Source organism: Massilia polaris (assembly GCF_012927275.1).
GTDB lineage: Bacteria > Pseudomonadota > Gammaproteobacteria > Burkholderiales > Burkholderiaceae_D > Telluria_A > Telluria_A polaris.
The window spans coordinates 114,972-228,547 of the sequence record NZ_JABBGG010000005.1; the positions used below are offsets into that span (position 1 = coordinate 114,972).

The 113,576-nt window shown below is 62.6% G+C and carries 108 protein-coding genes, 1 tRNA gene and 1 pseudogene (1 of these 110 only partly in view); 72 read left to right on the top strand and 38 right to left on the bottom strand.

The window, feature by feature from the left end:
* The 3 genes from HHL21_RS10215 to HHL21_RS10225 all read right to left on the bottom strand — a co-directional run.
* Positions 1 to 1,285, bottom strand: the 5' portion of a protein-coding gene (locus HHL21_RS10215) for a PhoX family protein (protein WP_169465375.1). It extends 956 nt beyond the left edge of the window; the window shows 1,285 of its 2,241 coding nt (coding positions 1-1,285); its start codon is at positions 1,283 to 1,285; its stop codon lies beyond the left edge, outside the window.
* Positions 1,286 to 1,557: 272 nt separating this feature from the next.
* Positions 1,558 to 2,154 (bottom strand): hypothetical protein, encoded by a 597-nt coding sequence (locus tag HHL21_RS10220; RefSeq protein WP_169465377.1) that lies wholly within the window; start codon positions 2,152 to 2,154, stop codon positions 1,558 to 1,560.
* A 42-nt stretch (positions 2,155 to 2,196) separates the two neighbouring features.
* A complete protein-coding gene (locus HHL21_RS10225) occupies positions 2,197 to 2,808 on the bottom strand; it encodes a hypothetical protein (protein ID WP_169465379.1) in 612 nt (203 codons plus the stop codon).
* A gap of 184 nt (positions 2,809 to 2,992) precedes the next feature.
* Between HHL21_RS10225 and HHL21_RS10230 the strand changes: the two genes are divergently transcribed.
* Positions 2,993 to 3,709: an HAD family hydrolase gene (locus HHL21_RS10230; protein WP_169465381.1), complete on the top strand. Its 717-nt coding sequence runs from the start codon at positions 2,993 to 2,995 to the stop codon at positions 3,707 to 3,709.
* A 93-nt stretch (positions 3,710 to 3,802) separates the two neighbouring features.
* On the top strand, positions 3,803 to 4,816 hold the full coding sequence (hrcA, locus tag HHL21_RS10235) for a heat-inducible transcriptional repressor HrcA (RefSeq protein WP_169465383.1): 1,014 nt from the start codon (positions 3,803 to 3,805) through the stop codon (positions 4,814 to 4,816).
* A 62-nt stretch (positions 4,817 to 4,878) separates the two neighbouring features.
* Here hrcA and fur read toward each other — a convergent pair whose 3' ends face one another.
* Positions 4,879 to 5,307 carry a ferric iron uptake transcriptional regulator gene (fur, locus tag HHL21_RS10240; RefSeq protein WP_169465385.1) on the bottom strand — a complete coding sequence of 143 codons (429 nt, stop codon included), beginning with the start codon at positions 5,305 to 5,307 and terminating at the stop codon, positions 4,879 to 4,881.
* 89 nt (positions 5,308 to 5,396) lie between these two features.
* On the opposite strand from fur, the gene HHL21_RS10245 reads away from it, so the two are divergent.
* From HHL21_RS10245 to HHL21_RS10265, 5 genes are read left to right on the top strand one after another with little or no spacing between them, the layout of a single operon-like run.
* Complete coding sequence (locus tag HHL21_RS10245) at positions 5,397 to 5,990, top strand: outer membrane protein assembly factor BamE (protein WP_169465387.1); 594 nt, start codon at positions 5,397 to 5,399, stop codon at positions 5,988 to 5,990.
* A 9-nt stretch (positions 5,991 to 5,999) separates the two neighbouring features.
* Positions 6,000 to 6,809 (top strand): 4-hydroxy-tetrahydrodipicolinate reductase, encoded by an 810-nt coding sequence (gene dapB / locus HHL21_RS10250; RefSeq protein WP_169465389.1) that lies wholly within the window; start codon positions 6,000 to 6,002, stop codon positions 6,807 to 6,809.
* Positions 6,810 to 6,818: 9 nt separating this feature from the next.
* The gene (locus tag HHL21_RS10255) at positions 6,819 to 7,484 is read left to right on the top strand and encodes a MotA/TolQ/ExbB proton channel family protein (RefSeq protein ID WP_169465391.1); all 666 of its coding nucleotides are present in this window, start codon (positions 6,819 to 6,821) and stop codon (positions 7,482 to 7,484) included.
* Positions 7,485 to 7,490: 6 nt separating this feature from the next.
* Positions 7,491 to 7,916 (top strand): ExbD/TolR family protein, encoded by a 426-nt coding sequence (locus HHL21_RS10260; protein WP_169465393.1) that lies wholly within the window; start codon positions 7,491 to 7,493, stop codon positions 7,914 to 7,916.
* Positions 7,916 to 8,242 carry a barstar family protein gene (locus tag HHL21_RS10265; RefSeq protein WP_169465395.1) on the top strand — a complete coding sequence of 109 codons (327 nt, stop codon included), beginning with the start codon at positions 7,916 to 7,918 and terminating at the stop codon, positions 8,240 to 8,242. Before HHL21_RS10260 ends, HHL21_RS10265 begins: the two co-directional genes overlap by 1 nt.
* 34 nt (positions 8,243 to 8,276) lie before the next feature.
* Here HHL21_RS10265 and HHL21_RS10270 read toward each other — a convergent pair whose 3' ends face one another.
* On the bottom strand, positions 8,277 to 8,642 hold the full coding sequence (locus HHL21_RS10270; RefSeq protein ID WP_169465397.1) for a VOC family protein: 366 nt from the start codon (positions 8,640 to 8,642) through the stop codon (positions 8,277 to 8,279).
* Between the two features lie 42 nt (positions 8,643 to 8,684).
* The gene (locus HHL21_RS10275) at positions 8,685 to 9,077 is read right to left on the bottom strand and encodes a hypothetical protein (protein WP_169465399.1); all 393 of its coding nucleotides are present in this window, start codon (positions 9,075 to 9,077) and stop codon (positions 8,685 to 8,687) included.
* A 134-nt stretch (positions 9,078 to 9,211) separates the two neighbouring features.
* Between HHL21_RS10275 and leuS the strand changes: the two genes are divergently transcribed.
* The 18 genes from leuS to HHL21_RS10365 all read left to right on the top strand — a co-directional run bounded on the left by leuS (position 9,212) and on the right by HHL21_RS10365 (position 33,898).
* Positions 9,212 to 11,854: a leucine--tRNA ligase gene (leuS, locus tag HHL21_RS10280; protein ID WP_169465793.1), complete on the top strand. Its 2,643-nt coding sequence runs from the start codon at positions 9,212 to 9,214 to the stop codon at positions 11,852 to 11,854.
* 3 nt (positions 11,855 to 11,857) lie between these two features.
* Positions 11,858 to 12,370 (top strand): LPS-assembly lipoprotein LptE, encoded by a 513-nt coding sequence (locus HHL21_RS10285; RefSeq protein WP_169465402.1) that lies wholly within the window; start codon positions 11,858 to 11,860, stop codon positions 12,368 to 12,370.
* 9 nt (positions 12,371 to 12,379) lie between these two features.
* Positions 12,380 to 13,396, top strand: coding sequence for a DNA polymerase III subunit delta (gene holA / locus HHL21_RS10290; protein ID WP_169465404.1), 1,017 nt, complete (start codon positions 12,380 to 12,382; stop codon positions 13,394 to 13,396).
* Positions 13,397 to 13,473: 77 nt separating this feature from the next.
* Entirely contained in the window at positions 13,474 to 14,739 is a 1,266-nt protein-coding gene (locus tag HHL21_RS10295; protein ID WP_169465406.1) for a glutamate-5-semialdehyde dehydrogenase, read from the top strand.
* 17 nt (positions 14,740 to 14,756) lie between these two features.
* The gene (locus HHL21_RS10300; RefSeq protein ID WP_169465408.1) at positions 14,757 to 15,167 is read left to right on the top strand and encodes a CopD family protein; all 411 of its coding nucleotides are present in this window, start codon (positions 14,757 to 14,759) and stop codon (positions 15,165 to 15,167) included.
* 12 nt (positions 15,168 to 15,179) lie between these two features.
* Entirely contained in the window at positions 15,180 to 15,779 is a 600-nt protein-coding gene (locus HHL21_RS10305) for a 2-hydroxychromene-2-carboxylate isomerase (RefSeq protein WP_169465410.1), read from the top strand.
* A gap of 42 nt (positions 15,780 to 15,821) precedes the next feature.
* Positions 15,822 to 17,024: a THUMP domain-containing class I SAM-dependent RNA methyltransferase gene (locus HHL21_RS10310; RefSeq protein WP_441295188.1), complete on the top strand. Its 1,203-nt coding sequence runs from the start codon at positions 15,822 to 15,824 to the stop codon at positions 17,022 to 17,024.
* A gap of 1 nt (position 17,025) precedes the next feature.
* Positions 17,026 to 18,294, top strand: a complete 1,269-nt coding sequence (locus tag HHL21_RS10315) for a multidrug effflux MFS transporter (RefSeq protein ID WP_206085724.1) — start codon at positions 17,026 to 17,028, stop codon at positions 18,292 to 18,294.
* 92 nt (positions 18,295 to 18,386) lie between these two features.
* A complete protein-coding gene (locus tag HHL21_RS10320) occupies positions 18,387 to 18,719 on the top strand; it encodes a hypothetical protein (protein WP_169465412.1) in 333 nt (110 codons plus the stop codon).
* A 285-nt stretch (positions 18,720 to 19,004) separates the two neighbouring features.
* Positions 19,005 to 21,095, top strand: a complete 2,091-nt coding sequence (locus HHL21_RS10325; RefSeq protein WP_169465799.1) for an HDOD domain-containing protein — start codon at positions 19,005 to 19,007, stop codon at positions 21,093 to 21,095.
* 40 nt (positions 21,096 to 21,135) lie between these two features.
* Positions 21,136 to 23,355, top strand: a complete 2,220-nt coding sequence (locus HHL21_RS10330) for a putative bifunctional diguanylate cyclase/phosphodiesterase (RefSeq protein ID WP_370659709.1) — start codon at positions 21,136 to 21,138, stop codon at positions 23,353 to 23,355.
* Between the two features lie 6 nt (positions 23,356 to 23,361).
* Complete coding sequence (locus HHL21_RS10335; RefSeq protein WP_169465414.1) at positions 23,362 to 24,957, top strand: SEL1-like repeat protein; 1,596 nt, start codon at positions 23,362 to 23,364, stop codon at positions 24,955 to 24,957.
* Positions 24,958 to 24,996: 39 nt separating this feature from the next.
* A complete protein-coding gene (locus HHL21_RS10340) occupies positions 24,997 to 27,780 on the top strand; it encodes a M16 family metallopeptidase (protein WP_169465416.1) in 2,784 nt (927 codons plus the stop codon).
* Positions 27,781 to 27,836: 56 nt separating this feature from the next.
* The gene (locus tag HHL21_RS10345; RefSeq protein WP_169465418.1) at positions 27,837 to 28,838 is read left to right on the top strand and encodes a TraB/GumN family protein; all 1,002 of its coding nucleotides are present in this window, start codon (positions 27,837 to 27,839) and stop codon (positions 28,836 to 28,838) included.
* 134 nt (positions 28,839 to 28,972) lie between these two features.
* The gene (locus HHL21_RS10350) at positions 28,973 to 29,965 is read left to right on the top strand and encodes an IS1595 family transposase (protein ID WP_169465420.1); all 993 of its coding nucleotides are present in this window, start codon (positions 28,973 to 28,975) and stop codon (positions 29,963 to 29,965) included.
* A gap of 84 nt (positions 29,966 to 30,049) precedes the next feature.
* The gene (locus HHL21_RS10355; RefSeq protein WP_169465422.1) at positions 30,050 to 31,279 is read left to right on the top strand and encodes a putative DNA modification/repair radical SAM protein; all 1,230 of its coding nucleotides are present in this window, start codon (positions 30,050 to 30,052) and stop codon (positions 31,277 to 31,279) included.
* Positions 31,255 to 32,769 carry a UdgX family uracil-DNA binding protein gene (locus tag HHL21_RS10360; protein ID WP_169465425.1) on the top strand — a complete coding sequence of 505 codons (1,515 nt, stop codon included), beginning with the start codon at positions 31,255 to 31,257 and terminating at the stop codon, positions 32,767 to 32,769. The genes HHL21_RS10355 and HHL21_RS10360 overlap by 25 nt, the downstream gene beginning before the upstream one ends.
* A gap of 88 nt (positions 32,770 to 32,857) precedes the next feature.
* Positions 32,858 to 33,898 carry a TraB/GumN family protein gene (locus HHL21_RS10365; protein WP_169465428.1) on the top strand — a complete coding sequence of 347 codons (1,041 nt, stop codon included), beginning with the start codon at positions 32,858 to 32,860 and terminating at the stop codon, positions 33,896 to 33,898.
* Positions 33,899 to 33,955: 57 nt separating this feature from the next.
* Here the strand turns inward: HHL21_RS10365 and ahpF are convergent, their stop codons facing one another.
* The 3 genes from ahpF to HHL21_RS10380 all read right to left on the bottom strand — a co-directional run bounded on the left by ahpF (position 33,956) and on the right by HHL21_RS10380 (position 38,525).
* Positions 33,956 to 35,551 (bottom strand): alkyl hydroperoxide reductase subunit F, encoded by a 1,596-nt coding sequence (gene ahpF, locus HHL21_RS10370; RefSeq protein WP_169465430.1) that lies wholly within the window; start codon positions 35,549 to 35,551, stop codon positions 33,956 to 33,958.
* Positions 35,552 to 35,659: 108 nt separating this feature from the next.
* Positions 35,660 to 36,223, bottom strand: coding sequence for an alkyl hydroperoxide reductase subunit C (gene ahpC, locus HHL21_RS10375; protein WP_169465431.1), 564 nt, complete (start codon positions 36,221 to 36,223; stop codon positions 35,660 to 35,662).
* Positions 36,224 to 36,482: 259 nt separating this feature from the next.
* On the bottom strand, positions 36,483 to 38,525 hold the full coding sequence (locus tag HHL21_RS10380; protein WP_169465434.1) for a DUF4214 domain-containing protein: 2,043 nt from the start codon (positions 38,523 to 38,525) through the stop codon (positions 36,483 to 36,485).
* A gap of 132 nt (positions 38,526 to 38,657) precedes the next feature.
* Here HHL21_RS10380 and HHL21_RS10385 point away from each other — a divergent pair.
* The 6 genes from HHL21_RS10385 (at position 38,658) to HHL21_RS10410 (ending at position 46,470) form a co-directional block, all read left to right on the top strand.
* Positions 38,658 to 38,731, top strand: a tRNA-Gly gene (locus HHL21_RS10385).
* Between the two features lie 119 nt (positions 38,732 to 38,850).
* Positions 38,851 to 39,273, top strand: coding sequence for a DUF4019 domain-containing protein (locus HHL21_RS10390; RefSeq protein ID WP_169465436.1), 423 nt, complete (start codon positions 38,851 to 38,853; stop codon positions 39,271 to 39,273).
* Between the two features lie 164 nt (positions 39,274 to 39,437).
* On the top strand, positions 39,438 to 40,118 hold the full coding sequence (gene trmB, locus HHL21_RS10395) for a tRNA (guanosine(46)-N7)-methyltransferase TrmB (protein ID WP_169465438.1): 681 nt from the start codon (positions 39,438 to 39,440) through the stop codon (positions 40,116 to 40,118).
* A gap of 169 nt (positions 40,119 to 40,287) precedes the next feature.
* Positions 40,288 to 41,178 (top strand): hypothetical protein, encoded by an 891-nt coding sequence (locus tag HHL21_RS10400; RefSeq protein ID WP_169465440.1) that lies wholly within the window; start codon positions 40,288 to 40,290, stop codon positions 41,176 to 41,178.
* A 65-nt stretch (positions 41,179 to 41,243) separates the two neighbouring features.
* On the top strand, positions 41,244 to 43,463 hold the full coding sequence (locus tag HHL21_RS10405) for a CHAT domain-containing protein (RefSeq protein ID WP_169465442.1): 2,220 nt from the start codon (positions 41,244 to 41,246) through the stop codon (positions 43,461 to 43,463).
* A gap of 52 nt (positions 43,464 to 43,515) precedes the next feature.
* Positions 43,516 to 46,470, top strand: a complete 2,955-nt coding sequence (locus tag HHL21_RS10410; protein ID WP_169465444.1) for an SIR2 family protein — start codon at positions 43,516 to 43,518, stop codon at positions 46,468 to 46,470.
* A gap of 27 nt (positions 46,471 to 46,497) precedes the next feature.
* Here the strand turns inward: HHL21_RS10410 and recQ are convergent, their stop codons facing one another.
* Both recQ and HHL21_RS10420 read right to left on the bottom strand, forming a co-directional pair.
* Positions 46,498 to 48,318, bottom strand: coding sequence for a DNA helicase RecQ (gene recQ / locus HHL21_RS10415; RefSeq protein ID WP_169465446.1), 1,821 nt, complete (start codon positions 48,316 to 48,318; stop codon positions 46,498 to 46,500).
* Positions 48,319 to 48,320: 2 nt separating this feature from the next.
* A complete protein-coding gene (locus tag HHL21_RS10420; RefSeq protein ID WP_169465448.1) occupies positions 48,321 to 49,154 on the bottom strand; it encodes an undecaprenyl-diphosphate phosphatase in 834 nt (277 codons plus the stop codon).
* A 249-nt stretch (positions 49,155 to 49,403) separates the two neighbouring features.
* Here HHL21_RS10420 and HHL21_RS10425 point away from each other — a divergent pair, with 249 nt between their 5' ends.
* Complete coding sequence (locus HHL21_RS10425; RefSeq protein WP_229496290.1) at positions 49,404 to 49,604, top strand: hypothetical protein; 201 nt, start codon at positions 49,404 to 49,406, stop codon at positions 49,602 to 49,604.
* Between the two features lies 1 nt (position 49,605).
* Here HHL21_RS10425 and HHL21_RS10430 read toward each other — a convergent pair whose 3' ends face one another.
* A complete protein-coding gene (locus HHL21_RS10430; protein WP_169465450.1) occupies positions 49,606 to 49,887 on the bottom strand; it encodes a YkgJ family cysteine cluster protein in 282 nt (93 codons plus the stop codon).
* 93 nt (positions 49,888 to 49,980) lie between these two features.
* Positions 49,981 to 50,697 (bottom strand): tetratricopeptide repeat protein, encoded by a 717-nt coding sequence (locus HHL21_RS10435; RefSeq protein ID WP_169465452.1) that lies wholly within the window; start codon positions 50,695 to 50,697, stop codon positions 49,981 to 49,983.
* 232 nt (positions 50,698 to 50,929) lie between these two features.
* On the opposite strand from HHL21_RS10435, the gene HHL21_RS10440 reads away from it, so the two are divergent.
* The 4 genes from HHL21_RS10440 (at position 50,930) to HHL21_RS10455 (ending at position 54,161) form a co-directional block, all read left to right on the top strand.
* Positions 50,930 to 51,580: a TetR/AcrR family transcriptional regulator gene (locus tag HHL21_RS10440; RefSeq protein ID WP_169465454.1), complete on the top strand. Its 651-nt coding sequence runs from the start codon at positions 50,930 to 50,932 to the stop codon at positions 51,578 to 51,580.
* A 162-nt stretch (positions 51,581 to 51,742) separates the two neighbouring features.
* Positions 51,743 to 52,396, top strand: a complete 654-nt coding sequence (locus HHL21_RS10445) for a protein-L-isoaspartate O-methyltransferase family protein (RefSeq protein WP_169465457.1) — start codon at positions 51,743 to 51,745, stop codon at positions 52,394 to 52,396.
* 12 nt (positions 52,397 to 52,408) lie between these two features.
* On the top strand, positions 52,409 to 52,732 hold the full coding sequence (locus HHL21_RS10450; RefSeq protein WP_169465459.1) for a rhodanese-like domain-containing protein: 324 nt from the start codon (positions 52,409 to 52,411) through the stop codon (positions 52,730 to 52,732).
* Positions 52,733 to 52,808: 76 nt separating this feature from the next.
* The gene (locus HHL21_RS10455; RefSeq protein ID WP_169465461.1) at positions 52,809 to 54,161 is read left to right on the top strand and encodes a TolC family outer membrane protein; all 1,353 of its coding nucleotides are present in this window, start codon (positions 52,809 to 52,811) and stop codon (positions 54,159 to 54,161) included.
* Between the two features lie 46 nt (positions 54,162 to 54,207).
* Here the strand turns inward: HHL21_RS10455 and gloA are convergent, their stop codons facing one another.
* From gloA to HHL21_RS10480, 5 genes are all read right to left on the bottom strand, one after another.
* Complete coding sequence (gene gloA / locus HHL21_RS10460) at positions 54,208 to 54,615, bottom strand: lactoylglutathione lyase (RefSeq protein WP_169465463.1); 408 nt, start codon at positions 54,613 to 54,615, stop codon at positions 54,208 to 54,210.
* 129 nt (positions 54,616 to 54,744) lie between these two features.
* A complete protein-coding gene (locus HHL21_RS10465) occupies positions 54,745 to 55,170 on the bottom strand; it encodes an OsmC family protein (RefSeq protein WP_169465465.1) in 426 nt (141 codons plus the stop codon).
* A gap of 92 nt (positions 55,171 to 55,262) precedes the next feature.
* Complete coding sequence (locus tag HHL21_RS10470; protein WP_169465468.1) at positions 55,263 to 56,630, bottom strand: PQQ-dependent sugar dehydrogenase; 1,368 nt, start codon at positions 56,628 to 56,630, stop codon at positions 55,263 to 55,265.
* Positions 56,627 to 56,935 carry a hypothetical protein gene (locus HHL21_RS10475; protein ID WP_169465470.1) on the bottom strand — a complete coding sequence of 103 codons (309 nt, stop codon included), beginning with the start codon at positions 56,933 to 56,935 and terminating at the stop codon, positions 56,627 to 56,629. The genes HHL21_RS10470 and HHL21_RS10475 overlap by 4 nt, the downstream gene beginning before the upstream one ends.
* 99 nt (positions 56,936 to 57,034) lie before the next feature.
* On the bottom strand, positions 57,035 to 57,412 hold the full coding sequence (locus HHL21_RS10480; protein ID WP_169465472.1) for a VOC family protein: 378 nt from the start codon (positions 57,410 to 57,412) through the stop codon (positions 57,035 to 57,037).
* A 159-nt stretch (positions 57,413 to 57,571) separates the two neighbouring features.
* Between HHL21_RS10480 and HHL21_RS10485 the strand changes: the two genes are divergently transcribed.
* The 12 genes from HHL21_RS10485 to HHL21_RS21685 all read left to right on the top strand — a co-directional run bounded on the left by HHL21_RS10485 (position 57,572) and on the right by HHL21_RS21685 (position 69,775).
* Positions 57,572 to 58,474, top strand: coding sequence for an NAD kinase (locus HHL21_RS10485; RefSeq protein WP_169465474.1), 903 nt, complete (start codon positions 57,572 to 57,574; stop codon positions 58,472 to 58,474).
* 17 nt (positions 58,475 to 58,491) lie between these two features.
* A complete protein-coding gene (gene recN, locus HHL21_RS10490) occupies positions 58,492 to 60,156 on the top strand; it encodes a DNA repair protein RecN (RefSeq protein ID WP_169465477.1) in 1,665 nt (554 codons plus the stop codon).
* A 45-nt stretch (positions 60,157 to 60,201) separates the two neighbouring features.
* Positions 60,202 to 61,308: a ferrochelatase gene (hemH, locus tag HHL21_RS10495; protein WP_169465479.1), complete on the top strand. Its 1,107-nt coding sequence runs from the start codon at positions 60,202 to 60,204 to the stop codon at positions 61,306 to 61,308.
* A gap of 423 nt (positions 61,309 to 61,731) precedes the next feature.
* Entirely contained in the window at positions 61,732 to 62,280 is a 549-nt protein-coding gene (gene grpE, locus HHL21_RS10500) for a nucleotide exchange factor GrpE (protein ID WP_169465482.1), read from the top strand.
* Positions 62,281 to 62,372: 92 nt separating this feature from the next.
* Positions 62,373 to 64,316 carry a molecular chaperone DnaK gene (gene dnaK, locus HHL21_RS10505; protein WP_169465484.1) on the top strand — a complete coding sequence of 648 codons (1,944 nt, stop codon included), beginning with the start codon at positions 62,373 to 62,375 and terminating at the stop codon, positions 64,314 to 64,316.
* 130 nt (positions 64,317 to 64,446) lie between these two features.
* On the top strand, positions 64,447 to 65,571 hold the full coding sequence (gene dnaJ, locus HHL21_RS10510) for a molecular chaperone DnaJ (RefSeq protein ID WP_169465486.1): 1,125 nt from the start codon (positions 64,447 to 64,449) through the stop codon (positions 65,569 to 65,571).
* Between the two features lie 67 nt (positions 65,572 to 65,638).
* Positions 65,639 to 66,319, top strand: a complete 681-nt coding sequence (gene can / locus HHL21_RS10515) for a carbonate dehydratase (RefSeq protein ID WP_169465488.1) — start codon at positions 65,639 to 65,641, stop codon at positions 66,317 to 66,319.
* Positions 66,316 to 66,687, top strand: a complete 372-nt coding sequence (locus tag HHL21_RS10520) for a nucleotide pyrophosphohydrolase (RefSeq protein ID WP_169465490.1) — start codon at positions 66,316 to 66,318, stop codon at positions 66,685 to 66,687. The genes can and HHL21_RS10520 overlap by 4 nt, the downstream gene beginning before the upstream one ends.
* 394 nt (positions 66,688 to 67,081) lie before the next feature.
* Positions 67,082 to 68,488 (top strand): hypothetical protein, encoded by a 1,407-nt coding sequence (locus HHL21_RS10525; RefSeq protein WP_169465492.1) that lies wholly within the window; start codon positions 67,082 to 67,084, stop codon positions 68,486 to 68,488.
* Positions 68,489 to 68,673: 185 nt separating this feature from the next.
* The gene (locus tag HHL21_RS10530) at positions 68,674 to 69,069 is read left to right on the top strand and encodes a nuclear transport factor 2 family protein (RefSeq protein WP_229496295.1); all 396 of its coding nucleotides are present in this window, start codon (positions 68,674 to 68,676) and stop codon (positions 69,067 to 69,069) included.
* A 95-nt stretch (positions 69,070 to 69,164) separates the two neighbouring features.
* Entirely contained in the window at positions 69,165 to 69,629 is a 465-nt protein-coding gene (locus HHL21_RS10535) for a DedA family protein (RefSeq protein WP_229496297.1), read from the top strand.
* A complete protein-coding gene (locus HHL21_RS21685) occupies positions 69,623 to 69,775 on the top strand; it encodes a hypothetical protein (RefSeq protein ID WP_229496299.1) in 153 nt (50 codons plus the stop codon). The genes HHL21_RS10535 and HHL21_RS21685 overlap by 7 nt, the downstream gene beginning before the upstream one ends.
* 3 nt (positions 69,776 to 69,778) lie before the next feature.
* On the opposite strand, the gene gabD is transcribed toward HHL21_RS21685, so the two are convergent.
* Positions 69,779 to 71,233, bottom strand: coding sequence for an NADP-dependent succinate-semialdehyde dehydrogenase (gene gabD, locus HHL21_RS10540; RefSeq protein ID WP_169465494.1), 1,455 nt, complete (start codon positions 71,231 to 71,233; stop codon positions 69,779 to 69,781).
* 260 nt (positions 71,234 to 71,493) lie between these two features.
* Here gabD and HHL21_RS10545 point away from each other — a divergent pair, with 260 nt between their 5' ends.
* From HHL21_RS10545 to HHL21_RS10555, 3 genes are all read left to right on the top strand, one after another.
* Positions 71,494 to 72,255, top strand: coding sequence for a gamma-glutamyl-gamma-aminobutyrate hydrolase family protein (locus tag HHL21_RS10545; RefSeq protein ID WP_169465496.1), 762 nt, complete (start codon positions 71,494 to 71,496; stop codon positions 72,253 to 72,255).
* Between the two features lie 122 nt (positions 72,256 to 72,377).
* Positions 72,378 to 73,748 carry a glutamine synthetase family protein gene (locus tag HHL21_RS10550; RefSeq protein ID WP_169465807.1) on the top strand — a complete coding sequence of 457 codons (1,371 nt, stop codon included), beginning with the start codon at positions 72,378 to 72,380 and terminating at the stop codon, positions 73,746 to 73,748.
* A 26-nt stretch (positions 73,749 to 73,774) separates the two neighbouring features.
* Positions 73,775 to 75,196, top strand: coding sequence for an aspartate aminotransferase family protein (locus tag HHL21_RS10555; protein WP_169465499.1), 1,422 nt, complete (start codon positions 73,775 to 73,777; stop codon positions 75,194 to 75,196).
* On the opposite strand, the gene HHL21_RS10560 is transcribed toward HHL21_RS10555, so the two are convergent.
* Complete coding sequence (locus HHL21_RS10560; protein WP_169465500.1) at positions 75,197 to 76,633, bottom strand: high affinity choline transporter 1; 1,437 nt, start codon at positions 76,631 to 76,633, stop codon at positions 75,197 to 75,199.
* 172 nt (positions 76,634 to 76,805) lie between these two features.
* Between HHL21_RS10560 and HHL21_RS10565 the strand changes: the two genes are divergently transcribed.
* Positions 76,806 to 78,287, top strand: coding sequence for an aldehyde dehydrogenase (locus HHL21_RS10565; protein WP_169465502.1), 1,482 nt, complete (start codon positions 76,806 to 76,808; stop codon positions 78,285 to 78,287).
* Positions 78,288 to 78,346: 59 nt separating this feature from the next.
* Here HHL21_RS10565 and thpR read toward each other — a convergent pair whose 3' ends face one another.
* The 6 genes from thpR to hda form a co-directional block, all read right to left on the bottom strand.
* Complete coding sequence (thpR, locus tag HHL21_RS10570) at positions 78,347 to 78,853, bottom strand: RNA 2',3'-cyclic phosphodiesterase (protein ID WP_169465504.1); 507 nt, start codon at positions 78,851 to 78,853, stop codon at positions 78,347 to 78,349.
* Positions 78,854 to 78,864: 11 nt separating this feature from the next.
* Positions 78,865 to 79,731: a 3-methyl-2-oxobutanoate hydroxymethyltransferase gene (gene panB / locus HHL21_RS10575; RefSeq protein ID WP_169465506.1), complete on the bottom strand. Its 867-nt coding sequence runs from the start codon at positions 79,729 to 79,731 to the stop codon at positions 78,865 to 78,867.
* 125 nt (positions 79,732 to 79,856) lie between these two features.
* Positions 79,857 to 80,330: a 2-amino-4-hydroxy-6-hydroxymethyldihydropteridine diphosphokinase gene (folK, locus tag HHL21_RS10580; protein ID WP_169465508.1), complete on the bottom strand. Its 474-nt coding sequence runs from the start codon at positions 80,328 to 80,330 to the stop codon at positions 79,857 to 79,859.
* Positions 80,327 to 81,691 carry a polynucleotide adenylyltransferase PcnB gene (pcnB, locus tag HHL21_RS10585; RefSeq protein ID WP_169465510.1) on the bottom strand — a complete coding sequence of 455 codons (1,365 nt, stop codon included), beginning with the start codon at positions 81,689 to 81,691 and terminating at the stop codon, positions 80,327 to 80,329. The genes folK and pcnB overlap by 4 nt, the downstream gene beginning before the upstream one ends.
* Positions 81,684 to 82,358: a histidinol-phosphatase gene (locus tag HHL21_RS10590; RefSeq protein ID WP_169465512.1), complete on the bottom strand. Its 675-nt coding sequence runs from the start codon at positions 82,356 to 82,358 to the stop codon at positions 81,684 to 81,686. Before HHL21_RS10590 ends, pcnB begins: the two co-directional genes overlap by 8 nt.
* Positions 82,355 to 83,026, bottom strand: a complete 672-nt coding sequence (gene hda / locus HHL21_RS10595) for a DnaA regulatory inactivator Hda (protein WP_169465514.1) — start codon at positions 83,024 to 83,026, stop codon at positions 82,355 to 82,357. The genes HHL21_RS10590 and hda overlap by 4 nt, the downstream gene beginning before the upstream one ends.
* Positions 83,027 to 83,617: 591 nt before the next feature.
* Here hda and purM point away from each other — a divergent pair.
* Together purM and HHL21_RS10605 are read left to right on the top strand one after the other, a co-directional pair.
* The gene (gene purM / locus HHL21_RS10600; protein WP_169465516.1) at positions 83,618 to 84,661 is read left to right on the top strand and encodes a phosphoribosylformylglycinamidine cyclo-ligase; all 1,044 of its coding nucleotides are present in this window, start codon (positions 83,618 to 83,620) and stop codon (positions 84,659 to 84,661) included.
* A gap of 111 nt (positions 84,662 to 84,772) precedes the next feature.
* Entirely contained in the window at positions 84,773 to 85,243 is a 471-nt protein-coding gene (locus tag HHL21_RS10605; RefSeq protein WP_169465518.1) for a hypothetical protein, read from the top strand.
* A gap of 108 nt (positions 85,244 to 85,351) precedes the next feature.
* Here HHL21_RS10605 and HHL21_RS10610 read toward each other — a convergent pair whose 3' ends face one another.
* From HHL21_RS10610 to HHL21_RS10635, 6 genes are all read right to left on the bottom strand, one after another.
* Positions 85,352 to 85,918, bottom strand: a complete 567-nt coding sequence (locus HHL21_RS10610; protein WP_169465520.1) for a hypothetical protein — start codon at positions 85,916 to 85,918, stop codon at positions 85,352 to 85,354.
* Complete coding sequence (locus tag HHL21_RS10615) at positions 85,915 to 87,129, bottom strand: 6-phosphofructokinase (protein WP_169465522.1); 1,215 nt, start codon at positions 87,127 to 87,129, stop codon at positions 85,915 to 85,917. The genes HHL21_RS10610 and HHL21_RS10615 overlap by 4 nt, the downstream gene beginning before the upstream one ends.
* Before the next feature lie 119 nt (positions 87,130 to 87,248).
* Positions 87,249 to 89,297, bottom strand: a complete 2,049-nt coding sequence (locus HHL21_RS10620; RefSeq protein WP_169465525.1) for a sodium:solute symporter family protein — start codon at positions 89,295 to 89,297, stop codon at positions 87,249 to 87,251.
* Positions 89,294 to 89,605, bottom strand: coding sequence for a DUF4212 domain-containing protein (locus tag HHL21_RS10625; RefSeq protein ID WP_169465526.1), 312 nt, complete (start codon positions 89,603 to 89,605; stop codon positions 89,294 to 89,296). Before HHL21_RS10625 ends, HHL21_RS10620 begins: the two co-directional genes overlap by 4 nt.
* The gene (locus tag HHL21_RS10630; RefSeq protein WP_370659699.1) at positions 89,605 to 91,128 is read right to left on the bottom strand and encodes a sensor histidine kinase; all 1,524 of its coding nucleotides are present in this window, start codon (positions 91,126 to 91,128) and stop codon (positions 89,605 to 89,607) included. The genes HHL21_RS10625 and HHL21_RS10630 overlap by 1 nt, the downstream gene beginning before the upstream one ends.
* The gene (locus tag HHL21_RS10635; RefSeq protein WP_169465528.1) at positions 91,125 to 91,835 is read right to left on the bottom strand and encodes a response regulator; all 711 of its coding nucleotides are present in this window, start codon (positions 91,833 to 91,835) and stop codon (positions 91,125 to 91,127) included. Before HHL21_RS10635 ends, HHL21_RS10630 begins: the two co-directional genes overlap by 4 nt.
* Positions 91,836 to 92,024: 189 nt before the next feature.
* Between HHL21_RS10635 and recA the strand changes: the two genes are divergently transcribed.
* From recA to HHL21_RS21935, 7 genes are all read left to right on the top strand, one after another.
* The gene (gene recA / locus HHL21_RS10640) at positions 92,025 to 93,113 is read left to right on the top strand and encodes a recombinase RecA (protein WP_169465530.1); all 1,089 of its coding nucleotides are present in this window, start codon (positions 92,025 to 92,027) and stop codon (positions 93,111 to 93,113) included.
* Positions 93,114 to 93,120: 7 nt separating this feature from the next.
* Positions 93,121 to 93,573, top strand: a complete 453-nt coding sequence (gene recX / locus HHL21_RS10645; protein ID WP_169465532.1) for a recombination regulator RecX — start codon at positions 93,121 to 93,123, stop codon at positions 93,571 to 93,573.
* Positions 93,574 to 93,911: 338 nt separating this feature from the next.
* Positions 93,912 to 94,475, top strand: a complete 564-nt coding sequence (locus tag HHL21_RS10650; protein ID WP_169465534.1) for a DUF2889 domain-containing protein — start codon at positions 93,912 to 93,914, stop codon at positions 94,473 to 94,475.
* A gap of 80 nt (positions 94,476 to 94,555) precedes the next feature.
* Positions 94,556 to 95,725, top strand: coding sequence for an ADP-forming succinate--CoA ligase subunit beta (gene sucC, locus HHL21_RS10655; RefSeq protein WP_169465536.1), 1,170 nt, complete (start codon positions 94,556 to 94,558; stop codon positions 95,723 to 95,725).
* 15 nt (positions 95,726 to 95,740) lie between these two features.
* Complete coding sequence (gene sucD / locus HHL21_RS10660; protein WP_169465538.1) at positions 95,741 to 96,622, top strand: succinate--CoA ligase subunit alpha; 882 nt, start codon at positions 95,741 to 95,743, stop codon at positions 96,620 to 96,622.
* A gap of 81 nt (positions 96,623 to 96,703) precedes the next feature.
* Complete coding sequence (locus tag HHL21_RS10665) at positions 96,704 to 97,270, top strand: FHA domain-containing protein (protein WP_370659700.1); 567 nt, start codon at positions 96,704 to 96,706, stop codon at positions 97,268 to 97,270.
* A gap of 188 nt (positions 97,271 to 97,458) precedes the next feature.
* Positions 97,459 to 97,902, top strand: a complete 444-nt coding sequence (locus HHL21_RS21935) for a pilin (protein ID WP_308640234.1) — start codon at positions 97,459 to 97,461, stop codon at positions 97,900 to 97,902.
* Positions 97,903 to 97,975: 73 nt separating this feature from the next.
* Here HHL21_RS21935 and moaC read toward each other — a convergent pair whose 3' ends face one another.
* Positions 97,976 to 98,482, bottom strand: coding sequence for a cyclic pyranopterin monophosphate synthase MoaC (moaC, locus tag HHL21_RS10675; RefSeq protein ID WP_169465542.1), 507 nt, complete (start codon positions 98,480 to 98,482; stop codon positions 97,976 to 97,978).
* An 86-nt stretch (positions 98,483 to 98,568) separates the two neighbouring features.
* Between moaC and HHL21_RS10680 the strand changes: the two genes are divergently transcribed.
* Positions 98,569 to 100,167 carry a M48 family metallopeptidase gene (locus HHL21_RS10680; RefSeq protein ID WP_370659701.1) on the top strand — a complete coding sequence of 533 codons (1,599 nt, stop codon included), beginning with the start codon at positions 98,569 to 98,571 and terminating at the stop codon, positions 100,165 to 100,167.
* 97 nt (positions 100,168 to 100,264) lie between these two features.
* On the opposite strand, the gene HHL21_RS10685 is transcribed toward HHL21_RS10680, so the two are convergent.
* The 4 genes from HHL21_RS10685 to HHL21_RS10700 are packed head-to-tail and all read right to left on the bottom strand — an operon-like array spanning position 100,265 to position 102,473.
* Complete coding sequence (locus HHL21_RS10685; RefSeq protein WP_169465544.1) at positions 100,265 to 100,840, bottom strand: DUF2946 family protein; 576 nt, start codon at positions 100,838 to 100,840, stop codon at positions 100,265 to 100,267.
* Entirely contained in the window at positions 100,833 to 101,825 is a 993-nt protein-coding gene (locus HHL21_RS10690; RefSeq protein WP_169465546.1) for a YheT family hydrolase, read from the bottom strand. The genes HHL21_RS10685 and HHL21_RS10690 overlap by 8 nt, the downstream gene beginning before the upstream one ends.
* A 10-nt stretch (positions 101,826 to 101,835) precedes the next feature.
* Positions 101,836 to 102,258, bottom strand: a complete 423-nt coding sequence (locus tag HHL21_RS10695) for a YybH family protein (RefSeq protein ID WP_169465548.1) — start codon at positions 102,256 to 102,258, stop codon at positions 101,836 to 101,838.
* A gap of 20 nt (positions 102,259 to 102,278) precedes the next feature.
* On the bottom strand, positions 102,279 to 102,473 hold the full coding sequence (locus tag HHL21_RS10700) for a zinc-finger domain-containing protein (protein WP_169465550.1): 195 nt from the start codon (positions 102,471 to 102,473) through the stop codon (positions 102,279 to 102,281).
* A 217-nt stretch (positions 102,474 to 102,690) separates the two neighbouring features.
* Between HHL21_RS10700 and HHL21_RS10705 the strand changes: the two genes are divergently transcribed.
* From HHL21_RS10705 to HHL21_RS10750, 10 genes are all read left to right on the top strand, one after another.
* Positions 102,691 to 103,440 (top strand): AzlC family ABC transporter permease, encoded by a 750-nt coding sequence (locus tag HHL21_RS10705; protein ID WP_169465552.1) that lies wholly within the window; start codon positions 102,691 to 102,693, stop codon positions 103,438 to 103,440.
* On the top strand, positions 103,437 to 103,766 hold the full coding sequence (locus tag HHL21_RS10710; protein WP_169465554.1) for an AzlD domain-containing protein: 330 nt from the start codon (positions 103,437 to 103,439) through the stop codon (positions 103,764 to 103,766). The genes HHL21_RS10705 and HHL21_RS10710 overlap by 4 nt, the downstream gene beginning before the upstream one ends.
* A gap of 70 nt (positions 103,767 to 103,836) precedes the next feature.
* Positions 103,837 to 105,051: a phosphoglycerate kinase gene (locus tag HHL21_RS10715; protein ID WP_169465556.1), complete on the top strand. Its 1,215-nt coding sequence runs from the start codon at positions 103,837 to 103,839 to the stop codon at positions 105,049 to 105,051.
* A 44-nt stretch (positions 105,052 to 105,095) separates the two neighbouring features.
* Positions 105,096 to 106,544 (top strand): pyruvate kinase, encoded by a 1,449-nt coding sequence (gene pyk, locus HHL21_RS10720; RefSeq protein WP_169465558.1) that lies wholly within the window; start codon positions 105,096 to 105,098, stop codon positions 106,542 to 106,544.
* Positions 106,545 to 106,731: 187 nt separating this feature from the next.
* Positions 106,732 to 107,796 carry a class II fructose-bisphosphate aldolase gene (gene fba, locus HHL21_RS10725; RefSeq protein ID WP_169465560.1) on the top strand — a complete coding sequence of 355 codons (1,065 nt, stop codon included), beginning with the start codon at positions 106,732 to 106,734 and terminating at the stop codon, positions 107,794 to 107,796.
* A gap of 128 nt (positions 107,797 to 107,924) precedes the next feature.
* Entirely contained in the window at positions 107,925 to 108,821 is an 897-nt protein-coding gene (locus HHL21_RS10730; RefSeq protein ID WP_169465563.1) for a phosphoribosylaminoimidazolesuccinocarboxamide synthase, read from the top strand.
* A gap of 1 nt (position 108,822) precedes the next feature.
* On the top strand, positions 108,823 to 109,320 hold the full coding sequence (gene purE, locus HHL21_RS10735; protein ID WP_169465565.1) for a 5-(carboxyamino)imidazole ribonucleotide mutase: 498 nt from the start codon (positions 108,823 to 108,825) through the stop codon (positions 109,318 to 109,320).
* The gene (locus tag HHL21_RS10740) at positions 109,317 to 110,507 is read left to right on the top strand and encodes a 5-(carboxyamino)imidazole ribonucleotide synthase (protein ID WP_169465567.1); all 1,191 of its coding nucleotides are present in this window, start codon (positions 109,317 to 109,319) and stop codon (positions 110,505 to 110,507) included. Before purE ends, HHL21_RS10740 begins: the two co-directional genes overlap by 4 nt.
* Complete coding sequence (locus HHL21_RS10745) at positions 110,504 to 111,535, top strand: L-threonylcarbamoyladenylate synthase (RefSeq protein ID WP_169465569.1); 1,032 nt, start codon at positions 110,504 to 110,506, stop codon at positions 111,533 to 111,535. Before HHL21_RS10740 ends, HHL21_RS10745 begins: the two co-directional genes overlap by 4 nt.
* A 135-nt stretch (positions 111,536 to 111,670) precedes the next feature.
* A complete protein-coding gene (locus HHL21_RS10750) occupies positions 111,671 to 113,089 on the top strand; it encodes an SGNH/GDSL hydrolase family protein (protein ID WP_169465571.1) in 1,419 nt (472 codons plus the stop codon).
* Positions 113,090 to 113,278: 189 nt separating this feature from the next.
* Here HHL21_RS10750 and HHL21_RS10755 read toward each other — a convergent pair.
* Positions 113,279 to 113,566: pseudogene (locus tag HHL21_RS10755) on the bottom strand (EAL domain-containing protein); the annotation flags it as partial.
* Positions 113,567 to 113,576: the final 10 nt, after the last annotated feature.

The window sequence follows — 113,576 nt, forward strand, 5'->3', positions numbered from 1 at the left end:
ATTTGTCGCCGGTGGCCATGCGGTCAGCCGGCGTCGCATCCGCCGCCGACCAAACGGCCGCCGACACCCACTTGTAGATGTATTCGTTACGCGAGTCGTCGCCCATGTAGACGGCGAGCGGCTGGCCGGCCACCGGCAGCGAGAACGCCGCGCTTTCGTGTGCGAAGCGGCCAAGGCCGGTGCGCTTCCTTGCGGCTTTCGCCTTGTCGTACGGGTCGATCTCGACGATGTAACCCATGCCGTTCATCTCGTTGCGGTAATCGTCGCTGCCGTTGGCCGAGGTACCGAGCTTGCTGTTATTCCAGCGCGCGTACTTGTCGTCGGCGCCGCCGGTTTCCCAGCCGTGGCGCGAGGTCGCGCCCTGGTTGCGGCCGTAACGCTTGAGCGATGCGACGCTCTTGTCGTTGCCGCGCGCCGCATCGTCGGCCGCGCCACGGGTGAAATAGCCGGACCAGTTCTCTTCGCCGGTGAGGAAGGTGCCCCACGGCGTCTTGCCGGTGCCGCAGTTGTTCAGGGTGCCGCGCGTCCGTACGCCGGTCGGCGAGTATTTGGTGACCAGCAGCGCGTTGCCGCGCGCAGGACCCGACAGCTCCATGTCCGACAGCGCGGTCAGGCGGCGGTTGAACGACGACTCCTTGACGTACTGCCAGGCGCTGCCGCTCTTCTTCACTTCGACCACGGCGACGCCATGCAGCGCGACTTCCTTGTCCACTTCCGCGGCAGGGCGCGGCAGCGTGGTGGTGCCGCCGTTCGCGTGCAGGAAGAACGAGGAGAGCTGCTGGTCGGTGGTCGCTTCGTGGTTGATCGCCAAAACGCCGCGGTCGGAGCTGCTGGCCGCTGGCGTGCCCGTCGACGACAAGCCAAAAAATTCCATGCCGTCGTGATGGTCGCCGGCGCGCTGTTCGAAATCGTTGTCGGTGCCGTCGTTCTTGAACGCCGGGGTGGTTGCCGACAGCGGGTCGCCAAGCGCGTACAGGACAGTTGCCGTGTAACCGGCCGGCACGACGACGACATCGGCCAGGCTCTTCGAGACTGCGCTGAAGGCGAGCAGTTTTTCCGGGTTTGGCGGCGGCGTAACTGGGGTGAGCGGGCCGTCGTCGCTGCCGCATGCAGAGAGACCAGTGGCGCCAAGCACGGCGGTAGCGGCCGAGGCAAAGCTTCCGCGCAGCAGGCTGCGGCGGCTCAGGCGTGCATTGAGAATCGTCTCGAAGTGTTCGTTCGGCGAATCGTTACAGTCGATATCGTCGGCGTCGACGTGGCACAACAGGTCATTCGGCTTGTTCATGCAGGGTCCTTGGCGTTGTTGGTTAATCAAGCCAATCGATTCTATCGACCGGACATGACCGCCAAATGACGCGGCTGTGACCGCCGCGTGACAGCACCTGACCCCAAGGGGGGGCGACAAAATTCTGGACAAAAAAAAGCCCGCTGTTGAGGGCGGGCTTAAATCCAATTCTTTTCTGAGGAGAGTTGGAGGAGACAGGTGCAATTATGCTGCACTACGGAATATATGGCCAATTTATCTTTCCAATATCCATTATGCGCAAATCACATATCTCAGCTTCCAATCGAGACGTTGCAGGTGACCTGGACGTTTTCCACTTTCGCGTCGCCCATCACGCCGACGCCGTTCGCCACGGTGCAGGTCTGGCCGGTTGGCTGTTTGAAGACCGTGATGCCGTAGCTCTGGTCGAAGGCAACGCTGTTGGCGAAGACGAAGACGGTCGCGTCCTTCACCACGGTGACGGTACCGCCGGTGGTGCCGTTGGTGAGCACCAGGCCCTCGGTGGTCAGGCCGGTGATCTTGCCGCCGACCGTGAATGCGTTGATGGCGCACACGACGGGAACGTTGATCGAAGCCATGCGGCCAGCGGTGTCGGCATTAAAATTTTCATTGGCCAGGCAGGTCTGGTGCGCCGGATTGGCCTTGACCAGCACTTTGTAGGTTTCGCCGTACTCGAGCGAGCCCGGGAAGCTGAACGTGGTGGCGCCGACGGCGATCGGCAGGTCGACACCGTTATTGGTCAGCACGAGGCCCGGATAGGCCAGGCTGCTAACGGTACCCTTGACGGTAAAGGTCTCGCTGCCGCCGCATGCGGCCAGTCCCAGTGCCAGCGCGAGCGCCGCAGCAGGGCGCAGGAAAGATGACTTCATTGAATTCTCCAGTAGATGTTATATGCCGATGCGCGCTGGCGCTCAGCTGCAGGTGACCGCGACATTTTTCACGGCCGTATTGCCCATCGTTCCGACGCCGTTGGCGACTCTGCAGGTACGGCCGGTTGGCTGCTGGAGGATCGTGATGCCGTATGGCTGGCCATCCGGGACGCGGCCGCTTTCGTAGGTCTTGCCGTCGTCGTTCTTGAACTTGGTCATCGTGAAGCTGGTCGCGCCAGGCAGAATCGTCACGCGCTGGCTGCCGTTGATCAGGACCAGGCCTGGGACGTCGAGGCCGCTGACGGTGCCGCCCAGGTCATAGCTGGAGGTGATGCAATGGATTTCGACCGAGTAGACGCTGTAGGCGCCCGATTTGCCCTTGCCGTTGACGACCGTGCAGACGGTGCTGGACGGCTGCGCCTTGACGGTGACGTTGAAATCGGAGTCGCTGCTGATCAGTTGCGGGAAACTGAATCCGGTTGAGCCAGCCGGGATCGCCAGGTCGGGACCGCCATTGTTCTGGATGACCAGGCCATTCTTGAGCAGGCCAAACACGTTGCCGCCGAGAAGCAGGTTATCGTCACCGCCGCCGCAAGCTGCCAGGCCCAGTGCGCATGCCAGCGCGACGCTGGAACGCAGGTACAAACTTTTCATAAATTCTCCAAAAACGAACAGGGTACGGGCGGGCTTCTGGCCGGCGCCATGGGGGGATAGTATTGTTTGCTCGTCATTTTAGTGCATTTGCCATACGGCAGTCTTATTCCCCTTTGTATCTTGGTGTAACTGGCGTTCCCGGGCACGGTTTGATTTTTGGATCCGGCATGGCTATGCTTGCCGTATGAATCCCCTGATCCGCCGTGCCTGGCCGAAGGCCATCCTGTTCGACCTTGACGATACCTTATGGCCGATCACCCCGGTGATCCTGCAAGCCGAGCAGACCTTGCATGCCTGGCTGCAGGAGCACGCGCCGCGCGTCGCCGAGCGCTTTTCGATCGAAAACCTGCGCCAGGCGCGGCTGGCGCTGCTTGCCAGGCAGCCGGAGTTCAGCCTCGACCTCGGGGCGCTGCGCCGGGCCGGGCTGAAATCGGCATTCGAAGAGGCCGGCGAGGACCTCGACAAGGTCGAGCTGGCGATGGTGAGTTTTTTCGCGGCGCGCAACGCCGTGGTGCCGTTCGACGACGTCGTGCCCGGCCTGCTGCGGCTGAAGTCGCGGGTGGCGATCGGCTCCATCTCCAACGGCAATGCCGACCTCGAGGCGATCGGCCTGTCGCATCACTTCAAGATATCGGTGTCGGCGCACCAGCTCGGCCATGCGAAACCTGACGCCGCCATCTTCCACGAGGCCTGCCGCCGGCTCGGCGTGGCGCCGGAGGATGCGGTGTATGTCGGCGACGATGTCCTGCTCGACGTGCAGGGCGCGCAAAAGGCCGGCATGCGCGCGGTGTGGCTGAACCGCAGCGGCAGCGAGGCCCACCTCGAACATGGCGTGGTGCCCGACGCGATCTGCGCCAGCTTCGACGACCTGCTCGACTGGCTCAAACGCGAGCACGGCTAGGCGCATCCCGCAGCGGGGCTGATGCAGAAGCGCACAGCGGTCCTGCGAGAGTGCATAATAGGCGTGTCCATAGCCAGCACCTGCAGAACAACCATGCAACTCGATAACCGTGCCCAAACCCTGCTGAAAGCCCTGGTCGAGCGCTACATCGCCGACGGCCAGCCGGTCGGTTCGCGCGCGCTGTCGAAAATTTCCGGCCTCGACCTGTCGCCGGCGACGATCCGCAACATCATGTCCGACCTCGAGGAGATGGGCTACGTGTCGAGCCCGCACACTTCGGCCGGCCGGATCCCGACCCCGCGCGGCTACCGCATCTTCGTCGACACGCTGCTGACCGTGCAGCACCTCGACGAACATTCGGTCGAATCGCGCATGCACTTCCCGGCCCAGCAGCCGCAGAAGATCATCGCCAACGCGGCGCAGATGCTGTCGTCGCTGTCGACCTTCGCCGGCGTGGTCATGAGCCCGCGGCGCGAGTCGGTGTTCCAGCAAATCGAATTCCTGCGCCTGTCCGAAAAACGCATCCTGCTGGTCATCGTCGACCCGCGCGGCGATGTGCAGAACCGCATGCTGCTGACCGACGTCGATTATTCGCCGTCGCAGCTGGTGCAGTCGGCCAATTACATCAACCAGAATTTCGCCGGGCTGTCGTTCGACCAGGTGCGCTCGCGCCTGACCGGGGAGCTGAAGCAGCTGCGCGACGACATGGGCCGCCTGATGCAGGCCGCGGTGGAGGTGGGCAGCGAGGCGATGGCGGAATCGGAAGACATGGTCATCTCGGGCGAACGCAACCTGCTGGGCGTGTCGGACCTGTCGTCGAACATGAATTCGCTGCGCCAGATGTTCGACATGTTCGAGCAGAAGACCGGCCTGATGCAGCTGCTGGACGTATCGAGCAAGGCCACCGGCGTGCAGATCTTCATCGGCGGCGAATCGAAGCTGGTGCCGATGGACGAGATGAGCGTGGTGACGGCGCCGTACGAAGTCAACGGCAAGATCGTCGGCACGCTGGGCGTAATCGGACCTACCCGCATGGCGTACGAGCGCGTGATCCCGATCGTCGACATCACCGCCAAGCTGCTGTCGAACGCGTTGAGCCACCAGTAAGCCGGTCCGGACAAGAAAATGCCGCTGGCGACAGCGGCATTTTTTCGCTGGTGGGAAGCGGCCTAGCTGCGGTGCGGGCAGGCCGGCTTGATGCAGTTGCCGTAGATTGCCAGCGCGTGCTCGGCGATCTTGAAGCCGCGTTCGGCCGCCACCTTGTTCTGGCGCGCCTCGATATCTTCGTCGAAAAACTCTTCCACACGGCCGCAGTCGAGGCAGACCAGGTGGTCATGGTGCGAGCCGGCGTTCAGCTCGAAAATCGCCTTGCCGGTTTCGAAATGGTTGCGGTTCAGCAGGCCGGCCTGCTCGAACTGGGTCAGCACCCGGTAGACTGTGGCCAGTCCCACGTCCATATTTTCAGACAGCAGGATCTTGTAGACATCTTCGGCCGTCAAGTGCCTGACCTCGCTGTTCTGGAAGATTTCGAGGATTTTCAGGCGCGGAAGGGTGGCTTTCAGGCCGCTTGCCTTCAGGTCGGTTGGATTGGAACTCATGTTTGTTACTCGCTAATTGGCTTAGTGCTTTATCATATAGCGTTTTATACGGGGGTGCCTAGCTCCTGTTTCACGTATCGAGGTCACTAATGCGCGTCAATAATGCTGTTTCGTACCGTTTTTACGTTCGCGCCCCGCTCGTGGCGGCACTCGTGTGCGCCAGCCTGACACTGTCCGGTTGCGCCGCCTGGCGCAGCATGACGGGCCCTGCCGCCCCGCTTGACGCGGCCACGGCCAGCGGAACCGACGGCGCAGCCGCGGCCAACGCCGGCGCCCAGACCACGCAGGCCAGCCGCCTGCAAAAATTCCTGTGGGTGTTCTCGCCATACCGTCCGGACATCCAGCAAGGCAACTTCGTATCGCAGGAAATGCTGGGCCAGCTGAAGGTCGGCCAGACCCGCGAGCAGGTCATGTTCATCCTCGGCACCCCGCTGCTGACCGACATCTTCCACGCAGACCGCTGGGACTACCCGTTCTACCTGGCGCGCGGCGATGGCGAACTGACTTCCAGCCGCGTGTCGGTCTACTTCAAGGACAACAAGGTCGAGAAGTTCGACGGCGGCAACCTGCCGACCGAGCGCGAATACATCGAGCGCATCGCGGGCAAGGCAAAGGCGAAGCCTGAAGCCGAAGCGAAGAAAAAAGAACCGGCCGGCTCGGCCAGCATCCAGATCAACAAGTAAGCAGGCGCGATGAACGAGTTGAAGATTGCTGTAGCAGGCGCCAGCGGGCGCATGGGCCGGATGCTGGTGGAGGCGATCGCCGCCGCACCCGATACGGTGCTGGCCGGGGCGCTGGACGTGGCGGGGTCGCCATCGGTCGGCTCGGACGCGGGCGCGTTCTCGGGCCAGCTGGCCGGCGTGGCGATCCAGTCGGACCTGTCGAAGGGCCTGGCCGAGGCGCAGTACCTGATCGACTTCACCCGTCCTGAAGGTACGCTCAAGCACCTCGACTACTGCGCCGCCAATGGCATCAAAGTGATCATCGGGACCACCGGTTTCGATGACGCAGGCAAGGCAGCGATCCGCGCGGCGGCTGAAAAGACCGCCATCGTGTTCGCGCCGAACATGAGCGTGGGTGTGAACGTCACCCTCAAGCTGCTCGAAATGGCTGCCAAAAGCCTGTCCGAAGGCTACGACATCGAAATCGTCGAAGCGCACCACCGCCACAAGGTGGACGCGCCGTCCGGCACCGCGCTGAAGATGGGCGAAGTGATCGCCGACGCGCTGGGCCGCGACCTGAAGGACTGCGCCGTCTACGGCCGCGAAGGCGTGACCGGCGAGCGCGATCCATCGACCATCGGCTTTGCCACCATCCGCGGCGGCGACATCGTCGGCGACCACACCGTGCTGTTCGCCGGCATCGGCGAGCGCATCGAGATCAGCCACAAATCCAGCAGCCGCGTGACCTACGCCCGCGGCGCACTGCGCGCCGCGCGCTTCCTCGCCGACAAAACCACCGGACTGTATGACATGCAGGACGTGCTGGCGCTGCCACGTTAATCAAGCGAGATGACGCCGCCAGTCGATAACCCGTTCAGCCTGGCCCGTTACTGGGAGCAGGGCGACGCCATCGGCCACGGCGTGGCCTACCTGCTGCTGGCGATGTCGCTGGTGAGCTGGTTCTGCATCCTGGCGAAGGCCTACAGCACCTGGCGCGTACGCAAGGCAGCCGGCTCGGTCGACGCCTTCTGGTCCGCGCCGACGCTTGACGACGGCATCACCCTGTTGACGCTGGCCGACCGCGAAGACGTGTACGCGCCGCTGCCGGTGCATGGCCGCGCGCATGCCGCCGCCGCTGCGACCCTGGCGGGCGAGATGAGCCGCGACGAACAGATCATCCGCATCCTGCGCCAGCAGATCACGCGCGCCACGCATCGCGTCGAAGGCGGCCTGACCCTGCTCGCGTCGATTGGCGCCACCGCGCCTTTCGTCGGCCTGCTTGGCACGGTCTGGGGCATTTATCACGCGCTGGCGAATGTCTCGGCCAGCGGCACGGTGCAGATCGATAAAGTGGCCGGACCGGTCGGTGAAGCGCTGATCATGACCGGCTTCGGGCTGGTGGTGGCGATTCCCGCCGTACTCGCCTACAACGCCTTCAACCGCTTCAACCGCGTGACGCTGGCCGAACTTGACGGCTTCGCGCACGATTTGCAGTCCTACTTCACCGGCAGGTAGGCCAGCATGGCATTCGGCTCCTTCAATCCGCAGCGCCAGCCATCGATGATGAGCGACATAAACGTCACGCCGATGGTGGACGTGATGCTGGTGCTGCTGGTCATATTCATCATCACCGCGCCGATGCTCACGCACTCGGTCAAGCTGGATCTGCCGCAGGCGCAGGCCGCGGCCAGCGAACAGCATGCCGACATGGTCAGCATCGCGGTCGACGCCAAGGGAGTCGTGTACTGGAACGACGAAGCGGTGGATGATGGCGCGCTGGGCGACCTGATGGCCGACGCCGCGCTCCTGAATCCGCAGCCGGAACTGCAGCTGCGCGCCGACAAGAACACCCGATACGAAGTGGTTGCCCAAGTGATGGCGGCCGCGCAATCGAGGGGACTGACGAAGCTGGGCTTCGTCACCGACCCCGTCAAGGAGAAAAAATAATGGCCAGCGTAGAACTGAACGGTGCGGTAATCGACAGCGAACAAGCCTTCCACAGCGAGTGCCGCCGCGCGTTCGGCTTTCCCGAGTCGTACAGCGACACGATGGATGGCTGGGTCGACTGCCTGAGTTACTTGCGCGATGACGACGGCATGACCAAATTCAAGCTCGGCGCGAACGAGAAGCTGGAGATCGTCGTGAAGGATGCGGCGGCGATGCGCGAGAAGGCGCCGGAGCTGCTCGAGGAGATCGCGTTCTGCGTCGGCGGCATCAACGAGCGGTATGAGGATTACGGCGAGAAGCCGGCGCTGGCGCTGGTGCTGCGTTAGGCCCTGCGTCGCGGTTATGCGCCAATAGCCAGGCCTACCGCACCGCCTTCAAATCAAAATGCGGGTTATATATCAGCCCCAGCAAGTTCCCGAACGGATCCAGCAGCTCGGCCACTTTGATCGACTCGCCGACATCCTGAATATCGGCATGCACCTTGGCCCCCAGGCCAACGATCCGCGCAACCTCCGCCTCGATATCGTCCACACCCCAATAAGCGGTGCAGCCCTGCGTCCCCGGCTCGCCGTCGGGCACCAGTCCCAGTTCAAAACCGCCGATTTCGAAGCCGACATAGAACGGCTGGTCGAAATAGGGTGCTTTTCCGAATACCTCGGTAAACCACGCCTTGGCCTTGGCCAGGTCAGCGACAGGATATTTGGTGGTGCGCATTCCGTGGATCATGCTCGTCTCCTGGTCACAAAAGGCTATGGTAATCCCTGATTGTCAGACGTTCAACATTTTTACTAATATTGCCGTGTTCAAGGCAATTACCACCCCGATCAACCAGCGCATGTATTTGAACTCCGAGCGGACTCCGTCGATTTTTGCTTCAAGCTCGATTCGTACGTTCTCAATTTTGGCGTCGAGTTCGACACGTACCAGTTCAATTTTTCTGTTTAGCTCATCCCGCACGCGGTTTATTTGATTCGCTAATCTCTCTTCACTCAGTCGGATTTCCTGATGCAAGCTACCCTCAGCCGCAGATAGTTGCCGCGCGCATACGACCTGTCCGAGCGCTTGCTGAAGCACCTGGGCGTGAACGGCGGCCTGATCTTCGGGAACGCCCGCGCGCTCCAGCCGTTGTGCGTAGTCCAGCGAGTCAAATTGGGTTGTCATAATCGTTAGACACGCCCCATCCCCCATAGTTCAGCCCACCAGTTCGCTGCACCGCCGCAAGGAATGCTGAACCAGTATAATGTCTTGTTCATATCCTCCACTTTTAGCCGGGCCACGCTTGGCCGCACACCATGATGCAAGATAAATATAGTCCAGCCGACGTCGAACAAGCCGCCCAATCCCACTGGAAGGCGATCGACGCCTACAAGGCGGTCGAGAACGACCCGCGTTTCCCGAAGGGCAAGTACTACGCTTGCTCGATGCTGCCTTACCCGTCCGGTAAGCTGCACATGGGCCACGTGCGGAACTATACGATCAATGACGTGATGTACCGCTACCTGCGCATGAACGGCTACAACGTGCTGATGCCGATGGGCTGGGATGCGTTCGGCATGCCGGCCGAGAATGCGGCGATGGCCAACAACGTGCCTCCGGCGCAGTGGACCTACGCGAACATCGCCCACATGAAGGACCAGATGTCTTCGATGGGACTGGCGATCGACTGGTCGCGCGAAATGACGGCGTGCAAACCGGAATACTACAAGTGGAACCAGTGGATGTTCCTGAAGATGCTCGAGAAGGGCATCATTTACCAGAAGACCGGCACCGTGAACTGGGACCCGGTTGACCAGACCGTGCTGGCCAACGAGCAGGTCGTCGACGGGCGCGGCTGGCGCTCGGGCGCGCTGATCGAAAAGCGCGAGATCCCGATGTACTACGTGCGCATCACCGACTACGCGGACGAACTGCTCGATTACGTCGACAACAAGCTGCCAGGCTGGCCTGAGCGCGTGCGCGTGATGCAGGCGAACTGGATCGGCAAGTCGACCGGCGTGCGCTTCGCCTTCCCGCACCAGATCAAGGGCGACGACGGCGCCCTGGTCAACGACGGCAAGCTGTATGTGTTCACCACGCGCGCCGACACCATCATGGGCGTGACCTTCTGCGCAGTGGCGCCGGAACACGCGCTGGCGCAGCAGGCGGCAAAGAACAATCCTGAACTGGCCGCCTTCATCGCCGAGTGCAAGCTGGGCTCCGTGATCGAAGCCGATATGGCGACGATGGAAAAGAAGGGCATGCCGACCGGCCTGTTCGTCACCCATCCGGTCAGCGGCGAGCAGGTCGAAGTCTGGGTCGGCAACTACGTCCTGATCACCTACGGCGACGGCGCCGTGATGGGCGTGCCGGCGCACGACGAGCGCGATTTCGCGTTCGCCAAAAAATACCACCTGCCGATCCAGCAGGTGGTGGCGAGCGAAGGCAAGGACTACTCGCTCGACGCATGGCAGGAATGGTACGGCGACAAGGAAAACGGCAAGCTGGTTAACTCGGGCAAGTACGATGGCCTGGACTACACTGCAGCCGTCAACGCGGTCGCCGGCGACCTGGCGAACCAAAGCCTGGGCGAGAAGAAGACCACCTTCCGCCTGCGCGACTGGGGCATCTCGCGCCAGCGCTACTGGGGCACCCCGATCCCGATGATCCACTGCGCCGAGTGCGGCGTGGTGCCGGTCCCGGAAAAGGACCTGCCTGTCGTGCTGCCGGAAGACTGCGTCCCGGACGGCACCGGCAACCCGCTGAACAAGCACGAAGCCTTCCTCAAGTGCGATTGCCCGAAGTGCGGCAAGCCTGCGCGCCGCGAGACCGACACGATGGACACCTTCGTCGATTCGTCGTGGTACTACATGCGGTATACCTCGCCAGGCTCGTCCGACGCCATGGTCGACGCAGGCAACGACTACTGGATGCCGATGGATCAGTACATCGGCGGCATCGAGCACGCCGTCATGCACCTGCTGTACGCGCGCTTCTGGACCAAGGTGATGCGCGACTTCGGCCTGGTCAAGTTCGACGAGCCGTTCGTCAACCTGCTCACGCAGGGCATGGTGCTGAACGAGACCTACTACCGTGAAGAAGCGTCGGGCAAGAAGACCTGGTACAACCCGGCCGACATCGACCTGACCCTGGACGACAAGGGCCGCCCGCAAGGCGCCAGGCTGAAGGCCGACGGCGCCGACGTGCTGATCGGCGGCACCGAGAAAATGTCGAAGTCGAAGAACAACGGCATCGACCCGGCAGCGCAGATCGAGCAGTACGGCGCCGATACGGCCCGCCTGTTCACGATGTTCGCGTCGCCGCCGGAGCAGACGCTGGAATGGTCGGACAGCGGCGTCGAAGGCGCCAGCCGCTTCCTGCGCCGCGTGTGGGCGTTCGCGTACGCCCAGTCGGGCCGCGTTGCCGGCGGCATCGCCAATCCTGCCGTTGAAGGCGCAAGCGAAGCGCACAAGACGCTGCGCCGCGACCTGCACAAGATCCTGCAGCAGGCCGACTACGACCTGAAGCGCATCCAGTACAACACCGTGGTATCGGCTTGCATGAAGATGCTCAACACGCTGGAATCAAGCAAGCTGGAAGACGGCCCGGCTACCGACGCGGTGATCGCCGAAGGCCTGTCGATCTTCCTGCGCGTGCTGAACCCGGTCGCGCCGCACATCACCCACGCGCTGTGGCAGGAGCTTGGCTACGCCACGGTCCACGGCGACATCCTCGACGTGCAGTGGCCGCAGGTCGATCCCGCAGCGCTGGAGCAGGCCGAGATTGAGATGATGATCCAGGTGAACGGCAAGCTGCGTGGTTCGGTGAAGGTGCCGAAGGACGCCGACAAGGCCGCCATCGAAGCGCTGGCGCTGGCATCCGAAACCGCGCAGAAGTTCGTCGAGACGCCGCCGAAGAAGGTGATCGTCGTTCCCGGCAAGTTGATCAGCATTGTGGTCTAAGCGATGAACGCCCTCCGCCAGGCGCTGCCGCGCGCCGTCGCCCTGATCGTACTTGCTGCATCGTTGACCGCGTGCGGCTTCCACCTGCGCGGGTCGGACGGCCGCTTCAACATGCCGTTCCAGAGCATCTACCTGGCCTTCCCCGAGACCTCGCCGCTCGGCACTGAGCTCAAGCGCAACCTGCGCGGCGGCGACACCAGGGTGGTGGCCGAGGCGGACCAGGCGCAAGCCCGTTTCGACGTGCTGTCCGAATCGCGCGGCAAGGCTATCCTGTCGCTGAACAGCCAGGGCCGCGTGCGCGAATACCTGCTGACCTACACGCTGGTGTTCCGCGTGCGCGACGCCGCCGGCGCCGAGCTGCTCGGGCCCACGGAGATCAGCCTGAAGCGCTCGATCACGTTCAACGAAACCGAACTACTGGCCAAGGAATCGGAAGAAGCGCTGCTGTACCGCGACATGCAGACCGACCTGGTACAGCAGATCCTGCGCCGCCTGGCCGCGATCAAGCCAGTGTAAGGACAGGCGATGCAACTGCGGTTTGACGCACTCGAAGGACACCTGGCCAAATCGCTCGCGCCGCTGTATGTGATCAGCAGCGACGAGCACCTGCTGGCGCTGGAGGCGGCCGACAAGATCCGCAAGGCCGCGCGCGCCAACGGTTATTCCGAGCGCGACGTGCTGACGGTGGAACGCACCTTCAAGTGGGGCGAGCTGCTGGCCGCGAACAATGCGATGTCGCTGTTCGGCGACAAGAAGCTGATCGAACTGCGCATCCCGACCGGCAAGCCGGGCAAGGACGGCGGGGCGGCGCTGCAAAGCTACGCCAAGGACCTCAATCCCGACAACCTCACGCTGATCACGCTGCCGAAGCTGGACTGGCAGACCGCCAAGGCGGCCTGGGTGGCGAACCTGCAGCAGGCAGCGGTGTATATCGAGATCCCGACCATCGAACGCGCGCAGCTGCCGGGATGGATCGGCGCCAGGCTGGCGGCGCAAGGGCAGAGCGCGGACCGCCAGGGACTGGACTTCATCGCCGACCGGGTCGAGGGCAACCTGCTGGCCGCGCATCAGGAAATCCAGAAACTGGGGCTGCTGCATGAGCCGGGCAAGCTGAGCTTCGAGCAGATTCACGACGCGGTGCTGAACGTGGCGCGCTACGACGTGTTCAAGCTCAGTGAGGCGATGCTGTCGGGCGATGCGGCGCGGCTGGTGCGCATGCTGGAGGGTTTGAAAGGCGAGGGCGAGGCGCTGCCGCTGGTTTTATGGGCCGTCGCCGAGGAAATTCGCACGCTGTTAAAATTGAAGTCCGGGATGGCGCAGGGAAGGCCGCTCGGCGTGCTGCTCAAGGAGTACCGGATCTGGGGTCCGCGCGAGCGCATGATGGAGCCGGCGCTGCGGCGCATCAGTCTTCCAACGCTGGAAGCGGCGATGCGCGAGGCGGCGCAGGTCGACAAGATGATCAAGGGCCTGCGCGCCAGGGCGTTCGCGGGCGATGCGTGGGATGCGATGCTGCAGCTGGCTTTGAAGGTGGCCAGGGGCTGATCGAATCGGTGGAAGAGCGCAGGGCTCGGCGCCCCCCCCGTACATCCGCCGAATAGCTGCATAAAGAACCGCACACTATGAACATCACCGAATACATGCAAACCACCGGCCGCCAGGCCCGCGCCGCATCGCGCGCGATGGCCCGCGCCGACACCGCCACCCGCAACCGCGCACTGCTGCTGATCGCCGACGCCATCGTTCGCGACGCCGCCCTGCTGCGCGCCGCCAACCAGCTCGACCTCGACGCAGCCATGGCCGCCGGCCTCGATCCCGCCATGATCGACCGACTGACCCTGTCCGACGCCGCCATCGCGACCATGGTCGAAGGCCTGCGCCAGATCGTCTCGCTGCCCGATCCGGTCGGCGAGATCTCGAACATGAAAGTCCGCCCGAGCGGCATCCAGGTCGGCCAGATGCGCGTGCCGCTGGGCGTGATCGGCATCATCTACGAAGCGCGCCCGAACGTCACGGTGGACGCGGCCGGCCTGTGCATCAAGAGCGGCAACGCCACCATCCTGCGCGGCGGCTCGGAAGCGATCAACTGCAACCGCGCGCTGGCCAAGATTGTCGCCGAAGGCCTGTCCGGCGCCGGCCTGCCTGCGCACGGCGTCCAGATCGTCGACACCACCGACCGCGCCGCGGTCGGCGCCATGATCACCATGCCGGAGTACGTCGACGTCATCGTCCCGCGCGGCGGCAAGGGCCTGATCGCGCGCCTGATGGCAGAGGCGACGGTCCCGATGATCAAGCACCTCGACGGCATCTGCCACGTCTACATTGACGCCAAGGCCGACCTCGACAAGGCGGTGCCGGTGGCGTTCAACGCCAAGTGCCACCGCTACGGCACCTGCAACACGATGGAGACGCTGCTGGTCGAGCGCAGCATCGCGCCCGCCGTGCTGCCGGAACTCGCGCACCTGTACGCGGCGAAGCAGGTGGAACTGCGCGCCGACCCGGAGGCGTACGCGCTGCTGGCCGGCTACCCGCACCTGGTTGAAGCGGTTGAAGAGGACTGGAAGACCGAATACCTGGCGCCTATCCTCGCCGTCAAAATCGTGGCTGGCCTCGACGAGGCGATGGACCACATCTCCGCCTATTCGTCGAAGCACACCGAATCGATCATCACCGAGGACTACAGCGCCGCGATGCGCTTCCTGCGCGAGGTGGACTCCGCATCGGTGATGGTGAATGCCTCGACCCGCTTCGCCGACGGCTTCGAATATGGCCTCGGCGCCGAAATCGGCATCTCGAACGACAAGCTGCATGCGCGCGGCCCGGTCGGACTGGAAGGCCTTACTTCCCTCAAGTACGTCGTGTTCGGACACGGCGAAGTACGTAACTAACCTAAGACTGGACCCACATGCTCTGGATTAAAGCGCTGCACATCGTTTTCGTTATCTCCTGGTTCGCCGGCCTGTTCTACCTGCCGCGCATCTTCGTGAACCTGGCGCAGGAAACCGAAACGGTGGCGCATGCGCGCCTGCTGCTGATGGCGCGCAAGCTGTATCGCTTTACGTCGATGCTGATGATTCCCGCGCTGGTGTTCGGCGTCTGGCTGTGGCTCGGCTACGGTTTCAAAGGCGGCTGGCTGCACGCCAAGCTTGCGCTGGTCGTGCTTGCGATCGGCTACCATCATGCATGCGGTTCGCTGCTGAAGAAGTTCGAGAACGCCGCCAACAAACGCAGCCACACCTGGTACCGCTGGTTTAACGAGGTGCCGGTCGTGCTGCTGCTGGCGATCGTCATCCTGGTGGTGGTCAAGCCTTTCTGATGAGGTGATGAGGTGAGCAAAAATGTCGAGTATTTCCTGTCGCCGCAGTCGCCGTGGTGCTACCTGGGCCACCAGCGCCTGGTGGACCTGGCGCGCGAAACCGGCGCGCAGGTCGAACTGAAGCCTTTCGACCTCGGCAAAGTATTCAGCGTGTCCGGCGGACTGCCGCTGGCCAAGCGCGCACCGCAGCGCCAGGCCTACCGCCTGGTCGAGCTGGAGCGCTGGGCGACATTCCTCGGCGTGCCGATGAATACGCAGCCGCAGTTCTTCCCGGTGTCGCCGGATGCGGCATCGACCCTGGTCATCGCGGCACGCACCAGCCTGGGCGCCGATGCGGCGCTCGACCTGTCGGGCGCCATCATGCGCGCGCTGTGGGCCGAAGAGAAGAACATCGCCGACGAGGACACGCTGGCGCAGATCGCCAACCTGTGCGGCTTCGACGGCCGCATGCTGCTCAAGTCGGCGCAGACGCCGGGCGTGCAGGAACAGTATGAACGTAATACCGAGGAGGCCATCGCGGCCAACATCTTCGGCGTGCCCTGGTACGTCGTCGATGGCGAGGGCTTCTGGGGGCAGGACCGCCTCGACTTCGTCAGGCGCGCGCTGGAATAGACAGCGCAAGACTTCATTTTTACAACGGATAAAGGGTACACCATGGCTTCATATTTTTGCCCATGCCCACGCGGCATGGAAGCGGCGCTGGCCGAGGAACTGGGCGAGATCGCCCAGCAAAGCACCACCATGAAGGTGCACAACCAGGTGCCGGGCGGCGTGCACTGCTCCGGCGACCTGACCGACTCGTACCGCATCAACCTGCACTCGCGCATCGCGTCGCGCGTGCTGATGCGCATGGGGCATTCGAGCTATTCGAACGAAAACGACATTTACGACCTCGTGATGGCGCAGCCGTGGGAGGACTGGTTCGATGTCGACCACACGATCCGCGTCGATGTCACCGCGGTCAAGTCGCCGCTGCGCAGCCTCGAATTCACCACGCTGAAGATCAAGGACGCCGTGTGCGACCGTTTCCGCGACCAGTTCAACAAGCGTCCGTCGGTCAACACCCGCGAGCCTGACATGCGCATCGTCGGCTTCCTCGACCAGCGCAATTTCACCATCTACCTCGACACCTCCGGCGAAGCGCTGTTCAAGCGCGGCTGGCGCGAAGAGACCGGCGACGCGCCATTGCGCGAAAACCTTGCCGCCGGCATGCTGCGCGTGTCGGGCTGGAAGCCTGGCATGGTGCTGTTCGACCCGATGTGCGGTTCGGGCACCATCCTGGTCGAAGCGGCCCAGCAGGTGCAGGGCATTCCCTCCGGCGCGCGCCGCAAGTTCGCGTTCGAGAAGTTCCACACCTTCGATCCGGCCCCGTGGCTGGCGATGAAGCACGCGATCAAGCCTGATCCGCTGCCTGAGTCGCCGACCATTTTCGGTTCCGACATTTCGGGCGACATGGTCGCGATGACGCGCCATAACCTGAAAATGGCCGGCATCATGTTCGATGTGCCGCTCAAGCAGATCGAGGCGCAGGAAGTGAAGCCGCCGACCGAGCAGCCGGGCATCCTGCTGACCAACCCGCCGTACGGCGAACGTATCGGCGTGCGCGGCGACAGCACTATCCCGGCCGACGAGATGGCGGTCGGTTTCTATTCGGCGCTCGGCACCACGCTCAAGCAGCGCTTCGCCGGCTGGACGGTGTTCCTGTTCACCGCCGACCTGTCGCTGCCAAAGCTGCTGCGCCTGAAGGAAGCGCGCAAGACGCCTTTCTTCAATGGTGCGCTGGAGTGCCGCCTGTTCAGGTTTGACATGGTCGCCGGCTACAACCGCCGCGAAGAAGCCAAGCCTAAACAGGACTGAGATGTTCCCGACGCAGCCGCCGAATATCCCGCCAGATCCGGTAACCCCGGTGCCGCTGCCGCCCGCGCACAAAATCGCAATGCTGGGCGCGACAGGGCTGGCGACGCTTTTGGCGGCGCTGTCGATGCTCGGTCCATTTTCCATCGATGCCTACCTGCCTGCCTTCCCGAACATTCAGGCGGCGCTGCACGCCACCCAGATCGAGGTCCAGCAGACGCTGACTGCCTACATGCTGGCGTTTGCCGTCATGGTGCTGTGGCATGGCGCGCTGGCCGACGCTTTCGGCCGCCGCAACGTGATCCTGGTGTCGATGGTGGTGTTCGCGATCGGCACGCTCGGCTGCGCGTCGGCGCATTCGGTGCACTACCTGTGGGTTTTCCGCATCATGCAGGGGGTGTCGGCGGGCGCCGGGGTGGTGGTCGGGCGCGCCATCATCCGCGACCTGTATTCAGACGCGCCGGCCGCGCGGCTGCTGTCGCTGGTGACGATGATCTTCTCGATCGCGCCCGCGATTGCGCCGGTGCTGGGCGGCTGGATCGTCAAGTTTTTCGACTGGCGCACGATTTTCCTGGCGCTGCTTGGCTACACCATCGTGCTGACCTGGTTCTGCTACAAGCGCCTGCCCGAGACGCTGCCGAAGGAAAAACGCCAGCCATTCAATCCTGGCTACGTCGCCCAGAATTACTGGGCGATTTTCAGTTCGCCGCTGTTCCACATGAAGGCGGGAGTCGTAGCGGCGAACTTCGCCGGCATGTTCCTGTATATCGCCGCGGCGCCGGTGATGCTGCCGCAGCACTTGGGCCTGGGTCCCGACCAGTTTGCGTGGCTGTTCATCCCGACCGTCGCAGGCTTGTTCCTCGGATCGCTCGCAGCCAACCGCATGGCCGGGAAATCGACCTTCGGCCGCCAGGTGGCGCTGGGCTTTGGCTTCATGTTGTCCGCGGCCGCCGCCAACGTGCTGTATCACGTGTTCATGCCGCCCGCCGTGCCCTGGTCGGTCGCGCCGATGTTCTTCTACACCTTCGGCAGTTCGCTGATGGCGCCCGCCGTCACGCTGCTGGCGCTCGACATGTTTCCGCATATCCGCGGCACGGTCGCGTCATGCCAGTCGTTCGCGGTGACGCTGCTTGGAGCCCTGGTGGCCGGCGTGATCGCACCCTTCCTGTCGCATTCGGTGTTGTGGCTCGCCAGTGGACAGCTGGCGTTTGCCCTGTTTTCGCTGGTGCTTTGGTCGGCATCAAGGCGCTACCGCAGCCGCCGTTTGGCATAGGATTCCGGTCGCGGGGGCGGAACTGCAAGGGGGCGCGCCAGTCTAATTGGTATGTCTGCGAATTCCGTGGGTCGCCTCGAACGGAGCTTAAGATGAACAACGGTGTCCCGCCAGATGTACTTAAGCTCGTCGAGCGCCTCGAGGGCGGCGGCGTCCCGCATGAGCAGGCCAAGGTTCTAGCGGATGTAATCAGCGCGGAGCGCAAGTGGGCTGATGCGCGCTACCTGCCACGCGACGACCTCGCCTACGAGCTTTTGCCACTCAAGGCCAGCATCGATAAGGTCGATGCAAAGGTCGATCGCCTCGAGATGAAGATCGATAAGTCAGCCGCCGAGCTCAAGATCGAAATCATGCGCTGGACCGTCGCATTGTGGTTTTTACAGGTCGGATTCGTCACGGCGCTCGTATTTAAACTCACGGGATAAAACCCTTCATTGTCGCCCACGGGGCACCGTGGCAAACTAGCGACTATTTTCCGAAAGTAATGTTCTTACAGTCAACTTTCGTGTATATATGCTAATATAAGTTATTCAAGGCGTGGAACAGGGGCCCAAAGACTGCCCTGTTCGTTAAAACTACAAAAAAACATCGTGGCCGCTTCGCCGTTAGCGCCACCCCGAATCCATCGACAATTGGCGGCTGTTCCCTGAGACATGCATCAATCGGACCATGATATTCGCAATCGCTTGCTGATTGCCCGTCTGCCGGCCATGCCGCAGATACTGATCAAGTTGATAGAGCACCTGCAGGCCGATGATCTGGGCATGCAGGAGCTTGCCGCATTGATTTCCACGGATGCGGGTATGACGACCAAGATCCTGGCCGTCTCCAACAGCTCCGCCTACCACCGCAACAGCCGCACGGTCGGACTTGAGCAGTCGCTCGTCACGCTCGGCACGGACATGATCAAGACGCTGGTCATCAGCGAGTCGGTGTTCCAGACCTTTAATAACTTCCCTCATTCCGGCAGCACCGACCTGCGCGCTTTCTGGAAAAGCTCGCTGACGGCGGCGGTCATCGCGCGCGAGCTGGCCAAGAAAATGGAATACGCGCAGGTGGAAGAAGCGTACCTGGCAGGGCTGCTGCACAACGTCGGCCGCCTGGCGCTGCTGGCGACGGCGCCGAAGGAATACGCATTCAATTTCTGCGCGCGCGACGACGAGGACCTGTGCGCGGTCGAGCAGCGCACGCTGCAGATCACGCACTCGGAAGCAGGCGCCTGGCTGGTCGAACGCTGGCACCTCGATTCCTTCCTGGCCGACTCGGTGCTGTACCACCACGAGCCAAGCAGCCGCCTGGCGCAAGCCCATCCCCTGATCCGCATCGTGCGCGTGGCGCACCTGCTGTCGACGCGCGACGTCGACCAGGAAGAAGTGCGCGGCGCGCTCGGCCTGTGCGGCCTGGAGGAGGACGACGTCGGCCGCCTGCTGGCGCTGGCATCGCGCCAGGTCGACAAATCGGCGGCGCACCTGGGCATCGACCTGACGGGTGCGGACGACGTCCCGCAGCCGCCCGCATACGCGCCGCAAGTCATGCAGGACCCGGTGCAGCAGCGCCTGTCCGAAGAAGTGCGCAACCTGGTGCTGGTGTCTGAAGTAGGGCAGGCGTTCGCGCGCCAGCAGGGCGAGAACGGCCTGCTCGAATCGATGACGCGCTCCGCGCGCATCCTGTTCGACTTCGATAACACCGTCATCCTGCTCGAAAACCCGACCGGCCATGCGCTGGTTGGCATGCCGACCGGCGAACAGCAGCGCATCGCCGAATTCTCGATACCGCTCGAAAAAGGCAACGCAGTGGCCGATGCGGCGATCGAACGCCGCCTGGCATTCGTGCGCCGCGACCAGCCTTCGCTCGGACTGGCCGAAGAGCAGCTGTTCCGCATGCTCGGCACCGACAGCCTGGTATGCCTGCCGCTGGTCTCCGGCGCGCGCTGCCTTGGCGTGATGGTCGGCGGCCTCGCATCGTGGCAGGTGGCGTCATGCCAGAAGCGCGAGCGCTTCATGCAGTCGTTCGGCGCGCAAGCGGCGAGTGCGCTGGAAACCGCGCTGGCCGAACGCGGCTACGCGCGCCGCCAGATCGCCCACGTCGCCGAAGAATACCGTGAAGCCTCGCGCCGCGTGGTGCACGAGGTGAACAACCCGCTGTCGATCATCAAGAATTACCTTTCTGTCCTCGACGACAAGCTGGCCAAGCGCGAACCGGTGGTCGGTGAAATGTCGATCCTGAACGAGGAAATCGACCGCGTCGGCCAGCTGATCAACGGCCTGGCCGACCTCAAGCCGACGCCGGTCAACCGCGCCACCGACGCCTCCAAGGTCGTCGACGACGTGCTGCGCCTGTTCCGCGCCACCGACTTCGTGCCGCCGGGCGTGCACGTCGCCGTCGACATGCACGGCGCCCCGTCCGACATCGAGGGCGACGCCGACATCCTCAAGCAGATCCTGGTGAACCTGGTGAAGAACGCCGTCGAGGCGCTTGGCGGAAGCGGGCGTATCAATATCTCGAACCGCGGCCACGTCAACCGCGAACGAAAGCTGTACCTCGAGCTGGTTGTCAGCGATACTGGGCCCGGCATGTCGCCCGAAGTGCTGGCCAACCTGTTCTCGCCTGTGCGCAGCACCAAGGAAGGCCCGCACCACGGCCTCGGCCTGTCGATCGTGCACGGCCTGGTCAAGCAGCTGGGCGGCTTGATCAGCTGCCGCAGCGGCAGCGCAGGAACGACGTTTGAAATCCTGCTGCCCGCACGCAGCAGCGCGAATATGATCGCCAGCGCACCAGCGCAGGCGGTGGACTCAGTTTAAGGCCATGATGAACGCGAACACTGCCAGCGCTACTTCGGCAATGACCCCGGCTGCAGGCGAGCCAACCCAGATTTCCCAATCGGAGACGGTCACCCTGCCGCGCATCCTGCTGGTGGATGACGAGCCGCGGCTCCTGTCCTCGCTGTACGAACTGCTGCGCGGGCGCGACTACAACCTGGTGACGGCCACCTGCGGCAGCGAAGCGCTTGCGCACCTGTCGAAGATGCGCTTCGACCTGGTCCTGCTCGACCTGCGCCTGCCGGACGTCAGCGGCCACCAGATCATGGACTTCATCAACGACAAGGGCATCGACGCCGACGTCATCGTGATGAGCGGCGAAGTCGGCATCGATGCGGCCATCGGCGCGCTCAAGCGCGGCGCCTACGATTACCTGCGCAAGCCGTACAGCCGCGAAGAGCTGCTCAAGACCGTGGCCAACGCGCTGCAGCGGCGCCGGCTCGAGATGGCCAACCGGCGCATCGCGTCGCAGCTCGAAACCTCCGAAAAGCTGTACCGCTACCTGGTCGACAGCTCGCCGGACATCATCTATACGCTGAACCACGAAGGCAAGTTCACCTTCATCAACGACCGCGCCTACCAGCTGCTCGGGTTCTCGCGCGATGAACTGATCGGCAAGCACTACTCGATCCTGGTGCACGAAGAAGACCTGGAGCGCGCGCGCTACGTGTTCAACGAGCGCCGCGTCGACGAACGCGCTTCGCGCAACGTCGAACTGCGCCTGAAGTACCACAGCGGCGGCGGCCAGGACCGCACCTTCAACAATACCCTGATGACGATCTCGCTCAACTCGATCGGCATGCACGTGCCCGACCTGGAGGTGAAGAAGCTCGAATTCTTCGGCACCTATGGCGTCGCGCGCGACATCACCGACCGCAAGCGCGCCGAAGAAGTCATCTCGTACCAGGCTTACCACGATATCCTGACCGACCTGCCTAACCGCATGCTGTTCAAGGACCGCCTTGGCCTCGCCGTCATCCAGGCCAAGCGCAAGCTGACCGAACTGGCGGTGATGTTCATCGACCTTGACCGCTTCAAGCTGGTCAACGATACGCTCGGCCATGTCAAGGGCGACGAGCTGCTGCAGCAGGTCGCGCTGCGCCTGAAGGACTGCCTGCGCCGCGGCGACACGCTGGCGCGCCAGGGCGGCGACGAATTCACCATCGTGCTGCCGGAGCTGCGCGACCGCGAAGACGCCAAGGCGATCGCCGACAAATTCCTCGAATGCCTGCAAAAACCGTTCGACCTCGATGGCCACCAGGTGCACATCTCGGCCAGTATCGGTATTGCGATCTACCCCGGCGACGGCGAGTCGATCGACGAGCTGCTTCGCCATGCGGACATCGCGATGTACCAGGTCAAAGCGCTGGGCAAGAACGGCCACAGCTTCTATCACAACTCGATGCTGGATGTATCGCACCAGAAGATCGCGCTGGAACAGAGCCTGCGCAAGGCGCTCGAACAGAACGAGCTGGAAATGTACTACCAGCCGCAGATCGACGTCATCACCGGAAAAATCGTGGGCGCCGAAGGCCTGATGCGCTGGAACCATCCGCAGCGCGGCTTGCTGACCGCGGGCGAGTTCCTGCCGTTCGCCGAAGAGAATGGCCTGATGCTGCCGATTTCGGACTGGATGATCGGCGCGCTGTGCCGCGACATGCTGCTCTGGAACGCGGCCGGCGGCGAAAGCATCCGCCTGTCGCTGAACCTGTCGCCGCAATACCTCGACCGCGGCGACTTCTTCGAGAAGATGCGCGGCGCGCTGGTGCGCTACGGGATTTCGCCGGCCCAGATCGAGTGCGAAATCACCGAGAACATCTGCATCCGCAACCCGCAATACGCGATCGAACAGCTGAACAAACTGTGCCAGCTGGGCGTGTCGGTGGCGATCGACGATTTCGGCACCGGCTATTCGTCGCTGTCGTACCTGCACCGCTTCCCGATCCACACCATCAAGATCGACCAGTCGTTCGTCAAGGAGATCCACGACGAGCATGGCCACTACCCGGTCATCCTGGCGATCATCTCGATTGCGCGCGGGCTTGGCCTGCACCTGATCGCCGAAGGCGTGGAAACCGATATCCAGGCGCGCTACCTGAAGGCCAACGGCTGCCTGACGATGCAGGGCTACTTCTTCCACCGCCCGATCTCGCTGCCGAATTTCATCACTGTGCTGCAGGTACAGGACGGCCGCGAACCTGCGCCAGTGCCGGCGCCAGCGCCAGCCGCAATCCAGGCCTGAGCAGGCATGCAGAACGCGAGCGCGCGCCAGCCTGACGCCGCCCGTGGGCACACGGTCGAATACCTGCGCGTGAAGGCGCTGGCCGAGCGCGGCGTCGCCAATGCGCAGCACAGCCTCGGCTTCATGTACGTGAACGGCCAGGGCGTGCCGCAGGACTTCGCGCTGGCGGTCGAGTGGTACCTGAAGGCCGCCAACTCCGGCCTCGAACATGCGCAATACAACCTCGGCGTGATGTACCAGAAGGGCCAGGGCGTGGCGCAGGATTACGCGCAGGCCGCCGCCTGGTACGAACGCGCCGCCGTGCAGGGCTACGCCGCCGCGCAGTACAACCTGGGCTGGCTGTACGCCAAGGGCCAGGGCGTCGGGCACGATGTACAGCAGGCCATGCACTGGTTCAGCCAGGCCGCCGACCAGGGCGACGCCGGCGCGCAGAACAACCTCGGCATGATGTACGAAACCGGCAAGGGCGTGCCGCAGGACTTCAAGCAGGCGATCCTGTGGTACCGCAAGGCGGCCGAACAAGGCTACGCGCGCGCCCAGTTCAACCTCGCGCTGCGCTACGATAATGCGCAGGGCGTGCCGCTCGACCAGCAGCAGGCCATCTCGTGGTTCCGCAAGGCGGCCGAGCAGGGCTATGCGCCGGCGCAGTTCAACCTCGCGCTGCGCTTCGACAAAGGCCAGGGCGTGCCGCAGAACAGCCAGAAGGCGATCAGCTGGTACCGCCGCGCCGCCGAACAAGGCCACGCCAGTTCCCAGTTCAACCTCGCGCTCCTGTACGACAGCGGCCATGGCGTGCCGCGCGACGAGGAGCTGGCGCTGGAGTGGTACCGCAAGGCCGCCGGCCAGGGCCACGCGGGCGCGCAGGACAACCTCGGACTGCGCTACGAACATGGCCAGGGCGTCGGGCAGGACTTCGAACAGGCGCAGGCCTGGTACCGCAAGGCGGCCGAGCAAGGCTTCGCCAGCGCCCAGTACCACCTTGGCTTGCTGTTTGACGCCGGCAGCGGCGTCGAGCGCGACGCGTCAGAAGCGATCGCGTGGTTCGGCAAGGCGGCCGAACAAAGCCACGTGCGCGCGCAGTTCGAACTCGGCCTGCGCTACGAAAGCGGCATGGACGTGCCGCGCGACTACCGGCACGCGATGGCGTGGTACCGCCGCGCGGCCGACCACGACTACGCTCCGGCGCAGTTCATGGTCGGCGCGCTGTTCGACAGCGACGAAGCGGGCATGCTCGACAGCCGCGAGGCGTACAGCTGGTACCGCAAGGCGGCGGACCAGGGTTACGCGCGCGCCCAGTTCGCACTGGGACTGCGGCACGACAGCGGGCAGGGCGTCGCGCGCGATTACGAGGCCGCCTATTTCTGGTACCTGCAGGCTGCGCGACAGGGCCACGCACGCGCGCAATTCAACCTCGGCCTGATGCACGCCGCCGGCCACGGCGCCGTCCCTGACCTGGTCCAGGCGATGACCTGGCTGCAGCAGGCCGAACTTGCAGGCATCGCCGCCGCCGCCCGGTACGTCAAGTCGACCGCGGCGCGCATGAATCCGAGCCAGCTGGCGCAAGCGCGGTGCCTGGCCGTGCGAGCCGAACTGGCGGCCTGACAGCCGCGCCCTCCATCTCCCCTCCGTACAGGTGACTACATGAAGCATACGATGCTGATGTCCGTCGCGCTTGGCCTTTCGCTGGTCACGCCCGTTTCCATTCCCGCGAGCGCCGCAACCGCGGTGCAGGCCAGCGTCAGCGCGCCAGCGGTATTCGACCGTAAGCCCTACACGATCCCGCACAAGAAATTCGTGCTGGCCAATGGCCTGACCCTGATCGTCCATGAAGACCGCAGCACGCCGGTCGTCGGCGTCAACGTCTGGTACCACGTCGGATCGCGCAACGAGGCGCGCGGCAAGACCGGCTTCGCGCACCTGTTCGAACACTTCTTCTTCAACGGTTCCGAAAACTATCCGCACGGCTTCCGCGAAGCGATGGACGACCTCGGCGCCAACAACCGCAACGGCACCACCAACACCGACCGCACCAACTTCTTCGAAGACGTGCCGGTGTCGGCGCTGGAGCGCACGCTGTTCCTCGAATCGGACCGCATGGGCTTCCTCGCCAATTACATTTCGAAGGAGATGCTCGAGCGCGAGCGCGGCGTGGTGCAGAACGAAAAGCGCCAGGGCGACAACCAGCCGTATGGCCGCGTGCATTACGAGATCGACGCCAAGATGTACCCGTATTCGCACCCGTATTCGTGGTCGCCGATCGGCAGCATGGACGACCTGAACGCGGCGTCGCTGGAAGACATCCGCAACTGGTACCGCACCTACTACGGCCCGAACAATGCGGTGCTGTCGCTGGCTGGCGACATCACGCCGGAGCGTGCGCTTGAACTGGTGAAGAAGTACTTCGGCGCGATTCCGCCGGGCCCTCCGTTGCCGCGCACCGAGACCTGGATTCCAAAGCTCGACCGCGACATCCGCGACGAGATGGAAGACCAGGTGCCGCAGGCGCGCATCTACCGCAGCTACCACGCACCATCCTGGAAAGACCCGGAACTGCAGCACCTTGGCCTGTTCGTCGGTGCGCTGGCCGGTTCGCGCGCCTCGCCGCTGCCGCGCCGCCTGGTGTACGAGAAGGGCCTCGCGACCGCCGTGAACAGCTACGTCGACGATGCCGAACTTGGAAGCAGGTTCAACATCGTCGTTACCGTGAAGCCGGGTGTCGATCCGGCCGAAGTCGAGCGCGAAATGGACGCCGTGCTCAATACGCTGATCGAGAATGGGCCGGCGCCTGAGCCGGTGCGCCGTTCGCAGACCGGCAACCTTGCGGCCTTCTCCCGTTCGATCGAGCGGCTGGGCGGCTTCGGCGGACGCTCTGACGTGCTGGCCGAGCACATGACGTATGCCGGCCAGCCCGACGCCTACCTCAACCGCCTTGAAGCGATGGCCACCGCGACGCCGGCCCAGGTCAGGGCCGCCGCGCAGAAATGGCTGCGCGCACACCACTACACGATGACGGTGCGGCCGTTCGCCAAACTGGCTGCCGATAAATCGGCGCTGGACCGCAAGGTGCTGCCGGCACTGGGCGCCGCGCCCGACGTCAGCTTCCCCGCCATCCAGCGCGCCACCTTGTCGAACGGCCTGAAAGTGGTCCTGCTCGAACGCCATTCGGCGCCGATCGTCAACGCGGCCCTGGTGGTCGATGCCGGCACCGCCTCCGACAGCGCGGCCAAGGCAGGTACTGCCTCGCTCGCGCTCGACCTGTTCGACAAGGGCAGCAAATCGCGCGACGTCTTCACGCTGGCCGACGACCTGGCCTCGCTGGGCGCGAACCTGTCCACCTCGACCGGGACCGACCTGTCGATCGTGCGCCTGCAGTCGATCACGGCGGCCTTGCGCCCATCGCTCGCGCTGATGGCCGACGCGTCACTCAATCCGGCGTTCCCGGCCGACCAGTTCACGCTGCAGAAGCAGCGCAGGCTGGCGCAGATCGCGCAGGAACGCGCGCAGCCGAACGCGCTCGTCCAGCGCATCCTGCCGGGTCTTCTGTACGGCGAAGCGCATGCGTATGGCAAACCGGCTACCGGGTACGAGGCGACGGTAGCGAAGATCACGCGCGACGACCTGGCGCGCTGGCATGCCAGCTGGTTCAAGCCGGGCAATGCCACCATCATCGTCACCGGCGACACCACGCTGGCGCAGCTGGTGCCGGCGCTGGAAGCGAGCTTCGGCGGCTGGAAGGCCGGGACCGCGCCAGCGAAGCAGGTCGGCACGGTAGCGCGCACGCAGGGCAAGAAGCTGTACCTGATCGACAAGCCGGGTGCGCCGCAATCGACCATCGTCGCCGCGCACGTATCCGAGACGCCGGGCCAGCCGGAAGACCTGGCGATGGAGCCGGTGATGCAGAACTTCGGCGGCATGGCGACGTCGCGCCTGAACCGCAACCTGCGACTCGACAAGCACTGGAGCTACGGCACCTCGGGCGAGTTGACGATGCCGCGCGGCCAGCGCGCTTTCATCGTGGTCGCGCCGGTCCAGACCGACAAGACCAGGGAGTCGATGCTGGAAGTGGCGAAAGAGATCAAAGGCGTTGCAGGTGAGCGCCCACTTGCGGGCCAAGAGTACACCAGCATCATGCGCAACATGACGTCGCGGCTGGCCGGGCGCTTCGCGACCCTCAGCGCGCTGGAGTCGGCGGCGATCACCTCGCTCAACCTTGGGCTGCCGGACAGCTACTGGTCGGCTTACGCCGGCAAGATCCGCGGCCTGACCGAACCGCAACTGAACGCGGCGGCAAGCAAGTTCGTCCGGCCCGGTGAAGTGGTGTGGCTGGTCATCGGCGACCTGCGCAGGATTGAAGCGGGCGTGCGCGAGCTTGGCTGGGGAGAAGTCACGACCCTGAACGCGGACGGCACGCCAGCGGCTCGATAGCGCCAGACCGGCGGACGCGTGAGCGCCGCAATCATCATCTAGAAGGAATGCCATTCATGTTCAAGCATTATGTTCCACTACTGTGCCTGGGTTTCCTCGCCGTTCCCGCATGGGCGCAGTCCGAACCAGCGCCGGAGCCGTCCGCGGCGGAACCGGCGCCGGAGAAAATTTTGGTGCTCGGTCAACGCCCGGGTCCCGGCCTGTGGAAAATCAGCAAGGGCGAGCACGTGTTGTGGGTATTCGGCGCCTATTCGCCGCTGCCGGAGAAGATGGAGTGGCGCGCGCACGAGGTCGAGGCGAAGCTATCTCAATCGCAAGAGTTCCTGTCCCAGCCATCGACCGGTATAGCCGCCGGTTATAGCGCGGTGACCGCGCTGCCGTTCATGGTCGGTTTCAAGAACAATCCGGATGGCGCCAGGCTGCAGGACGTGGTGCCGGCCGAGGTTTACGCGCGATGGCTTCCGCTGAAGGCGAAGTACATCGGCGACAACGACGGCATCGAGCGCGAGCGGCCGATGTTTGCTTCGGATGAACTGTTTCGCAAGGGCCTGGCACACGCGGGACTGTCGGGAAATACCGGCATCGATAAGCAGCTTTACGCCATTGCAAAGAAATACAAGGTCAAGACGACGTGGACGGGGGTTACCACAGAGGTCGAGTCTCCGGTAAAAACCATCCGCGCGTTCAAGAAGTCGACGCTGAACGACGTAGTTTGTTTTTCCCGGGCCATCGAACGACTTGAGACTGACCTGGACGCTATGCGGGTTCGCGCCAACGCCTGGGCCAAGGGGGACATTGCCGTGATCGAAAGCCTGAAATTTGCCGACCGCGACGAGGCCTGTGCCGACGCGGTCATGACCAGCGTTGTCGCCGATATCCAGCCGGAGATCCGTACGATGAAGGTGCGGGCGCGGGAAAAATGGCTCGCGGCCGCCGAAAAATCGCTGGCGATCAACAAGTCCACCTTCGCGATGCTCAGCATGAAGGAAATCCTTGACCCGAACGGCTTGGTCGCCGCGATGCAGGCGCGAGGCTATATGGTCGAAAAACCGGAGTAAGGAGCTGCGGAAGCGCCGTCTCATACGGGCCGCAGTGGCGCGCACGGCAACACGGTGCGCCCCTCCCTCATTGTGCTAGCATACTGTATATATATGGGGTATCCATTTAGCTCCAGTGAAGTTAGAATCACTGTATGGATATCCATATATTAGCCCCAAAAGCGGGCGAAGACTACCCCACCGACTGGAACGAATTCCTGACTTGGTTTGCGTCCGAAGAAGCCTGTCTTTCGTATCTGGAAAGATTGCGGTGGCCGGCCGGATTCGTGTGCCCTGCGTGCAGCTGCATTGACCAGCCCTACAGGTCAAGCCGCGGTCGCATGGTATGCCGGGACTGCGGCCATCAGTGCACTGTCACCGCCGGCACGATCTTTGAAAAGACGCGCACGCCGCTGCGAGTGTGGCTCGCTGCTGCGTGGTATTTGACCAGCCAGAAGCAAGGCGTGAATGCCCTGGGTTTGCAGCGCGTTCTGGGCCTGGGAAGTTACCAGACGGCTTGGGCGATGCTGCACCGCTTCCGCGCAGCGATGGTGCGTCCCGGACGCGAACGGCTTCATGGCAAGGTTGAAGTCGACGAGACCTACCTGGCCATTAGCGATCGTCAAAACCCGGTCGCTGCGAAGGGACGCAAGAACAACACCGCCAAGACGCTCATAGTCATCGCAGTGGAAATGCTTGAACCTAAAGGCTTCGGGAGAATCCGCCTGCAGCGCATCGGCGATGACTCCGCTGCCAGCGTTCTTCCCTTCGTTGAGCAGGCCATTGAACCGGGCGCCACGGTGCATACGGATGGGTCTGCTGCCTACCGCACGCTGCGCGAGCTTGGCTACCTCCACCAACGCACCGTGCTGCTCGGATTGGACATCGCCGCCCATGCTTCCATGCCGGGTGTGCATCGCGTCGCAGCGCTGCTCAAGCGCTGGATCTTGGGCACACACCATGGCGCGGTGCAGCCCGCACACCTCGATGCTTATCTGGATGAATTCGTGTTTCGCTTCAATCGGCGCAGCTCAAGCTCGCGTGGGATGCTCTTCTACAGATTGCTCCAGCAAGCCGTCGTGACGAGCCCCGTCACGTACGGCGATGTGGTCAAAAAAACGCGCGCGCGGTCGAAAAATTCGGAGTAGTATACTACTGTATGTATATCCAGTGGTTCGGTGATTGTGGAGCTAACTGGATACCCATTATATATCTACAGTAGATAGCCCGAAATGGAACTGACGGACAAGCTGGAAATTTTGGCCGATGCGGCCAAGTACGATGCATCCTGCGCAAGCAGCGGCGCGCCGAAGCGCTCGTCCGAAGGCAAGGACGGGTTCGGCGCAACCAGCGGCATGGGCATCTGCCACAGCTATACGCCGGACGGGCGCTGCGTTTCGCTGCTCAAGATCCTGCTGACCAATTTCTGCGTTTACGACTGCCAGTACTGCGTCAACCGGCGCACCTCGAACGTGCCGCGCGCCCGCTTCTCGGTGGCCGAAGTGGTCAAGCTGACCACTGACTTCTACCTGCGCAACTACATCGACGGGCTGTTCCTCAGCTCGGGCATCATCCAGTCGGCCGACTACACGATGGAGCAGTTGGTCGCCATCGCGCGCGAACTGCGCGAGGTGCACCAGTTCCGCGGCTACATCCACCTGAAAACCATTCCCGACGCCGACCCGGCGCTGATCGCCGCCGCCGGCCGCTATGCCGACCGCCTCAGCGTCAACATCGAGCTGCCGACCGAAGCGGCCGTCAATCGTCTCGCGCCCGAAAAAAGCGTCCACACGATCAAGCTGGCGATGGGCGCGATCCGCCGCAAGCTGGACGAAAAGGCGGAGGAGCCCCGGTCACCCAAGTTTGCTCCGGCAGGGCAGAGCACGCAAATGATCGTCGGCGCGGACGCCAGCGACGACCAGACCATCCTGTCGACGGCGGAAACGCTGTACGGCAGCTACAAGCTCAAGCGCGTGTACTACTCGGCGTTCAGCCCGATCCCGCAAAGCCCCGGCAGCGTGCCGCTGGCGCCGCCGCCGATGCAGCACGAGCACCGCCTGTACCAGGCCGACTTCCTGCTGCGCAGCTACGGGTTCCAGGCAAACGAGCTGCTGCCCGGGGCGGGCAACCTCGCGCTCGACATCGACCCCAAGCTGGCCTGGGCGCTGGCGCACCGCGAGCATTTCCCGCTCGACCTGAACATGGCCGAGGAGAGCATGATTTCGCGCGTACCCGGCATCGGCCTGCGCAATGCGCGCCGCCTGGTCGAGCTGCGCCGGCTGCGCCGCATCCGCTACGCCGACCTGGTGCGGCTGCGATGCAGCATGAAGAAAATCGCGCCCTTCATCGTCGCGGCCGACTATCGACCGGTGCAAGGCGCCGCCGCATCGGAGGTGCTGCGCCGCTCGATGGCCGAGCAGCCGCGGCAGCTGGACCTATGGACGGAACTTCAGGCCGCGTGAGCGCGGCAGCCGCGGTGGCGGCTGGCCGACCGGTACTGGTCAACTCCTTCGGCCAGTGGCGCGGCGCGGCGCGCGACCTGCTCGCGCACAAGGTTGAACCGCACTCGGTCCAGTGGGTATCGAGCAAGGACGATGCCGACCTGTTCTCCAACCCGGTCGCCTGCGTCGATGAGGAAGAAGAACCTGCGGGCGCCGGGAAGGCGGGCGACGCGCCGCCCGATGCAGCTACCAGTACGGTACGCATATCGCGCGAACTGATGGAGATGCTGCAAACCGCCGCATGCTGCCGCGTGCCGAACCGCTGGGCCTTCCTGTACCTCGTTCTGTGGCGCTGGGGCCGGGGTGAAAAAGACGTGATCTCCGCAGCCGACGAAGACGGCGCCAGGCTGCACTCGATGGTGAAGGCGGTTCATCGGGAAGAGCACGACATGCACGCCTACATCCGGTTCCGCGAACGACGCGAAGACGCGGGGCCGCCGCGCTTTGTCGCCTGGTTCGAGCCGAGCCATGACGTATTGCCGCAGGTGGCGCGCCACTTCGCGAGCCGCATGGGCCGCGTCACCTGGATGATCGCCACGCCCGATGCGAGCGTCATGTGGGATGGCGCGAACCTGCACACCACCGGCCCGCTGATGCGCGGCCCCGAAGAAATCGACGACGCCGGCGAAGCGTTGTGGCTGACGTATTATCGCAGCATCTTCAACCCGGCACGGCTCAACGCCGACCTGCTGCACTCGCACATCCCCTCGCGCTTCTGGAAGAACCTGCCCGAAGGCAGCATCGTGCCGGAGATGGTGACGCAGGCCGCCGCCGGCGCCCGCAGGGTCGGGCAAACGAAAAGCGTCGGGCAGCGGACGGGAACGGCAATCCCGATCTCCGCCAGCAAGGCCCAGCCGCAGCGCGACGCACCGACCTCGCTGGACCAGTGCCGCCGCTGCGACCTGTGGACGAATGCGACGCAGGCGGTGGGTGGCGCCGGCCCCAGGCGCGCGCGCATCATGCTGGTGGGCGAACAGCCCGGCGACCAGGAAGACCTGGCCGGCGAGCCGTTTGTCGGGCCGGCGGGCAAGCTGCTCGACCGCGCGATGGCCGACGCCGAACTCGACCGCAGCAAAGTTTACCTCACCAATGCGGTAAAACACTTCAAATGGGAACCGCGCGGCAGGCGTCGCCTGCACAAGACGCCGGCCCAGCGTGAGGTCGAGGCGTGCAGTTACTGGCTCGAACGCGAGTTGAAGCAGGTCGCGCCCGGCGTCATTGTGGCGATGGGCAGCACCGCGCTCAAGGCCGTGACCGGTGATTCGCATGCCACGCTCAAGGACGCGATAGAGCGCCCATTCATGCACGAGGGCAGGTGGGTCGTTGCCGTCTATCATCCGAGCTACGTGCTGCGGGTGCCGGGGGAGGATGCCAAGGCCCAGGCATTTGCCGCGATGGTCGCGGGATTCAGGCAGGCCGTCGCACTCCTTGCTGCGGCGCCGGCGGATTGAGCTTGCGCGCATATGCATTGAAAACAATTTTGAACACGGCGGTAAAGAAGGTACTCTCAGCGCTCCGGAATCAATAGGACCGCCATTCATGTGGAAACGCTTCGTTGCCGCAGTTATCGCCAGTCTTCTTGCCGCGTCGGCGCTGGCCCAAACCGCCGCTGGCGCCACCGTCGCCGATGCGCAGCTGGCAGCGCAGGCGGCGGAGCAGCAGGCTGCGCCGGAGGAGGCTGCTCCGGAAAAGATACTGGTCGTCGGCCAGCGGCCCGGCCCCGGTTTGTGGAAGGTGTCGAATGGCGATCATGTGTTGTGGGTGTTCGGCACCTACTCGCCGCTGCCGAAGAAGATGGAATGGCGTTCGCAAGAGGTCGAGGCCATCCTCGCGAAGTCGCAAGAAATGTTGTGGCCCCCGTCGCCGAAGGTTCCGCTGTTCCAGATCGCCCGGGCGTTGCCGTTCGCCATAGGCGCCGATAAGAACCCCGATGGCGCATTGCTGAAAGATGTGCTGCCGCCGGACATGTACGCGCGCTGGATACCCCTGAGGGACAAGTACATCTGGAACCATGAGCGCATCGAACGCCGCAGGCCGGTCTTCGCCGCGGGCGACCTGTTCGGCAACGCGCTCGACAAGCATGGCCTGGCGTCCGGCCGCGACGTGACGGAAGCCATCGCCAGGCTCGCCGAGAAAAACCGGCTGAAGATCACCAAACCCCAGGTCGACCTGTCGTTCGATAGTCCGGTCCAGTCAGTAAGGAATTTCAAGAAATCGTCGCTTGACGACCTTGCGTGCTTTTCCAAGACGATCGAACGGCTTGAAACGGACCTCGAGGCGATGCGCATCCGCGCGAACGCCTGGGCCAGGGGCGACCTCGAAACGATCCGCAAGCTTGTGTTTGTGGACGGTGGCGAGGCCTGTCACTCAGCCATCATGAACAGCGCCATGATGAAGGATCAGCCGCAGGTTCAGAGCCTGGACGCACGCATGCAGCAAGCGTGGGTCGCTGCAGCGGAGCTGGCGCTGGCGAACAACGCGTCGACCTTCGCGGTGATGCCGCTCAAGAGAATCCTGGATCCGAAGGGCGTACTGGCCGATCTTCAAGCCAGGGGGTATCAGGTCGAGGCCCCCGAGTGACACGGTGGTAAAACAAAAGGCCGGCCCTGGGAAACAGGGCCGGCGTGGGTAGCGCGCTTACGCCGCTACCGCTTCTTCAACGGACTCAGCCGGCACGTCCACCGGCTGGCGGATCAGATAGTCAAACGCGCTCAGCGCAGCCTTGGAGCCTTCGCCCGCAGCGATAACGATCTGCTTGTACGGCACCGTCGTCACGTCGCCGGCCGCGAACACGCCAGGCAGGCTGGTGTGGCACTTGGCATCGACGACGATCTCGCCGAATTTGCTCAGCTCCAGAGTCCCTTTCAGGAACTCCGTATTTGGCACCAGGCCAATCTGCACGAACACGCCTTCCAGCTCCACGTGGTGGATCTCGCTGCTGACCCGGTCCTTGTAGCTGATGCCGTTGACCTTCTGGCCGTCGCCGGTGATTTGCGTGGTCTGGGCGTTGACATGGATGGTGACGTTGGCCAGGCTTTTCAGCTTGTTCACCAGCACCGCGTCGGCCTTGAGCGCGTCGGCGAATTCGATCACCGTCACGTGCTGCACAATGCCGGCCAGGTCGATGGCCGCCTCGATGCCGGAGTTGCCGCCACCGATCACTGCCACGCGCTTGCCCTTGAACAGCGGGCCGTCACAGTGCGGGCAATACGCCACGCCCTTGTTCTTGTACTCCGCTTCGCCTGGCACGTTCACGTTGCGCCACCGCGCGCCGGTGGAGACGATTACGCTGCGCGAATGCAGTACGCCGCCGTTTGCCATGTGCACGGCCACCAGGCCGCCCGGCGTCGGCGCCGGCACGATACGGTCGGCGCGCTGCAGGTTCATGATGTCCACGTCGTAGTGGCGCACCTGCGCCTCCAGCGCGAGGGCGAATTTCGGACCATCCGTCTCGAGCACGGAGATGTAGTTTTCAATGGCCATGGTGTCGTTGGTCTGGCCGCCGAAGCGCTCCGCCGCCACGCCGACACGAATGCCCTTGCGTGCTGCGTACACCGCAGCTGCCGCGCCAGCCGGGCCGCCGCCGACGATCAGCACGTCGAACGGCGCTTTTTCGTTCAGCTTCGTGGCTTCGCGGTCGGTGGAATTGACGTCCAGCTTGGCGACGATTTCTTCCAGCGTCATGCGGCCGGAACCGAACAGGTTGTTGTCCTTGAACACCATCGGGACCGCCATCACCTGGCGGGTTTCGACTTCGGCCTGGTACATGCCGCCATCGATGATCACGGTGTTGATATTCGGGTTGTAGATTGCCATCAGCGCGGCGGCCTGCACCACGTCCGGGCAGTTGTGGCAGGAGAGGGACATGTACACCTCGAAGTCGCCGCCATCGAAGGACTTGATCTGGTCGAGCACTTCCGCTTCGACTTTTGGCGGATGGCCGCCGGTCCACAGCAGGGCCAGCACCAGCGAGGTAAATTCGTGGCCCAAAGGAATCGCGGCGAAGCGAACGCCACGGATTTCGCCTTGTCGGGCGATGACGAACGACGGCGAACGGCTGTCGCTGCCCGATTCGTCGACACTGACTTTGTCGGACAGACTGGCGATGTCGGCCAACAGTTCACGCAGTTCCGCACTTTTGGCGCTGTCGTCCAGCGTGGCAATGAGCGTGATCGGGCCGCGCAGGTTCTGCAAATAGGCCTGCAACTGAGTTTTTAAGGTGGCGTCAAGCATGTCGGTATCCGTATGAAAGTGCCTTGCAGTTCGAAGCGCGGGCCCGTGCAAAGGGCCCCGAGGGGCAGAAGGACGGCAAGGCAGCGCGCCCTTCTGTACCGGTACTATTTAGATCTTGCCGACCAGGTCCAGCGATGGGGTCAAGGTCTTGGCGCCTTCGTTCCACTTGGCAGGGCAAACCTGGCCAGGGTGGGAGGCAACGAACTGGGCAGCCTTCAGCTTGCGCAGGGTTTCCGTGACGTCGCGGGCGATCGCGTTGTCATGGACTTCCAGGGTCTTGATGACGCCTTCCGGGTTGACGATGAAGGTGCCGCGCAGTGCCAGGCCTTCTTCGTCGATGTGCACGTCGAAAGCGCGGGTCAGCGCGTGGGTTGGGTCGCCAACCAGTGGGAACTGGGCCTTGCCGACGGCTGGCGAGGTCTCGTGCCAGACTTTGTGCGAGAAGTGGGTATCGGTGGTGACGATGTACACCTCAGCGCCGGCTTTCTGGAACTCGGCGTAGTTGTCGGCCGCATCTTCCACTTCGGTTGGGCAGTTGAAGGTGAACGCCGCAGGCATGAAAATGATGACCGACCACTTGCCTTTGAGGGTTTCGTTGGAAACTTCAACAAATTTACCGTTGTGGAAAGCCTGGGTTTTGAACGCAGGAACTTGAGTATTGATCAGTGACATGGGAGATCCTCGTGATTAGGTGCCGGTTAATAAAAACTATCGAATGAGAAGAACTCATTGGAATCATGATACCCCAATATGCAGCTGCGCCTGATTGGTTGTATTAATCGGTGTGATTGAAAATGCTATTGAGCTGTTGCTACTGGGCATGACGCGGCCAGCTCTGCTGCTGGCGCGTTGGAATTTGGCTGACAGGATTGGACACGCACATGATGTGGTGTCCGCAGGTAGCGTTTAAAGGTGGAGCCGAAGCTCCCTTTTAGAATACGACCTTGCTTCCCGTTGGGGTTGGAATTTTCGTCGCGAACTGCACCGCGTGCATGTTCGTCACCGGATAGCTACCTCCGGTGGACCACAGCAGGATCGCTGGTTTTCCGCCGAGTGTTACCGGGATCCCGCCAAAAACCTGTTCGTGGATGCCGTCGACCTTCGGCACCAGCGTCAGGAATTCATCGGTGAATTCGACGAACCCACCCTTGCAGTTATTAAGGAAAACGCGCGGCTGCTTGCGGTTATTGGCGTCCCCCCGCAATACGATGTCCTGGCAGCCGTCGCTGTTCAGATCAAAGGGGAGGGCGTGAACATAGCCGCCCTCCAGGTCAGTCATGTTCTTGCCAAAGTACGCTTGCGTGGCGTCTTCGAAGGAGAGACTGCCCCGGTTGATCAGGATTTGCGGATACGATCCGGTGAAGTTGCGGCCGGCTACATCGGTCCCATACACATGGTGCGTGACGACCAAATCCGTCCGTCCATCGCGATTGAAGTCTGCAGCATCGATCTGCTTGACGGTCAGGCTTGAGCAATCGGTCTTTTGATAGCAGTCGCGTTTCGCAAACGGGCCGTTGGGCAGGGCCAGCGGCTGCGCCTGCGCGAAACTTCCGTTGTGGTCCTGGCGAACGATCACTGTGTGGATCTTGTTGAGTGCTGGATTGGTATGTTCCGCAGTCCAGTTAAACAGGGTGCCGACGACCAGCTCCTCGACGCCATCGCCGTCCAGGTCGACCCCCAGGGCCGCTGTCGTTCCCATGTCGGCAGCGGAGCCGCCCCATGAGAGCGCGGTGCGCTTCCCAAGGAAGGCCGGAAGCGCATTGGCCGCGATCGCCAGCTGTCCGCTGCTGCCCAGGTCGACGAGATAGGACGGGCCATATGTGTAATCGCCGATGTATATGGACCTCGTCGCCGTGCCGCGGCGCTGGACGGTGGTCAGGCCATGGGCCCACGGAAAGGCATCGGGTGTCAGCGCGCCGTTTGGCACCAGAAGGCGCTCATACGCCGTCCCTTTGCTGAGCAGGACATAACTTGGCTCACTTTTCACGCCCTCGCCATCGGGACCGTTGCCGCCGAGGATAATGTCAGCGGTTCCGTCATGGTTGATGTCGCCGACGGCGCCCGAGATTTCGGCCTGGTACATGGCCGGGATGCCACCAGCGACAATCGCGGAATTGTCGACCATGCGAGTAGCGTCCCACTTGAGCAGGTACTGGGGTCCTGCGCGAAAACGGTCGGCACCGGCGCGGCCGAAATCCCAATAGGCGGATGTCAGGACGAAGCTGTCGGTTCCAAGTTGCTTGACGCCGACCACTACCTGGGTATGCGTATCGACCGGTGGCGAACCGAAAATGTTGGTTCTGACAGCGACATGATCGGTCAGCTTGCGGTAGGGCGCGAAGTCGAGTCCTGCGACAAAATCGGGGCTGACGTTCAACTTGTTCTCGCCACTGTCGCTAAAGCCGACCAACACATCCACTCGTGCTGTGCCAGCTGCCAAAGTTCCCATCCACCAGTCAAGTCCCCCGGCGTCGGGCTCGCGATGAAGGACGTTCTTGTAGACGCGCACCAGGAAACTTTGCGTGTCGCCGCTGCCATATAGCGCTGCAAATTCCGGACTGGCCATGAAGCCTTCGGCGATAACTCTCAGGCTCGCCCCTTTGCGGGCCGCGTCGATCCAGAATCCCAGTCCATGCGCATCGGGCTTGCGGTCGAATGCCGCCTGGTACAAGCGGTACACCGCGGCCTCGATGCCGTCTGTGCTCAACACCGTCACGCGGTCGATGAATTCAAGCTGCTCGATGCTGCCGTACGTTGTTGCTGCGCCCGAGGCGCGATGGACAACCCGGACGCCGTCGCCTGCAAGGGTGACATCATACGCTGCACGGTAACCGTCCACCTTTACGGACGTGAGCGTGGACTGACTTGTTTTGGACGAGCTCCGACTCTCAACCAGTGACGCTTTCTCTACTGCATCCTGGTCGCCGCATCCGAGCAATAAAAGCATAAGGGACGCGAGGAGCGTGTTTTTCATGGAGGCTTTCGGCAGTAGCGTGCGCAGCACATCATTGCATCACGTTTTGGTTGGTCTAAGGAAACAGTCCATCATATCTGCCGTGTTGGAAATTTGTCAAACATGCCATAAGCCGCGTAAAATGCAGTGTCCGCGGGTGTAGCTCAATGGTAGAGCAGAAGCTTCCCAAGCTTACGACGAGGGTTCGATTCCCTTCACCCGCTCCATCGGATATTTCCGGGTACGGATACAGCCTGCGTCCGAACCTGCCGACGCCAGCGTCACCTCGCCGCCTGCGCGGCTATAATCGGATCGACCTGCACTCCTTTGCAGGCGCGAGGTAGTCGTGAAAATCATTGCCGCCATTGTTGTCGTCTGCGCGAGCATGCTTGTCGCGCCGCCTGCAACAGCCCAGCGCGCCAGCGCGGTCTACAAAGGCCAGGAGGCGGCGGTCGCATGGCTCGGCCTGCTTGATTCCGGCCAGTATGCAGCAAGCTGGGACCAGGCTGCACCTCAACTCCAGCGTGCAGTGTCACGCCCGCGCTGGAAAGCCAGCGTGCCTGCTCAACGCGCGCCGCTCGGTCCCGTCGTCGCCCGGCGCCTCAAGTGGGCCAATTACGCAGAAACGCTTCCCGACCTTTCCGCCGGACAGTACGTCATCCTTGAATACGAAACACGCTTCGCAAACAGGGTAAGTGCCGCGGAAACCGTCACGCCCATCAAGGATGCGAATGGCATATGGAAGGTGGGCGCATATGGCATCCGCTGACTGGGCGGGCAGGGTTACGCTCCGCATTCCGCTTGCGCGGCCCGGAACGGTCTTTTGCGTAGGCTATAATGGCGGTCCCGTACAGCCCGCGCTGGCTGTTTTCCAGTTCCTGAATTCCGCATTCCATGTCCTCTGATACGCCACCAACCGGCCCGAACCGGCCGATGCTTTACGACCCAACCGAACACCGCATCCGCAGCTTCGTCACGCGGGCCGGCCGCCTGTCGGTGGCGCAGGCGCGCGCGCTCGAAGAACTGGGACCAAAATTCCTGATCGAATACACCAAGGCGCCGCTCGATTACGAGCAGGCGTTCGGCCGCAAGGCACCGGTGATCCTCGAGATCGGCTTCGGCATGGGCGACACCACGTCGCACATCGCGCGCGCGATGCCGGAGAAGGACTTCATCGGTGTCGAAGTGCATACGCCGGGTGTCGGCAGCCTGCTCAAACAGATCGGCGAACAAGGGATCGCCAACCTGCGCCTGATCCAGCATGACGCGGTCGAGGTGCTGAACCAGATGATTCCGGACGGGTCGCTGGCGGGTGTCCATGTGTTTTTCCCGGACCCATGGCACAAGGCGCGCCACAACAAGCGCCGCCTCATTCAGGGGCCGTTCGTCAAGCTGCTGGCGCAGAAGTTGGGGCCGGGCGGCTACCTTCACTGCGCGACCGACTGGGAAGATTATGCGGTGCAGATGCTGGAAGTACTGGGCGCAGAGCCGATGCTGGAGAATACCGCAGAAGGCTATGCGCCGCAGCCGGCATACCGTCCGCTGACCAAGTTCGAGAACCGCGGCCTCAAGCTCGGGCACGGCGTGTGGGACCTGGTGTTCGTTAAGAAATAGCGCGCGCCTTACGCTGCACAGCTGCAAGCCGGCCGGCGGCGTTGCGCACGCAACGATTTTTCGCGAATCACTATTGTAATTTTCCAATCACCTGCCAAACTGATGCGTAGACCGCGTGGCGCTACGGGCATCGGGCCACCACACACCTGTTGGCCACCGGAGGCAGATCGTGAATCGACACCTGATTTTCGTGCACGGGCGCGCGCAGCACCAAAAAGACTCGTTGGCCCTCAAGAATGAATGGATCGATTCGCTCAAAGCTGGGCTTGCGAAAAGCGGTCTCACATTAGCCCTGCCCGATGAGCGGATCCGCTTTCCTTATTACGGGGACACGCTGGATCAAATGGCGCACGGCCTCAGCAGCAACGATGCTGCCGATGTGGTTGTTCGCGGTCTCGACCTTTCTGCGAGTGAAGAGGAATTCTTTGAAGCCTACCTTGCCGAGATGGTCAGCGCGGGCAAGCTTTCCCAGGCCGAGATCGAGGCGGCAACGCGCGGCCTCGACATCAGGCGGGGCCCGTTGAATTGGGGATGGGTGCAGGCGATCCTCAGCGTGCTGGATAAAACGGCGCCGGGAGTCAGCGCAGCCAGCGTGGCATTGTTCACCAACGACGTCTATCAATACCTTCACCAAACACCGTTTCGCATCGAAATGGATAAAGGCGTCAGGTCCGCGTTCTTGCCGGACAGCGAAGCCGTCGTTGTGAGCCATTCGCTCGGCACCGTCATCGCCTATAACGTGCTGAGCAATGACGATGCCGCACCGGCGCTGCGCGTTCCTTTGTTTGTTACGCTCGGATCCCCGCTCGCGGTCAGTGCAGTAAAGGCGAGGTTGCCGCCCGTCGCCCATCCGAAAAACGTCGATCACTGGTACAACGCGATGGACAAGCGCGATGTGGTATCGCTGTTCCCGCTGACGTCGGATCATTTTGCGGTTTTCCCGCAAGTTGAAAACAACACCGGTGTGAACAATCCCACGGCCAACCACCACGGCATATCCGGCTACCTCGAAGACCAACATGTCGCAAGGCGCATCTACAACGCGCTGGTCGCGCCTTAGACCAAGGGGATGCATTGCGATGGGTGCCCGGCGCGGCCGGCTAATAACAAGAAGAGGGCAGTCCAATGGTACCCCCCGAGAGCAGCGATACGGCGTTTAATGGAGAAAATCCTTCCGGCACGGGCCGAGTCGAGGTGATAGTAGGCAATGCCGATCTGCGCTTTACCGAGCAAACGCTGCTGGTGGGGCACTATCGATCGGCGATGCTGACCGGTGCGGAAGCGGTGATCGATGGGCTTCTTGGCGGCCGCATGAGCCGCGCGATGCTTGCAGGAGTCTATCCGGGCGCGCCCGGCTCGCATCAGGTATTTCGTAATCCTTGCGATCGTGAGGACGGTGCGGGCCCGGTCTGCCTGCCCACCGTGGTTGTCGCCGGTTTGGGCGATGAAGGCGAGTTGCGCGCAGCTGACCTTGTTCATAGCGTTCGCCAGGCAATCCTGGCCTATGCGCAACGCTTATCCGAGGCGCATCCCGATTCGCCGCTATTGGAATTTTCCATGGCGGCGACCCTGGCCGGCAGTGGCGGAAGTGGCATCACCGCGGCCAGTTCTGCGCTGGCCATTGTCCAGGCCGCGCATGAGGCCAATTCGAAGCTGCGGCTGGTCGAGGGGTGGCCACGGTTGCGCCGGCTGACCCTGGTAGAACTGTACCTCGAGCGAGCCATCGAGGCCTGGCACGCGCTGCATATGCAGGAGCTGGCGGATCGGAACATGCTGACCTTGGTCGGGAAAATCCATGCTGGCCCTGGCGGACTTCGCCGTTTGCCCGACACCAGTTACCGCGGCACGAGTTACGATTTCATCAGCGCCCTCCAGTTCGCCGGGCCGGCCGCGAAATATCCGGGCATCGCGTATACGCTCGACACCAGGCGTGCCCGGGCAGAGGTGCATGCGCACCGTGCGCAAGCCACGCTGGTCCGCGAGCTGGTAGCGAAAGCGTCGAACGAACCCGCCACCAATCCGGAAATCGGGCGCACCCTGTTCAATTTGCTGATTCCGGTCGAAATGGAACCGTTCCTCGGCGGCTCCAGCGAACTGGTTATGGAGCTTGACCGCGCTACTGCCGGCATTCCCTGGGAACTGCTGGATACGAATGCCGATGTGGATGCCGCCGACAAGCGGCCGTGGTCTATTCGCAGCAAGCTCGTTCGCAAGCTGCAGCTCAACGATTTTCGCCCAATCCTTCGTCCCGCCGGTCTCGGCGATAAAGTGCTGATCATTGGCGATCCGAAAACCAGTTCGCCGGCCTATCCGCCGCTGCCCGGAGCAAAGCGCGAAGCACTTACCGTTGCCGAACAGCTGACCCGCAGCGGGGGTATTCACCGGAACCAGGTGACATTACGCGCCGATCAGAACGACGCCAACGCCATCCTGATCGCATTGCTGAAAGATCCTTACCAGATCGTTCACGTGGCCGGCCATGGCGAGCCGGACGAGCACGGTGGCGTGGTGCTGTCAGGCGACGGGGCTTTTCTGGGCGCCAGTGAGATCAATGCGATGCGTAACATTCCGGACCTGGTTTTCCTTAACTGCTGTCATTCGGCAGGGCGCGATGCGTCGGCCGTCCTGGTGCCCTACGACCGTGCGCAATTCGCTGCGAATATCGCCGAGGCCCTGATCCGGATCGGTGTGCGCTGCGTAGTCGCCGCCGGATGGGCTGTCAACGACAACGCAGCAGAACGCTTCGCCACCGAATTCTATGTCGCATTGCTCAACGGTTCGCGTTTCATCGAGGCGGTCGGCCAGGCGCGCGCGGCCACGTGGACTGCCTATCCTGGCTGCAATACATGGGCGGCCTATCAATGTTACGGCGATCCCGACTGGCGCTGGCGCAGCGCGCGTGCGGCCGACACGGCCAGGCGTCTGGCAATTCCACTGAGCGAAGAGTTCAGCGTCATCTCCTCGCCAGTGTCGCTGGCAATGGCGCTTGAGACGATCGCCGTGCAGGGCACGCTCGGCGGCAAGCCGCACGAGGTGCTGCTGGCCAAGCTGGAATACCTGGAGACCGAATTCGCCAGCCTTTGGGGCGATATCGGCTCCATCGCCGATGGCTTTGGCCGTGGCTACGCCAGTGTGCGGCATGCCGACAAATCGATCGAATGGTACCGCAGGGCAGTCTGCGCGGCCGACGGCAGCGCTTCGATGCGCGCCGCCGGTGCGCTTGGAAACCTGCTTCAGGCGCGCGCCGGCGCCTCGTCCGCCGCAGGCGAGGGCGATGCCGCCGAAGCGTCGGGCTGGACAGAGCGCGTCGCTGCACTTCAACAGTATTGCCCGGCTAAAAGCTGAACGATGGCGGCTGGCCCGCCGGTGCGCCGGCGACTTCCTTCAAGGGGACCGTATGTCCAAGAACTATGCAATCGATCCGGTTCTGGTGGAGCGCTTCGCGCATGGAAATGGCACCATTTTTGTCGGCGCCGGCATCTCGCTCGGGGCACGATTGCCATCCTGGTCGAAACTGATGGCGCCGCTACGCAAGGACTTGGGCGCCGAGGTCGGCGAGGGGGCGAGCTATCTCGACATCGCCGAGCTGTATGAGACCAAGCACAGCCGCGGAGTCCTGATTCAATACCTGAAGGACCAATTGGGTGACGTCCGGTTCCAGTTGACGCAGACTCATGAGCTGATTGTGAGCATGCCGGTCCAGCGGATCTACACAACGAATTTCGACAGCCTGTTGGAACAGGCGTCGCGCAAAAAACAGATCAACCGAAACGTCATCTTCAACGCGTCGCACGTGGGATTTTCGGACACCTCCACCTTGTCGATCGTGAAGCTGCACGGCGACCTGGACGATGCGGATTCGCTGGTGATCAGCGCCAAGGATTACTACAGCTATTTCAACCGCAATCCGGCTGTGGCAGATCTCCTCAAGGTCGAACTGCAAACGCACACGGTGCTGTTTCTCGGCTATAGCTTCAGCGACCCGAACTTCGGGATGGTTTTAGGTAAAGTCGCCGCGCAGTCGGGTTCGGTCCGGCCCTTGCTGTACAGCCTGCAGTTGCAGCCGACGGCGCTGGCGATGCAGGCGCTGCATGCACGCGGTGTCAAGGTCATTCCGATACCCGAAAAAGGCGGCACACCGAAGGCCGATGAAGAGATCGAGCAGTGGTTGCGTTGCTTCCGGAAGGCGTTGATTCGCTATGATCGTCGCAAATCATGTGGGCAACTGACCGGGGATGGCGTGCGTGGCCAGTTCGCGGCCCCGCAGTTTCCGCATTCGACATTCCGGATGCACACGCGCAGTCGCATTGAAGCAGGCCTGCAATCGGATTTTCGGGTGGTTGTCGTCAAGGGCGAAGCCGGCGTCGGCAAGACGACCCTGGTCGCCGCCGCTGTGGCCGACTGCGTGCATAGTGGCGGGATTATTTCGATAACCGATGCGTTCGAGCAGGTGATCTGGGTGGGGAGTTCCGTCAACCAAGACCAGTGTGATCATTCAACTCCCCGCCATGAAGAGGGTTGCGCCGCATGCAAGGAGCAGCGGGCGGCGCACCAGGTCGCCCATCTTGAGCGCATCCTCGATGCGATCGCCCTCGCGCTCGATGAATTTACCGCGCCCGGGAAGGCTCGGGAGTTGGACGCTGATCGGATAAAGCGCAAGCGTTTGCGGATCAACGGACTGCTCCAGGAACGCAAGGTCATCGTGGTGCTGGAAGACCTGCCGCGCGATGCCGAAGAGGTCAAGCATTGGCTCGAGAACGCCGGGCCCTATGCGAATCCGAAAAGCCGGATTATTGTGACATCCCGTACTGCTGTCGTGACCGGCTTTGTCGTCGAGGTCGAGCGCTTGTCGCATGAAGAAGCCGTCGAGATGGTGGGCGAGTGCGCGCGCTCGCTGATGCTGCGGCGGCATATTGCGGCCGGACTCAGTGAGGAACTGGTTCAGCGGCTGGCGCGTGAAACCTGTGGCAACCCCCAGACAATCCGGATGGCCGTCGGACTGATTGTAGGGACCGGCAAACTCGACGCGGCATGCCTTGGCGATGCCGACAACTGGGCCCGGGGTGGCGATTCGAATATTGGCCGCTTGTTTGATATTTACATCGCACGGATATGGGATGCAATGACTGCCAGCGCGTGCACTGTCTTAAGCGCAATGCTCGCGTTTCCGGACAGCGTGCCAGTGCCTTCGCGCTTGCTGCGCAAGGCCGCGGCGCTCGATGCCACCCTCTTCAGCAAGGGCGCGGAGCTCATTGTCCGCTTCGGCATTGTCGAGCGTGATGTGGCCAACGATACGTTCCGGATGCAGTCGATCCTGCGCGATTATCTGCAAAAGTTCGTGGATCAGCGAAGCGTGGACGAAGCATGCGACGCATTGGCGAAACACCTGCTCACCTTTCTCGGCGACAGGAACGTTCTGTGCCGGCCCGAGATCGATGCCCCGTACTGGAACACGCTGGTGCGCGACGAAATGGCAAAGGTGGATCCGTACTGGCCGATTATCCGCCATGTCATGCAGCGCGCTGTCGCGAAAGGATGCGTAGCGAAATTTGTCATGTTGCTGACCCATTACATGGATAGCCGATTCCTGAATACCGACCGGCTGGCATTCCTTGGAAATGCGCTTGCCGAGATGGATGGGGCTGATCCGCATTTGGCGGCCCTGCTTCGCATCGATGCGCTGGCCTGGACCTACATCGAGGAGGGCTTGCACAAACAGGCGCAAGACGAAATCAAGAAGGGCCTGGAACTACTCAACGGCAACCATGGTGTGGAACTTCGCGCGATTGCCGACGCATGGTTTGCACGCATAGAGGGATCGAGCGGGCGATTTGTGAACGCCACTCAAAAAATCGCTGATGCGATCGCATTGGCAAAAACCATTCCAACACAATATTGGATCGAGGCGCGCGTGAAAATGATCGCGGGCGATCTGGAAATGATGCAAAAGAACGCGAGCTGCGCCCTGGAACTGTACAGGGAGGCCGAGGCGCTTGCCGAACAGTACGGTGGCGAGGGACACGGGTACCAGACCCGGCCCCGCATCGGGATTGCATTACTGGAACTGAAACGCGATTCCGAAGCGCGCCGTATCTTCAAGACGCTCGAGGAGAACGCCAAGGTGGCGACTGGGCGCCTGTACGGCGAATATGGGCTGGCGCTGGCCGACGCGCGTGCCGAGGCTACCCCGGCATCCTCGCTTCGATTACGGAATGTACGCCGCGAGATCGCACGCCGCGACAGCGGCAATGTGTTGATGGGTCTCGCCAATCGCCTGTATCAAGAGATTTCGTCGGAAAGTATGGTAAGCGCCGAGGCACGGCCGCCGGCCGCTGTCCTGTTCCCGAACTGAGCGTGTGCCGCAACTGGATGCCGCGCGTTACAGCATCTCGCCAATCAGCGCGACAATCTCTTCTCCATACGACGCGAGCTTCTTCTCGCCGACGCCGCTGACGCCGCGCAGGTCGTCCAGCGACCGCGGTTTGGCCTTGGCGATCTCGCGCAAGGTCGCATCCACGAAAATCACATACGCCGGCACATTGTGCTCGCGCGCCGTCCCCATGCGCCACGAGCGCAGCCTGTCAAAGATTTCCTGTTCCGATTTCGACAGCTCGCTTTCGACATAGCCCTTCGATGCCGACGGCGCGCGCTTCGACTTGGCCGGCTTCACGTACTGCCGCAGCTGCACCTTCTGCCCGCCCTTGAGCACCGGACGCGCGGCGTCGGTGAGCTTCAGCGAACTGTACGAATCATGGTCGACCGTGACCAGCCCAAGCGCGATGGCCTGGCGCAGGATCGCGCGCCATTCAGCTTCGGGGCGCTCGCTGCCGATGCCGTACACCGACAGCGAATCGTGGTGCCACTGCTTGATGCGGTCCGTTTCGGCCCCGCGCAGCACATCGATCACATGGCCGGCCGCGAAGCGCTGGTCGACCCGGTAGATCGTCGACAGCAGTTTTTGCACCGGTACGGTGCCGTCGAACGACACCGGCGGTATCAGGCAGCTGTCGCAATTGCCGCACGGGCCGGATGGCTCGCCGAAGTAGTCGAGCAGGCGCACGCGCCGGCAGCTCAGCGTCTCGCACAGCCCGAGCATGGCGTCGAGCTTCATCGACAGCACGCGCTTGAAGGTTTCGTCGGCTTCGGATTCGTCGATCATCCGGCGCTGCAGCACCACGTCCTGCAGCCCGTACGCCATCCAGGCGCTGGCCGGCATGCCGTCGCGGCCCGCGCGCCCGGTCTCCTGGTAGTAGCCCTCGATGCTTTTCGGGAGGTCGAGGTGGCAGACGAAACGCACGTCCGGCTTGTCGATGCCCATGCCGAAGGCGATGGTCGCGACCATCACGATGTTCTCTTCGCGCAGGAACTTGGCCTGGTTGGCGGCGCGTTTCGGGTGCTCCATGCCGGCGTGGTAGGGCATCGCGCGGATGCCGTTCTCGTTCAGGAATTGCGCCGTCTCTTCGACCTTCTTGCGCGACAGGCAGTAGACGATGCCGCAGTCGCCGCCATGTTCGGCGGTGATGAAGTCGAGCAGCTGCTTGCGGCCGTTGTCCTTCTCGACGATCTGGTAGCGGATGTTCGGCCGGTCGAACGACGACACGAACTGGCGCGCGTCTTCGAGCTGCAGGCGCATCGCGATTTCGGCGCGCGTCTGCGGGTCGGCGGTCGCGGTCAGCGCGATGCGCGGCACGTCCGGGAAGCGCTCGTGCAGGATCGACAGGCGGATGTATTCGGGGCGGAAGTCGTGCCCCCATTGCGACACGCAGTGCGCTTCGTCGATCGCGAACAGCGCGATCTTCGCGGCGTCGAACAGGTCGAGGCAGCGCTGCGTCATCAGGCGTTCCGGCGCGACGTACACCAGGTCGATCTCGCCGGTGCGCACCAGCCGTTCGATGCGCATCGATTCTTCGAAAGTCTGGGTCGAGTTCAGGAAGGCCGCGCGCACGCCGACTTCGGCCAGCGCGTCGACCTGATCCTGCATCAGCGCAATCAGGGGCGATACGACGACGCCGACGCCGTCGCGCAGCAGCGCGGGAATCTGGTAGCACAGCGACTTGCCGCCGCCGGTCGGCATCAGCACAAGCGCATCGCCGCCGTTGCTGACATGCTCGACGATCTCGCCCTGCTGCCCGCGGAAGGCGGGGTAGCCGAAGACGGTCTGCAGCTGTTCGAGGGCGCGCGCGCTGATCGCGGGATTCATTTCTAGTGCACCCAAACTACCCATCCGTAATGCGAGCTGGCGAGCACGATCAGCCCGAACACGATGCGGTACCAGGCGAATACCGTGAAGTCATGGGTGCTGATGAAGCGCAGCAGCCAGCGCACGCACATGAATGCGGAAATGAAGGCCGAGATCGAGCCGAGCGTGAACATCGGCAGGTCGGCCAGGGTCAGGATGTGGCGCTCCTTGATCAGCGAGTACACGGTGGCCAGCATCAGCGTCGGGATCGCGAGGAAGAACGAAAATTCGGTGGCGACCCGGCGCGGCAGGCCGAAGGCCATGCCGCCGATGATGGTGGCGCCGGAGCGGCTGGTGCCCGGAATCAGCGCGGCGGCCTGGGCGATGCCGACCTTGAACGCGTCGGTGATGCTCATGTCGTCGACGCTTTCGAAGCGCACCGCCGGCGGGCACAGCTTGTGGTGGCGCTCGACGATCAGGATCACGATGCCGCCGATGATGAACGCCAGCGCGACCGGCACCGGCGAGAACAGCGCGGCCTTGATCGCATTGCCGAAAATTAGCCCGAGCAGCGCCAGCGGCAGGAAAGCCACGAAGACATTCAGCACGAATTTCTGTGCCTTCCGGTCATGAGTGATGCCGCTGAAGATCGACACGATGCGCTTCCTGTACTCCCAGCACACGGCGAGGATGGCGCCGGCCTGGATCACGATTTCGAAAACTTTCGCCTTTTCGTCGGTAAAGTTCAGCAAGCTGCCCGCCAAAATCAGGTGGCCGGTGGAGGAAATGGGGAGAAATTCGGTCAACCCTTCGACCACGCCCATGAGGATGGCTTTTACCGCGATGATGATATCCATGTATTCGGCGAAAACGTGCGTCTGTGTTGAGTAAAGAAAGACCGGAAGGCGTTACGGTGCGGGCTCGAAGCTTACCACGACTAGCCCGCTCGCTATGGTTCTGGAGCAACAGCGACCGGATGTTTCGCCGCTTTCTCAACCTTGTGATTGTATTCGCAAGCCCCGGGCGGCGCATTGACGATTAATCAACGCATACGCAGCTGGGTCGACCCTTGCCGAACCCATTATTGCCCGCATCTGTTGACGATGATGAAACACAAGCTCAATTGGAAGCGGCCGCTTTTCTATCTGCTGCTGCCGATATTTTTCGTGATGGTGTTTCTTGGCTTTCCGCTACCCGTCGCGCCGCCGCCGGCGCTCAAGCCGGCCCAGGAGCAAACCGAAATGATCAAGAAGAAGAAACGTGTCCGCCTTACCGGACGCATCCCGGAAGACAGCACCGGAGAGTGAATCAAGCCTGCGGCGCCGTCGCCCGTTCCAGGTCGCTCAACCACTGGAGCGCATATTCCCTCGATGGGCCACACATTTCTGCGGAGGCCTGCAGGCCGGCGCAAAAGGCCGGTCGGTCGGGGTGGCCGAAGATCGCGCAACCGTTGTCGTCGTTCAGCTGAACGCAGCGCACGCCAGCCGGTTTACCGTTCGGCATGCCGGGAATCGGCAAGGTGATCGAGGGAGCGGTGCAGCATGCGCCGCATCCTGCACGGCAGCTGACTTTGTTTGCACTGGCGGACATGGGCAAGTTCGGAAAGAGGGTGCGACAGTATATCTTGGGGCCGATGCGCATGCCGCTCTGCCGTGCTACGTAATCTGTTTGAAATTGCGTGCGTTATTGTCCCGATAACAGCGCGGCGATCGCCCCCGCAGGGGCTTGTGCCTGTACAGTCAGGTCGCTCCGCTTTTCCTCCCAGCTAGCAACGAATTGTTCTGCCCGCTCAAGTTCCTGCGGCGACATTTTCGCGGCCAGCAGGGTTAAGGTGGTCTGGGCGCTTGCACTGACGGACTTTTCCGATATCAGTTTCGACAGTTTGAAGTAGGCATACGCCATCGCATGATCGACCGGACCGACGCGGCCCGAACCGTGCAGATTGGCCAGGTTGTAGGCCGCGATCGCATTGCCCTGATCCGCTGCCAGTTTCCACCATGTCGCGGCGCGTTCGTAGTCACCGCGCTTGTAGCTGATGATCGCGACATCGGACTGGGCTAGCGAGTAACCCGCCTTGGCCGCGATGAGCTTGTACGAATAGGCGCGATCTTCATCGACGGCGACCACCCCGGGGAACTGGCCCGCGAAATAGCATCCGAGCTTGTACGCTCCCAATGGGTCGTTCCCCTCTGCTGACTTCTGAAACCACGCGAATGCCTTTTTTGGATCCTTCGTTACGCTGCCAATTCCATTGTTGTACAGCATTCCCAAGTGATACTGCGCGGCCCGATTGCCTTGCTCAGCCAACGAGCGCAGCCGTGCGGACATGCTTTCGTCGAAAGCGATCGTGGGCGAAGCGAAGGCAAGCAGGATTGCAAACAGATAGAGCCGAAGTTTCATGGGGACGTCCGTATAGGGTAAAAGGAAAGTACGCGGGGCAAAGAATCGTCCCTAATCGCATGGGCGTCAACCCAAGGCGCAAAAGGTGGCGTCCGATGGCGCTGTGGGGGGGGCGTCCTGCGGTACTTGTTAATCTGTTCAAGAAGTAAGAACAAGCGGGCAGAATGCTTGACGACCAGTTAACGCCAGTCTATATTAATGACTCGTAAGTAAGTTACCCGGATGGCAGCACATGGATTGCTCTTTCAATATGAAACCGCGCTGGGAGCGCCGCAAGGACGCGCGCCCCCAGGAGCTTCTGGCGGCTGCGCTGGACTTGTTCGTCGAACGCGGTTTCGCCTCCACCCGGCTGGAAGACGTCGCCAAGCGCGCCGGCGTGTCGAAGGGCACGCTCTACCTGTACTTCACGAACAAGGAAGAACTGTTCAAGGCAGTGGTCCGCAACAGCGTCGTGCCTGCCATCGACGCTGCCGAGGAAGACATCGCCGGCTTCTCGGGCCATAGCGCAGAGCTGCTGCGCCGCGTCGTGCATGGCTGGTGGGACCGCATGGGCAAGACCAACGCCTCCGGCATCATCAAGCTGGTGATGGCCGAAGCGGGCAACTTCCCCGACCTTGCGAAGTTTTATCAGGAAGAAGTCATCGTGCGCGGCACCCGCGCCATGGCCACGATGCTCGATCGCGCCGTCGCGCGTGGCGAGTTCCGTCCGATCGACATCAATGTGATGACCCAGGTGCTGGTCGCACCGGTCTTGATGCTGATGACCTGGAAGCATTCGGTCGGCCCGTGCGCCCATGACCAGCTCGACCCCACTGCCTTCATCGATGCCTTCCTCGACATGGCGCTCAACGGCCTGTTGCCGCCTCCTGCAGTCCAGCCGTGAGTTGCAAAAAGCGCCAGGTCGGCGTTTTCGCGGGTTCATTCCCTTTAAACTGCAGACTGTCGCAATTTCTCGCTGTCTACGAACCCAGATCGCTAAGATGTGGGTTCTGAGGCCGTTCAACGATAAAATATCGGATTATTATTTTCCCACCGAGTCATAAAGATGAATATCGAACAAGCCCGCTTTAACATGATTGAACAGCAGATCCGTCCATGGAACGTGCTGGACCAGGACGTGCTCGACCTGCTGGTAGTCGTCAAGCGCGAGGAATTTGTTCCGGCAGCTTGCAAGGCCTTGGCGTTCGTCGACACCGAAATCCCGCTGCCAGGCGGCGAGGCGATGTTCACGCCGAAGATGGAAGCGCGCATTTTGCAGGAAGTTATGCTCAAGAAGCATGAAACTGTGCTGGAAATCGGCGCGGGCTCCGGCTACATGGCTGCACTGCTGGCGCACAAGGGCCGCCACGTGACGACCGTCGAGATCTCGCCGGAACTGAAAGCGCTGGCTGAGGCGAACCTGGCGCGTGCCGGCGTGGCCAACGTCAGCGTCGAAGAAGGCAACGGCGCTGCCGGCTGGGACAAGGGCGCGCCGTTCGACGTCATCGTGATCTCGGGCGCGCTGGAAGTGCTGCCGGAAGCCTTCCTCAAGCAGGTCAAGGTGGGTGGCCGCATCGCCGCGATCATCGGCGTCGCGCCTGTGATGTCGGTAAACATCATCACCCGCGTTTCGGACACGGCCTACGACACGGTCAAGGTCTTCGAGACCAGCGTCAAGCCGCTGGCCGGTGCGCAAGCTGTGTCGCACTTTACGTTCTAAGGCGGCCTGGCAATGAAACACGTCACCGCACCCGAGCTCGCAGAGTGGCTGGCCGATCCGTCGCGCCCGCGCCCCGTGCTGCTGGACGTGCGTGAGGGATGGGAATGCGAGACCTGCAAGATCGATGGCTCGACCCTGATCCCGATGAACACCGTTCCTGCGCGATTGCAGGAACTCGATGACGATGCCGAGATTGTCTGCATCTGCCATCACGGCGCGCGCAGTGCGGCGGTTGCGACCTTCTTGGAACGCAACGGCTTCACGGATGTGACCAATTTGACGGGCGGAATTCACGCCTGGGCTATGCAGGTCGATAGCACGATGCCGAAGTACTGATCGTCAGCGCTTCGGAATCGGAAACAAGTCAGCTGCAAATTTACTTAACCTTTTGATGACTCCAACGGAGAATGCAATGCAGAAATCCCTTATCGCCGTGCTGATTGCCAGCGCTGTTGTCTCGCTCAATGCACAGGCGGCCGACCTCCTCGACGTGTACAAGCAGGCACTGGCAAACGACGCGGTGTTCGCCAGCGCGCGTGCCTCGGCGGCGGTAGGCAGGGAAAGGGTTCCGCAAGGGCGTTCGCTGTTGTTGCCGACAATTGGCGCAAACGGCGCGATCGTCAAGAACGATACCGATGTCTCGCCATGGAATGAAGGCGCTCCCCTGCCGAACGGCGCGATCGGCACGGTTCCTGGCAGCGCCAGCAACCTGCGCACCAACGAATACACGCTGTCGCTGGTGCAGCCGCTGTTCCGCTGGGCCAACTGGCAGACCTACCAGCAGAGCAAGCTGCTGCAGGCCGTCAGCGAAGCGCAGTTCGCGCAGGCACAGCAAGACCTGATCACCCGCGTGGCGCAGGCTTACTTCGACGTGCTGGCCGCTGAAGACACGCTCGAATCGACCCGCGCGCAGAAGACCGCGACCACCGAACAGCTGGCGTCGGCCAAGCGCAACTTCGAAGTCGGCACCCAGACCATCACCGACACCCACGAAGCTCAGGCCGCGTTTGACCTGGTCGTGGCGCAGGAATTCGCTGGAGTCAATGATCTGGAAGTCAAGCGCACCGCGCTGCAAGCCATTATCGGCACCGCACCATCGGCGCTGGCGCCGCTCAAGCTGGGCGTCGCACTGGCCTCGCCCCAGCCTGCGCTGATCGATCCGTGGGTATCGTCGGCAGAGAGCCAGAACTACGGCGTCGTAGCAGCCCAGCTGGCGCTGGAGTCCGCCAAGCGCGACATCTCGAAGAACCGCGCCGGCCACTACCCGACGCTGGACCTGGTTGCCAACTCGACCCACCGCAAGGTCAATGGCCAGGTCAACGCTTCGGGCACCACGCAGAACAACGCCATTGGCGTGCAGTGGAACATCCCGATCTTCAACGGCTTCGCTGTAACCAGCCGCGTGCGTGAATCGATCGCGCTGGAAGACAAGGCCCGCAACGACCTCGAAGCCACGCGCCGCAACGCAGCACAGTTCGCCCGCCAGGCTTACCTGGGCGTGAACAGCGGGCTGGCGCAAGTCAAGGCGCTGGAAGCGGCCGAAGTGTCGAGCAACTCGGCGCTGGAATCGAACAAGCTGGGCTACCAGGTTGGCGTGCGCATCAACATCGACGTGCTGAACGCGCAGCGCCAGCTGTACTCGACCCGCCGCGACCTGTCGCGCGCGCGTTACGACACCATCGTCAACGGCCTGCGCCTGAAAGCGGCGGCTGGTTCCCTGCGTGAAGACGACCTGATCCCGGTGAACAACCTGCTGCAGAAATAAGCGGCAGTGCAAGGAGAAAACGGCGCCGCGGCGCCGTTTTCTTGTTTCAGAGGCCCGCGCCGCGGCCGCTGTCCTTACGCTCGATAAGCTCGATCTTGTAGCCGTCAGGATCGGTGACGAAGGCGATGACCGTGCTGCCGCCCTTGACCGGACCCGGCTCGCGCGTGACGTTGCCGCCGTTGGTCCGTACCGAGTCGCAGGCTGCGTAGATATCTTCCGCCGAGATCGCGAGGTGCCCGTAGGCCGTGCCCGGTTCGTACCTGTCCACGCCCCAGTTGTAAGTCAGTTCCAACTCGGCGTGATCCGGGTTGTTACCGTAGCCCACGAACGCGAGCGTGTACTTATACTCAGGATTTTCGCTGGTGCGCAGCAGTTTCATGCCGAGCACCCGGGTGTAGAAGTCGATAGAACGCTGCAGGTCGCCGACCCGCAGCATGGTGTGCAGGATACGCATCCTTGCTCCTTGGCTATGTAAAGTAATTCAAGATTCTAAGCGCAAGGGCGAATTCCTGCCGACGCCAGATTCGTCGCTCCCGTACAGGAATGCTCAGCATGGGTTCCCGCGTGCGCGGGAACGACGATTTCAGGCTTCGAGGCGAGCGTCGAGCGTGATTTTTGCGTTGAGCAGTTTCGACACAGGACAGTTGGCCTTCGCGTCCTGCGCAGCGGCGTCGAAAGCTTCCTGGCTGGCGCCTGGAATCTGTGCAACCAGTTGCAGGTGGACTGCCGTGATGGCAAATCCGCCGTCGACTTTATCGAGCGTGACGGTGGCGGTGGTGGCCAAATGCTTGGCGGTCATGCCCGCTTCGCCGAGCCTGCCCGACAGGGCCATCGTAAAGCAGCCCGCGTGCGCGGCGCCGATCAGTTCTTCGGGATTGGTGCCCGGGCCGTTTTCAAAGCGCGTGTTGAAGCCGTACTGCGTGTTGTCGAGTACGCCGCTTTGGGTCGAGATGAACCCTTTGCCGTCTTTGAGTCCGCCACTCCATGCTGCTGATGCTGAACGTTTCATTGGTGCCTCCATGGCTTTTTGGTTTCTAAAGTCATAGAGTGCCACGCTCGCGGCGCGGGAACTGTACGGGGACGCACAGAACCCTGCTGCCGTTATTTTCGCGCTGCGGTGGCTGGCGCCATTGCTGCCGGCGCCGCTGCTGGCGCACCGGCAGGCGTGATGCGCCAGACGATGTTGCCGACATCGTCAGCAAACAGGATCGCGCCGGTCTTGTCGATCGCGACGCCAACCGGGCGGCCGTATGCGCGTTCGTCCTTGCTGAGGAATCCGGTCACGATATCTTGCGGCGGACCGTTCGGCATGCCGCCCGCGAACGGCACATAGATCAGCTTGTAGCCGGAATGCGGCTTGCGGTTCCACGAGCCGTGCTGGCCGACCAGCGCGCCGTTCTTAAACTGCGGCATCAGGTTGCCGTCGTAGAACGCGAGGCCGAGCGAGGCCGTGTGGGCGCCCAGCGCGTAGTCGGGCTTGATGGCTTTCGCCACCAGGTCCGGGCGCGGCGGCTGCGGACGCGTGTCGACGATCTGGCCGTAGTAGCTGTACGGCCAGCCGTAGAAGCCGCCATCCTTGACGGACGTCATGTAGTCGGGCACGAGGTTGTCGCCCAGTTCGTCGCGCTCGTTGACGCTGGTCCAGAGTACCTTGCTCTCCGGATGGAATGCCATGCCGACCGGATTGCGCAAGCCGCCCGCGAAAACGCGGCCCTTGCCGCTGGCGCGGTCGAATTCCCAGATCGCGGCGCGGCCTTCTTCCTTGTCCATGCCGTTTTCACCGACGTTGCTGTTCGAGCCGACCGACACGTACAGCTTGCTGCCGTCGGGGCTGGCCACCAGGCCTTTGGTCCAGTGGTGGTTCATGCCCGCTGGCAGGTCGGCCACCTTGGTGGCTTTCGCGGTGATGCGGGTGTCGCCTTCCTTGTACGGGAATTTGACCAGCGCGTCGGCGTTGGCGATGAACAGTTCATTGCCGACCAATGCCATGCCGAAGGGCGAGGTCAGCCCGTCCAGGAACACCGTGCGCGAGGTGGCCTGGCCGTTCGGCCCGATGCCGCGCAGCAGCGTGATGCGGTTGGCGGAGGGCACGCCGGCGCCGGCCTTTTTCTGTTGCTGCGCCATCACCGCGCCCTTGATCTTTTTGACCACGCCGTCAGGCTTGTGTTCTTCCTTCTTCGGCGGCTTGTTGGTTTCGGCAACCAGTACGTCGCCGTTCGGCAGCACGTACAACCAGCGCGGGTGGTCGAGGCCGCCCGCATACGCATTGATCGCCAGGCCCGCGGCCGCGACGGGACGGGTGCCTTTCGGCCACGGCTGCGCCTTCGCCACGTTCACCGTCGGGATCAGCTGCTCTTCCGGCGCCGGCAGCGTCGGGTTCGGCCCGAAACCGGGTGGCATGGTTTGCGCAACGGCGGCTGCGCAGAGGGCGCTCAGGGCGAGGCCTTTGATCAATACGGCTGGCTTCATTGTTTTTTTCCTCCGGTTGGGGTGACGGTGTCGTGGTGACGCATGCCTTTGGCGGCATCGGCCCGCGGTATTGCCTGGCCGGATCCACCGCCGTGTGGGACGGCCTCTTCGATGCCGCGGACACCGTGCAGGTCGGTGTCGACCAGTCCCTGTTCGAGGTCGCTGGCGGCTTGCTCCATGACCCCGCGCGGTTTGGCGTCCTGCCCATCCGGCGACTCGTCGCGTTCGTGCGGCAGGCGCTTGACCCCGTCATTCCTCGATTTGGCGTCGGTGTTGACCCTGCGGTCGCGTGCTTCGGTAACCATGTCTGCTCCCTCGCTGCTTGCGGTTCAATTGTGCAAAGGGTATCGCTTTGCCAAGAACCCGGTCGCCCAATTGGGCGCGGCCGCGCGAGGTAGCGGCGGTCAGGCCGAAGCGGTCGGTTCCCAGAGTTCGACCTTGTTGCCGTCGGGATCGATAAACCAGCCGAAGCGGCCGTACTCGTAGGAGGCGATGTCGCCTGCCAGGGTGCCACCGGCTTCGGCGACCTGCTTGAGTGCCCCGTCGAGGTCGTCGACGACCAGGTTGAACATGAAGCTGCTGGCCGATGGCGCAAAATATTCGGTGTCCAGCATGAAGGGGCTGAACACGGTGCAGCCGCCGGCCGGCATCGCGGTCGGGAAGAAGGTCGCGTAGTCGGGCGATTCCGACGGCACGCCGAGCGCGCGCTGGTACCACGCCAGCAATGCTTTCGGGTCTTTCGATTTGAAGAAAATACCGCCAACGCCAAGTGCTTTTGCCATGTGTGTCTCCGTGAGGTTTGTTGTTGTCTTGCCGGAAACCGGCGCCACGCCCTATACTGTGCATTCATACAGCCTTCGGAGCGCCGGGGCGAAGTAGCAGCCGCAGGCATTATCGGGTAATCTCCTGCGTGACGCCATCAATCAAACGCCGAGACTTCTATGCCCGATACGCCTGACATGCAGAAAACCATCGCGCTGGTGGTGCGTCCGAATACCGCAGGTATCGAGCAGCCCGTGCAGCAGCTGGTGGACTTCCTGCAGCACAGCGGCTACCACGTGGTGTTCGAGGCGGCCACCGCCGGGCACCTTGCGCTGCCGGGCGTCGAGGCGATGAGCGCGGACCAGATCGGCGCCACCGCCCAGACCGTGGTGGTGTTGGGCGGCGACGGCACCATGCTTGGCATCGCGCGCCAGCTGGCGCCGTACAACGTGCCGCTGGTCGGCATCAACCTCGGGCGCCTCGGCTTCATGACCGACATTTCGGTCGAGCGCATGATCCCGGCGCTGGACGCTATCCTGGGCGGCAAGGCGCGCTCGGAAAAGCGCACCATGCTGGAAGGTTGCGTCAAGCGCAACGGCGAAACCATCCATTGCGGCCAGGCCGTCAACGACGTGGTGGTGGCGCGCGGCGCCGGCGCCGGCATGATCGAGCTGAAGGTGACGGTCGACGGCAGTTTCATGTACAACCAGCGCTCCGACGGCCTGATCATCGCGACGCCGACCGGGTCGACCGCGTACGCGCTGTCGGCCGGCGGCCCGCTGCTGCATCCAAGCCTGGGCGGCATCGCGCTGGTGCCGATCGCGCCGCACGCGCTGTCGAACCGGCCGATCGTGGTGCCCGACACCAGCACCATCACGATCGAAATCGTGGCCGGGCGCGACACCAGCATCAACTTCGACATGCAGACGTTCGCCAGCCTGATGCACGGCGACCAGATCATCATTTCGCGCTCGCCGCACTACATGACCTTCCTGCATCCGGAAGGCTGGACCTACTACGACACGCTGCGCGAAAAGCTGCACTGGAACGAATACCCGGCGGGCGACTGCCGGCCGAAATAACAGAAGACCCCACCTACATGCTGCGTACACTTTCCATCCGCGACTTCGTCATTGTCGATTCGATCGAGCTTGAATTTTCCAGTGGTTTTTCCGTCTTCACCGGCGAGACCGGCGCCGGCAAGTCGATCCTGATCGATGCGCTGCAGCTGGCGCTGGGCGGGCGCGGCGACGCCAGCGTGGTGCGCGAGGGCGCGGCCAAGGCCGACATCACGGCCGACTTCAGCGCCAGCGGCGCTGCCCAGGACTGGCTTGCGCAAAACGAATTCGCGCTTGACGACGGCGGCGCGCTGCTGCGCCGCGTGATCGATAACGCGGGACGCTCGAAGGCCTACATCAACGGCGTCCAGGCCACCGCCACCCAGCTGCGCGACCTCGGCGAACTGCTGGTCGACATCCATGGCCAGCACGCGCACCAGTCGCTTCTGAAACTCGACGCGCAGCGCGCGCTGCTCGACAGCCAGTCGGTGGCGAAGGAGGGCGGCGGCGAGCGGCATGCGCAGGACGTGGCCGCCGCGTACAAGGCGTGGCGCGCGCTATCGCGCCAGCGCGAGGAATTCGAAACCAATGCGAAGAATGTGCTGGTCGAGCGCGAACGTCTCGAGTGGCAGGTGAACGAGCTGGAAAAGCTGGCGGTCAAGCCGGGCGAGTGGGCCGACATCACTAACGAACACAGCCGCCTTTCGCACGCGGCCAGCCTGCTTGAAGGCGCGCAGGAAGCGCTGACCGCGATTTCCGAATCCGAGCATCCGATCCTGTCGCAGATTTCGTCGCTGAACCAGAAGCTGGGCAAGCTGGTCGACATCGACGCGCAGCTGCAGCCGGTGCTCGATTGCATGGAGCCGGCCCGCATCCAGTTGCAGGAAGCGGTGTATGCGCTTAACGATTACCTCGACCGGGTCGACCTCGATCCGGATCGCTTGCGCCAGGTGGAAGGACGCCTTGAAGCGATCCACAGCAGCGCGCGCAAGTTCCGCGTGACGCCCGATGAGCTGCCGGAAGAACACGCGAGCCTGTCAGAAAAACTAAGGCAGCTGGCCGACGCCAGCGATATCGACGGCCTGCGCAAGCAGGAGGAAAAGCTGAAGGCCGAGTACGTGGCCGCGGCAAAAAAACTGTCCGTGGTCCGTACCGGCGCGGCCAAATTGCTGGGCACGCAGGTGACGGCCGCGATGCAGGAACTGAACATGACCGGCGGCAGCTTCGTGGTCGCGCTCAATCCGGTGGATGCTACGGCGCACGGCGTCGAGCAGGTCGAGTTTTTGGTGGCCGGCCACGCGGGCGTGGCGCCGCGTCCGCTGGCCAAGGTGGCGTCGGGCGGCGAACTGGCGCGTATCGCGCTGGCCATCTCGGTGATCACGTCGAATTCGGCCACCACGCCGACCCTGATTTTCGATGAGGTCGACAGCGGCATCGGTGGCGGTGTCGCGGAAGTGGTCGGCCGCCTGCTCAAGCGCCTTGGACAGGAACGGCAGGTGTTGTGCGTCACTCATCTGCCGCAGGTGGCCAGCCAGGCCAACCAGCATTTCCAGGTCGCCAAGGGCACGACGGGTGCCGGCAAGACCGTGTCCCGTATTGACGTACTCGACAATAAGGCACGGGTGGAAGAGGTCGCGCGCATGCTCGGCGGAATAGAGATCACCGCAACAACAAGAAAGCATGCCCGCGAACTATTGGCGTCCTAGAAAACTTATAATAGCGGGCTTTCCGCCCTCATTTTCCGGACCTTCATGCCCTTCCGTAACGAACCACCTTACATTCACGGTGCCGTGGCCAGCAGCGCCGTCGTGCTCGTCAATCTCGGCACGCCCGACGCGCCGACCCGCAAGGCCGTGCGGCGCTACCTGAAGGAGTTCCTGTCGGATCCGCGCGTGGTGGAAATCCCGCGCCTGGTGTGGTGGTTCATCCTGAACATGATCATCCTGCCTTTCCGCTCCGGCAAGTCCGCGAAGAAGTACGCGATGATCTGGACCCGCGAAGGTTCGCCGCTGAAGGTGCACACCCAGAAGCAGGCCGCGCTGCTGCGTGACATGCTGGACGAGCGCGGCCACGGCGACGTCGAGGTAGTGATGGCGATGCGTTACGGTTCGCCGTCGCTGCCGGAGGTACTCGACCAGCTGAAGGCGAAGAATGTCGAGCGTATCGCCATCCTGCCGGCCTATCCGCAATATTCGGGTACCACCACCGCGTCGATCTACGACGCCGTGTTCGCCCACTACGCCGGCGTGCGCAACCTGCCCGAGCTGCGCATGGTGCGCAACTATCACGACAACGAGGCCTACATCACCGCGCTGGAAGAGAGCATCCACGCGTACTGGGAAACGCACGGCCGCGGCGACAAGCTGGTGATGAGCTTCCACGGCGTGCCGAAACGCACGCTGCTGCTGGGCGACCCGTATCACTGCGAGTGCTACAAGACGGCGCGGCTGCTGGCCGAACGCCTGCGCCTGACGCCGGACCAGTACCTCGTGACCTTCCAGTCACGCTTCGGCAAGGCCGAGTGGCTGCAGCCGTACACGGCGCCAACGCTGGAACAGCTGGCGCGCGAAGGCGTGGCGCGGGTCGACGTGGTTTGCCCGGGCTTTACCAGCGACTGCCTGGAAACCCTGGAAGAAATCTCGATGGAAGCGCGCCACGCATTCGAAGCGGCTGGCGGCAAGGAATTCAATTACATCCCGTGCCTGAACGAATCGCCGGCATGGATCACGGCGCTGGCGGAAATCACCGAGCAGCACATCATCGGCTGGCCGACGATGCTGACCCAGTCGCAGCGCGACGCGCGCCAGAGCGATGCCGCAACCGGACGGGCGAACGCCGCGGCCATGGGTGCGAGCTAAGCCACCGTCGGGATGACGCCCGGCTATAAAGGGCTCGCTGGTCCTGCACAATTGACAACCCACATTTACAGCCTGTTAAAATAGCAGGCTGACATGCATAATTCCCGCCTTATGGAAAAGCCAGCTCGGCATAGCAGAGCCATGCCACAGTAAGGACGGTATAGGCGAAGACGCTAGCGGCGAGCAGTGACAGCTTCATGACGAACTCCGGTTGATAATTCAATATTAGTTCGTTCCGTCTGCACAAGATTGCTCAAATTGGTAAGACTTGTAACCGTAGTTACAACTTGCTTTTAGCACTCATCGCGACAGAGTGCTGGTAATGCCCTTGAAGTTGTAGGCTAAAGCCCCATCTGCGGGAAAGTGTAGTTAGCAAGACACGTCAAACCACCATCCAAGTCATTGATAGTAGGAGCTTTTTCGATGCAAGACCAAGAAAACAAGGATGTGTCCAGCACGCCCGACGACGAAACCATCCAGGTAACGCCGGCAACCGGTGCGGACGAAGGCGTCTCGAACCTGGAAGAGCAACTGAGCGCCACCGAAGCAAAACTGGCTGAAACGCACGACGCGTTCATGCGCGCCAAGGCCGAGGCCGAAAATATCCGCCGCCGCGCCCAGGAAGACGTCAGCAAGGCGCACAAGTTCGCCATCGAAGGCTTCGCTGAAGCCATGGTGCCGGTGCGCGACAGCCTGGAAATGGCGCTGAAAGTCGAAGCGCCGACGGTGGAATCGCTGAAGGAAGGCGTCGAATTGACGCTGAAGCAGCTGAGCGCGGCATTCGAACGCAACCGCCTGATCGAAATCGTTCCGGCAGTGGGCGACAAGCTTGACCCGATGAAGCACCAGGCCGTGGCCGTCGTGCCAGCCGACCAGGAAGCGAACACCGTCGTCAACGTGTTGCAAAAAGGTTACATGATCGCCGACCGCCTGTTGCGCCCGGCCATCGTCACAGCGGCACAAGCGAAATAAATACGCGACGAGGCTTCGTAAGCTCTTGAAAGCGCGAAGTTTTTCCAAATATCCGAATCATCTGAAAACATAGTAATTAAAAGGACAACATCATGGGCAGAATTATCGGTATCGACCTGGGGACCACTAACTCCTGCGTCGCGATCATGGAAAATGGTCAGCCAAAGGTAATCGAAAACGCTGAAGGCGCGCGTACCACGCCTTCCATTATTGCTTACCAGGATGACGGCGAAATCCTCGTCGGTGCGCCGGCCAAGCGCCAGGCAGTCACCAACCCGAAGAACACGCTGTTCGCAGTCAAGCGCCTGATCGGCCGCAAATTTGACGAGAAAGAAGTGCAGAAGGACATCGGCCTGATGCCTTACTCGATCAACAAGGCGGACAACGGCGACGCATGGATCAGCGTGCGCGACAAGAAACTGGCGCCGCCGCAGATCTCGGCTGAAGTCCTGCGCAAGATGAAGAAGACCGCTGAAGACTACCTCGGCGAAGAAGTCACCGAAGCGGTCATCACCGTTCCGGCTTACTTCAACGACTCGCAGCGCCAGGCAACCAAGGACGCCGGCCGCATCGCCGGCCTGGACGTCAAGCGCATCATCAACGAGCCGACCGCGGCCGCGCTGGCATTCGGCCTGGACAAGACCGACAAGGGCGACCGCAAGATCGCCGTGTATGACCTCGGCGGCGGTACCTTCGACGTGTCGATCATCGAAATCGCGGATGTGGACGGCGAAAAGCAGTTCGAAGTGCTGTCGACCAACGGCGACACTTTCCTGGGCGGCGAAGACTTCGACCAGCGCATCATCGACTACATCATCGACGAGTTCAAGAAGATCAACGGCCTCGACCTGAAGAAGGATCCGATCGCACTGCAGCGCATCAAGGCGTCGGCCGAGCGCGCGAAGATCGAACTGTCGTCGTCGCAGCAGACCGAAATCAACGAGCCGTACATCGCCATGGCGAACGGCGCGCCGGTCCACCTGAACCTGAAGATGACCCGCGCCAAGCTGGAATCGCTGGTTGAGGAACTGATCGACGCGACCATGGAGCCATGCCGCATCGCGATCAAGGATGCCGGCGTCAAGGTTTCGGACATCGACGACATCATCCTGGTCGGCGGCATGACCCGTATGCCTAAGGTGCAGGAAAAGGTCAAAGAATTCTTCGGCAAGGACCCGCGCAAGGACGTCAACCCGGACGAAGCCGTCGCAGTTGGCGCGGCGATCCAGGGCTCGGTGCTGTCGGGCGAGCGCAAGGACTTGCTGTTGCTGGACGTTACCCCGCTGTCGCTGGGTATCGAAACGCTGGGCGGCGTGATGACCAAGATGATCCACAAGAACACCACGATCCCGACCAAGTTCAGCCAGGTGTTCTCGACCGCGGACGACAACCAGCCTGCGGTGACCATCAAGGTCTTCCAGGGCGAGCGTGAAATCGCCGCCGGCAACAAGGGCCTGGGCGAGTTCAACCTCGAAGGCATCCCGCCAGCATCGCGCGGCACGCCGCAGATCGAAGTGACCTTCGACATCGACGCCAACGGCATCCTGCACGTCGGCGCGAAAGACAAGGCTACCGGCAAGGAAAACAAGATCACCATCAAGGCGAACTCTGGCCTGACGGAAGAAGAAATCCAGAAGATGGTCAAGGACGCCGAGCTGAACGCGGAAGAAGACAAGAAGGTCAAGGAACTGGCGGAAGCGCGCAACCAGGGCGACGCCCTGGTGCACTCGACCCGCAAGTCGGTGACCGAATACGGCGACAAGCTCGAAGCCGGCGAGAAGGAAAAGATCGAAGCGGCGATCGCCGACCTGGAAGGTTCGCTGAAGTCGGGCGACAAGGCCGAGATCGACGCCAAGGTGGCGGCACTGTCGACCGCGTCGCAGAAGCTGGGCGAGAAGATGTACGCCGACATGCAGGCGCAGCAGGCAGCCGGCGGTGAAGGCGGCCAGGGCGGCCAGCCAGGCGGCGAGCAGCAGAAAGCCGACCAGGACGACGTCGTCGATGCCGACTTCAAGGAAGTCAAAGACGCGAAGTAAGCAATATAATGGAGGGCGGGCGCGAAGGCAGCGCCCACGAACATGGCCGAGCCGGTGACCTTTTGGTTCGCGGCTCGGTTTTTTTGCATGATGAAGTAAGTTAGCAGATAGACAGCAAGGTGCCCGACATATGGCAAAGCGTGATTTTTACGAGATCCTCGGGGTCGCCAAGAATGCTTCGGAAGAAGAGATCAAGAAGGCTTATCGCAAGCTCGCGATGAAATACCATCCGGACCGCAATCCTGACAGTAAAGAATCGGAAGAGAAGTTCAAGGAAGTTAAAGAAGCCTACGAGATGCTGACCACGCCGGAAAAGCGCGAGGCATACGACCGTTACGGCCACGCAGGCGTCGACCCGAACATGGGTGGCGGCGGCGGATTCGGCGGCGGCGGTTTCGCCGACAGCTTCGGCGACATTTTCGGCGACATCTTCGGCGGCGGCGGCCGCGGCCGCAATGCCGGCCCGCAGGTGTACCGCGGCGCCGACCTGCGCTACAACCTCGAGATCACCCTCGAGCAGGCCGCGCACGGTTTCGACACCACCATCCGCGTACCAAGCTGGGACAAGTGCGACACCTGCCACGGCAGCGGCGCCAAGCCAGGCACCTCGCCGACCACTTGCACCACGTGCGCCGGCCACGGCCAGGTCCGCATGCAGCAGGGCTTCTTCAGCATCCAGCAAACCTGCCCGAAGTGCCATGGCAGCGGCAAGGTCATCACCGACCCGTGCGCGCCATGCGGCGGCCAGGGGCGCATCAAGCGCAACAAGACGCTGGAAGTGAAGATCCCGGCCGGTATCGACAACGGCATGCGCATCCGCTCGTCGGGCAACGGCGAGCCGGGCACCAACGGCGGACCGCCGGGCGACCTGTATGTGGAAATCCACATCAAGCCGCACGCCGTGTTCCAGCGCGAAGGCGACGACCTGCACTGCGAAATGCCGATCTCCTTCGTCAAGGCGACGCTGGGCGGCGAGATCGAAGTACCGACCCTGTCGGGCAAGGTATCGTTTACGATTCCCGAAGGTACCCAGTCGGGCAAGACCTTCCGCCTGAAGTCGAAGGGCATCAAGGGCGTGCGTTCCGGCTACGCGGGCGACCTGTTCTGCCACGTGGTGGTCGAGACGCCGGTCAAGCTGACCGACAAGCAGAAAGACCTGCTGCGCGAATTCGAGCGCCTGACGGTCGAAGGCGGCGCCAAGCACAGCCCGCAAAGCAAGGGATGGATGGACAAGGTCAAGGACTTCTTCGAGTAAGAAGCGATCACCGAACCGCTGGCGCCGAAGGGCGGCCAGCGGTTTTTTTACGAACAAAGGAAATAAGATGAGCAACGACCAGAAACCGCACGGCCTGACCACCGAAGAACTGTTCAAGCGCAACCAGGACTGGGCCGCGTCGCGTGTCGCCGAAGACCCGGGCTACTTCAAGAACCTGGCCTCGCAGCAGACCCCGGAATACCTGTGGATCGGCTGCTCCGACAGCCGCGTGCCCGCCAACGAGCTGCTCGGCATGGCGCCGGGCGAACTGTTCGTACACCGCAATATCGCCAACGTGGTCGTGCATTCCGACCTGAACTGCCTGACCGTGCTGCAGTTCGCGATCGACGTGCTGAAGGTCAAGCACATTATCGTTTGCGGCCACTACGGCTGTTCGGGCGTGCACGCCGCGATGGTCAACCGCCGCGTGGGCCTGGCCGACAACTGGCTACGCCATGTGCAGGACGTCAACCAGAAGCATGAACGTTACCTCGGCGACGTCTTGCCGAGCAAGGAAAGGGCGGAGCGCCTGGTCGAGCTGAACGTTGTCGAGCAGGTGGTCAACGTCGCCCAAACCACGATCGTGCAGGACGCGTGGGAACGCGGCCAGCCGCTGACCGTGCACGGCTGGGTGTACGGCCTGCAGGACGGCTTGCTGCGCGACCTCGGCATGAACGTCAGCGGCGCCGAAGAGCTTGCGCCGCAGCTGAAGGCGCGCATGGAAATGTACGAAGCATCGATGCAATGAGCAACGACCTGCACGCCATTCGCGACGCGGTTCGTACCTTCGTGGACGAGCGCGACTGGGACCAGTTCCACACGCCGAAGAACCTGGCGTGTGCGCTGTCGGTGGAAGTGGCGGAGCTGCTGGAACACTTCCAGTGGCTGCAGGCCGGCCAGCGCGAGGAGCTCGGCGAAGCGAAGCTGGAACAGGTGCGCCACGAGATGGCCGATGTGATGGTCTACCTGGTGCGCATTGCGGACAAGCTCGACGTCGATCTCGGCGCAGCGGTGATCGAAAAGATGGCGCTGAACCGCGCCAAGTATCCCGCCGATATGGTGCGTGGCGACGCGCGCAAATATCACGAATACAAAGATCGAGGTATCAACCCATAAGAGGAAGGGTGGTTAGTCGGGCGAAATTATTGTGAATACCTTAGGCGCCTTAAACATCGAAGGCATTGACACGATGACGACGACTGACCGAGTCCCCAATTCGGTGACTAACTCATGCGCGCGTCGCCAATGTAGCGTATCTGTCCTTTGGCGCAAGCTCCTAGCATTCCAGTATGTCCATTTCGGCTATCAATTACGGGAGCCCTCAAAATAGTGGGACGTTATCCATAGCGCATAAGCGCTATGGATAACGTGGCCATTAACGTGATCCGTCCCGTCCTCTAAGCATTGGCATCATCTTTTCGGATGGCTAGACTGCAGTTTTGATGCTATTCTTGGCTGAATTATCGCGCACTATTTATGGAAGTTTTCGCGATCCACGAAAGGGGAAGTAATGCTGTCATTCTCTACCGAATTTCCTGTGCCACCCTCAGTGTCACGTCAAGAATTCTGCGATCTGGTAAAAACGTGGATTTCAGGTTCGCGCTACACTCGATTTAAATTTCAGGCCATTTCTGATCTCGGGGCTGGCGAAAGCTGGGAGGCAATTGAAGATAGTGAAATAATTGAATCCCTGGCCGAGGTCACTGCGGACACCGAATCAGTTGCGATAACTTATAGAAAGCAAGACGCGGATTTCGAGTGGATATCGACGGTTGTTCTTGCGATTTTGCCGTCGTCATCATGGATCAGCGTAAGAGTTGAGTGTGAGCCACTCCATCCCAGAGCTAGAGTACCGAACGCTCGAAAACCGGTTTTGGTTAAGCTACTATTGGAAAAATTCGGTGGAGGAGTCGATGGTGCCTTTAAAGTAGGTGCTGCACCAATAGTTCTTACCCAATCCGAGCTAGACCTCGCAACCAAGTGCATCGAAGGCGACACGGGTTCGTACTTGCCGATTGTGTATGTAAGTGCTGCTTTTAACGGGGTTCACCTCGTTGATCCCCATGACCTGGCGAGGGATTTAGCCGGAATGGCCCACGTCGTAGTGGAGCCAGATCGAGCGTTTTCCTTGAACTTGATGGAAGAGGTTCAGCGGAAGAATCCGTACGGAGGAACGATTGCGCTTTATTGGCCAGAGGGAGGCGGGCGCCGTTCGTTCTTTGCGCGACCGGGAACCGAAACGCCTGACCATTTACTCGAAGCGATTTTTGACGAGATTCGTCTTTCGATGATAAACCGCAGGCCGTTGACCCGGTGTACGTTAGCAGCCGTAAAAGAATTAAAATCAAGGCGGCTTATCAATGCTTTGAAGGACGTTGGATCCGCAGAGGTTGATAAATATATTGAGGCGTTCGAGGCCGACCTTCAATCAAAAATTGCGTCTCTCCAGGCAGCAGAATCGGAGATTGATCGACTGAAAGCGGAAATCCGCCGATACGAAGCGCAGGAAACGGCAGCGGTCGGTCTGGCGTTGAATACCGGAGCAGAGCGCGATTTTTACGATGGAGAACTGCATGGTATCGTTCATGACGCAATCTCGGCGGAAATTTCGCGCGTCCCAGCAGATAGCCGCCGACTCCACGTTCTTCAAGCGCTTCAAGCCGCAAACGCAATCGCAGAAGGAAGGACTAACTATCGCGAAAAGATAAAAGAGCTCCTGCGTGGGTATCAGAGTATGGATAACCGTACAAAGAGGGAGCTTGAAATGATCGGATTTACGATTACCGAGCAGGGAAAGCACAATAAACTTGTATATCGGGACGATGACCGATATACGTTTACGCTGGCTAAATCGGGAAGCGACCATCGGGGCGGACTGAACGCGGCTGGGGATATAAGCCGACTTCTGTTTTCGTAGGTTTGTTACGGTTGTACGCCATCCCGATGCCAACTATGGAGGAGGGGAGCGCGAATGCCCGTCGGTGATTCCTTGTGCGTTAGCGCGAATATATGTCACCGATCGTTCGCCGTGCGACCGATTTTTTTGGACCCTAGAGGTACGGGCCGCGCAGAGGTCAGGGGTGCAAAAAGCTAAGAACAATAATGAATAAAAATATGCAATCGGGCTCACCAATCGCAGCCGTGCAGGCCCAGCTGGACGCTTTCAATGCCCGCGACATTGATGCCCTGATGGCCGCCTACGCGCCTGATGCGGAGCAGTACCAACTGCACGGCGACCTGCTGGCGCGCGGCCACGAACAGATGCGTCCGCGCTTCCTGCTACGGTTCCAGGAGGCGGACCTGCACGCCCGGCTGATCTCGCGCACGGTGATGGACAATGTCGTCGTCGATTTCGAAATCATCACGCGTAACTTCCCTGAGGGACTCGGAACAATTGAGATGCTGTGTGTTTACGAGGTCAGCGGCGGACGTATCCAGAAGGCGTCGTTTGCTTCTGGCCGCACCACGTTAGCGCGTGCTCAAGGAGCTTCGATTTAACTTGGGAAGTGTCGCGGAAGCGGGATAGCGAACAGAACGACGAATTAAAAGAGTGATACGGTCGGGCTTGGTTCTAACGACACAAAGCCAAACCCATGTTCGAATTCATCGTCGATTTTCTCATTAGCAGTGGCTACCTCGTAGTATTCCTCTTGATGGGGCTGGAAAACATCTTCCCGCCAGTCCCTTCTGAAATGATCATGCCGTTTGCCGGCTTCATCGTCGCCCGTGGCGACCTTGGGCTGGTAGGTGTGCTGCTGGCCGGAACGGCAGGCTCGGTCATCGGAACCTTGCCGTGGTTCTATGCCGGCAAGGCATTCGGCCACGAGCGCCTGCGCCGTCTGTCCGCGCGCTGGGGACAGTGGCTGACCGTGACGCCCGACGAAATGGACAAGTCGCTGGCGACCTTCGAAAAGCACGGCACCAATGCAGTATTGTTTGGACGCCTGTTGCCAGCCATCCGCACCTCGATCTCAATCCCGGCAGGCATGCGGAAATGCGCGCGCTGCTGTTCCTCGCATGGTCGACGATTGGCTCGCTCGCGTGGTGCGGCGTGCTGACCGGCGCCGGATTCGTCCTGGAAGCGAACTACGAGGCGGTCGCGAAGTATGTCGATCCGTTTTCCAAGGGCATCCTCGGAATCCTGGTTGCGTACCTGTATCGCCTCGTGACATTCCGGGCCGAACCCGCAAGCCGGCCCGATTGAACCTTACACGCCGCCCATGCAGATGTACTTGATGACGAGGTAATCGTCCATCCCGTACACCGATCCCTCGCGCCCGAGACCGGATTGCTTGACGCCGCCGAACGGCGCGACTTCGTTCGAAATCAAGCCGGTATTCACGCCAACCATCCCGCTCTCGAGCGCCTCGGCCACGCGCCACACGCGCCCGATATCGCGTGAATAGAAATACGCGGCCAGGCCGAATTCCGTATCGTTGGCCATCGCAATGACTTCGTCCTCGGTCGTAAAGCGGAACAGCGGCGCCAGTGGGCCGAAGGTCTCTTCTCCCGCCACCTGCATCGACGTGGTGACATCCGCCAGCACGGTCGGCTGGAAGAAGCTGTGCCCCAGTTCGTGGCGTTTGCCGCCGGCCATCAGGCGCGCGCCTTTCGACAGCGCGTCGGCGATGTGCTGCTCAACCTTGACCACTGCCTTTTCCTCGATCAGCGGGCCTTGCGTCACGCCAGCTTCCACGCCGTTGCCGACCTTCAGCTTGCCGACTGCGGCGACCAGCTTCTCGGCGAATTTCTCGTAGATTCCGTCCTGCACGTACAGGCGGTTCGCGCATACGCAGGTCTGCCCGGCATTGCGGTACTTCGACGCGATCGCGCCTTCCACAGCGGCATCGACATCGGCGTCGTCGAACACGATGAACGGCGCGTTGCCGCCCAGCTCCAGCGACAGTTTCTTGATGGTCGACGCGCATTGCTGCATCAGGATGCGGCCGACCTGGGTCGAACCGGTGAAGCTGACCTTGCGCACGATCGGGTTGCTGGTCATCTCCAGGCCGATGGCCTTGGAGTCGCCCGTCAGCACGCTGAATACGCCTTTCGGCAGGCCGGCGCGTTCGCCCAGCACGGCCAGCGCCAGCGCCGAGAACGGCGTCAGCTCGGCCGGCTTGACGACGATCGGGCAGCCCGCAGCCAGCGCAGGGCCCACCTTGCGGGTGATCATCGCCGCAGGGAAGTTCCATGGCGTAATCGCCGCGCACACGCCGATTGGCTCCTTGGTGACAACGATGCGGCGGTCCGGCCATGGCGACTGCAGCGTATCGCCGGCAACGCGCTTGCCTTCCTCCGCGAACCATTCGATGAAGGAGGCCGCATAGGTGATTTCGCCCTTGGCTTCGGCCAGCGGCTTGCCCTGTTCCGCGGTCATGATCAGGGCGAGGTCGTCCGCGTTTGCCAGCATCAGGTCGTTCCAGGCGCGCAGGATCGTGCTGCGTTCCTTGGCGGTCTTCTTGCGCCACGCCGGCCATGATGCGTTGGCAGCCTCAATGGCGCGCCGGGTTTCGGCCTGGCCCATGTGCGGCACGGTGCCGAGGCGCTCACCCGTCGCCGGGTTGATCACGTCGATGGTGCTGGCGTCGTCCGCGTCGCACCATTCGCCGTCGATGAAACTTTGCTGGCGCAGCAGGGAAGGGTCTTTCAGGTTCAGCATGGCATTTCCTCAATCATGTTCGACAGTTCAGATATCACATACTAGCCCGTTTTTACGCTGCAGGTTGGCGGCAGCCCCCGGACATTGTTGGCGTTGAGAAAGTAATCAAAGCGATAACTTGAGTGTTGGCATTGTTCTCCGCTTCCCGGTAAGCTCTACCTTCATACCCGTCACACTTTGACGTGGATCAAGAGCTACTCGCGTTCAGTCGAGATAGGATTTAAGATGGGCTGAACGCGACACTAACGGAAAGGTGAGAGATGCGCCGCCCCATCGTTATCGTTCCAGCCTGCATGCGCGACATCGGGGAGCATCCCTACCATGCCGTCCAGTACAAGTACATCGACGCAGTTGTCCAGGGAGCTGGCTGCGCACCGCTGATCGTGCCGGCGCTTGGCGACGCCTTCGATCTCGACACCGTGCTTGCCAGTGCCGACGGCATCATGCTGACCGGTTCTGCGTCCAACGTGCACGCCAGCTATTACGCGCAGGACGTGCGCGACCCAGCCTTGCCGCTCGACCCGGCGCGCGACGCCACCACCTTGCCGCTGATCCGCGCCGCCATCAAACGCGGCGTGCCGATCTTCGCGATCTGCCGCGGCTTCCAGGAAATGAACGTGGCGCTTGGCGGCAGCCTGCACCAGGCGGTGCAGGAAGTGGCTGGCATGATGGACCACCGCGAAAATCCCGACGACTCGCTCGACAACCAGTACGGGCCGAAACACCCGATCGAATTGGTCCCGGGCGGGCTGCTGTCGCGCATCCTCGGCGGCGTCGACGAAATCGTCGTCAACTCGCTGCACGGCCAGGGTATCGACCGCCTCGGCGTCGGCATCGTCATTGAGGCCACCGCCCACGACGGGCTGGTCGAAGCGTTCTCGGTGCCGTCGGCGCCGTTTGCATTGGCGCTTCAATGGCACCCGGAGTGGCGCCTCCTCGAGAACCCCGATTCGGTGAAACTGTTCGGCGCTTTCGGGCAAGCGTGCCAGGCGTACCAGGAACGACGTTTGGGACTGAAATGATGAACCCCTGCCAGGAATGGGCCGCCTGCCGCGTGCCCTAGCGCCGCTCTCATCCACGCCGATCCACGCGCGCGCGGCCGATGCCGGCCCGCCGCCCCGAGCATGACACTAGAGAGAGCATGATGGCAATTCGCGAAAACTTTACTTATACCGATATGGATTTGTGGCTCAATGAAAAGCGAGTCACCGAAATCGAATGCCTGGTTCCCGACCTGACCGGCGTCGCCCGCGGCAAGATCCTGCCGCGCGCGAAATTCACGCAAGACCGCGGCATGCGCATCCCGGAAGCGGTGCTGGGCATGACCGTGACGGGCAACTACCCGGTCAATGACGGCCCGTACGACCGCGCCATTTCCGCCACCGACCGCGACATGATCCTGAAGGCCGACCCGACCACCATCACGATGGTGCCGTGGGCCGCCGATCCGACCGGGCAGGTGATCCACGACTGCTATTTCGCCGACGGCAAACTGGTCGACTTCGCGCCGCGCACGGTGCTGCGCCGCGTGCTGAAGCTGTACGAAGAGAAGGGCTGGAGGCCGGTGGTCGCGCCGGAACTGGAGTTCTACCTCACCGCCAAGAACATCGACCCGGACCTGCCTTTGAAGCCGCCGATCGGCCGCAGCGGCCGCGCCGAGACCAGCCGCCAGGTGTATTCGATCGACGCGGTCAACGAGTTCGACCCGCTGTTCGAGGACATCTACGACTACTGCGAAATGATGAACCTCGACGTCGACACGCTGATCCACGAGATCGGCGCCGGCCAGATGGAGATCAACTTCCTGCACGGCGACCCGCTCGGCCTGGCCGACAAGGTGTTCTACTTCAAGCGCACCTTGCGCGAAGCGGCGCTGAAACACGACATGTACGCCACCTTCATGGCCAAGCCGATGGCGGGCGAGCCGGGTTCGGCGATGCACGTGCACCAGAGCGTGGTCGACGCCAAGACCGGCTGGAACATCTTCAGCAACGAGGACGGTTCTTCGTCGCCGCTGTTCAAGCACTACATCGGCGGCCTGCAGCGCTACATGCCGTCGGCGATGGCGATCGTCGCGCCCTACGTTAATTCGTACCGCCGCATCGTGCGCCACACGGCGGCGCCGATCAACATCCAGTGGGGCCTCGATAACCGCACGGTGGGCTTCCGCGTGCCGGAATCCGGGGTGCAGGACCGCCGCGTCGAGAACCGCATCATCGGCGCCGACGCCAACCCGTACCTTGCGCTGGCCGTCACGCTGGCGTGCGGCTACCTCGGCATGACCGAGCAGCTGGAACCGACCCCGATGATGGGCGGCAGCGCCTACGACATGCCGTTCGAGCTGCCGCAAGGCCTGCCGGAAGCGCTGGCGCAGTTGCGCGCCGAGGACAAGCTGCGCACCGTGCTTGGCGAGCGCTTTATCGACGTGTACGCTGCCATCAAGGACCTGGAACACCAGGAATTCATGACTGTCATCAGTCCGTGGGAACGCGAGCATTTGCTGCTTCACGTCTGACCCTGAACGCACAACGGGAGGCCATCATGGCAGCAATCTCAGAAACCAAAACCGGGGTCCAGCAGGACTTCGACACCAGCGCCGTGCGCGAACTCGATTCGGCGCACTTCATCCATCCGTTCACCGACCATGCCGCGCTGGCCGTCAAGGGCGCGCGCGTGATGGTGCGCGGCGAAGGCATCTACCTGTGGGACTCGGACGACAACAAGATCCTCGACGGCATGTCGGGCCTGTGGTGCGTGAATGTGGGCTACGGCCGAACCAGTATTTCGCAGGCGGTCTATCGCCAGATGGAGACGCTGCCGTTTTATAACAGCTTCTTCAACACCACCAACGTACCGGCGGTGCAGCTGGCCACGCTGCTGGCCAGCATCGCGCCGCCGCAGTTCAAGCACGTGTTCTTCACCAGTTCGGGCTCGGAGGCCAACGACACCAATGTGCGCATGGTGCGGCGCTACTGGGACCTGATGGGGTACAAGGACCGCCACACCATCATCGGCCGCTACAACGGCTATCACGGCAGCACGGTGGCTGGTGCGGCGCTGGGCGGAATGGCGGGCATGCACGCGCAGGGCGGCATGATTCCGGGTGTGGCCCACATCGGCCAGCCAAATTACGCGGAGTCGGGCCGCGGCATGACGGAAGCCGAATTCGGCATCGTCGCCGCCGGCTGGCTGGAGGAGAAGATCCTCGATCTCGGGCCCGAAAAGGTCGCGGCCTTCATCGGCGAGCCGGTGCAGGGCGCGGGTGGCGTGATTATCCCGCCGGCGACCTACTGGCCGGAGATCCAGCGCATCTGCGACAAGTACGACATCCTGCTGATCGCCGACGAAGTGATCACCGGCTTCGGCCGCCTGGGCACCATGTTCGGCTCGGAGCTCATGCAGATCAAGCCTGACCTGATCACGTTCGCCAAAGGCGTCACCTCCGGCTACGTGCCGCTGGGCGGGGTACTGGTGGGCAGCCGCATGGCCAGCGTGCTGATCGAAAAGGGCGGCGACTTCAACCACGGTTTCACGTATTCAGGCCATCCGGTGGCCTGCGCGGCGGCGCTGGAGAACCTGCGCATTATCCAGGACGAGCAACTGGTAACCGCGGTGGCGGTCGACACCGGCCCTTACCTGCGCCAGAAGTTCGCGACGCTGGCTGACCATCCGCTGGTCAGCCATCCTGACGCCTGCGGTTTCGTCGCCGGTCTGAACCTGGTGCGTAAAAAGGCGGAGGTGGTGCACGACTGCGAGCCGTTCGACTCGGCCGATGGCGTCGGCATGATCTGCCGTGGCCACATGTTCAGCAACGGGATCATCATGCGCGCCGTCGGCGACCGCATGATCATCGCGCCGCCGCTGGTCATGACGCAAGCGCAGATCGACGAGATGGTCGGGCGCATCCGTGACGCCCTGGATGCCACGCTGGCCGACCTGCGCCAGCGCGGCCTGTTCCGCTAATCAGATTTCGCGGCGGTCCTGCAGCGCCTGCGGCAGGACCGATCCGGCGAACATGCCGATGAAGGCGGCGATCAGGCCGGCCAGCTGGCCAGGGAAGTGCTGGCCGAAGCTCGAAATCTGCGGGAAGAAGATGATCCACGTCGCCATCCCCGCCGCAACCGACATGATCGCGCCCTGCGTCGTCGCGCGCTTCCAGTACAGGCCCACCACCAGCGGCACGAATGCGGCCACCAGCGTGACCTGGTAAGCAGTCGATACCAGTTCGTAGATCGAGGTCCCCTGCATGGCAATCGCGTAGGACAGTACCAGCGCGGCAAACACCACGATTGTGACGCGCATGGCGAACAGTTGCTGGCGGTCGGTCATTCCCGGGCGCAGGTGCTTGAGGATGTTCTCGACGAAGCTGGTGGACGGCGCCAGCAAGGTCGCCGACGATGTGCTCTTGATCGCCGACAGCAGCGCGCCGAAGAAGATGATCTGCATAATCAGCGGCATCTTGGTCATCACGAAGGTCGGCAGCAGGCGCTGGTAGTCGTTCTTTGCCATCGCGAGACCGGCGTCGCCCATCACCAGCACGGCGCTGGTGACGATGAACATCGGGACGAAGGCGAACAAGATGTAGCTGGCGCCGCCGATGATCGCGCCGGTGCGCGCGGTCGGCGCGTCCTTGGCCGACATCACGCGCTGGAACACGTCCTGCTGCGGGATACTGCCGAACATCATCGTGACACCTGCCCCGATGAAGAAAATAATATCGTTAAAGGTCGGCGGCGGCAGGAAGCGCCACAACTGGCCCTGGTCGGCCATCGCGAACACCTGGTCGGCGCCGCCCGCCAGTTCGGCCGAGAAGAACGCGATGATCGACAGGCCGATCACCAGCACGATCATCTGGACGAAGTCGGTCAGCGCGACCGCGAGGAAGCCGCCCACCACCACATAGATCAGCACCGCGAGCGTGCCGACGATCATGCCGGCAGCCTCCGACATCGCGCCGTTGGTCAACACCGTGAACACCAGTCCGAGCGCGGTGATCTGCGCCGCCACCCAGCCCAGGTAGCTCATGATGATGGCGACCGAGCAGAACACCTCGATGCCTTTGCCGTAGCGCTGGCGGTAGTAGTCGCCGATGGTCAGCAGGTTAAGCTTGTACAGCTTGGCGGCGAAGAACATGCCGACCAAAATCAGGCACATGCCGGCGCCGAACGGATCTTCCACCACGGCGTTCAGGCCGCCCTGCACGAAGCGCGAGGGAATGCCCATAACCGTCTCGGTGCCGAACCAGGTGGCGAAGGTGGTGGTCACAACCATGATCAGCGGCAGGCTGCGGCCCGCGACGGCGAAATCGGTGGTGTTCTTGATGCGGGTGCCCGCCCATACCCCCAATGCAAGCGTACCCAACAGATAGAGCACGACAGAGGTAATCAAGGTGTAGTTCATGTAGGTGAGCTCCGCGCTGCGAGATTTGCTGACTGGAAAATTGGGCGATTATAGCTGTAGAAAGCGGGCTTATCGACGGCGGAAATGCAAAAAAACCGGCTCGCGCACCGAATTTCCGTTGTCAGTTAAGCTATAGGCGGGTTTCGAGCGTAATCAGATTCAGGAGCGATACATGGCACAGTGGCACGAGCGCGCCAGCGCATTGAAAATCGACGGCCGCGCCTTCATCGGCGGGCACCGGGTGTGGGCAAATTCGGGGCAGCAGTTCGAAAACGTATCCCCGGTCGACGGGCGCAAGCTCGGCATGATGGCGCGCTGCGACGGCGCCGACGTCGATGCCGCGGTCGCCGCCGCGCGCGCCGCTTTCGAGGACAGGCGCTGGGCGCGCAAGGCGCCGGCCGCGCGCAAGCGCGTGCTGATCAGGTTCGCCGAACTGATGCTCAAGCACTCCGACGAGCTGGCGCTGCTGGAAACGCTCGACATGGGCAAGCCGATCAAGTACAGCCAGAACGTCGATGTGGCGCTGGCGGCGAACTGCATCCGCTGGTACGGCGAGGCGATCGACAAGATCTACGACCAGATCGCGCCAACCGGAGAGGACTCGCTGGCGCTGGTCACGCGCGAGCCGGTCGGCGTGGTGGGCGCCATCGTGCCATGGAATTACCCGATGCTGATGGCCGCGTGGAAGATCGGGCCTGCGCTGGCGGCCGGGAACAGCCTGGTGCTCAAGCCCTCCGAAAAATCACCGCTGACCGCGCTCCGCATGGCCGAAATCGCCATCGAGGCCGGCCTGCCGCCCGGTGTGTTCAATGTGGTGCCCGGCTTCGGGCACGAAGCCGGGGCGGCGCTGGCTTCGCACATGGACGTCGACTGCATCGGCTTTACCGGCTCGACCCGCACCGGCCGGGCGATCCTGCGCATGGCTGCCGAATCGAACATGAAGCGCGCGTGGACTGAGCTGGGCGGCAAATCGGCCAACATCGTTTGCGCCGACTGCCCCGACCTCGACGCGGCAGTCAGCGCCGCTATCGGCTCGATCTACTTCAACCAGGGCGAGAGCTGTAATGCGCCGTCGCGCCTGTTCGTCGAAGCGTCGATCAAGGACGCCTTCATCGAGAAGGCGCTGGCGATGATCCCGCGTTATGCGCCGGGCGATCCGCTCGATGAGGACACGATCATGGGCGCGATCGTCGACGACGCGCAGATGAAGACCGTTATGGGCTACATCGAGGCGGGCAAGGCCGGCGGCGCCAAGCTGCTCGCCGGCGGTGAAGCGGTGCGGCTGGATAGCGGCGGCTACTACGTCGCGCCAACGCTGTTCGACCAGGTCGACAACAGCATGCGCATCGCGCAGGAAGAGATTTTCGGGCCGGTGCTGTCGGTGCTCACCTTCACCGACGTGAACGAGGCCGTGCGGCAGGCTAACGCCACGCCGTACGGGCTGGCGGCAGCCGTGTGGACCTCGGATATCAGCAAGGCGATCAAGGTATCGCGCGCATTACGGGCCGGGACCGTGCACGTGAACCAGTACGACAACGACGACATCACGGTGCCGTTCGGCGGCGTCAAGCAGTCGGGCAACGGGCGCGACAAGTCGCTGCACGCGTTCGACAAATACACCGAGTTGAAGACGACGTGGATCCAGATCGCCTGATGCAAGCCAAACGTCAGTCCCGCGAAAGCCTCGGCGGCCCCACGGGAATGACGGTGGAGTCAGGGGTAGTGCTCGATTACTGTGTAGCCGCTGGGGGACGATTCCATTAGAGCGTAGCCATCGACGGCCCACGTCAAAGCCGGCCCGCCTTCAGGCGCCAATGCATTGGCCGCGCGCCGGGCCAGCGTCACATGAGGTTTGAACGCCCGCTCTTCGACCTGCATGTCCAGCCGCGTCAGGGCGTCGCCCAGGTCCGCGTGCAGCTGCACCAGCTGCGCGGGAGCGGTACTCGGCTCCATCACGGCGACCCCGTGCCTCCACAGTTTCTGCTCGCCGAACTCAAGTTCAAAAGGGGCAAACGGCACGGCAAGCGCTTCGCGCAGTTCCGAAATGCGCGACTGGCTCACGCTGCCGAGGAAGTGCAGCGTCATGTGCAGGCGCTCGTTCCTGACCGGCGTCGCCCCGCGCGGCCAGTCCCACACATCGCGCCATGCGCGCAGCACATGGCGCACCTGCGGGTCCGGCCAGAGTGCGATAAACAGCCTTGACTGGGCATCGCCGTCCATCACGCCACCTGTTAGAAGCAGTGCTCCGCAGCCGGGAAGCTGCCGTCCTTGACCGCCCCCACGTAGGCCGCGACTGCGGCTTCAATGGAGGTCTGGCCGTCCATGAAGTTCTTCACGAACTTGGCCTTCCGACCAGGGAACACGCCGAGCATGTCGTGCATGACCAGTACCTGGCCCGAGCAGTCAGGGCCCGCGCCAATGCCGATCGTCGGAATCGCCAGCATGTCGGTAATGTCCTTGCCAACGCCCGCCGGAATGGCTTCGAGCAGCACCATGGCGGCTCCCGCTTCGGCGGCCAGCAGCGTATCGGCCTTCAGGCGTTCGGCGCTTTCGATGGTCTTGCCCTGCACCTTGTAGCCGCCCATCTGGTGCACCGACTGCGGCGTCAGGCCGAGGTGGGCGCAGACCGGAATGGCGCGGTCGGTCAGGAAGCGAATGGTGTCGGCCAGCCAGGCGCCGCCTTCCAGCTTGACCATGTGCGCGCCGGCCTGGATCAGCTGCACGGCATTGTTGAACGCCGCTTCAGGCGTGCCGTAAGAACCGAACGGCATGTCGGCCATGACCATCGCGCTCTTGTTCCCGCGCGCGACCGACGCGGTGTGATAGACCATGTCGGCCATCGTGACCGGCAGCGTGGACTGATGCCCCGCGCAGACCATTCCCAGCGAGTCGCCGATGAGAAGGATGTCGACGCCAACGCGGTCCATCAGGGATGCGAAGCTGGCGTCGTAGCAGGTCAGCATCGAGATCTTCGTGCCGGCCGCGCGCATCGCGTTCAGGGACGGAATCGTGACTGCCTTGTTGACCACTGGTGGCTTGGAAGGTGCGGGGGCGTTATCGCCGCCAGCCATGTCCTTGCCCTGCAGGTAACCGCTCATATTATTCCTTTGATATCGAATTGGACGCCAACGGCGATAGTGTAATGCCAACCGCCGGAACGTGCGCGGTCAGGTGCGGAAGATGAAGTAGACGGCGCCGGCCATGCACAGGCCGGCCCGCATGGCTAGGAGACTCTCGCGATCTGCTGGCCGGCTACGGCGCCTATGAACTGCTGCGCAGGGCCGCGGCCAGGGACCACCACGCCGGGCGCTATTTCCAGCAGCGGAACCAGCACGAACGCGCGTTCCAGCATGCGGGCATGCGGAACCTGCAGAGTGGGTGTGTCGATTATTTGGTCACCGTACAGGAGCACATCGAGGTCCAGCGTGCGCGGGGCGTTGCGGTAGGGCCGCTCGCGGCCGTGCGCCAGCTCGATGCCGTGCAGCGCCGTCAGTAGCTCTTGCGCGCCGAGCGCGGTGTCGATGCTGGCAACCGCATTGATGTAATCGTCGCCGGACGAGTCGATCGGCGCGGTGCGGTATCTGGACGAGCTGGCGAGCAGCCGCGTGGAGGGCAGGGCGCCGAGACGCGCCAGCGCGTCGTCGACGTTGGCCAGCGCATCGCCCAGGTTGGCGCCGATCCCGATGTAGGCGATCATTCCTCGCTCGTGGTGCTTTCGCTCGTTGCTGCGCCAGCCTTGTTGCGCGGTGCGCGGCGTGGCGCGCGCTTGCGCTTGGCGCCGGACGGCGCGGCGTTGGCGGTGACGACCAGCTGTTCGCGTTCGTTAGGGTCGCCTTCGTAGAAATCGGTCCACCATTCGCCCAGTTCCATTTCGATCTCGCCCGACGCGCAGCGCAGCAGCAGGAAGTCGTAGCCGGCGCGGAAGCGCGGGTGCTCCAGCAGCTTGTACGGCGTCTTGCCGTTGCGGCGCTCGAAGCGCGGCTGCATCGACCAGATGTCGCGCATGTCGGAGGCGATGCGGCGCTGCAGCGCCAGCTGTTCGGTCTGCGAATCGAGCACGTCGTCGGCGGCCAGGTGCAGCGCAGGAATCGGCGATTCGCCGGCGGCGCTGTAGGCGGTCCACTTCTCGACCACCTGGTGCCACAGCAGCGACGCAAACAGGAAGCCTGGCGACACGCCCTTGCCGGCCTTGACGCGGTTGTCGGTCGACTCCAGCGCCAGGGTGACGAACTTCATGCCGATCGGCTGTTCAAGCACGACGTCGAGCAGCGGCAGCAGGCCGTGGTGCAAGCCTTCCTTGCGCAGCTGCTGCAGGCAGGCCAGCGCGTGGCCGCTCATCAGCAGCTTGAGCATTTCGTCGAACACGCGCGCGGCAGGCACGTTGTCGATCAGCGGCGCCATGACCGGAATCGGTTCGCGCGTCGATGGTTCGATGGTGAACTGCAGCTTGGCCGCAAAGCGCACCACGCGCAGCATGCGCACCGGGTCTTCGCGGTAGCGCGCTTCCGGCTGGCCGATGATGCGCAGGGTCTTGTCGCGGATGTCGGCGATGCCGCCGTGGTAGTCCAGCACTTCCTGCGTCGCAGGGTTGTAGTACATCGCGTTGATGGTGAAGTCGCGGCGCATCGCGTCTTCATGCTGCGGTCCGAAGCTGTTGTCGCGCAGGACGCGGCCGTGTTCATCCTTCGGCGCGTTGCTCTCGCCGGCGCCGCGGAAGGTGGTCACCTCCAGCAGGTCCTGGCCGAACATCACGTGCACGATCTGGAAGCGGCGCCCGATGATGAAGGCGCGGCGGAACAGCTTCTTTACTTCTTCCGGCGTCGCGTTGGTGGCGATGTCGAAGTCCTTCGGTTTCACCCCGAGCAGCAGGTCGCGCACCGCGCCGCCCACCACAAAGGCCTTGAAGCCAGCTTCCTGCAAGGTTGACGTGACGCGGATCGCGTTCGACGACAGCAGTTTCGGGTCGATTCCGTGTTCGGACGCGCCGAGCACCACTGGCTCGGTCGGGTCGCGCTGGTCTTTAACGCCAAGGATCTTGCGGATGAATTTTTTAATCATTGAATAAGTGGAGTAAAGGCCAGCCAAGGTTCGTCGCGTGCGACGCCAGCACAGCGTTCGGGTTGGTCGCGACAGGGTGGGTGACAACGGACAGCAACGGGATATCGTTATGCGAATCGCTGTAGAAATGGCTGCGCTCGAATGCGCCGAGCGGCTTGCCGATGGTATCTAGCCATGCGTGGGTGTGCGTGACTTTGCCTGGGCCGGAGGTCGGCGTGCCAAGCAGCTTGCCGGTCAGGTTGCCCTGCGCGTCTTCTTCCGGCACGGCGGCGATCAGGTGCTGCACGCCGAGTTCTTTCGCGATCGGCGCGGTGACGAAGCGGTTGGTGGCGGTGATGATCGCCACCAGGTCGCCTGCATCCTGGTGCTTCTGCAGCAGCTCGCGCACGCTGACGCGGATCGACGGCTTGATCACTTCATGCATGAACTGCGCGTGCATCGCGTCGAGACGGGTGCGCGGGAAGCGCGCCAGCGTGCCGAGCGCGAATTCGAGGTATTCGACCGGATCGAGCGTGCCGGCCTGGTACTGGGCGAAGAATTCGTCGTTGCGGCGCTTGAATTCGACCGGATCGACGGCGTTGGTGCGGACCAAAAACTGGCCCCATTCGTAGTCCGAGTCGATCGGCAGCAGGGTGTGGTCGAGGTCGAACAGGGCCAGGTTGTTCATTCTTTCGGTTCCGACTGGAGCAGCAAGTCGCGCAGCAGCGGCAGGGTGACCGGGCGCTGGGTCTCAAGCGAATATTGGTCGAGTGCGTCGAGCATCGTCGATAGCGAGCGCATGTCGCGCTTAAAGTGTGATAGCAAGTAGGGTAACACGCTGGCCGACAGCGTCAAACCGCGCGATTCGGCCGCATGGGTCAGCGCGGCGATCTTTTCGTCGTCCGACAGGCCGTGGATCTGGTAAATCAGGCCCCAGCCCATGCGCGTGCGCAGGTCTTCGCGCACCGGCAGCACGGCCGGCGGCACCGGGCCGGTGGAGACCATGTAGGCGCCGTGCTCGCGGATCTGGTTGAACAGCGCGAAGGCGTCGATCTGGACCTGGCTCGACAGCAGGTTGCAGTCGTCCAGCAGGTACAGGCTGATGTCAGGGCTGTAAACGAAGGCGCTGTCGGGCGCATCAAAGGCGATGTAGCGCGAATTGGCGGTGGCGGCCAGCGCTTGCAGCAGGTGGGTCTTGCCGGCGGCGGCCTCGCCCCACAGGTAGGCGAAATGCTCGCGCGACGTGCGTTCGGCGAACTGATGCATCAGATGCGCCAGCTCGGCGTTCTGACCCACCTCGAACGAGTCGAGGCTCTGCGCCTGGTCTGCGCCTAGATCGAGCACCAGTTGTTTCATGGCGACCGTTTCATCAGAATTGCTCCGAGAAACCCTGTCCTTCAGGGCAGGGAGTGAAAGGAGCCGGACGCGTAGCGCCCGCAGCCGTCCAGGCGAAAAAATGTTTTGAACTTGGTTGTTGGGGCATGGTCAAACTCCATAAGTGCTTCAGTATGCGATTACGCGCTGGGGCATGAGTCTCCTGCACCGTTTTTTTCCGATCCGCAGTCGCCTTGGGCGAGGTCGAGAGATATCCTGCGGATTGAATAAGAAGCTGGGCTACTTTCAGTCCGGCTTCCGTCTGGGGCATCAGACGCCAGCAGTGGGAATCCCCTTCCGTTTACGAAGGGGAGGATGTCAACCTGAATTCCCTGCTTTCCGCGTCATTTGCATCAGGCATTATAAAAGCTGTTGCGCGGGCAGTCGAAATTCTCGACTGCAAGAACGCGAATGAAAAAGGCATCGATGTGTTGTTATCTCGGTTAAACCGGCTGCGGGCGGGGCATTTTGATAAAATAGCGGATTGACCAGCCACCGGGTGCGAAAAACACATCGCATGGGCCTGGCTGATCCACCGCCTTCTATTTTACCGCCTCCGCTGCGAAAAACACCATGAGCCAACCTTCAAATGTTTCACTCTCCTACCGCGATGCGGGTGTCGATATCGATGCCGGCGACGCCCTGGTCGAAGCAATCAAGCCGTTTGCCAAGCGCACCATGCGCGAAGGCGTCATGGGCGGGCTGGGCGGCTTCGGCGCCATGTTCGAGATCAGCAAGAAGTACAAGGAGCCAGTCCTGGTCTCCGGTACCGACGGCGTCGGCACCAAGCTGCGCCTGGCATTCGAGCTGAACCGCCATGACACGGTCGGCATCGACCTGGTCGCGATGAGCGTCAACGACATCCTGGTGCAGGGCGCCGAGCCGCTGTTCTTCCTCGACTACTTCGCATGCGGCAAGCTGGACGTGGCGACCGCCACCGCCGTCATCAAGGGCATCGCCCAGGGCTGCGAGCAGGCAGGCTGCGCGCTGATCGGCGGCGAAACCGCTGAAATGCCGAGCATGTACCCGGCCGGCGAATACGACCTGGCTGGCTTCGCGGTCGGCGCCGTGGAGAAGTCGCAGATCATCGACGGCACCAAGATTACCCCGGGCGACGTGATCCTCGGCCTGGCGTCGTCGGGCGTGCACTCGAACGGTTATTCGCTGGTCCGCAAGATCATCGAAGTGGCCAAGCCGGACCTCGAAGGCGACTTCCACGGCCGCAAGCTGTCGGACGTGCTGATGGAGCCGACCCGCATCTACGTCAAGCCGCTGCTGGCGCTGATGGCCTCGATGGAAGTCAAGGGCATGGTGCACATCACCGGTGGCGGCCTGGTCGAAAACATCCCGCGCGTCTTGCAGCCTGGCCTGACCGCCGTGCTCGATTCGAAGTCGTGGACCATGCCTCCGCTGTTCACCTGGCTGCAGCAGCACGGCGGCGTCGCCGACGCTGAAATGCACCGCGTGTTCAACTGCGGCATCGGCATGATCGTCATCGTGTCGAAGGAAAATGCGGACGCCGCGTTTGCGCAGTTGCAGGCAGCCGGCGAGACCGTCTCGCGCATCGGTACGATCCGCGCACGCGAGGGTGATGAGCACCCGACCATCGTCGAATAATTTAGTCCGGCTTCACCTACAGATACCACGTCACGGCCTTGCGGCCGGGCGTGGTATTTTTATTTTTGCTGATCCTGCGCGTGATTGATAATCAGCGCTGGGGCTAAATTGATGGCTGACCGTCGATTACTGAGCAGACGACATGCCGACGTTCCCGAAGCAGAAGCGCGCAGATTGCTGGCTCGACAGCTGACAGGCGAGGGGGCGACCGATTGGCTTCCGCGAATCAATGCCGAAACTCTTCAGATACAGGCCGGGCTGATTGATGAGGCAGGTATGAAGACCGACCTCTTCGTTAAGCTGAGTTTTAAACCTGGTTTGCGAACCAGCGATGCGCGCTACAGGTTTTCGGTGTTTCGAATGAACTCGTACGGCCTGGATAGGGTCTATCAGCTGTGTGTGAGCCGGGCATCGAAGCGGGAGACGGACGCGCACCGCAAGCCGCACGAACATCTTGGATCCTTAAGAAGCGTTGGCAGCGCCGCGTGGCAGAAATGGGGGTACGAGGAAGTTTTGGCCCGGTTCTGCGCTCAGACGAAAATAGTGTTCATGCCCGCGCCGCGCCAAAAGGCGTACTTCTGAACGATGACGGCGACTTTGAAATATGGGCCGAAGCCAGCGAGGCCTCGGACGCTTTCGCGCGCTATATTTCTGCGATGGTCGCATTGATGAAGTGGGAGTCGGCCGAGGTCATCCGCCTTTCCGGTCAACCCCAGTGAGCTGCGAGCGCCCGTCTAGCCACGCTTGCGCAGCGCGCACGATGTCGACTTTGAGCGTCGACAGTTGTTGTGCGAATGCCGGATCGGACAAGAGGCCAGGCTGGTAGCTGTGCCAGTCGTCAAGCTGATAGTGCAGCTTAACGACTTTGTCGATACCGAGCGATTCGCCAAACGGATTCTCGGGGTCCCGGTATTCCCAGAAGAACCTGTCCATAAAATCACTCAGGCCGCCAATCGGATCAATTCGCCCTTCGGCAATGGGCCGAAGTAGCCGTTCAATCAGTATCCGGTAGGCCTCGTCGAGGTGGGGCATTGGCAATGCAAAGTGCTGAAGCGTCTTTTCGATCGCCGGAGCCGCGCCATCCGGCCACGGCAACTGCGGATCAAGGACCAACAGGAATTCGTCGTACCAGATGTCCTGGTACATCATTGCATCGATAAGTTCACGGCAGTCCTTCTGCGGAAGGGATTTCAGCCTGAAGCGTGCTGCGGCGAACAACGCTTCCCCGGCGAGCGAAGCGTCGGCCACGGCGTTCATTTCTTCAGGATTTTCGCGACCGGCGCCGGGCGCAGGCGATACGCATCCGGCATCTTCGACCCGAGCAGCGGACGCAGGTACATACGGAATGCATCGGTCACGTCGGTGCCATCAGCGGTGATGAATTCGTCCTCCATCACGCGCGTCTTGCCGGCCACGTCTTCCAGCGGCATCAGTTCGTAGTCGACCGAGTAATAACCGGTGCGCTTGATCGCCACCGAGCCGTCGCGGTCGCCCCACATCGCGAACTGCACCGCTTTCTCGCCGACTTCGCGCGCCTCGCGCTGGTCGACATCCGACACGCAGCCGATGAACGAACGCTGCAGGTAACCGAAGGTGTCGCCGCGCACGCGCTTGATGCCCAGCTTCGTCTTGATCTCCTCGCACAGCAGGTCGGCCAGCGCGCCGGTGCCCGACAACTGCACGTTGCCGTGCGCATCCCGCTCGATTTCCTTCGCCAGCAGCGTGAGGATGGCTTCACCTGACGCATCGTGAATGCCTTCGGATACCGCGATCACGCAGCGCCCGAAACGTTCGTAAGTCTTCTTCACGTCGGCAAGGAAGCGCTCGATATCGAAGGTGCGCTCGGGAATGTAGATCAGGTGAGGGCCGTCATCGGGAAATTTTTTCCCGAGGGCCGACGCCGCCGTCAGGAAGCCCGCATGCCGCCCCATCACCACGCCGACATACACGCCCGGCAATGCCGCATTATCGAGGTTGGCCCCGGCAAAGGCCTGCGCCACGAAGCGCGCCGCCGATGGAAATCCCGGCGTATGGTCATTGCCGACCAGGTCGTTGTCGATGGTCTTCGGGATATGGATGCAGCGCAGCGGGTAGCCGGCCTTGCGCGCCTCTTCGCTGACGATGCGCACCGTGTCGGACGAGTCGTTGCCGCCGATGTAGAAGAAGTGTTCGATCTCGTGCGCGCGCAACACCTCGAAAATCTTGTGGCAGTAGGCCAGGTCAGGCTTGTCGCGGGTCGATCCCAGCGCCGACGAGGGCGTGCTGGCCACCAGTTCCAGGTTATGGCTGGTTTCCTGGGTCAGGTCGACGAAATCCTCGTTGATAATGCCGCGCACGCCGTGCATCGCGCCGTACACGCGGGTAACGTGCTTGAAGCGGCGCGCCTCCAGCACGACGCCGACCAGCGACTGGTTGATGACGGCGGTCGGACCGCCTCCCTGTGCAACGAGGATTTTTCCGGACGACATGCGCAGCTCCTTTTGAACGGGTAATTGCAATCGCAACCAGAGTACCGCAATTTGAACGCTGTGTTACGGCTTACCGATGTGACGCACAAGGAGTTTCTCGGGACAGATACGAAAAGTGTTTATTCAGGCGAGCGGATATGGTCGACCATGCCATCCGACCTGCGGCTCGGCGGGGCGGTCAGCAGGCTGGCGATCACCATCACGGCGATACCGGCCGGCACCCCGAACACGCCGGCCGAAATCGGCGCGATGTGGAGCCACTGGCCGGCGACCGAGCCGCCCACGCCGGGATGGGTGTGCAGCATGTAGTACAGGCACATGATGAAACCGGCCACCATGCCCGCGATCGCGCCCTGGTGGTTGGCGCGCTTCCAGAACACGCCCAGCACCAGCGCCGGGAACAGCGTGGACGCCGCCAGCGAAAACGCCGCGCCCACCAGCGACAGGATGTCGGCCGGCTTTTGCGACGCCGCGTAGGCGGCGATGAAGGCCACCGCGAGCAGCAGCAGCTTGGAGATCGTCACCCGCTTCTGGGTCGATGCCGCCGGATCGACGATCTTGTAGTAGACGTCATGCGACAGCGCGTTGGAGATGGCCAGCAGCAGGCCGTCGGCGGTCGACAGCGCCGCGGCCAGTCCTCCCGCCGCGACCAAACCCGAGATCACGTAGGGCAGGCCCCCGATTTCCGGTGTCGCCAGCACCAGCACGTCGCCGTCGATGGCGATTTCCGCCAGCTGCACGACGCCGTCGCGGTTGATGTCGACGATGCTGATCAGGGGGTTGACCTTATCGACGTTGGCCCAGTACGAAATCCAGTCGGGCAGCTTGGTGAAGTCGGCGCCCACCAGCGAACTGTAGATGTCGAACTTGACCAGCACCGCCAGCGCGGGAATCGTCAGGTAAACCAGCAAGATGAAGAACAGGGTCCAGAACACCGAGCCGCGCGTCTCGCGCACCGAAGGCGTTGTGTACGAGCGCATCAGGATATGCGGCAGCGCGGCGGTGCCGAGCATCAGACAGAACACCAGCGCGAGGAAGTTATTGCGGCGGATGTCCGACTGGGCAGGATCGTCGCCGGGGAAGGGCGTGGCGTGCGGCGCCGGTGGGCGGGCGCGCTTCAGGTTGGCGTCGCGCAGGCTGGCCCAGATCGTGCGCGCCTCCGCGGCGTCCTTCGGATAGGCGATGAGGGCGCGCTCGGCGGCGCGGATCTCGGCCAGCGACGCGTTACGCATGCGGACTTCGTCGAGCTGGCGCTGGACTTCTTCCTTACCGCGCTCCCACGACGCAGGCAGCGTGGCGATCCTGGCCTGGTAAACGTGAGCACGCTCGCTGAAGATCGCGCGTACTTCGATCTCCTTCGGATCGGCGGCCAGTTCGGCCTCGCGCTGCGCCAGTTTCGGCATCACCGACCCGTAAGCCAGCTGCGGCAGCGGATTGTCGGCGTGCTTCACCGACAGCCACATGGTCGGGATCAAAAACGCCACCAGGATGATGATGTATTGCGCCACCTGCGTCCACGTGATGCCGCGCATCCCGCCGAGGAAAGAGCAGACCAGGATACTGGCCAGCCCGAGGAAAATCCCGACCGAGAAGTCGACGCCGGTAAAGCGCGACGCGATCAGGCCGACCGCGTAGATCTGCGCCACCACGTAGGTGAACGAGACGATGATCGTGGCCCCCACGGCAATCGCGCGAACCGGCCCGCCGCGGCCTCCCGCGCCGCCGCCATAACGCGTCGCGAGGAAATCGGGAATGGTGTATTGCGCGAAGCGGCGCAGGTAGGGCGCGATCAGCAGCGCGACCAGGCAGTAGCCGCCGGTCCAGCCCATGATGTAGGCGAGCCCGTCGAAGCCGTGCAGGTACAGTCCTCCCGCCAGGCTGATGAAGCTGGCCGCCGAAATCCAGTCGGCCGCCGTCGCCATGCCGTTGAACAGCGAGGGCACGCGCCGTCCCGCCACATAATATTCAGAGACGTTCGAGGTGCGGCTGATGACGCCGATGCTGGCATACAGCACGATGGTCGCGAACATGAATGAGTAGCCGATCCACAGCCGCGGCATGCCTTCCTGCTCCAGCAGCGCCAGCGCGGCAAGGAAGCCGCCGAAGCAGGCGGTGTACCAGAGATAGTAGCGCGACAGTTTGTTGAAATAGGGCGAAGTGCGGTTCATGCAAACTCCCGCTGGCGCTGCTCGAACTGCTGGTCGGCGCGCCGCATGGACCACGCGTAGGCGCCGATGATGGTGAGGTAGATCAGCAGCGAGCCTTGCGCCGCAAGGTAGAACGACAGCGGCCAGCCGAACACGGACAAGCCTTGCAGTTCGCGCGCGAAGAACACGGTGCCGAAGGTCGTGGCCAGCCACAGCGCGAGCAGCACGCCGGTAATCGTGCGGGTGCGGCGCCAGTGCAGCGCGCGCGCCGTCACCAGCGCATGCAGGCGGCGGGCGGCAAGGCCCGCGTCTTCGTGCTGTGCTTCCATCAGTCGGATTCCTCTACGATGATTGGCGGCGGCGGGAAGGTCACGCGGAACAGGCTGCCGGGCAGTTTTTTCGCAAAGCCGCGCGGGTTGCTGAAGACGTCGACTTCGGCGCCGTGCTGCTGCGCGATCTCGCGCACGATCGCCAGCCCAAGGCCGCTGCCGCTGGCGCTGCTGCCCAGGATCCGGTAGAAGCGTTCGAACACGTGCGCGCGTTCGGCCGGTGCGATACCAGGCCCTGTGTCTTCCACTTCCAGGATCGCCTGCTGCGCATTACTACGCACGCGCACGGTGACGCTGCCGCCCGCAGGCGTGTAGCGCAGCGCGTTGTCGATCAGGTTTGACAGCAGCTCGCGCAGCATCATGGCGTTTCCCTCAAGGGCAACCCCGGCGTCCGAGGCCTCGAAACCAAGGTCGATCCGGTACGAGAACGATGCCTGCACCCAGTCCTGCACCGTGTCGCGCGCCAGCACATTCAGGTCGACCAGTTCGAACGCCAGCCCGGTGTGCGGCTGGTTCTCCGCGCGCGCCAGTGCCAGCAGCTGGTTAACCAAACGCGTGGCCGACTCCGAACTCTTGGCCAGCTGTTCGAGCGAGCGGTGGATTTCATCCGGGTCGAGCTGGCGCAGCGCCAGCTCCGACTGCATGCGCATGCCGGCCAGCGGCGTTTTCATCTGGTGCGCCGCGTCGGCGATGAAGCGCTTCTGCATGTCGATGGTTTGCGACAGGCGCGAGAGCATGTCGTTGAGCGAGCCGACCAGCGGCGAGATCTCTTCCGGCACCTGGGTCGCGTCGATCGGCGAGAGGTCGTCCGGTCGGCGCGCGCGGATGCGCCGCTGCAGTTCGGCCAGCGGCGACAGGCCGCGCGCCAGCGCGAACCACACCAGCGCAAGCACGATCGGCAGGATGATGAACTGCGGCAGGATCACTCCCTTGATGATTTCGTTGGCCAGGTGGGCGCGCTTGTCCAGCGTTTCGGCCACCTGCACCAGCGCCGCATGGGGTTCCACGTTGCGCGCGGCCGGGCGCAGGTTGACGTAGCTGAACGCGACCCGCACTTGCGTGCCGTTCATCGCGTCGTTGCGGAAATGGACAGTGCCCGTGCGGTAGCGGTCCGGATTGTCGGGCAGCGGAAGCTCGCGGTCGCCGTCGACGTACTCCTTGTATGGCCCGGTGACCTGGAAATAGACGTTGTCGACATCGTCGGCGCGCAGGATGTCGCGCGCGGTGCCGGGCAGGCGCGACACCGCCTTGCCGTCGACTTCGCGCACCTGCTGCGCCAGCACCGTCACGCTGTCTTCCAGCGCATGGTCGAACGGCTGGTTGGCGATCGACTTGGCGACCAGGTAGGTGATCGCGATACTCATTGGCCACAGCAGCAGCAGCGGCGCCAGCATCCAGTCGAGGATCTCGCCGAACAGCGAGTGCTGGATGTTCTCTTCGGGTTCGGGGTTGGGCGGCAGGTACAGGTCAGCCGGCTGGGGCGGCTCGTTGATCCCGGCCAGGCCGGCGTCGCGGTCGTTCACTTCGAATCGGTATGCGCGTCCGCGCCGGCGCGCGCGGCATCGGGGTATTTTTCAAGGCAGTAGCCCAGCCCGCGCACGGTGGCGATGCGCACGCCGCCCACTTCGATTTTTTTGCGCAGGCGGTGCACGTAGACTTCGATGGCGTTATTCGACACTTCCTCGCCCCACTCGCACAAGTGGTCGACCAGCTGCTCCTTCGAGACCAGGCGGCCGGTGCGGGCCAGCAGGATTTCGAGCAGCCCCAGTTCGCGCGCAGACAGGTCGAGCATCTGGTCGTTGACGTAGGCACTGCGCCCGACCTGGTCGTATACCAAAGGTCCATGGCGGATCACGGTGGGGCCGCCGCCGGCGCCGCGCCGGGTCAGGGCGCGTACGCGCGCTTCGAGTTCGGACAGCGCGAACGGCTTGGCCATGTAATCGTCGGCGCCAAGATCGAGGCCATTGACGCGCTGCTCGATCGAATCGGCCGCGGTGAGAATCAGAACCGGCAGCAGCGACGCGCGCGAGCGCAGGCGGCGCAGCACTTCGAGGCCGGACATCTTGGGCAGGCCGAGGTCGAGGATCAGCAGGTCGAATTCCTGCGTCGACAGGGCGGTATCGGCTTCCTGGCCGTTGCGCACGCAGTCGATGGCGTAGCCCGACTGGCGCAGGGACCGCGTCAGTCCGTCGGCAAGTACACTATCATCTTCGGCAAGTAAAATACGCATGGGGCACAGGAACGTCGAAACTGGCAGATATCCCTATTGTGTTTCATTTTCCGTAACACCGCGAGAATAATCACGATTTTTGAGCTATTCGACAATATCTGCAAGTTGCGCTTGCAAAGACCACTGTTTTTTTATACAGTATCGGCTGAACCGAGTGACTCCGCCCCTTTTCAAGACTGAAAGAACATTATGGACGACAAAAAAACCGCATTGCATGGCGCTGAAAAGGGCAAGGCGCTCGCCGCCGCCCTGGCACAGATTGAAAAGCAGTTTGGCAAGGGCTCGGTCATGCGCATGGATGCCAGCATGCCGGTCGAGGAAGTCCAGACCGTGTCGACCGGCTCGCTCGGCCTCGACATCGCGCTCGGCGTCGGCGGCCTGCCGCGTGGCCGTATCGTGGAAATCTACGGGCCTGAATCGTCGGGTAAAACCACCCTGACCCTGCAGACCATCGCGCAGATGCAAAAACTGGGCGGCACCTGCGCCTTCATCGATGCGGAACACGCGCTCGACGTCGGCTACGCACAAAAACTCGGCATCAACCTGTCGGAGCTGCTCATTTCGCAGCCAGACACCGGCGAGCAGGCACTGGAGATCACCGACGCGCTGGTGCGCTCGGGCAGTGTCGACCTGGTGGTCATCGACTCGGTTGCCGCGCTGACCCCGCGTGCCGAAATCGAAGGCGACATGGGCGACTCGCTGCCAGGCCTGCAGGCACGCCTGATGTCCCAGGCGCTGCGCAAGCTGACCGGTTCGATCAACCGCACCAATACCCTGGTTATCTTCATCAACCAGATCCGCATGAAAATCGGCGTCATGTTCGGCAGCCCGGAGACCACCACCGGCGGTAACGCGCTGAAGTTCTACGCGTCGGTTCGCCTGGACATCCGCCGCACCGGTTCGATCAAGTCCGGCGACGAAGTCATTGGTAACGAAACCAAGGTCAAAGTCGTCAAAAACAAGATCGCGCCGCCGTTCAAGGAAGCCCACTTCGACATCCTGTACGGCTCCGGCACCTCGCGCGAAGGCGAAATCCTCGATCTTGGCGCCGACAACAAGATCGTTGAAAAATCGGGCTCCTGGTACAGCTACAACGGCGAACGTATCGGCCAGGGCAAGGACAACGCACGTACCTACCTGCAGGAGCGTCCGGCACTGGCGCGCGAAATCGAGAACAAGGTACGCGTTGCCCTCGGCGTGCGCGAACTGCCGGCGCCGGTTGGCGGCGATGCTGAGGCGACTCCAAAGGTCGCCAAGCTGAAGGCCGTCGCCGAATAAACTGGCGATGAAACCCCGGCTCAGCCTGAAGGGCCGTGCCCTGCGTTACCTGTCAATGCGGGAACACAGTCGGCTGGAACTGGGGCGCAAGTTGTCGCGTTATGCCGAGGAGGGCGACGATGTCGAAGCCCTTCTTGATTTTTTAGAGCAGAACAACTGGCTGTCGCAGGAGCGCTTTTCCGAATCGCTGGTTCACCGGCGGTCCGCGCGCTTCGGCAACAGCCGCATCATGGCCGAGCTGCAAAGCCACGGCCTGGGCGGCGAAGCCTTGCAGGAAGTGAAGGCCGGCCTGGCCGGAACTGAAATGGCGCGCGCCCGAGAGCTTTGGCAGCGCCGCTTCGGCACGGTCGCAACCGATCCGGCCGAACGCAACAAGCAAATGCGTTTCCTGATGCAGCGCGGCTTTTCGCAGCGCGCCGTATTCACCGCGCTTAAGGGCGAACCTGACGACGAGTTCTGAGCGTGTCCCGTGGCTTCCGCCGAGGCCGCCTTCCGTTGTTGATGTGCGTCGACTCGGCGCACATCTCCTCACCAACAGCGGGCGGCCCCGCCGGCAGCAACGCAAGTCCATCATTGCGCCTTTCCAGAAGGTGCATACAACGGGCTAATTCCTTCCCCACGCAATATTATTACCTCGACAACAGACCGATCTTATGCCGCAATGCAGCGGCGACATGTGATAAACTTTTGTGGTTTAAGCAGCGCCGCATGAGCGGTAGTTGCCGCAGAAGCTGCGGTGACGTGCATCAGCACACCAGCTGCACACAATTTTTCGCCGCTTTCCGGCATTCGGCCCTTATGCCCCTGTCTCCACCTGTTCCGCGCGCGTTGCGGCACACCCGCGCCATCCAAGTCGAAGCGTTCAAACGCGACGATGGCCTATGGGATCTCGATGCGCGAATCACCGACGTGAAGGAGAACGACGTGACGCTCGCCTCCGGCGTGCGTACGGGCGGAACACCCCTGCATGAGCTGAGCCTGCGCATCACCATCGATCTCGAACTGACCATCGTCGACGCCGAAGCGGCTTCCGATGCGGTTCCGTATCCCGGCTATTGCGATGTCATCAGCCCCGCCTACAAACAACTGGTCGGCCTGTCGCTGGTGAAGGATTTCCGCGCCGGCCTGAAAGAGCGCCTGTCCGGCGTCCTCGGCTGCACGCACCTGACCGAACTGGCCCAGGTTCTGCCGACTGCCGCCATCCAGGCGTTCGCCAACGATGTCATCAAGACGCGCGACGGCGCTGGCGACCTGCTGCCAAACCGTCCGTTCCAGATCGACAAATGCTATGGCCTGCGGGCCGATGGCCCGGCGGTCGCCATGTACTATCCGCGCTGGGTGGCCACGACGGCCAGCAGCTGACAAGAGTTCCGTTTTTCCGACGTTCGTTTCACATCTCAACCGTATTTCTACAAATCAGCATCATAAGAAGGGAAGCCAGCATGAAAATCCATGAGTATCAAGGCAAAGAAATCCTCCGGCAATTCGGAGTGACGGTACCGCGCGGCATCCCGTGCATGTCCGTAGAAGAGGCTGTCAAAGCTGCAGAAACGCTGGGCGGCTCGGTCTGGGTAGTCAAGGCGCAGATCCATGCTGGCGGCCGCGGTAAAGGCGGCGGCGTGAAAGTGGCCAAGTCGCTGGAGCAAGTCAAAGAATACGCAGAACAGATCATGGGCATGCAGCTGGTCACGCACCAGACCAGCCCTGAAGGCCAGAAAGTACGCCGCCTGCTGGTTGAAGAAGGCGCGGACATCAAGAAAGAACTGTACATCTCGATGGTCACCGACCGTGCGAGCCAGAAGGTTGTCCTGATGGCGTCGTCGGAAGGCGGCATGGACATCGAAGAAGTCGCTCACACGAACCCGGAAAAAATCCACACCGTCGCGATCGACCCGGCCATCGGCCTGACCGACGCTGAAGCGGATGACATCTCGGCGAAGATCGGCGTTCCACCAGAGTCGATCGCCGACGCGCGCACCCAGCTCAAGGGCCTGTACAAGGCTTATTGGGAAACCGACGCATCGCTGGCTGAAATCAACCCGCTGATCCTGACCGGCAGCGGCAAGGTCATCGCACTGGACGCGAAGTTCAACTTCGACGCCAACGCACTGTATCGCCAGCCAGAAATCGTCGCTTTCCGCGACCTGGACGAAGAAGATCCAGCGGAAGTCGAAGCATCGAAGTTCGACCTGGCCTACATCTCGCTCGACGGTAACATCGGTTGCCTGGTCAACGGCGCTGGCCTGGCCATGGCAACCATGGACACCATCAAGCTGTTCGGCGGCGAGCCAGCCAACTTCCTCGACGTGGGCGGCGGTGCGACGGCAGAAAAAGTGACCGAAGCATTCAAGATCATGCTGAAGAACCCTGGCCTGAAAGCCATCCTGGTTAACATCTTCGGCGGCATTATGCGCTGCGACGTGATCGCTGAAGGCGTGATCACCGCATCGAAGGCCGTTTCCCTGCAAGTGCCGCTGGTCGTGCGCATGAAGGGCACCAACGAAGACATCGGCAAGAAGATGCTGGCCGACTCCGGCCTGCCGATCATCGCCGCCGATACGATGGAAGACGCAGCGAAAGCCGTAGTCGCCGCTGCTGCTGGTAAAGCCTAATTCGAAGGAAATAACATGTCGATCCTGATTAATAAAGATACAAAAGTTGTAACCCAGGGAATTACCGGCAAGACCGGTCAGTTCCACACCCGCATGTGCCGCGAGTACGCGAACGGCAAGAACGCCTTCGTTGCAGGCGTGAACCCGAAGAAGGCCGGCGAAGATTTCGAAGGCATTCCTATTTTCGCCAACGTCGCTGAAGCGAAAAAAGAAACCGGCGCCAACGTGTCGGTCATCTACGTTCCGCCAGCAGGCGCTGCTGCCGCGATCTGGGAGGCTGTCGAAGCTGAACTGGACCTGGCAATCTGCATCACCGAAGGCATTCCTGTCCGCGACATGATGGCCCTGAAGGACCGCATGGCCAAGTCGGGTTCGAAGACCCTGCTGCTGGGTCCTAACTGCCCAGGCCTGATCACCCCTGATGAAATCAAGATCGGCATCATGCCAGGCCACATCCACAAGAAGGGCCGTATCGGCGTGGTTTCGCGTTCGGGCACCCTGACCTATGAAGCAGTCGGCCAGCTGACCGCACTCGGCCTGGGCCAGTCCTCGGCAGTGGGCATCGGCGGCGATCCGATCAATGGCCTGAAGCACATCGACATCATGAAGATGTTCAACGACGATCCTGATACCGATGCGGTCATCATGATCGGCGAAATCGGCGGCCCGGACGAAGCCAACGCGGCGTACTGGATCAAGGACAACATGAAGAAGCCGGTCGTTGGCTTCATCGCTGGTGTAACCGCACCTCCGGGCAAGCGCATGGGCCACGCCGGCGCGCTGATCTCGGGCGGCGCAGACACCGCGCAAGCCAAGCTGGAAATCATGGAAGCCTGCGGCATCAAGACCACCAAGAACCCGTCGGAAATGGCGCGTCTGCTGAAAGCCATGCTGTAATTTGTAAGCATGGACGAAGGTAGTCAATAATGACGGGGAGCGTTTTCGCTCCCCGTTTTTATTTCAGGAATGGAGAGGCCAGTGGCCAAAATTGTCATATCGCACGGCGACATGGTGGAGCAGGAGGTCGAGCTGACCAAGCCGCGCATGACCATCGGGCGCCATCCGAGCAACGATATCGTGATCGCGCACCGGGCTGTTAGTAGCCAGCACGCCGCGATTACCGTATCGGCGAGCGATACCCAGGTGGAAGACCTGGGCAGCACCAATGGCACTTTTGTCAACGGGCAGCGGATTGCGCGGCAGATTTTGGCGGACCGGGATGTCATCAAGGTCGCCTTGCATACTATTAGCTACGTTGCCGGCACTACTGTCGCCGCAGCACCGGTAGCGTCGATTGAAGTCATGAACGGCCCGAACCAGGGGAAGAAGCTCACTTTGGTAAAGCCGCTGACAACGCTGGGCAGTCCGGGCGTGCTGGTCGTCGTCATAGGCCGGCAGGACGATCACTATTTCATCCGTCACGTGGATGGCTCCGGCGTTCCACTTGTAAACGGAGAGGCAATAGTGGGCGAGCAGCGATTCCTCGCCGATGGCGAAAGCATCGATCTGGCAGGAACTCGGATGCAATTTTCTGTCACCACATGATCGTTGACAAACTTTGGAACCAAAGCTGACGGAATTTGTCAGTAATAGTGACGGAAAATGGCTGAGTTACCCGGTTTTGATATCGTCGAAATAACAGAAACCCGTGAATTCAGGCTGGCACGGCAATTGCTCATATGAAAGGGCGGTAGCAGTGCATGACAAAATTCAAACCCACACGGAGAAACACCATGAAATCGATGAAAATGATGAAGAAACAAGCACAAGCCGGCTTCACCCTGATCGAACTGATGATCGTTGTTGCCATTATCGGTATCCTGGCAGCTGTTGCAATTCCGGCTTACCAGGATTACGTTGCAAAGTCGAAGTTTGCTGCTGCACTGGCTGAGGTTTCGAGCGGCAAGACTGCGTTCGATGTCGCTCTGAACGATGGTGAGACCCCGGGTACTGCTCCTGCCGACTTGGCTGGCATGGGCCTGGCCACCGCAGCAACTGCAAACTGCACGCTCGGTCTGACTGCCACCACCATCACTTGCGACGTCGAAGGTGGTCCAGCAACCGTTAGCGGAGGCGTCATTACCTTGACCCGCGCCGATAACGGTGCATGGTCTTGCGGCGCGACTGGTGTGGACCAGAAGCACATTGGCCCAACCGGTGTCTGCACAGCTGGATAATTGAAAGACCCGCAATGGTGTAGGTTGAAACAAAACCCCACGATGTGGGGTTTTTGTTTTTCGTGGATCGAAACTAGATCGCAACAATCCAATCCCCCGACTTTCCCCCATGCTTTTCCAATACGCGAACGTTGTTCATCACCATTCCGCGGTCCACTGCTTTGCACATGTCATAGATCGTCAGCAGGCCGACCTGTACAGCAGTCAGCGCCTCCATCTCCACACCGGTTTTACCCACGGTTTCAACTCGCGCGCGGCAATGCACGCTTGAACCAGCCTCATCGATCTCGAAATCCACAGCAACTCGTGTTAGCGCGAGCGGATGGCAGAGCGGCACCAGATCGCTGGTCTTCTTAGCCGCCATGATCGCCGCGATCCGTGCAATCCCCAGTACATCCCCTTTCTTGGCCGTGCCCGACACTACCCGTGCCAAGGTCTCCGGCTTCATCCGGATCGTGCCAGCGGCAACTGCCACACGATGGGTCTCGCTCTTGGCTGCCACATCGACCATATGCGCTTGGCCGCTTGCGTCGAAATGGGTAAGGTCACCTGTGCCTTGCGGCGTGTCGTCTGTCGTCATGGTTGGGGAAATGGTAGGTGGTAACAAAATGTGTGAATAAGAGGGCGGGGTGATGCGTGTTTCGTGGATGCGGGTATCATAGCATCGTGAAAACGAAACCAGCTCCAGCTCTGCGACGCCTCACCACCCAATTGCGGCGTGCCGTCACGGCCGTATCCGCTGCCGCACTGACGTCCTTCATCGCCGCGACTCCCGCCGGTTACGCCCAGGCAACGTCCGCCGCGCCAAGCCTGCCTACCCTCGGCGACACGGCCCGCGAAGACCTCTCACCCGTATTCGAACGCAAGCTCGGCGAAGAAATCATGCGCGACATCCGGCGCGACCCCGATTTCCTCGATGACGATGTCGTCCTCGAATACATGAACACCTTCGGCAACGCGCTGGTCACCGCGTATCCCGGTGCCCGCGGCGAAACCAATGCCGACTATTACTTCTTTGCTGTCCGTGATCCGGTCCTGAACGCGTTCGCCTTGCCGGGCGGTTTTATCGGCGCGCACTCCGGCCTGCTGATCGCGGCCCAGTCCGAATCCGAACTGGCATCCGTGATGTCGCACGAGATCGGCCACGTCGCGCAACGCCACATTGCCCGCATGCTCGGGCAGCAGCGTCAGGACGCCTTGATCCCGCTGGCGGCGATGCTGCTCGCTGCGCTTGCCTCTCAGGCCAGCAGCGACGCCGCGATGGGCGTATTCATGGGCGGGCAAGGCCTGGCGATTCAACGCCAGCTCGATTTCTCCCGCGATGCCGAACGCGAGGCCGACCGGGTCGGCTTCCAGATCATGGGCTCTGGCGGCTACGACACGACCGGCATGGTAGAGTTTTTCCAGCGCCTTCAATCGGCCAGCCGCAACTATTCGGACCTGACCCCGGCCTACCTGCGCAGTCACCCGCTGACATCCGAACGCATTTCCGATATCCAGTCGCGCATCCGCGAAACGCCTTACCGCCAGCGTGTGGACAGCATCGAATTCCATCTCGTCCGCGCGCGGATGCGCGTGCTGCAGGACGAATCCGTACAGGGCCTGCGCGAAACGGCCCTGACGTTCGAAAACCAGCTTACCCAGTTAAGCCGCCAGCAAAAAGCAGGTGCGCAGTATGGCCTGGCGTTTCTCGAGCTCAAACGCGGCGACCACGTCAAGGCACAGGCGTGGCTCGACAAGGCGCGCGCGACGATGAAGCCGCCGGATAATAAGGCGGTGCTGTCCGCCGAGCGTGCAGACTCCAACGGCGCGGCGATGTTCGCCAGCCTTGGAATCGAGATCAAGCTCGCGCCGAGCCAGTCGGCGGCGGTCAAGCTGCAAGGGATGAAAGACGCCGAACTGGCCCACTTGCAGTTCCCGCTGTCTCGCGGCATCGCTCGCCAGTATGCGGATGCGATGATCGCCAATGGCAAGCTGGATGATTCCGCGAAGTTCCTGCGTGACCAGGTTCAGTTGTACCGATCGGAGCCGAAGTTGCATGATTTGCTGGCCAAGACGTATGCGGCGCAGGGAAAGTTGACGCTTCAGCACATGGCGCTGGCGGAATCGTATGCGTTGGGTGGCAGTGTGCTGGCCGCGCTAGACCAGCTGAACATCGCGCGGAAGGCGAAAGATGCATCGTTCTATGACCTCGCCCTGATCGACGCGAGAGAGCGCGAATGGCAGGCGAAGCGCAGGGAAGAGATTGAGGAAGCGAAGAAGTAGCAGACTTCTCTCGACGTCGTTCCCGCGAAAGCGGGAATCCATGCTGAGCGGATAAGGATGCGACGTATGGGTTCCCGCGTTCGCGGGAACGACGGTTTTACGGTTGCGGGATCTTAACGAAGCCGAATTCTTCCGGGACGGCCGCTTGCCTGATGCGTTCGACCGGAGTCTGCCCAAGCAGCAGTGATCCTTGCCCACCTTCCATCCACGCCATCAGAGCTTCGTCCGAAGCAGGCTGACCATCAATCTGCATCGCCTGCATCATCTGCGCCATATCCCGGTCATCCACCTTCGCGACCTTGTCGCCGCTGGCGACAATCAGCTCACCATTCTCGGTCATGCACGCGCGTTCCATGACGCCGAGTGCCTCGCCGGTCTGCAACAGCAAGCCCTGCTGCGGGTCAGTGCGTGCAATGAACGGCGTCGCTTCCAGATTGAGATAAACGCGTTGCGGCCCATTCTGGAAATACCAGCAGCCGCGCTCGTCCGCAGCGTAATTTCGATTGATGAAGCCCACCAAAGTCGGCTGATTCAGCTTGTCGCCGGGAAGCTCCCGCTGCTGCGCGCGCTCGTCACGCATGCGCCAGCCGCCGCGCGCATCGAGCGCGAGCCAGCCATAGCAGTGCGGTACGTTTGGCCATTTCGCAATGGCCTGTTTTACGATGTCATCCATGCACGACAGCTTCGCACACTTCACGCTCAGCGGGCGCCCGCGTCGGGCCGTCCCCTTCGAGAAAGCGAATCAGGCGCTGCGGCAGCCACTCCAGGCTGCCCGGCAAGCCGCCGGTCGCGAAGCCTACATGTCCGCCGTGTTCGGGATATTCCAGTGTGACGCTAGCCGACGCTTCGCTCGGCAAGTGAACTCCCGGCAGGAAAGGATCGTTGCGGGCGTTGAGCACCAGCGTCGGCACCGTGATATCAGCAAGCACGTGCTTGGCGCTGGCGCGGTCCCAGTAATCGTCGGTGTCGCGGTAGCCGTGCAGCGGCGCCGTCACCACGTTGTCGAACTGGTAGAGGTCGCGGGCGGACATCAGCGCGTCGCGGTCGAACAAGCCGGGGAACTGGTCCAGTTTGGCGATACACTTCGGCTTCAGCGATTGCAGGAACATGCGCGTATAAAGCATGTTGAAGCCGGACGATAGCGACTCGCCGCCGCGCGCAAGGTCGAGCGGCGCCGACACTGCGCACGCCGCATCGACAATCTCCGCTTCATGCTGCGATTCGCCCAGCCAGCGCAGCAGGGCATTGCCGCCAAGCGAAACGCCGACAGCGTAAAACTTGCCTGCAGCGCGCGGCCGCAAGCGCCGCAGAATCCAGTCGATTTCCTGCGCGTCGCCCGAATGGTAAAACCGTGGCGCGAGATTCGGTTCGCCCGAACATCCGCGGAAATGCGGCACGGCGCCGGACCATCCGCGCGCGGCGATGGCCGCCATCATGGCGCGCGCGTAGTGGCTGTTGGACGAGCCTTCGAGTCCATGGAACAGCACCACAAACGGCTTCCCAGGCTCGCCGTCAACGAAATCGACATCGACGAAATCGCCGTCATGCGCGTCCCAGCGCTCGCGCCGGAACGCAACAAAGGGCTTGCCAATCGCGATGGCGGGATAAATGGTCTGGAGGTGTCCGCTGGGAAGCCAGAACGGTGCGGTGTAACGCATGCGGGGAAAATCAGTGCAGGTTGGTTGGCAGCGGGCCGGACGGTACCGGGCCGGGCGCTACCGACACATGGTGCGACACCATGCGCCAGCCTGCCGGCGTCTTCAGATAAACATTGGTCGCGACCAGATGCGCGGCTTCGTCGCCGTTCGAGGTCACGCCTTCCACCACGCTGTGCACCGCGCTCATCATGTTGTGGCTGGTGTGCAGCTGCGACGAGCGAATCTGCAGGCCGCCGCGTTCGAGGATCGCTTCCCACGAGGCGTGGATCGCCGCGTGGCCGTGCAGGCGCGGGCCGCCCGGGTGGATGCAGATGATTTCCTCGTCCTCCGCCCACAGTTCCATCAGGCCGTCGACGTCGCCGCGGTTGAGCGCATCATAGAAGGCCGCCTCGACCTCGGCGGCGGTGCCAATCAGCTGTTTCTCGCGTTTCATCGTGTCTCCGGCCAGCGCAATTAGTGGTGCGACAGGACCGTGCCTGGCTTGAGCATGTATTCGGTGCCGCAGTACGGGCACTTCGCCAAGCCGTCGTGGCCGAAGTCGAGGAACACGCGCGGGTGGGATGACCACAGCGGCATCGCCGGGTTCGGGCAATGCGCCGGCAGGTCTTTGGCCTCGAGTTCTACTGCTGGCACTTGTTTGTGATTCATGGATTCTCCGAAACGCTAAGGGGCAAGACCTCGATTTTAGCGGATTCAGGCAGCCATCCGGAATGGCCGTTAAAATAGCGCCTCAACAATCATGGCCGTGCTCGCCTTTTTCACATGGAAAAGCGGGGTCCGCGCCACACAAAGAATTGCGCTTCATGGCCGATCGTCCCGCACTGCCCGCTACACCCTCCGCAGTACGCTGTGGCAGGAAAACAACATGAGCGGGCCGCTTCCCCCAACGTCACCGGAGTCGAGTTTTCCGGCAGACGAAGACCCGGCCGTTTTCCGCGAAGGCTTCAAGGTCGGCATCCCGACGCTGTTCGGCATCGGCGCATGGGGCCTGGTGGTTGGCATCGCGATGATCAAGACGGGGCTGAGCATTCCCCAGGCGCTGGCGATGACCTTGCTGGTGTTCGCCGGTTCGGCCCAGCTTGCCTCGCTTCCATTGATTGTTGCGAATGCCCCGATCTGGGTGGTGTTCGCAACGGCGCTGGTCGTCAATCTTCGTTTCGTCATTTTCTCGGCCATCCTCGCGCCGCACTTTGCCCACCTGCCCTGGAAAAAACGCTTTGCGCTCGGTTATGTGTCCGGCGACATGAGCGTCGCGCTGTTCCTGCAGCGTTATCCGAGCGAGGCCCCGGCGCTTGGCAAGCTGTCCTACCTGAAGGGCCTGCTGTACCCGAACTGGGGTGCATGGCAGGTCGGCTCGATCGCGGGCATTTTCCTCGGCGCTGCCGTGCCGACCGAGTGGGGCCTTGGCTTCGCCGGCACCCTCGCGATCATCTGCATCATGGTGCCGCTGACGGTGAATAAAGCAGCGGCGTGCGGCGTGCTGGTCGCCGCGGCAACCTCGGTGCTGGGCTACGACTTGCCGTACAAGCTGGGCCTGCTCGCCGCTGTGCTGCTCGGCATGCTGACCGCGATGGTCGTCGAAGAAACGCTGGAAAAGATACAGGCCAAGGCATGAGCGACCTCGAAATCTGGATCACCATCGGTGTGCTTGCCGTGGCTACCGCGGCCACCCGCAGTTCGTTCTGGCTGGTCGGCCACCACATCACGATCCCGAAGCGGGTGCAGGAAATGCTGCGTTTCGCCCCGGCCTGCGCGCTGGCGGCCATTGTCGCGCCCGATTTATTGCTCGGCACGAAGGGTGAGCTCCACCTGGCCATCTCGAACCTGAAGCTGGTGGCCGGGCTGGCGTCGATCGGCTATTACCTGCTGCGCAGAAACATGCTGGAAACCATCGTTTTCGGGATGCTGTTCTTTACCGGCCTGCGGCTCTGGTTGCAGTGACCATACTGGCAGTTTTGCATTGTTCATGAGTTAAAATAGCGTTCTTTTATATTCGACCGTTTGGGTAGCCATGCACGCTGTTCTCAACTTCACCCGTCTGCAAGACCTGATCGACCAAAACGCGCTGCAAGGAAAACGCGTGTTCATCCGCGCCGACCTGAACGTGCCGCAGGATGACGCGGGCAACATCACCGAAGACACGCGCATCCGCGCTTCGGTGCCTGCCATCCAGGCCGCCCTCAAGGCAGGCGCGGCCGTCATGGTCACGTCCCACCTGGGCCGTCCGACCGAAGGCGCGTTCAAGCCGGAAGACAGCCTGGCGCCGGTCGCCGCGCGCCTGTCCGAGCTGCTCGGCCAGCCGGTCGAACTGAAGCAGGACTGGGTTGACGGAAAGGGTCTCGAGAACCTGCAGCCTGGCCAGGTCGTGCTGCTTGAAAACTGCCGCGTCAACAAGGGCGAGAAAAAGAATTCCGACGAGCTGGCCCAGAAGATGGCAAGGCTGTGCGACGTCTACGTCAACGATGCCTTCGGCACCGCGCACCGCGCCGAGGCGACGACCCACGGTATCGCCAAGTTCGCACCGAGCGTTTGCGCAGGCCCGCTGCTGGCCGCCGAACTGGACGCGCTGGGCAAAGCCCTGGGCGCGCCAAGCCGTCCGCTGCTGGCCATCGTTGCCGGTTCCAAGGTGTCGTCCAAGCTGTCGATCCTGAAGGCGCTGGCCGGCAAGGTGGATAACCTGATCGTCGGCGGCGGCATCGCCAACACCTTCATGAAGGCGTCCGGCCTGAACATCGGCAAGTCGCTGGTCGAGGCAGACCTGGTCGACGAAGCGAAAGCCATTATCGACATGATGTCCGCGCGCGGCGCGACCGTGCCTATTCCGGTCGATGTCGTCTGCGCGAAAGAATTCTCGCCAACCGCCGCGGCCACCATCAAGGATGTGGCCGACGTCGCCGACGACGACATGATCCTCGATATCGGCCCGAAAACGGCGGCCACGCTGGCCCAGCAGATCCGCGCCGCCGGCACCATCGTCTGGAACGGCCCGGTCGGCGTATTCGAGTTCGACCAGTTCGGCGAAGGCACCCGCATGCTGGCGCTGGCGATTGCCGGCTCCAAAGGCTTCTCGATCGCGGGCGGCGGGGACACCCTCGCGGCCATTGCGAAATACGGTATCACCGATAAAATCGGCTACATCTCGACGGGCGGCGGGGCATTCCTCGAATTCCTCGAAGGGAAGACGCTGCCGGCGGTGGACATCCTCCTGCAACGCAGCACCAGGTAACGCCAGCGCAGCCCTCCGGCTGCGCTTTTACTTCAAGGATTACTATGTATCGTGGCACAAAGATCGTTGCAACCATCGGCCCGGCTTCGACCGACTTCGATATCCTCGTCAAAATGATCAAGGCAGGCGTTGACGTTGTCCGCCTGAATTTCTCGCACGGCAAGGCGCAAGACCACATCGACCGCGCCACGCTGGTCCGCCGCGCCGCGGCCGAATGCGGCAAGGAAGTGGCGATCATGGCCGACATGCAGGGTCCGAAGATCCGCGTCGGCAAGTTCGAGGACGGCAAGATCAACCTGGAGAACGGCGAGAGGTTCATCCTCGATGCGAAGTGGGGCGACAACGGCGAACTGGGCAACCAGGAACGGGTCGGCCTCGACTACAAGGCGCTGCCGCGCGACGTGCGTCCGGGCGACCGCCTGCTGCTGAACGACGGCCTGATCGTGCTGGTCGTGGACCGCGTCTTCGGCCACGAAGTGTTCACCACCGTCAAGGTCGGCGGCGAGCTGTCGAACAACAAGGGCATCAACCGCCAGGGCGGCGGCCTGACCGCGCCGGCGCTGACCGCCAAGGACATGGAAGACATCAAGACCGCGATGAGCTTCCAGGCCGACTACCTGGCGATCTCGTTCCCGAAAAGCGCGACCGACATGGAAATGGCGCGCCAGCTGGCCAACATCGCCGGCGAGCCATTCCACCACAAGCCGAAGATGATCGCCAAGATCGAACGTGCCGAAGCGATTCCTGTGCTGCAGGAAATCCTCGACGCCTCCGACGGCATCATGGTCGCGCGTGGCGACCTGGCTGTCGAAGTAGGCAATGCTGCCGTGCCTGCGCTGCAGAAGCGCATGATCCGCATGGCGCGTGCAAGTAACAAGCTGGCGATCACCGCGACCCAGATGATGGAATCGATGATCGTCAACGCGGTGCCGACCCGCGCCGAAGTATCGGACGTCGCCAACGCCGTGCTGGACGGCACCGATGCAGTGATGACCTCGGCCGAAACCGCATCGGGCAAGTACCCGATCGAAACCGTGGAAATGATGGCGGCGATTTGCGCCGAAGCCGAGCAGTCCGAGTACAACAAGCTCGACGCCGACTTCCTGAACATCCAGTTCACCCGCATCGACCAGTCGATCGCCTACGGCGCGCTGTTCACCGCGCACCACCTGCGCGTGAAAGCGATCGTGGCGCTGACCGAGTCGGGCTCGACCGCGCTGTGGATGAGCCGTCACAGCATCGACACGCCAATTTTCGCGCTGACCCCGTCACAGCAGACGCAGCGCAAGGCTTCGCTGTATCGTAACGTGCAAGCTTATCACCTGCTGCAGGAAGGCGGCAGCCACGCAGTATTGCGCCAGGCGGAAGAATTGCTGATGAAACAGGGCGTTGTTCGCAAGGGCGACACAATCGTCGTCACCTGGGGTTCCCCGATGGGACAGGCCGGCGGCACCAACGCACTGAAAATCGTGCGCGTAGGAGAATTCGACTAACACTCGCGGCAGGGTCGACCGGTGTCGTTCCCGCGGAGGCCTCGGCGGCCCCGCGGGAATCCATATCTGGCCTGCTCGGCAACGGTGATATGGGTTCCCGCCTTCGCGGGGACGACAGGATTAAAGCTGCGGGCTTCAAAGGGCTTACTTAAGCGGTCTAACGATTTCAATTGTTTGGAGTACTACCATGTCCCTCGTATCCATGCGTCAACTGCTGGACCATGCCGCCGAAAACGGCTATGGCCTGCCAGCGTTCAACGTCAATAACCTCGAACAGGTGCAGGCCATCATGGCTGCCGCCGACGCGGTCGGCTCCCCGGTCATCATGCAAGCGTCCGCTGGCGCCCGCAAATATGCCGGCGAAGCTTTCCTGCGCCACCTGATCGACGCCGCGGTTGAATCCTACCCGCACATCCCGGTCGTCATGCACCAGGACCACGGCCAGTCGCCGGCAGTCTGCATGGCTGCGATCCGCTCCGGCTTCACCTCGGTGATGATGGACGGCTCGCTCGAAGCCGACGGCAAGAGCGTCGCATCGTATGACTACAACGTCGACGTGTCGCGCGAAGTGGTCAAGTTCGCGCACTCGATCGGCGTGACGGTCGAAGCGGAACTGGGCGTGCTCGGTTCGCTCGAAACGATGAAGGGCGACAAGGAAGACGGCCACGGCGCCGACGGCGCGATGACCCGCGAACAGCTGCTGACGGACGTCGCGCAAGCCGCCGACTTCGTCCAGCGCACCCAGTGCGACGCACTGGCGATCGCGATCGGCACCTCGCACGGCGCCTACAAGTTCTCGCGCCAGCCAACCGGCGACATCCTGGCGATCGACCGCATCAAGGAAATCCACGCGCGCATCCCGAACACCCACCTGGTGATGCACGGTTCCTCGTCGGTGCCGCAGGAACTGCTGGCCGTGATCCGCGAATTCGGCGGCGACATGAAGGAAACCTACGGCGTGCCGGTCGAAGAGATCCAGGAAGGCATCCGCCACGGCGTCCGCAAGATCAACATCGACACCGACATCCGCCTGGCGATGACGGCGGCGATCCGCAAGTACCTGTTCGAAAACCCATCCAAGTTCGACCCGCGCGACTACCTCAAGCCTGCGCGTGACGCGGCGATGGACATCTGCAAGGCGCGCTTCCTGGCCTTCGGTTGCGAAGGACAGGCTGCCAAGATCAAGCCGATCCCGATGGACAAGATGGCCGAGCGTTACAAAAACGGCGAACTGGCCCAGATCGTAAAATAAACACCCCTCGCGCGACTTTCGGGGCGCGCTTAGGTGGAGTGTTCGCTTGCAAGCGAACACCGTTTCGCAGGCGAATCGCGTGCGATTCGAAACCCCTGCTCCACCTTTTGGCAATTCAAGGATTCGTGATGTCTAGTGTTCTCGAAACAAATCTCAAGTCGCTTCCCTTCCTTCACCGCGGAAAAGTGCGCGACATTTACGCCGTCGGCGACGACAAGCTGCTGGTCATCCAGACCGACCGCCTGTCCGCATTCGACGTCATCCTCGACGATCCGATTCCGGGCAAGGGCAAGATCCTGACGGCCATGTCGAACTTCTGGTTCCAGAAATTCGCCGACCTGATGCCGAACCACGAGACCGGCATCGATCCGCTGTCCGTCGTCGCTCCGGAAGAGCGCGCGCAGGCTGAAGGCCGCGCCATCGTCGTCAAGAAATTCAAGCCGCTCGGCATCGAGGCGATCGTGCGCGGTTACCTGATCGGTTCGGGCTGGAAGGATTACCAGAAGACCGGCAAGGTGTGCGGTATCGCACTGCCAGCCGGCATGAAGGAAGCCGAGAAGCTGCCGCAGGTCCTGTTCACGCCATCGACCAAGGCCCCGGCCGGCGCGCATGACGAAAACATTTCGTACGAAGAAGCCGAGCAGATCATCGGCGCGGACGTGGCGCGCCAGGTGCGCGACTACGCGATCGCGCTGTACACCAAGGCCGCCGAATACGCCGCCGAAAAAGGCATCATCATCGCCGACACCAAGTTCGAATTCGGCCAGGATGAAACCGGCAAGATCTACCTGATCGACGAAATCCTGACCCCGGACTCGTCGCGCTTCTGGCCGATGGAAAGCTACGCAACCGGCATGTCGCCGCCGTCCTACGACAAGCAGTTCGTGCGCGACTACCTGGAAACGCTGAAGGACTGGAACAAGGCGCCGCCATCGCCGCCGGTCCCGGCCGACGTGATCGCCAAGACCCAGGCCAAGTATCTTGAAGCCCTCGAGCGCCTGACCGGCCAGAAACTGGATCTCTGAGATGGACAACACAGCAAAGCCGGTCGTCGGCGTCGTGATGGGTTCGTCGTCGGACTGGGACGTGATGCAGCATGCGGTCGCCATCCTGAAGGAATTCGGCGTACCGTATGAAGCGCAAGTGGTTTCTGCCCACCGCATGCCGGATGAAATGTTTGCCTACGCAGAAAGCGCGCGTGCGCGCGGCCTGCGTGCGATCATCGCCGGCGCCGGTGGCGCCGCACACCTGCCAGGCATGATTGCAGCCAAGACCATCGTTCCGGTGCTCGGCGTGCCGGTGCCGTCCAAGTACCTGCGCGGCGAGGATTCGCTGCTGTCGATCGTGCAGATGCCGAAGGGCATTCCTGTCGCGACTTTCGCTATCGGCGAAGCAGGCGCGGCAAATGCTGCGCTGGCCGCAGTCGCGATGATCGCCAGCCTCGACGATGCGATGGCGGACCGCCTGCAGGATTACCGCAATATCCAGACAGCGGCCGCAAGGGCCATGGCGTTACCAGTATGAACGATAAGCAGTTTTCCCCGGCGCGCCCACCGGCAACGCTGGGTGTGATGGGCGGCGGCCAGCTTGGCCGCATGTTCGCGCATGCGGCGCAGGCGATGGGCTTCAAGGTCGCCGTGCTGGACCCGGCACGCGACAGCCCGGCAGGGCAGGCGGCCGACCGCCTGATCGTGGCCGGCTACAGCGACCCGGCGGGCCTGGCGGATCTCGCATCCGCCTGCGCCGCCATCACCACCGAATTTGAAAATGTCCCGGCCGACAGCCTGGCCTTCCTTGGCGCGCATACTTTCGTCGCCCCGGCCGCGCAGTGCGTGTCGGTGGCGCAGGACCGCATCGCGGAGAAGCGTTTCTTCGTCGATTGCTCGCCGAGCTCCGGCGTGATGCCGGCGCCGCACAAGACCATTGCGTCCAGCGAAGACATCGATGCGATTCCCGATGACCTGCTGCCGGGCATCCTGAAAACCGTGCGCATGGGCTATGACGGCAAGGGCCAGGTCCGCGTCAAAACGCGTTCCGACGTGCGCGCCGCGTTCGCCGACATGAATGGCGTCACTTGCCTGCTCGAAAAGATGCTGCCGCTGGCGTATGAGGTCTCGGTGCTCACCGCACGCGGCGCCGATGGCGAGTCGATCGTCTACCCGATCGCCGAAAACGTGCACCGCGACGGCATCCTGTTCACCACCACCGTTCCCGGCCCAAACGTTTCCAACGCCTGCGCCGGCATGGCGCAGGACGCCGCACGCGCGATCATCTCGCAGCTCGGCTATGTCGGCGTGCTGTGCATCGAATTCTTCGTGCTGACCGACGGCACGCTGGTGGTCAACGAGATGGCCCCGCGCCCGCACAACAGCGGGCACTACACCATCGACGCCTGCGTCACCAGCCAGTTCGCACAGCAAGTGCGGGCGATGGCGCGGCTGCCGCTGGGCGACGTGCGCCAGCATTCGCCGGCCGTCATGCTGAACATCCTCGGCGACGTGTGGTTCGACGCCGGCAGCGACACTGCGCGCGAACCGGCCTGGGAACAGGTGCTGGCGCTGCCTGGCGCCTGCCTGCACCTGTACGGCAAGGAAGAGGCGCGCCCTGGCCGCAAGATGGGCCACCTGACCCTCGTTGCGCCAACCCTCGCCGAAGCGCAGGACAAGCTGCGTTCCGCGTGCAGCATCCTGGGCATCGAGCTGGACGCATGAGCGGGCCGGACGTCGACAAGGCGGCGATTGCCGCCGCCGCGCGCTTGCTGGAAGAGGGCAGCCTGGTTGCCCTGCCAACCGAGACCGTGTACGGGCTCGGCGCCGACGCCGAGAACCCGGCCGCGGTGGCGCGCATTTACGCAGCCAAGGGCCGCCCGATGGACCACCCGGTGATCGTGCACATCGCGCCTGGCGCCGACCTCGACCACTGGGCCACCGACATTCCGCATGAAGCGCGCGCACTGGCGGACGCTTTCTGGCCCGGTCCGCTGACGATGATCCTCAAGCGCGCAGCGCACATTCCCGACGCCGTCTCCGGCGGCCAGGACACGGTGGGCATCCGCTGCCCGTCGCATCCGGTCGCCATCGCGCTGCTGCAGGCGTTCAAGGGCGGCAAGGGCGGCGTCGCGGCGCCATCCGCCAACAAGTTCGGCAACGTCAGCCCGACCACCGCGCAGCACGTGCGCGACGAATTCGGCGCCGACGGCACGGTTGCCGCGATTCTCGACGGCGGCCAGAGCCAGGTCGGCATCGAATCGACCATCGTCGACCTGTCGCGCCTGTCCACGCACGGCCCGGTGCTGCTGCGCCCCGGCCACATCAGCGCCGATGCGATTGCTGCCGTTATCGACAGCATGCCGGCTGCACCCGACGTCGCCGCGCCGCGCGCTTCCGGCACGCTGGAATCGCATTACGCGCCGCACACCCCGGTCGCCATGCAGGACGGCGACGAACTGCTCGCTACCCTCGGCAAGCTGCAAGCGGCCGGCCGCAAGGTCGCCCTGATCCATTACAGCGCATTCCCGCAGGCACACGCCGAAGTGCGCTTGCCGTCCAGCCCGGAAGGGTTTGCGCATGCGCTGTACGCCGCCCTGCGCGCGATGGACCAGGCCGGCTCCGACGTGATTTTGGTCGAGGCGCCGCCGCGCGGCGGCGAGTGGCTGGGTGTCAATGACCGGCTGCGCCGCGCCGCGCATGGTTCCAGTGGCATCGTGCACGGTCTGCTGAACCATGACGCACCAACTTAACAGGATGCATTGTTGTTTCGACCCGACGGGAAGATAAGTTTATTGATGTACAAGATTGCTTAACGCTGGCATATTAGTTGTAGTGCAAAAAGCACGGGCGTTCGCATCAAAAATATATTCTTCTTAGGAGACACAATGCGTCACAATAATATCGCGCTGGCCTTGCTGGCGGCGGCTATCCTTTCCGCTTGCGGCAGCAGCGACAACGACACTGTCACGCAACCGCCGAAGCCGAAATTCGCTTCCCAGGTAACGTTCGGCGACAGCCTGTCCGACGTCGGCACCTATGCCGTCGGCCCGGTCGCCGCCCTGCGCGGCGGCAAGTACACGATCAACGGCGACAACACCGCCATCAACGCTTCGCTGACCGGCAAGAACTGGACCGAGCTGATGGCATCGCGCCTCGGCCTCGCAGCGCCCTGCGCCGCGGTCACCGGCCTCGACGGCGACGCGACCCGCGGCTTCTCGGTTCCCGTTACCAACAACCTGAACTGCACCGGCTATGCCCAGGGCGGTTCGCGCGTCACCAATCCGGTTGGACCGGGCAACAAACTCACTGGCGCCGCGATCGGCCAGCTGACCTACCCGGTTGCCACCCAGGTCGCAACGCACCTTGCACGCAATGGCGGCAAATTCAAGGGCGACGAAGTGGTACTCGTCATGGCGGGCGGCAATGACGCATTCGCCCTGCTCGGTGAACTGACTGCGGCCGCGACCGCGGCCGGCAACGCCGCCGGTGCGGCCGAAGGCGCCAAGGTTGGCGCACAGACCTTCGCCAGCACGCTGGTAGGCCTGCTGGCTGCCGGCGCAAGCAACCCGACCACCGCCGCACAAGCCATCGGCGCCGCAGTCGCAACCGAGTCGGCACGTGCCGGAAGCACCTCGCAAACCATCGTCGGCGTCGCCGTCGCAACCGCCGCAGCACAGCCAGGCAACATGGCGGTTGGTTCGCCAGCCGTGTATGGCCCGATGGTCGCCCAGTCCCAGACCGCTGCCGCCACCGCGGGTGCCGCAGCAGGCGCCAAGGCCGGCGCTGCAGCTGGCGCCGCTTACGGTGCTGCGAACGGTCCGGCGATGGTGCCGCGCATGGCCGCAGCCGCTGCCGAACTGGCGGACCTCGTCCGTAACCAGATCGTCGCCAAGGGCGCAAAGTACGTGGTGCTGGTCAACCTGCCCGACCTCGGCAGCGTGCCAAGCTCGAAGGCGCAGGCCGCATCGACCCAGACCCTGATCAACGGCATGGTCAATGCGTACAACATCGCGCTGCGCGTCGGCATTGACGGCCTCGAATCGCAGGTACTGTATGTCGACCTGTTCACGCCGAGCCAGGACCAGATCCTGAATCCGGCCAAGTACGGCATCTCCAACGCCGCCAAGCCGGCCTGCGGCCCGAACGCGCTTGGCACCACCTCGCTGGCATGCAACGGCACCAACCTGATCGCTGGCGACGTCAGCAAGTACCTGTTCGCTGATGACGTGCACCCGACGCCGTTTGGCTACTCGCTGATCTCCAACTTCGTCGCCGAGCAAATGGTGGCAAAACGCTGGCTGTAAGCGCAATGACGTAAGAAAAATCAGGGTCCGTCCCCGGGGACGGACCCCGGGGACGCCACGATGTCCCCGGGGACAGACCCCGGGGACGGACCGGGTCACGTTGACCGGGTCACGTTGACCGGGTCACGTTGACCGGGTCACGTTGACCGGGTCACGTTGACCGGGTCACGTTGACCCCGATGTACTTCTTCAGTTGACTGGCTGGGCGCCGCGGATCATGACCTCGAGCAGGTGGACTTCCATCGGGGCACCGATCAGGTAGCCTTGGCAGCACTTGCATCCCAGGTCGGCGAGGAAGGCGCGTTGCGCTTCCGTTTCGACGCCTTCGGCAATGATTCCCAATCCCAATGCATGCCCCAGCGCCACGATGCTGCGCGCGATCGACGCGTCGTTCGGGTTGACCAGCACGTCGCGCACGAACAAGCGGTCGATCTTCAGCTGGTCCAGCGGCAGCGTCTTCAGGTAGCTCAGCGACGCGCAGCAGGTC

Coding starts and splice junctions, on each gene's coding strand:
- HHL21_RS10550 (WP_169465807.1), top strand. CDS start 72,378: ATGGCAATTCGCGAAAACTTTACTTATACCGATATGGATTTGTGGCTC.
- HHL21_RS10425 (WP_229496290.1), top strand. CDS start 49,404: ATGAAACACAAGCTCAATTGGAAGCGGCCGCTTTTCTATCTGCTGCTG.
- recX (WP_169465532.1), top strand. CDS start 93,121: ATGAAACCCCGGCTCAGCCTGAAGGGCCGTGCCCTGCGTTACCTGTCA.
- HHL21_RS10245 (WP_169465387.1), top strand. CDS start 5,397: ATGCGCGTCAATAATGCTGTTTCGTACCGTTTTTACGTTCGCGCCCCG.
- HHL21_RS10450 (WP_169465459.1), top strand. CDS start 52,409: ATGAAACACGTCACCGCACCCGAGCTCGCAGAGTGGCTGGCCGATCCG.
- HHL21_RS10465 (WP_169465465.1), bottom strand. CDS start 55,170: ATGAAACGTTCAGCATCAGCAGCATGGAGTGGCGGACTCAAAGACGGC.
- dnaJ (WP_169465486.1), top strand. CDS start 64,447: ATGGCAAAGCGTGATTTTTACGAGATCCTCGGGGTCGCCAAGAATGCT.
- HHL21_RS10330 (WP_370659709.1), top strand. CDS start 21,136: ATGACCCCGGCTGCAGGCGAGCCAACCCAGATTTCCCAATCGGAGACG.
- HHL21_RS10285 (WP_169465402.1), top strand. CDS start 11,858: ATGAACGCCCTCCGCCAGGCGCTGCCGCGCGCCGTCGCCCTGATCGTA.
- panB (WP_169465506.1), bottom strand. CDS start 79,731: ATGAGCGGTTACCTGCAGGGCAAGGACATGGCTGGCGGCGATAACGCC.
- moaC (WP_169465542.1), bottom strand. CDS start 98,482: ATGACGACAGACGACACGCCGCAAGGCACAGGTGACCTTACCCATTTC.
- leuS (WP_169465793.1), top strand. CDS start 9,212: ATGCAAGATAAATATAGTCCAGCCGACGTCGAACAAGCCGCCCAATCC.
- HHL21_RS10225 (WP_169465379.1), bottom strand. CDS start 2,808: ATGAAAAGTTTGTACCTGCGTTCCAGCGTCGCGCTGGCATGCGCACTG.
- trmB (WP_169465438.1), top strand. CDS start 39,438: ATGCTTTACGACCCAACCGAACACCGCATCCGCAGCTTCGTCACGCGG.
- HHL21_RS10705 (WP_169465552.1), top strand. CDS start 102,691: ATGAGCGGGCCGCTTCCCCCAACGTCACCGGAGTCGAGTTTTCCGGCA.
- HHL21_RS10745 (WP_169465569.1), top strand. CDS start 110,504: ATGAGCGGGCCGGACGTCGACAAGGCGGCGATTGCCGCCGCCGCGCGC.
- HHL21_RS10300 (WP_169465408.1), top strand. CDS start 14,757: ATGCTCTGGATTAAAGCGCTGCACATCGTTTTCGTTATCTCCTGGTTC.
- hemH (WP_169465479.1), top strand. CDS start 60,202: ATGCCCTTCCGTAACGAACCACCTTACATTCACGGTGCCGTGGCCAGC.
- HHL21_RS10265 (WP_169465395.1), top strand. CDS start 7,916: ATGGCCAGCGTAGAACTGAACGGTGCGGTAATCGACAGCGAACAAGCC.
- pcnB (WP_169465510.1), bottom strand. CDS start 81,691: ATGATTAAAAAATTCATCCGCAAGATCCTTGGCGTTAAAGACCAGCGC.
- HHL21_RS10275 (WP_169465399.1), bottom strand. CDS start 9,077: ATGACAACCCAATTTGACTCGCTGGACTACGCACAACGGCTGGAGCGC.
- fba (WP_169465560.1), top strand. CDS start 106,732: ATGTCCCTCGTATCCATGCGTCAACTGCTGGACCATGCCGCCGAAAAC.
- HHL21_RS10470 (WP_169465468.1), bottom strand. CDS start 56,630: ATGAAGCCAGCCGTATTGATCAAAGGCCTCGCCCTGAGCGCCCTCTGC.
- HHL21_RS10525 (WP_169465492.1), top strand. CDS start 67,082: ATGCTGTCATTCTCTACCGAATTTCCTGTGCCACCCTCAGTGTCACGT.
- HHL21_RS10565 (WP_169465502.1), top strand. CDS start 76,806: ATGGCACAGTGGCACGAGCGCGCCAGCGCATTGAAAATCGACGGCCGC.
- HHL21_RS10730 (WP_169465563.1), top strand. CDS start 107,925: ATGTCTAGTGTTCTCGAAACAAATCTCAAGTCGCTTCCCTTCCTTCAC.
- can (WP_169465488.1), top strand. CDS start 65,639: ATGAGCAACGACCAGAAACCGCACGGCCTGACCACCGAAGAACTGTTC.
- HHL21_RS10620 (WP_169465525.1), bottom strand. CDS start 89,297: ATGAACCGCACTTCGCCCTATTTCAACAAACTGTCGCGCTACTATCTC.
- HHL21_RS10430 (WP_169465450.1), bottom strand. CDS start 49,887: ATGTCCGCCAGTGCAAACAAAGTCAGCTGCCGTGCAGGATGCGGCGCA.
- gabD (WP_169465494.1), bottom strand. CDS start 71,233: ATGCTGAACCTGAAAGACCCTTCCCTGCTGCGCCAGCAAAGTTTCATC.
- HHL21_RS10560 (WP_169465500.1), bottom strand. CDS start 76,633: ATGAACTACACCTTGATTACCTCTGTCGTGCTCTATCTGTTGGGTACG.
- HHL21_RS10625 (WP_169465526.1), bottom strand. CDS start 89,605: ATGGAAGCACAGCACGAAGACGCGGGCCTTGCCGCCCGCCGCCTGCAT.
- HHL21_RS10690 (WP_169465546.1), bottom strand. CDS start 101,825: ATGCGTTACACCGCACCGTTCTGGCTTCCCAGCGGACACCTCCAGACC.
- HHL21_RS10220 (WP_169465377.1), bottom strand. CDS start 2,154: ATGAAGTCATCTTTCCTGCGCCCTGCTGCGGCGCTCGCGCTGGCACTG.
- HHL21_RS10610 (WP_169465520.1), bottom strand. CDS start 85,918: ATGAACGCCGTGGCCGACGCTTCGCTCGCCGGGGAAGCGTTGTTCGCC.
- HHL21_RS10410 (WP_169465444.1), top strand. CDS start 43,516: ATGTCCAAGAACTATGCAATCGATCCGGTTCTGGTGGAGCGCTTCGCG.
- HHL21_RS10230 (WP_169465381.1), top strand. CDS start 2,993: ATGAATCCCCTGATCCGCCGTGCCTGGCCGAAGGCCATCCTGTTCGAC.
- gloA (WP_169465463.1), bottom strand. CDS start 54,615: ATGCGTATCCTGCACACCATGCTGCGGGTCGGCGACCTGCAGCGTTCT.
- hda (WP_169465514.1), bottom strand. CDS start 83,026: ATGAAACAACTGGTGCTCGATCTAGGCGCAGACCAGGCGCAGAGCCTC.
- HHL21_RS10710 (WP_169465554.1), top strand. CDS start 103,437: ATGAGCGACCTCGAAATCTGGATCACCATCGGTGTGCTTGCCGTGGCT.
- HHL21_RS10475 (WP_169465470.1), bottom strand. CDS start 56,935: ATGGTTACCGAAGCACGCGACCGCAGGGTCAACACCGACGCCAAATCG.
- HHL21_RS10750 (WP_169465571.1), top strand. CDS start 111,671: ATGCGTCACAATAATATCGCGCTGGCCTTGCTGGCGGCGGCTATCCTT.
- HHL21_RS10350 (WP_169465420.1), top strand. CDS start 28,973: ATGGATATCCATATATTAGCCCCAAAAGCGGGCGAAGACTACCCCACC.
- HHL21_RS10255 (WP_169465391.1), top strand. CDS start 6,819: ATGACGCCGCCAGTCGATAACCCGTTCAGCCTGGCCCGTTACTGGGAG.
- recA (WP_169465530.1), top strand. CDS start 92,025: ATGGACGACAAAAAAACCGCATTGCATGGCGCTGAAAAGGGCAAGGCG.
- HHL21_RS10635 (WP_169465528.1), bottom strand. CDS start 91,835: ATGCGTATTTTACTTGCCGAAGATGATAGTGTACTTGCCGACGGACTG.
- sucC (WP_169465536.1), top strand. CDS start 94,556: ATGAAAATCCATGAGTATCAAGGCAAAGAAATCCTCCGGCAATTCGGA.
- HHL21_RS10420 (WP_169465448.1), bottom strand. CDS start 49,154: ATGGATATCATCATCGCGGTAAAAGCCATCCTCATGGGCGTGGTCGAA.
- pyk (WP_169465558.1), top strand. CDS start 105,096: ATGTATCGTGGCACAAAGATCGTTGCAACCATCGGCCCGGCTTCGACC.
- HHL21_RS10650 (WP_169465534.1), top strand. CDS start 93,912: ATGCCCCTGTCTCCACCTGTTCCGCGCGCGTTGCGGCACACCCGCGCC.
- HHL21_RS10485 (WP_169465474.1), top strand. CDS start 57,572: ATGCCCGATACGCCTGACATGCAGAAAACCATCGCGCTGGTGGTGCGT.
- HHL21_RS10355 (WP_169465422.1), top strand. CDS start 30,050: ATGGAACTGACGGACAAGCTGGAAATTTTGGCCGATGCGGCCAAGTAC.
- HHL21_RS10360 (WP_169465425.1), top strand. CDS start 31,255: ATGGACGGAACTTCAGGCCGCGTGAGCGCGGCAGCCGCGGTGGCGGCT.
- HHL21_RS10365 (WP_169465428.1), top strand. CDS start 32,858: ATGTGGAAACGCTTCGTTGCCGCAGTTATCGCCAGTCTTCTTGCCGCG.
- HHL21_RS10715 (WP_169465556.1), top strand. CDS start 103,837: ATGCACGCTGTTCTCAACTTCACCCGTCTGCAAGACCTGATCGACCAA.
- HHL21_RS10545 (WP_169465496.1), top strand. CDS start 71,494: ATGCGCCGCCCCATCGTTATCGTTCCAGCCTGCATGCGCGACATCGGG.
- ahpC (WP_169465431.1), bottom strand. CDS start 36,223: ATGTCACTGATCAATACTCAAGTTCCTGCGTTCAAAACCCAGGCTTTC.
- HHL21_RS10445 (WP_169465457.1), top strand. CDS start 51,743: ATGAATATCGAACAAGCCCGCTTTAACATGATTGAACAGCAGATCCGT.
- HHL21_RS10555 (WP_169465499.1), top strand. CDS start 73,775: ATGGCAGCAATCTCAGAAACCAAAACCGGGGTCCAGCAGGACTTCGAC.
- recQ (WP_169465446.1), bottom strand. CDS start 48,318: ATGAATCCCGCGATCAGCGCGCGCGCCCTCGAACAGCTGCAGACCGTC.
- dapB (WP_169465389.1), top strand. CDS start 6,000: ATGAACGAGTTGAAGATTGCTGTAGCAGGCGCCAGCGGGCGCATGGGC.
- HHL21_RS21935 (WP_308640234.1), top strand. CDS start 97,459: ATGAAATCGATGAAAATGATGAAGAAACAAGCACAAGCCGGCTTCACC.
- HHL21_RS10315 (WP_206085724.1), top strand. CDS start 17,026: ATGTTCCCGACGCAGCCGCCGAATATCCCGCCAGATCCGGTAACCCCG.
- HHL21_RS10520 (WP_169465490.1), top strand. CDS start 66,316: ATGAGCAACGACCTGCACGCCATTCGCGACGCGGTTCGTACCTTCGTG.
- HHL21_RS10605 (WP_169465518.1), top strand. CDS start 84,773: ATGGCTGACCGTCGATTACTGAGCAGACGACATGCCGACGTTCCCGAA.
- HHL21_RS10380 (WP_169465434.1), bottom strand. CDS start 38,525: ATGAAAAACACGCTCCTCGCGTCCCTTATGCTTTTATTGCTCGGATGC.
- HHL21_RS10700 (WP_169465550.1), bottom strand. CDS start 102,473: ATGAATCACAAACAAGTGCCAGCAGTAGAACTCGAGGCCAAAGACCTG.
- HHL21_RS10310 (WP_441295188.1), top strand. CDS start 15,822: ATGGCTTCATATTTTTGCCCATGCCCACGCGGCATGGAAGCGGCGCTG.
- HHL21_RS10325 (WP_169465799.1), top strand. CDS start 19,005: ATGCCGCAGATACTGATCAAGTTGATAGAGCACCTGCAGGCCGATGAT.
- HHL21_RS10455 (WP_169465461.1), top strand. CDS start 52,809: ATGCAGAAATCCCTTATCGCCGTGCTGATTGCCAGCGCTGTTGTCTCG.
- HHL21_RS10340 (WP_169465416.1), top strand. CDS start 24,997: ATGAAGCATACGATGCTGATGTCCGTCGCGCTTGGCCTTTCGCTGGTC.
- HHL21_RS10435 (WP_169465452.1), bottom strand. CDS start 50,697: ATGAAACTTCGGCTCTATCTGTTTGCAATCCTGCTTGCCTTCGCTTCG.
- HHL21_RS10345 (WP_169465418.1), top strand. CDS start 27,837: ATGTTCAAGCATTATGTTCCACTACTGTGCCTGGGTTTCCTCGCCGTT.
- hrcA (WP_169465383.1), top strand. CDS start 3,803: ATGCAACTCGATAACCGTGCCCAAACCCTGCTGAAAGCCCTGGTCGAG.
- sucD (WP_169465538.1), top strand. CDS start 95,741: ATGTCGATCCTGATTAATAAAGATACAAAAGTTGTAACCCAGGGAATT.
- HHL21_RS10440 (WP_169465454.1), top strand. CDS start 50,930: ATGGATTGCTCTTTCAATATGAAACCGCGCTGGGAGCGCCGCAAGGAC.
- thpR (WP_169465504.1), bottom strand. CDS start 78,853: ATGGACGGCGATGCCCAGTCAAGGCTGTTTATCGCACTCTGGCCGGAC.
- HHL21_RS10270 (WP_169465397.1), bottom strand. CDS start 8,642: ATGATCCACGGAATGCGCACCACCAAATATCCTGTCGCTGACCTGGCC.
- HHL21_RS10405 (WP_169465442.1), top strand. CDS start 41,244: ATGGTACCCCCCGAGAGCAGCGATACGGCGTTTAATGGAGAAAATCCT.
- recN (WP_169465477.1), top strand. CDS start 58,492: ATGCTGCGTACACTTTCCATCCGCGACTTCGTCATTGTCGATTCGATC.
- HHL21_RS10260 (WP_169465393.1), top strand. CDS start 7,491: ATGGCATTCGGCTCCTTCAATCCGCAGCGCCAGCCATCGATGATGAGC.
- HHL21_RS10335 (WP_169465414.1), top strand. CDS start 23,362: ATGCAGAACGCGAGCGCGCGCCAGCCTGACGCCGCCCGTGGGCACACG.
- dnaK (WP_169465484.1), top strand. CDS start 62,373: ATGGGCAGAATTATCGGTATCGACCTGGGGACCACTAACTCCTGCGTC.
- ahpF (WP_169465430.1), bottom strand. CDS start 35,551: ATGCTTGACGCCACCTTAAAAACTCAGTTGCAGGCCTATTTGCAGAAC.
- HHL21_RS10695 (WP_169465548.1), bottom strand. CDS start 102,258: ATGAAACGCGAGAAACAGCTGATTGGCACCGCCGCCGAGGTCGAGGCG.
- HHL21_RS10320 (WP_169465412.1), top strand. CDS start 18,387: ATGAACAACGGTGTCCCGCCAGATGTACTTAAGCTCGTCGAGCGCCTC.
- HHL21_RS10295 (WP_169465406.1), top strand. CDS start 13,474: ATGAACATCACCGAATACATGCAAACCACCGGCCGCCAGGCCCGCGCC.
- HHL21_RS10535 (WP_229496297.1), top strand. CDS start 69,165: ATGTTCGAATTCATCGTCGATTTTCTCATTAGCAGTGGCTACCTCGTA.
- HHL21_RS10530 (WP_229496295.1), top strand. CDS start 68,674: ATGAATAAAAATATGCAATCGGGCTCACCAATCGCAGCCGTGCAGGCC.
- HHL21_RS10740 (WP_169465567.1), top strand. CDS start 109,317: ATGAACGATAAGCAGTTTTCCCCGGCGCGCCCACCGGCAACGCTGGGT.
- holA (WP_169465404.1), top strand. CDS start 12,380: ATGCAACTGCGGTTTGACGCACTCGAAGGACACCTGGCCAAATCGCTC.
- folK (WP_169465508.1), bottom strand. CDS start 80,330: ATGATCGCCTACATCGGGATCGGCGCCAACCTGGGCGATGCGCTGGCC.
- purM (WP_169465516.1), top strand. CDS start 83,618: ATGAGCCAACCTTCAAATGTTTCACTCTCCTACCGCGATGCGGGTGTC.
- fur (WP_169465385.1), bottom strand. CDS start 5,307: ATGAGTTCCAATCCAACCGACCTGAAGGCAAGCGGCCTGAAAGCCACC.
- HHL21_RS10685 (WP_169465544.1), bottom strand. CDS start 100,840: ATGGATGACATCGTAAAACAGGCCATTGCGAAATGGCCAAACGTACCG.
- HHL21_RS10480 (WP_169465472.1), bottom strand. CDS start 57,412: ATGGCAAAAGCACTTGGCGTTGGCGGTATTTTCTTCAAATCGAAAGAC.
- HHL21_RS10590 (WP_169465512.1), bottom strand. CDS start 82,358: ATGAACAACCTGGCCCTGTTCGACCTCGACCACACCCTGCTGCCGATC.
- grpE (WP_169465482.1), top strand. CDS start 61,732: ATGCAAGACCAAGAAAACAAGGATGTGTCCAGCACGCCCGACGACGAA.
- purE (WP_169465565.1), top strand. CDS start 108,823: ATGGACAACACAGCAAAGCCGGTCGTCGGCGTCGTGATGGGTTCGTCG.
- HHL21_RS10615 (WP_169465522.1), bottom strand. CDS start 87,129: ATGTCGTCCGGAAAAATCCTCGTTGCACAGGGAGGCGGTCCGACCGCC.